Genomic DNA, 113,235 nt, shown 5'->3' with positions numbered 1-113,235 from the left:
GAGGCCGGTGAGGCCAGCAAATTGGCCGGCAGCCATGAGGAGCGTCACTGATGGCCGTGCTCTGTCTGTTTCTGCTGTTGTTCGTGTTCATGTTCCTCGGCGTGCCGATCGCGATTTCCCTGGGCTTGTCCGGTGCGGTGTCGATCCTGATGTTCAGCCAGGACTCGGTGAGTTCCCTGGCGATCAAGCTGTTCGAGACCTCCGACGCGTACACCTTCCTGGCGATCCCGTTCTTCCTGTTGTCCGGGGCGTTCATGACCACCGGCGGGGTGGCGCAGCGGCTGATCGACTTTGCCAACGCCTGTGTCGGGCATATTCGTGGCGGCCTGGCGATTGCGGCGGTGTTGGCGTGCATGCTGTTTGCGGCGCTGTCCGGTTCGTCACCGGCGACGGTGGCGGCGGTGGGGTCGATTGCCGTGGCGGGCATGGTGCGTTCCGGTTACCCGAAGGAGTTCGGTGCGGGGATCATCTGTAACGCCGGCACCCTGGGCATCCTGATCCCGCCGTCGATTGTGATGGTGGTGTATTCGGCGGCGACTGAAACCTCGGTCGGCAAGCTGTTCATGGCAGGGGTAATTCCAGGGTTGCTGCTGGGCCTGATGCTGATGATCGCCATCTACATCGTCGCGCGCATCAAGAAGCTGCCGGCCCAGCCCCGAGCGACGTTCCGCGAATGGCTGACCTGCGCGCGCCGAGCCTTCTGGGGCCTGTTGCTGCTGGTGATCATCCTCGGCGGCATCTACAGCGGCATGTTCACCCCGACCGAAGCGGCCGCGGTGGCGGCGGTGTACTCGGCGTTCGTGGCGTTGTTCGTCTACAAGGACATGAAGCTGCGCGACTGTCCCAAGGTGCTGCTGGAGTCCGGGCGCCTGGCAATCATGCTGATGTTCATCATTGCCAACGCCATGCTGTTTGCCCATGTGCTGACCACCGAACAGATCCCCCAGGAAATCACCGCGTGGGTGATCTCCGAAGGGCTGACGCCGATTGGCTTCCTGATCATGGTCAACGTAGTGCTGCTGGTAGCGGGCAGCTTCATGGAGCCGTCGGCCATTGTGCTGATCCTGGCGCCGATCTTCTTCCCGATTGCCATGAAGCTGGGCATCGACCCGATCCACCTGGGGATCGTGATGGTGGTGAACATGGAGATCGGCCTGGTGCACCCGCCGGTGGGGCTGAACCTGTTCGTGACCTCGGCGGTGACCGGGTTGACCCTGGGGCAGACCATCCGCGCGGCGCTGCCGTGGCTGATGATTCTGCTGGTGTTCCTGATCATGGTTACGTACTTGCCGTTCATTTCGCTGGCGCTGCCGCATTGGCTCGGTATGTAACCCAACGTGCAGGAGCCGGCTTGCCGGTTCCTGCGGGGCGTGTGCATCAGTGGTCCAGCGCACTCAGGATCGCATGGGCCACTTTCACCCGTTCGGCATTCGGGTAGTTCTTGTTGGCCAGAATCACCACCCCCATGTCCTTGCTCGGCACATAGGCCACATAGGCACCGAACCCACGGGTCGAGCCGGTCTTGTTGTACAGCACATTGGCCGGTTGCGCCTGGGCCGGGTTCAGCCATTTAACGTTGTGCGGTTCCATCGCCATCGGTGTGGAGTTGCCCTCCATCAGCGCTTGCAGCGTGATCGGGTAGGGGTAGTACTCCCAGCCCAGTCCCTGGGTCATGCCGTTCACCGTGTAGTAACCGGTGTGGGTGGTGGCGATGGCCTGTTGCAGCGGTTTCTCCAGGGTTTGCGGGTGCATGTTCAGCATCACGTACTGCGCCAGGTCCTGGGTGCTGGTCTTGATGCCATAGGCTTCGCTGTCCAGCGCGCCGGGGCCGACGCGCACGGGTTTCTGGTCCTTGTCGTAGCCTTGGGCGTAGGTAGGGATTTTGTCTGCCGGCACGCTGACATGGGTGTTCGTCAGGCCCAGCTTGGGCAGCAGGGTTTTCTCCATGGCGACGTTGAACGGCTGGCCCAGGCTTTGCGCACTGAGGTAGCCGAACAGGCCAATGCTGGGGTTGGAATACAGACGCTGTGCGCCTGGGGCGTAAGTGGGTTTCCAGTGCTGGAAATAATTGAGCATGGTGCCGGCACTGTCGGCGGCATCTGGAAACTGCAGCGGCAGGCCGCCAGGGGTGTAGGTGGCCAATTGCAGCAGGCTGATGCGGTCGAATGCACTGCCCTTGAGTGCGGCCAGATGCTGGCTGGCCATGTCCGACAGCTTCAGTTTGCCGCTGGCCGCAGCGTAACCGCCGAGGGTGGCGGTGAAGGTCTTGCTCACCGAGCCGATCTCGAACAGCGTGTCTTCGGTCACGGGCTGTTGCTTGTCTTTGTTGGCGACGCCGTAGTTAAAGTATTGCACCTTGCCTTTGTTCACCACCGCCACCGACAGGCCGGCGATGCCTTGTTGCTGCATCAAGGGCTCGACGCTGCTGTTCACGACCTGGCGCAGGTCGGTGGCGGCCATGCAGGTGCCGGAGCTGATAAATAAGGCTGAAATCAGGAAATGTCTTACGTTGGAGTTCATGGTTATTCGCTTCCATGTAAATGATGCACTGACGATCGGGGCCTGCGCAGGCGTGGCAAATCTAGTCAGGTTCGGCCCCTGCGGCAAACGATGATATCTTGCAGCTGCCATTAGAAAATCTAGGGTAGATCATGCTGCGCTCCCATTTGCCCCTCAATGCCCTGCGCGCGTTCGAGGCGTCGGCCCGCCATTTGAGCTTTACTCGGGCGGCCATCGAGTTGTGCGTGACCCAGGCTGCGGTCAGCCATCAGGTGAAAAGCCTGGAGGCGCAACTGAATGTCACCTTGTTCAAACGCTTGCCAAGAGGGCTGATGCTGACGCGCGAAGGTGAAACCCTGCTGCCGGTGTTGCGCGAGTCCTTCGACCGCATCGCGCATACCCTCGGCCAGTTCGAGGGCGGGCACTACCGCGAGGTCCTCACCGTCGGGGCCGTAGGCACCTTCGCGGTCGGCTGGTTGTTGCCACGCCTGGCGGACTTTCAGCAGCGCTACCCGTTTATCGACTTGCGCCTATCGACCCACAATAACCGCGTCGATGTCGCCGCCGAAGGGCTGGATTACGCCATCCGTTTCGGCGCCGGCGCCTGGCACGGCACGGACGCCTGCGAACTGCTGGAAGCTCCGCTCAGCGTGTTGTGTGTGCCGCAACTGGCCGAGCAGTTACACGCACCGGCCGACCTGTTGAAACACACCTTGCTGCGTTCCTACCGCGCCGATGAGTGGAACCTGTGGTTCCAGGCCGCCGGCTTGCCTGCCGACACCCTGCTGCCGCGCAGCATCGTGTTCGATTCATCGCTGGCGATGATGGAGGCGGCATTGCAAGGCCTCGGCGTGGCCTTGGCACCGGCGATGATGTTTGCGCGGCAACTGGAGAGTGATGTGATTCGCCAGCCGTTCGATATCGGCATTACCACTGGCAGTTACTGGTTGACGCGCTTGCAGTCGCGGGCCGAGACGGCGGCGATGCTGGCGTTCAAGGATTGGTTGCGGGACAGGGCGAAGGACGGCTGAATCGCTTTTTTTTGAAACATAATGAAACATTCGTCGAGGGCCAGCGCTCTACCGCAACACCTGCACTGAGTTTTTCCATGAAGATACCGCGCCCCTCCGCCCGCATGCCGCACCTGACCCAACTGCGTAACTTGAAGATGGCCCGCTCTGCCCACGCCTACGTGCGCGGCAGCACCGTACAATTCTACGAATGGCTGCACAGCCAGAGCGGGCGCCGCCTGCCCCATGGCCCGGCTATCTGGATCTGCGGCGACTGCCACGCCGGCAACCTGGGGCCTACCGGCGATATCAAGGGTCGCATCGATATGCATATCCGCGACCTTGACCAGACGGTGATCGGCAACCCGGCCCACGACCTGGTGCGCCTGGCGCTGTCCCTGGCCACCGCCGCGCGCGGCTCGGACCTGCCGGGGGTGACCAGTGCGCGCATGCTCGAAGAAATGATGGTGGGCTACGAACAGGCGTTCAAAGACAAACCCGACGAAGCGCCGCCGCGTCCGTCCCAGGTCAAGGCGGGCATGCGCAGCGCGGTGGCGCGCACCTGGAAGAACCTGGCGCGCGAGCGCATCGAAAACGCTCGCCCGAGCATTCCCTTGGGCAAGCATTTCTGGTCGTTGTCACGGGCCGAAAAAACCGCACTGGAAACGCTCTGCGCCTCGGCCGACATCCATCAATTGGTGACGTCACTCAAAGGTCGCCCCAAGGACGCCAGGGTCGAGTTGCTGGACTCGGCCTATTGGGTCAAGGGCTGCAGCTCCCTGGGCCTGCAGCGCTATGCCGCCTTGCTCGGCGTGGGCGACAAGGATGACCAGGAGTATTGCCTGATCGATATCAAGCAGGCCGTCGGCGCGGCGGCGCCTCGTGCGGTACGGGCGAAGATGCCCAGGGACAATGGCCGTCGGGTGGTGGAGGGCGCCCGCCAGCTCTCGCCCGGTTTGGGTGAACGCATGGTGGCGACGCGCATGCTGGACAATGGTTTTTTCATCCGCGAGCTACTGCCCCAGGACATGAAGCTGGAGCTGGACGAATTGAGCGAGATCGACGCCATGCACGCCGCCGGCTACCTGGCGCGGGTGGTCGGTATCGCCCATGCCCGGCAGATGGATCGCGAGACACGCAAGGACTGGATGGCCGTGCTGCAGGAGAATCGTTCCAAACAGCTGGATGCGCCGTCGTGGCTATGGACCAGCGTGGTGCAACTGGTAGGGAGCCATGAGCAGGGCTACCTCAACCATTGCCGGCGCTATGCACTGGAGCACTGAGGTCGCTCCTACAGGGGGCAGTCAGACCAGGTATTTGCGGAACCAGCCCAGTGTGCGTTCCCACGCCAGGTTCGCCGCTGCTTCGTCATAACGCGGCGTCGAATCATTGTGAAAACCGTGGTTGGCCCCCTTGTAGATGTACGCTTCATAGGTGGTGCCGGCTGCTTTCAGGGCCTTTTCATAAGCCGGCCAGCCTTCATTGATCCGCGTGTCCAGCTCACCGTAATGCAGCATGATCGGCGCCTTGATGCGCGCTACGTCCTTGGCCTCCGGCTGGCGCCCATAGAACGATACGGCCGCCCCCAGTTCCGGGTAGGCTACGGCTGCCGCGTTGGTTACGCCACCGCCATAACAGAAACCGGTGATGCCGACCTTGCCGGTGCTGCTGTCGTGGTGCATCAGCCATTCGATGGCGGCGAAGAAGTCGTTCATCAACTTGGTTGGGTCGACTTGCTGTTGCAGTTCCACGCCTTTTTCGTCGTTGCCGGGGTAGCCGCCCACCGAGGTCAGGCCATCCGGCGCCAGCGCAATAAAACCGGCCTTGGCCAGGCGCCGGGCGACGTCTTCGATGTAGGGGTTGAGGCCGCGGTTTTCGTGGACCACCACCACCGCCGGCAACTTGCCCGTCGCTTTGGCCGGGCGTACCAGGTAGCCGCGCACGCTGCCGTTGCCTTTGGGCGACGGGTAGGTGATGTAGTCGGCGACGATGTCCGGGTCGGTGAATTTCACCTGTTCGGCCAGGGCGTAGTTGGGACTCAAGGCCGCGAGCAGGGCCGAGGCGGTGAGCCCGCCGAAGGTGAACAGGGCGGCGCGGTCGAGAAATTCGCGACGGTTGAGCTTGCCGTGGGCGTAGCCGTCGTAGAGTTCGAGCAGTTCGGGCGCAAAGTCTTTCGCGGTGAGACGAGTCATCGGTGCAGTCCTCGATTAGCGGTGGCCATCAATGTAGACCAGGATCAGCTGTCACGGCCATGGGCGGCGGCGGCCAGTTGGCCGGTGTCGACGCGCACGAAGATCGAGTCGCCCACGGCCGTCAGCACGCCACCGGCGTACACCTCGCAGATCACGCGGGTCTTGCGCCCCACGTCGCCGTCGACACGGGCGCGCAGCGTGAGGGTCACGCCCATGGGGGTCGGCTTGATGAATTTGATGCCCAGGTTGCCGGTCACGCAATCGATGCGCGGCAGGCTGCCGGGTTCGCGGTGTTCGGCGCGGTAGTGGTAGGCCATGGCGGTCCAGTTGGAATGGCAGTCCACCAGCATCGCGATCAGGCCACCGTAGACCAGGTCGGGCCAGCCGGTGTACTTTGCCTCGGGCAGGTGCTCGGCGACCAGGTGGATACCGTCCGCGTCCCAGCGGCTCTTGATATGCAGGCCATGGGGGTTGCTGCCGCCGCAGCCGTAGCAGATGCCTTCCGGCGCGGTGGTGTCCTGGAGCGATGGGGCGTGCATGCAGCGTCCTTATTGTTGTGGGGCGACTACTCTGTTTAGCAGGACAAACGCCCGATGGGAATAAATCCCTGGTATGAGGTGTTAGCTCGATACTGTGTTCTTACCTGTCGCGGAGCGTTGCATGAAACGTCGAATGTCCCCGGTCGCCGTCCTGGCCTTGATCCTTGCCTACGGCGCCAGCGCCCAAGCGGTGGAGTACAAGGATGTCAACCGCACCGCCAGCCAGATCAGCTTCACCTACAAGCAATTGGGGCAGCGGGTGTATGGCACGTTCAGCGACTTCGAGGGCACCTTGACCTTCGATACGCAACAGCCGGAGGCCGGGCATGCGTTGCTCAAGATCCAGCTCGCCAGCATCGACGCCGGCAGCCCGGACGCCAACGACGAGCTGCAACGCGCCTCCTGGTTCGACACCGCGACCTACCCTGTGGGCGTGTATGAATCCACCGGGGTCAAGGCGCTGGGGAATAACCGCTACCAGATCAGCGGCAACCTGACCATCAAGGGCACCACGCGCCCGGTGGACGTCGACGTGGTGCTCAAGGAGCAAAGCGGCATTGGGGTGTTCGACGGTGAGTTCATCCTCAAGCGCGGCGACTTCAAGATCGGCGAGGGCGAATGGGCCGGCAACAGCGTGGTGTCCAATGACATCAACATCAAGTTCAAGATGGTCGCGCCGCAGCGTTAACGGGCGAACTTCTTTGCACCGGCCACGCAGCCGATCACTGCGACGGTGACCAGCACCATGCCCAGGCTGACCTGCTCGTGCAGCAGGCCCGCCGCCAGCGCCAGGCCGAAAAACGGTTGCAGCAACTGCAACTGGCCGACGGCGGCGATACCACCCTGGGCCAACCCGCGATACCAGAACACAAAACCGATCAGCATGCTGAACAATGACACGTAGCCCAGACTGAGCCAGGCGGGCAGGCTGATGCCGCGCAAACTCGCCGGCGCCAGCACCAGGCTCAACGGCACCACCACCGGCATCGACACCACCAACGCCCAGCAGATTACCTGCCAACCGCCGAGGCTGCGCGACAGCTTGGCACCTTCGGCATAGCCCAGGCCGCAGACCAGCACGGCCAACAGCATCAGCAGGTCGCCGGCCGGCGCGGCGCTCAAACCCTGGGCGAAGGCATAACCCATCACCAGCACACTGCCCAGGATCGAAAACAACCAGAACACCGGGCGCGGACGCTCGCCACCGCGCAGCACACCAAACACCGCCGTGGCCAGCGGCAGCAGGCCGATGAACACGATGGAATGGGCCGAGGTCACGTATTGCAGGGCCAGGGCCGTGAGCAGCGGGAAGCCGATCACCACGCCCAGGGCGACGATTGCCAGGGGCGCCCACTGCTGGCGTGCGGGGCGTTTTTCCTTGAACAGCCACAGCAGCAGAACGCCCAACAGGGCGGCGATGGCCGCGCGGATCATGGTGAGGAAGACCGGGTCGAATTCCATCACGGCCAGGCGCGTGGCGGGCAAGGAGCCGCTGAAGATCACCACGCCGATAAAGCCGTTGATCCAGCCTTGTGCGCTGGTATCCAGGGTGTTGAGAGGGGAAGTGCGTTGCATGATGGGGTGTCCGGACAGGGAGGGGTTGCGTTGCGATCATCCTAGGGGTGAGGATTAAGACAATCAAAAAATTGTCATGGATACAGGCCTATGCCCCGCGCCCGCTACAAGTCGTTGGTTGATACCTTCGCCCAAGCCATCCGCAGCGGAACGATGCCGCCCGGTACCCGCTTGCCAACGCACCGGCAACTGGCCGCAGAGCATGGCCTGGCGCTGGTCACCGCCACCCGGGTGTACGCGGAGCTTGAGGGGATGGGGCTGGTCAGCGGTGAAGCCGGGCGTGGCACCTTCGTGCGTGAGATCTCGCTGCCGCCGGGGCAGGGCAGTGGGCAGATGACCGTGGCGCCGGGCATGCTCGACCTGAACTTCAATTACCCTTCGTTGCCGGGCCAGGCGGATAGGTTGCGCACGGCGCTGCGCCAGTTGGCGCTCTGCGGCGATCTCGAAGCCCTGTTGCGTTACCAGCCCCATGCCGGCCGCTTGCATGAGCGCGCGGCGTTTGCGCGGCATTTGCTCAGTCGCGGGCTCAGGGTGGACGCCGAGCAGGTGCTGCTGGTCAGTGGAGCCCAGCACGGCCTGGCGGTGACGATGATGGCCTTGCTCAAGCCCGGCGATGTGATCGCAGTGGATGCCTTGACCTATTCGGGGTTCAAGGTGCTGGCCGAAACCCTGCACCTGGAAATCGTCGCGATCCCGGTCACCCCGATAGGGCCGGACCTGCATGCGCTGCATGACCTGTGTCGCAAGCGCCCGGTGCGCGCGGTGTACAGCATGCCAACCCTGCACAATCCATTGGGCTGGGTGATGGGCATGGCCCAGCGCGAACAGTTGGTGTCGATCGCCCGTCAGCACAACCTGATGATCATCGAAGACGCGGCCTACGCGTTCCTGGCCGAAGACGCGCCGCCGCCGCTGGCGACATTGGCACCGGAGCGCACGGTGTATGTGGGCGGGCTGTCGAAAAGTGTCGCGACCGGGTTGCGTGTCGGGTTCGTCGCAGCGCCGACGGAATGGGTGAAACCACTGGAGCGCACCCTTATGGCCACCACCTGGAACGTGCCGGGTGTGATGAGCGCCATTGCGGTGGCCTGGCTCGAAGATGGCACCGTGGCCAAGTTGGAAGTACAAAAGCGCCAGGATGCCCAGGCGCGGCAGGCCGTGGCGGCGCAAGTGCTGAAGGGGCTGGCGTACGTGAGCCATCCTTCTTCGTATTTCCTGTGGTTGCCCCTGGCGGAAGAGGCGCGGGCCGATCAGGTGGCCATGAGCTTGCAGCGCGAGGGGGTTTCCGTGTCTACCGCCGAGCCGTTTGCCGTGTCGGCCCATGTGCCGCACGCACTGCGCCTGGCCTTGGGCTCGGTGGCGCTGCCGGCGCTGCGCGAGGCGCTGTCGAAGGTGCGCAAGGTGGTGGCGTGGTGAGCCGGGTTCGGCGGCTCACCGCTGGGCATCAGTACTTGTAGGCTTGACGTCCGATCAGCAGCCATTTGCCTTTTTGCTTCTGCCAGACCTGGAAGTTGTCGATGTCGGTGGGCACTTCAACGCCACTGTTCACCGCCAGGGCATGGAAGTGGTTGCGCACCAGTGCGGTGTCGCCTTGCAGAGTGATGGTCTGGTTCTGCATTTCCAGGGTTTTGAACGCGCTGGTGTGGGTTTCCAGGTCGGCGATGAACTGGTCTTTGTTCTGCACCTTGCCGCTGGAGTGACCGTAGGTGAGTTTGTCAGATGTCAGCGCGTGAAGCTGCTTGAGGTCCAGGTGCAGCATGGCTTGGGTCAGTTGGTCGACCGCTTGGGCCACGTCCTTTTCGGCAGGGGCAGGCGCTGCTGCGACATAGCCGCTGAACAGGCACAGAAAACCGATCAGCACTTTGACGTTTTGCATGGGTGTTTCCTTATTGTTGTTGGGGGGGACGACACGTTAAGTCGTCGTACAACCATGCAATATTTCAGATGGGGAAGGAAAGTGAAATTTTGAAATATCCAGAAAAGATTCGGTATTAAGGCCAGCCCTTTCAAGGTCTTCAGGTAGAACAGGCGATAAGTACCCTGTGGCGAGCGGGCGTGTCCCGCGTTGGGTCGCGAAGCGACCCTGGAAGGAGGAATGCGGTGAACCAGGCATTCTTAGGCCGCTGGTGCTGGGGCTGCTTCGCAGCCCAACGCGGGACAAGCCCGCTCGCCACAGTTGCAGTGTTCACCCTTGATGGGAGGGTATCAGCCAGGTATGGCCGTTTTTTCAAAGACCTTGAAAGGGCTGGGCTTTAAGGCAATATAAGCAAGTCTTTATCTTGTACGATGTCCCAACACATCGGTTGAATCACAGCTCACTTCCTGTGCAGGTAGCACATCGCTATGCTAGCGCCGCAACCCCACGGCGCCCGAGACACAACATGGATTTTGACTGGCACAGCGACCCCATCACCCGCGACACCCCCGTTACCCCACACTACAAAAACACTCAGAACGTTCGCCGCTTCATGCTTGAGCACTGCGGCCCGGGGTTCAAGTTCGACCGGCCTTTCATGGCCTGGATTCGCAACGACAGGCCCAAGACCCTGGGCGACGTGGTGGATGAGTGGCAACGTCGCAACGAGGATTCACGCCCATGACCCGCGACGAAAAATACCAGGCCGCCCAACTGCGCATCGGCTATCAGTTGAATGAATTCAAGATCGGCGGCAACTACACGCCGCTGGTCCGCGATGGCAACCACCTGTACATCAGCGGCCAGATCCCGCGTGTCGGCGATGCCATCGTGCTGCCGGGCAAGGTCGGTGACAGCCTGACCCTGGCCCAGGCGCAAGTCGCCGCCGGCATCAGCGCGTTGCGCTGCCTGGGGTTACTCCAGCAGGCCCTGGGTTCGCTGGACCACATCAAGGCCATCCCGCGCATCACCGTGTACGTGCGCAGTGCCGAGGATTTTGATCAGCAGAGTGAAGTGGCCAACGGTGCGTCGGACCTGTTGCACGAGATTCTCGGCAGCGCCGGCGTGCATACGCGGACCTCGATTGGCGTGATGCAGCTGCCGAAGTCGGCGGCGGTGGAGATCGACATGATTGCGCTGGCGCATGGCTGAGCGATCGATGATTACCCAAGGCATGGTGGTATTGATCCACTACAGCATGTACCTGGCGCCGGGCGTGCTGTTGTTTGGCCTGTGGTTCGCACTGACGCCCAAGTCGCTGACGGCGCTGCGCATCCTGATCCTGTTGATGGGGTTCGTGCTGATGCGCGATGTGATGACGCCGTTGGGCTTGTGGTCGCTGGGCAGCGAAGTGCAGCTTGGGTTTACGGCCAATGCGTTTGTGTTGGCGGCGTTGGGCGGCTTGTCGGTGCTGTTGATCGCAGGGCTCATGCGCCTGGCGCCGGACCTGTGGAGGTTGATCGTCTGGTCCAGGGGCGCGCGTGGCGTTGGCCTTGCGATCGGGCTTGCGGTGGGCGGTTTGATCGGTGTGCCGCTGCGGTTTTACCAGGGCATCGACGTGTCCGCGATTCCAGGGTATTGGGTATGGCTGCCGGGCATGGTCGTGTTGGCCTATGGCGCCAATGCGTTGGAGGAGGTGCTGTTTCGCGGTTTTCTACAGGGCTATCTGGAGCAGCATGTAACACCGCTGCGTGCGGCCTTTATTAGCGGCGTAGCCTTTGCGGCCTGCCATACGTTCCTGGCCTTGAGCGTGACTCAACTGGGGTGGCCGGTGTTGTTGTTTACCCTGCTGGAGGGGCTGGCCTGTGCGTTGGTGCGCATGCGCTATGGAGTGCTGGCGGCGACGCTGACTCATGGCACGGCAATCCTGTTGATTGCCGTGCCCCACATCGCCTGATCTGAAACACAGGCGAAAATGTGGGAGCGGGCTTGCTCGCGAAAGCGGTGGATCAGTCAGCCTATTGGTGGCTGAAGGACCGTATTCGCGAGCAAGCCCGCTCCCACATGTTTGACCGCGTTTAGTCAGCTGCCAGCGGAGGGGTGCGCGGTGGAATCAGGCGTTTGCTGCCGGTGGCTTCATAGGCCGACGCAAAGCGCAGCAACGCCGAGTCATCATAGGCGCGCCCGGCAAAGGTGAGCCCCACCGGCATGCCGATATCGGCCATCACGCCCATGGGCACGGTGACGGTCGGCACGCCCAGGTGGCGGATGGCGAGGTTGCCGTTGGCCACCCACACGCCGTTGCTCCAGGCGATGTCGGCGGAGGCTTCGTTCACATCGGCATCCGCCGGGCCTACGTCGGCCACGGTGGGGAACAGCACGGCGTCGAGGCCAAGCTTGTCCATCCAGTCTTCCAGGTCGACCCGGCGGGTCTGTTCCAGGCCGCGCAGTCCATCGGGGACGGTGTTGATCTGGTCCCACGGAGTGATGCCACGCTCGGCCATGCGCACGTATTCGTCCATGCCGGCCGCAAGGTCGTCTTCGCGGTTGGGCAGGGTGCCCGGGTCGTGGGGGAAGATCTTCGGCCCGTCCACATCCGCCAGGCGGTTGAGCGCCGGGTCGTTGTTGGCGCGCAGGAAATCATCAAAGGCCCAGGCCGAGAGTTCCCACAGTTCATCGTGCAGGAATTCCTTGGACACCAGCCCACGGGTAAACACGGTGGGCGCGCCGGGGCGGTCGCCTTCGCAGTTGGACACCAGCGGGAAATCCACGTCGATCACTTCGGCGCCGGCCGCGACCAAGGCTTGGCGGGCGTCGTTCCACAGGTCGATAACGCTGGCGCGGGTGTTGATCCTCTGCCCGGTGGGGCCGCCGATGCCGGGTTTTTCGCTGGTGCCGGCGTCGGGGTCGGCGTTGATGTACATGCGTGGTACGCCAAAGCGTTTACCGGCGAGGGATTCGGCAGTCACGGTCAGGTCAGCGTAAGACACCGGGCGCACCGAGGTGACGCTCGGGATCGGCACCCAGGGTTGCAGGCGCCACAGGTCGCCACGGGTGTCCGGGTCTTCGGCCACCACCACGTCGAGCACTTCCAGCAGGTCGGCCATGGTGCGCGCGTACGGCACCACTACGTCCATGGTTGGCGTGAGCGGCCAGTTGCCGCGCACCGAAATCACCCCACGGGACGGGGTGTAGGCACACAGGCCATTGTTAGAGGCCGGGCCGCGTCCGCTGGACCAGGTTTCTTCGGCCACGCCAAACGCCGCAAAGCTCGCCGCCGTCGCAGTGCCGGCACCGTTGGACGAGCCGGAAGCAAATGGCGCTGTCAGGTAGTCGGCGTTATACGGGCTTTCCGCCCGGCCATACACGCCACGCTGCATGCCGCCATTGGCCATCGGCGGCATATTGGTCTTGCCCAGGCAGATGGCGCCGCCGGCGCGCAGGCGCTCGATGGTGAATGCATCGCGCTGGGCGACCAGGTTGGCAAACGCCGGGCTGCCGGACGCTGCGGTCAGGCCCTTGACCAGGTAGCTGTCCTTGGCGGTGTAGGGAATGCCATCCAAAGGCCCCAGGGTTTCACCTTTGGCCCGGCGTGCATCGGACGCCTCGGCTTCTTCGAGCGCTGCGGGGTTGCGCACCACCACGGCGTTCAAGGCGGTGGCGGTCTGCGGACCGTCATAGGCCTCGATCCGCGCCAGGTAGGCTTTTACCAGTTCAACGGCCGTGGTCTGGCCGGATTCAAGCGCCGCGCGCAATTGGGCAATGGAGACTTCGGTAACTTGCATCACGTTTTTTTCGCCGCCTTCAAGTGGGGGTATGGCGGCAGTCTACGTACAGATATTTCACAAAACCAGCGCGGCATAATCCGCGTACGCCGCACGCATCACCTGCCAGGTGGCGTCGTCGGCGGGAATCAGATGTTCGATGCGCAGGGAGGAGAGGGTGATGTCCTGGGGCATGCCGAAGGTGGTGAAGGTGGACAGAAAACTCAATTCGCCCCGGCTTGAACGGATGCGCGTCAGCACCAGCGGTGGCATGTCGGCGGGCAGCTCGGTGCTGGCCGGTGTCGGCAAGCTTGCCAGCAGTTCTGCCAGTTCAGGATTGCCCAGCGCCTCACGGGTAGCGCGTTGCCAGGCCAGGGTGCGGATCTCGTCGGCGTTGATCAGGTGATCGCCCAGGCCGCCCGACTGCAACAGCGTGGTGAGCAGGTTCAAGCCCTCGGCTGAATCGGGCGGGATGCCCACCAATTGAAACAGCACGCCGGTACTGGCATTCGCCGCCAACACCTGCCACTGGCTGTCCAGCAGGATGGCCGGCGCGGGGTTGTTGGCGTGCAGCACATGGTTGACCGCTTCGCGAATCGCGGCCATCGCCGGTGAGGCCAGTGGCGTGGCGCTGTAGCGCGGGGCATAGCCGGCGGCGAGGAACACGCGGTTGCGCTGGTCCAGGGGTGCTTCGAGTGCCGTCAGCAGGTTGTGCAAGGTGCCGGGGCTTGGCTTGGCGCGGCCGGTTTCCAGGCAACTGAGGTGGCGCTGGGAAACACCGGTGATCAGGGCCAGGTCGAGCTGGCTGAGCTTGGCTTGCCGGCGCAAGTGGCGCAGGTGTTCGCCGGCGGTGGCAGGGGTGTCCATGGCGGGATCATGACCTCCGAGGTCATTGCGAGGGGCCGAACCTTATCACTAACGTGGGCCTTCATCACCCCAAGGAAGAGCCCATGAAAAGATCCCGTGTTGCGCTGGCCGGTTTGCTGCTGTTTTCGTCGTACACCCTGTTCACGCTGCTGACGGCCGAGCAGTCGCTGCTGGCGTTCGGGCGCGAATTGATGTCGCGACCGGACACCGCACAAGTGGTGATCGACCTGTATTTGATGGCGCTGCTGGCGTGTGTGTGGATGTACCGGGATGCGCGGCGGCGCGGGCGGTCGATGGCTTCGCTGGTGCCATACTTTGTGCTGACGGCGGTGTTTGTTTCGGTGGGGCCGTTGCTTTATCTGGTGGTGAATGGGGGCCGGGATGAGTGAGCTATTGCCGGTCTATACGCTGTGCGTGCTGGTGCTGTGTTTGAAGATGTTTGCGATTTCCTGTTATCAGGGTTTTTTTCGCCTGAGGCGTCGGGCCTTTACCAATCCGGAAGACGCCGCGTTCTTCAATCGCGCCGCGAATACAGAAGAACTGCCCCAAGTCATGAGAGCGACCAAGGCCTGGGCCAATGACCTGGAGAACATTCCGCTGTTTTTTGTGTTGGGTGGGCTGTGTGTGGCATTGGAGACTGCCCCGGTTGCCACCACCTGGCTGTTTTGCGGTTTCACCTCGGCGCGGGTGGTGCATACGGTGACGTACTTGATGGGATGGCAACCCTGGCGCACGCTTGCGTATGGGGTGGGTGTGGCCTGCCTGTTCGGCCTGGGCACTGTAGGAGCGAGCTCGCTCGCGAAAAACGTCAACGATAACGCGGGTATTCTAACAGGCCGTTGAAAAATTCAGTCCTATCTCCCCCAACCCGCCAAGCTTGAGATTTTTCAGCCTCTCAAGCCTGGCGTCGACCTTTATCCCGCCTCAATCAGCGGGTGTTTTGCCAATTCCAGCGCAAATATTTGCCTGTGGACGATTTCTGGGCGTACCTCGCCTAAACATGCGACCCACGCCACCAGCCCGACAAGCTCCCCAAACGGATCAAGTTGTACACCGAAAAGCCCAGCAGCAACTGGGCGCTGAGCTTTTCGCGGCCGATCAGCTTGGTCTTGCGCAGACCACCCACGGTCTTTAGCCAGCCAAATCCTTCCTCGATTCTTTTTCGTATTTTCATGCTGATGCCGTAACCCGGATGACGGGTCGTACGGCCATCGATTGCGCTCTTGATGGCCTTCCTCGAGACATGCGGCGTCACCTTCAAATCACGCACCATTTGGACAAAAAATTTCTGGTCGTAGCTTTTGTCCGCGCCCACGGTGCTGCCAGGTTTGGCCGTGCGTTCAAGCATCTTCAAGGCTGCACCCACTTCGGCGTGTCCATTGAACTCGGTGCATTCCACATCCACGATCAACCCGTTACGGTTTTCCATCAGAGTGTGGGCCATATGGGCCAGGCGACTGCCATCGGCCGGACTCTTGCGGGCCAGCCGCGCTTGGGGATCGGTAGTCGATTGGTGAGTCTTGTTGCCGCGTTTCTCACCCTTGAAATCGAGATAGTTGTTGCGAGGGCCGTCCTCTGGAGGCTCATCGCCCGGCTTCTCGCCATCGTCTTTTTTGACGAAGGACTTATGCGAAGCCCAGGCATCGATCAGTGTGCCATCCACACTGAAATGCTCATCGCTGGCGTACTGCGACCATTGGGCCAGCGACTTGATGCGCTGGAAGAACAGGCGCGCAATATCCTGGTTAAACAGGCGGTCACGGTTTTGACTGAAGGTCGAGTGATCCCACACCCGTTCGTCCATCGACAGGCCGACGAACCAGCGAAAAAGCAGATTAAAATCGATCTGCTCGACCAATTGCCGCTCGGAACGCACGGTGTAGATCACCTGCAGCAATGAAGCCCGCAGTAGCCGCTCTGGTGGAATCGAGGCGCGTCCCAGCGAGGAATACAAAACCTCGAAATCAGAGTCCATCGACACCAGGATCGCATCAACCAGCTCGCGCAGCGGGCGTAGCGGGTGATCCTTGGGGATACGCTGCTCCAGCGTCGTGTAGCTGAACAGGTCGTTTTGCTTGAGATCGGGTCCACGCATCGGCTCGGTCTTCCGCTGACATTGAGGGACATGACTGGGAGTTTGCCAGAATCTAATTCAGTCCGGCCTTTTTCAACGGCCTGCTAACTGGGCGCGCTGAGCTTGCATTCTTCGCGAGCAAGCGTGTTCCTACCGGTTGAGAGAGGCCTGATACGACTTCTAGCCGTACCAACTGGCCCCCGTCCGATCCACCAACCGAATACTGTCCCGCCCACCGCGCTTGGTTTCATACAGCGTGGTATCCCCTTGCTCGATCAGCGCCGTCAAACTCGGCGGCGGTTGGTCGAACAGGTTTGCGCCAATGCTCAGCGTCACCGGCGCCGGCGTGGTGAAGCTCTGTGCGGCCAGTTGCTGGAACTGGTCGCGCAGGCTGCTGCCCAGTTCGACGATCTGTTCGGTGGACGCCGGGTTGAGCAGGATCACGAATTCATCCCCGCCCAGGCGTGCGGCCAGCGCGCCTTGGGGCACTACGCTGCGGATCATTTCGCTGAGGGCGATCAGCAGGCGGTCGCCGGCAGTGTGGCCGTGGAGGTCGTTGACCGATTTGAAGTTGTCGATGTCGATCAGCAGCAGGGCGCCCGGTTGTGCGGGCGTTACCTGAGCGAGCAGGCGCGGGGCGCGCAGGTCGAGGGCGCGGCGGTTGTAGAGGGCGGTGAGCGGGTCGCGGGCGGCGAGCCGGGCGATCTGCTGTTCGCGGCGATAGCGTTCCGAGCCGGTCATCGACAGTGCGATGAGCATGATCGCCATAGCGCCTTCCACCAGGGAAATCTGGATGATCTCGCCCTTGAAGGCGGCGAGGTCGATCAAGGTGCCCGGGATCAATACCGACAGCGCCTTGGCCACATAGAACGCGCCATGGATCAGCAGCACATAGCGCAACTGCACCGCGCCGATGCTCAGGGACTTGCCATGGGGCCGCAACAAGAAGCTGGCGCGCAGGGTCGGCAGCGCCACCAACAGGGACTGCACCGCCAGCATGGCTTTGGACCATGATGGATCGGCCGGCAACATCAGCATGCCCAGCCAGACCAGCAGCATCAGCAACCACAACAGCGACAGCCGCGTTTGGGTGAACCGCGCCACGCCGAGCAAAAACAGGAAGTGCGCGGTGACCAGCAAGCCGTTGGCGAACCAGATGCCGATCATCAGCAAGCCATTGAGGCGCAGCAGGGCGAGGGTGGAGCCGACGGTAATGGTGGCGAAACCGGCGCTCCAGCACAGCAGCGAAGGTTCGCGTACGCTGCGCCATTCAACGGCGAGGTACAGGGCGGCAGCGGCTGCCAGGGCTACGGTGAGTGCCAAAATCGTGGGAGGGTCGAGCGTCATGTCTTGCCGGGTCTGCCTGGTGTGCGTTTAGAACCGGGATTGTAAGCGCACACGCAGGTTTTTCAGAGCGTTCTGGGTGATAGCACACGGCCAGGCGATGATCGGCAGGTCAGGCGCCTTTGGTCGAGGGCAGCAAGAGGGTCAGGATGCCCACCAGCGGCAGGAACGAGCACAGTTTGTAGACGTACTCGATGCCGTGGGTGTCCGCCAGCAGGCCGAGCAGCGCCGCGCCAATCCCGCTGAAGCCGAACATCAGGCCGAAGAAGATCCCGGCGATCATGCCCACATTGCCGGGCACCAGTTCCTGGGCATACACCACGATGGCCGAGAAGGCCGACGCAATGATGAACCCGATCACCACGCTGAGTACCGCCGTCCAGAACAGGTCGACGTAGGGCAGGGCCAGGGTGAACGGTGCCGCGCCAAGGATCGAGAACCAGATGACTTTCTTGCGGCCGATCTTGTCGCCGATCGGGCCACCCGCGAAGGTGCCGACCGCCACGGCGCCGAGGAACAGGAACAGATACATCTGCGAGCTTGCGACCGACAGCTGGAACTTCTCGATCAGGTAGAAGGTGAAGTAGCTGGTCAGGCTGGTCATGTACCAGTACTTGGAGAACACCAGTACGGCCAGCACCACCAGGGCAAAGGTCACGCGTCCCTTGGACAAACCGTGGGTGGCTTTACCGCCTTGCTTGAGCTTGAACAGGTTGAGGTGGTGGCGATACCAGCGGCTCAAACCGTACAGCACCAGGATGGCGAACACCGCAAACAGCCCGAACCAGGCGATATGGCCCTGGCCGTAGGGGATGATGATCGCCGCGGCGAGCAACGGGCCCAAGGCGCTGCCGGTGTTGCCGCCGACCTGGAAGGTCGATTGCGCCAGGCCGTAGCGACCGCCGGAGGCCAGACGCGCAACGCGGGAGGTTTCCGGGTGGAAGGTCGACGAACCCACGCCCACCAGGCCGGCCGCCAGCAGGATCGCCGGGAAGCTGCCGACAAACGCCAGCATCAGGATGCCGATCAGGGTGCACACCATGCCCGCCGGCAGCAGCCAGGGCTTGGGGTGGCGGTCGGTGTGATAGCCGATCCACGGTTGCAGCAGGGAGGCGGTCAGTTGGAAGGTCAGGGTAATCAGGCCCACCTGGGTAAATGTCAGGCCGTAGTTGGCCTTGAGCATCGGGTAGATCGACGGCAGCACGGCCTGGATCAGGTCATTGATCAAATGGGCCAGGGCGCAGGCGCCGAGGATGCGCATGACCAAGGGGCTGGCCTGGGGCGTAGTGGTTGCAGCGGCGGGTGACGCGGTAAGGGTCGACATGCAGGCATTCCATACAAGGCAGCTAATCAGAGGCGGCAACTTCTTAAGGTCGCCATCCATTACAAAATGATTCGGCGTTCATGCTAGATTTGTCAGGAATGCCTGTCTCACGCAATTGGGGCGGCAACTATCGCGAAAAGGGCGAAATGATCAAACCACTGGATGAATTTCTTCAGGAAATCAACGAAGGCGCCTGGGCTGTCATCAGTTCCGCCACCGATTACCCGGAAAACTGGGTGATCCCCGACCACAGCCACGAGAAGCACCAACTGCTCTACGCCACCGAAGGCGTGATGGTGGTGTACTCGGCGCTGAACCAGTGGACCGTGCCACCCAACCGTGGCATCTGGATGCCCGCCGGGCAAGTGCATTCCCTGCGTTGCGTAGGCACGCTGAAAATGCGCAGTGTGTTTGTGCGCCCGGATCGCTTCCCGAACATGCCCGGCGAGCCGAAAACTGTGAGTATCTCGCCGTTGCTGAGCGAGCTGATCAAGGCGTCCGTGAGCCTGAAGCCGCCGTACGCCGAAGACTCGCGGGATGCGCGGATCATGCACCTGATCCTCGACGAACTGGCGATCCTGCCGGCGTTGCCGCTGTCCTTGCCGCAGCCCGTTGACCCGCGCCTGCAACGTATCTGCCTGGCGTTGCAGGAAGAGCCGGGCGATGCCTCCACCGTGGCGCACTGGAGCGAGCGCCTGCACCTGGACCAGAAAACCATCCAGCGCCTGTTCCGCAAGGAAACCGGCATGACCTTCGGCCAATGGCGCCAGCAGGCGCGCTTGCTGCTGGCGCTGGAACGCATCGCGGTGGGCGAAAAGGTGATCGATATCGCCCTGGAGCTGGGTTACGACAGCCCGAGCGCGTTTACCAGCATGTTCAGGAAACAGTTTGGCAAGACGCCGAGTCAGTTTTTCCGCTAGTGCCGAGCAACCCATTGAACGTGTCGATATCCAACGGCCGGCTGAGGTAGTAGCCCTGGCCTTCGTCGCAGGACACGGCCCGGAGCATTGCCAGGTGCCCGGCGGTCTCGATGCCCTCGGCGGTCACCGTCAATGCCAGGGCACGCCCCAGGCCGACGATGGCCTGGATGATCGCCTTGTCATCCTCACTGTCTTCGAGGCGGCTGAGAAAGCTGCGGTCGATCTTCAACCCGTCGAAGGGGAAGGCCCGCAGGTAGCTCAACGAGGAATAGCCGGTGCCGAAGTCATCCATGGCAATGCGTATGCCCAGGCTTTTGAGCGTGTGCATCACCGCCAGTGCGCCCGCTGCGTCTTCGAGCATCACGCTTTCGGTGATTTCCAGTTCGACCCGCGCCGGTTCGATCCCCGACGCCGTGAGGGCGTTGCGAATGCGCTCCACCAGGTCGCCACGCTTGAACTCCGTGGACGACAGGTTCACCGACACAAACAGTGCTTCGGGCCACTGGGCGGCGCAGGTGCAGGCGGTTTGCAGTACCCAATCGCTCAGCGCCAGGATCAACCCGGACTCTTCGGCAATCGGTATGAAGGTCTCGGGTGAAATCAGCCCGCGCTGTGGGTGTTGCCAGCGCACCAGGGCTTCGGCACCGACCATCTGTCCATCGGCAATGCGATAGCGCGGCTGGAAGTGCAGGCGCAGTTCATTGTGCTTGATTGCAAAACGCAGGTCGCTTTCCAGGCGGCGACGCTCGATGATCCGTGCATTCATCTCCCCCGAGTAAAACCGCCAGGTGTTGCGGCCGGCCGCCTTGGCTTCGTACAGCGCGATATCGGCATAACGCAGCAGTTCGGCGGCTTCGCTGGCATCGTCGGGGGCCAGCACGATGCCGATGCTCGCGCTGACGAACACTTCCTGCTCGCCGACCCTGACCGCCTGTTCGACGGACTCGATCAAGCGCAGGCACAAGGACTCGACATCGTCCTGGGTACCCGCATTCGTGAGGATCATCACAAACTCATCGCCACCCACCCGGGCCACCAGGTCGCCGTGGCGCACGCAATCGGCCAGGCGGGTCGACACTTCGTTGAGCACGTGGTCGCCTGCCGCGTGCCCGAGCAGGTCGTTGACCGGTTTGAAGCGGTCCAGGTCCAGGCTGAGCATGACCAAAGGCTGCCCCGACGCCGGCAGTGCCTTGAGCTTGTCGTCGAGGAACGCTTGCAGGCGCGTTCGGTTGGCCAGCCCGGTGAGCGCGTCGTGCTGAGACAGGAATTCAATGCGCCGCCGTGCTTCGACTTCCTCGGTCACGTCGGTGGCGGTTCCGCGGAAACCGCCACAGGGCATTTGCCTTGCCGCAAGCCGTGTGGTGCGTTCCTGGTCGTGGGCGTCGACGTAGCGGCATTGCACGCTGAGGTCCGCGGTACGGCTGGGCGTGTTCAGCCATTGCGAAAGCGCGCCGGCTTCCGTGTCCAGGAGCTCGTTGATGGCGGCGCCGATCCAGGTATGACGGGCCAGGCCGGTTACGTTCTCGAAGCGCTCCGACAAGTACGTGAAACGCCAGCCGGCGTCGATTTCCCAGACCCAATCGGAGCTGGCTTCCACCACATCGCGAAAGCGCGCTTCACTGGTAGTCAGGGCATTCTGGCTGTCTAGCAGCGACGCATGGCTGGCATCCAAGGCGAGGGCAGCGGCACTGGCGCGACGCAGGATCACCCAGGTCATCAGGCATACCAGCAATGCGGCCAGGCCCAGCAGCGGCAAGCCAACACCCATCAACCGCACACCTGGGCGCGCCGGCTGCCAATGCAGGCTGCCGGCAGCACCGTTTTCGCCCAGGGGGACCAGCAAGGTATTGCCGACCTCATCGGCGCTGGCGATATGCAGTTGATTCACCCCGAAATCATTGCCGATCAGGGCCAGGTGGGCGCTATCGAGAATGTCGACAAACACCAGTACCGACGCGGGGCGCCCATCCACCTTCACCGTGGGGTCGGTGCCGGGCGTGATGGCCGCTGCGGCCACGAGTGCCGGGCTGCCGCGCACGTTGATGAAGGCGGTGACCGGCGTTTCCTGTTCGGCCCCGGCACGAGCCTGTTCGAGCACCTGCGTGATGGGCTGGGCGAGCCAGTCGCTGAGATCAATGGGTTGCAGCTCGCCTTCGACTACGGCGTACACCGTGCGGTTGGCGTCGTTGACCACAAACAGCCCCTGGAAGCCGAAATCCTGGAACAGTGTGGCGCCGACGTTGCCGCGACCGTAGGCCCAATCGGTGTCCACCTTGAGGTGCAAGTGCTTGTAGGCATCGCTCCAGAAGGCGTAGTCCTTCACGGTCACCCGCAGGGATTTTTCCAGGGACTGCACGGCTTTACGCGTGTAAAACGCGTTTTCCTCTTGCTCTGCGTGGTCCAGGTCATGGGCCAGGTAGATCAGTGAGTAGGCTGCTGCTGCAAATACCAGGACCAACAGGGCCGTGAAATTGAACAGTGAGGTCCGTGTCAGCGACAGGCTGGTGCGGTTGGAGAGCGTTCGGGCGATCGGGACGAGAGTGTTCGGCATTGTTTCCCGCAGGGCAGCGCTGCAAGTCAGGGGTATCCCTGGTTATCGGCGGCGCTGCTGGAAAACTGAACGCTCAGGTATCGCTGGTCGTCAGGTTGGCGAAAAAAATGCAGCCGATCAGCCGAGCAAACAGGCTGAGGGTTTCCGGCAGGTTGGGGTCTTCGAACAGCATTGCCCGCGAATCCAGTGCACACAGCGCACCGAACAGACGGCCGTCGGGCAGGAAGATCGGTGCACCGGCATAGCTCTCGATGGCGTATTGCTTGACCACCGGACGTGCGGCGAAGCGGCCGCTCTGGCTGATCTGCGGGATGAACAGGGTCTGTGGGTTGATACAGAACTCGCTGCACAACGTTGTTTCCAGCTCAAGCACGTCATCGACATGAATGCCCATGTCGACGGTGTCATGCACGGAGCAGACCACCCATTCCAGGTCGGTGAATTTGGCGATGCCGGCGAAGCGCATGCCGGTCAGGCGGGTAACCAGTTGCAGGATGCTGGTGGTGGCTTCTATTTCGGCAATGGCGGCGCGTTCATCTGCGCTGAGCAACGACTGTGGTGCGGTGACGCTTGGAACCATGGTTGAACTCTCCAGAAACATGGCGGCGGGTGGGGCCGCCATGCAGGGTCAGGCTTCAGTTGATACGCGGATGTTGCTGCACCAGGGTTTGGCGCTTGGCTTCCAATTCGGCAATCTGCGCGTCGATATCTTCGATCTTTTGCTCGATGTTGTCGTGATGTTCCTGCAACAACTCCTTGGCTTCTTCCATGTCCGACGCCGCCGGCGCTGCGCCACGCAGCGGCTTGTTGGCGGTTTCCTTCATGGTCAGGCCGGTGACCAGGCCGACCACGGCAAACACCATCAGGTAGTAGGCGGGCATGTACAGGTTGTCGGTGCTTTCCACCAGCCAGGCCACGGCGGTCGGCGTGACGCCTGCGATCAATACCGAGACATTGAACGCACTGGCCAATGCACTGTAGCGCAAGTGAGTGGGGAACATCGCGGGGAGTGTGGAGGCCATTACGCCGATGAAGAAGTTGAGGATCACCGCGAGGATCAGCAGGCCGGCGAAAATCAGGCCGATCTTGCCGCTGGTGATCAGCATAAACGCCGGAATGGACAGGAACAGCAGACCGATACTGCCAGCGATGATGAACGGCTTGCGGCCGATCTTGTCGCTGACAAAACCGATGAACGGCTGCACGAACAGCATGCCGACCATGATCGCGATGATGATCAGCACACCGCTGTTTTCTTTGTAGTGCAGGTTATGGGACAGGTAGCTCGGCATGTAGGTGAGCAGCATGTAGTACGTCACGTTGGTGGCAGCGACGATACCGATGCAGGTCAGCAGGCTGCGCCAGTGCTTGGTCGCGACCTCCTTGAACGAGACTTTGGGGCCGTGGGTCAAGCCTTCGCGGTCGCCCTGTTCCATTTTGTCCATGTGCTGCTGGAACGCCGGGGTTTCCTCCAGGGCGTGACGCAGGTACAGGCCGATGATGCCCAGGGGCAGGGCAAGGAAGAACGGCAGGCGCCAGCCCCACGACTCGAAGTCGGCTTCGCCCAGGATGCTGGAAATCAACACCACCACGCCGGCACCCAACACGAAGCCGGCGATGGAACCGAAGTCCAGCCAGCTGCCGAGGAAGCCGCGCTTGCGGTCCGGCGCATACTCCGCGACGAAGATCGATGCACCGGTGTATTCGCCACCCACCGAGAAACCCTGGGCCATTTTGCACAGCAACAGCAGGATCGGCGCCCAGATGCCAATCGAGGCGTAGGAGGGGATCAGGCCGATGGCGAAGGTGCTCAGGGACATGATCACGATGGTCGCGGCCAGGACCTTTTGCCGCCCGTATTTATCACCCAGTGCACCGAAGAACAGGCCACCCAGGGGACGGATCAGGAACGGCACGGAGAAGGTGCCCAGTGCTGCGATCATTTGTACGCTGGGCGAGGCATCGGGGAAGAACACCTTGCCGAGCACATAGGCGACAAACCCGTAGACGCCAAAGTCGAACCATTCCATGGCGTTACCCAGGGCGGCGGCGGTGATCGCCTTGCGGACCTTGGTGTCGTCGACGATGGTGATGTCTTTCAATCCGATGGGCTTGACGCTTTTCTTACGTAATTTCATGCGGGGCACTCTAAAGCAGAACAGGGGAGGCGCCATCACTGCGATGGCACCGCTCTGTCACTTCAGATACAAGCGGACATGAAATAATTCACCACTCTTTGCGTTTTTTTGCAGATGGATTGAACTTTGTCCCTCCACACAGGAGTTATGCGAATGCCAGCCGCCCATTCCCGCCTAGTCTACCGCCAGCCGCAGCCGGGCGACCTGCAGCGATTGTTCGCGATCTTCGGCGACCCGCATACCAACCTGTTCAACCCATCGGGCCCCATGGCCAGCCTGGAGGCGGCGCAGCGCCTGCTGGATCACTGGCTTGAACAGTGGGCGACCCAAGGGTACGGCTGGTGGGCGATTGCACGGCGCGAGGCGCCGGACTACATCATCGGCTTTGGCGGTATCGCGCCCCTCAACTACCTGACCGAGCGGCGCATCAACCTGGGTTACCGCTTTGCGGTGGAAGCCTGGGGGCAGGGCTATGCCACCGAGTTGGGGCACGACGCGTTGACGCTGGCATTCGATAGCCTGGGGTTGCCCGAGGTGTTCGGGCTGGTGCGACCGGATCATGGGGCCTCTATCCGGGTGCTGGAAAAGATCGGCATGCAGCCCTTTGGCGTGCTCGACGATGTACCGGGCAAGGCGCCCAGCCTGGTCATGCGCATTTGTCATCCTACAACTGTATTTATCTGACCTTTCACAGACCCAAGCAAAACCTCGATAAACGGCAATCTTTCAGATTGACAGCGGGTAGGCGGCCCGATATAAAAGTCGCAGTTGTACGACGACATATGACGTTACATATGTCCTACCTAACAAAAATAAAAAGTGATGCCATGAACTTGAACGAGCCCATCCACGCTCACCGCGTTGGCCAAGCGGTAGGCAACTATCGCTGGACCATCTGCGCGATGCTGTTCTTCGCGACAACCGTCAACTACCTCGACCGCCAGGTGCTCAGCCTGCTGGCACCGCAGCTGTCCACGCAATTTGGCTGGAGCAACACCGACTACGCGAACATCGCGGCGGTGTTCCAGTTTGTCTACGCGATCTCGATGCTGTTCGCCGGGCGCTTTGTCGACAAGATCGGCACCAAGGCGGCCTATGTGGTGGCGATTGGTATCTGGTCCACGGGCGCCATCATGCATGCGTTCTCAGTGCCGATGGGCGAGGGCATCGCCGCCATCAGCGGCGCGATTGGCCTGGCGGTGATCCCGGTGTCGATTGCCGGCTTCATGTTGTCCCGTGCGGTACTGGCAATTGGCGAGGCGGGCAACTTCCCGATTGCGATCAAGGCCACCGCCGAATATTTCCCCAAGAAAGAACGCTCGCTGGCCACCGGTATTTTCAACTCCGGTGCCAACGTGGGCGCGATCCTGGCGCCGATCTGCGTGCCGTTGATTGCCGGTTTGTGGGGCTGGGAAGCGGCGTTTATCGTGATCGGTGGCTTGGGCTTCGTGTGGGTCGCGGTGTGGATCGCGCTCTACCGCAAGCCCGAGGAGCAAAAACGCCTGTCGGCCGCAGAACTGGCCTATATCCGCAGCGACCAGACCGTGCAGCCCTTCACCCCGTCACCGGCCGGCGCCGTGGAGAAAAAAGTCTCGTGGTTCAAGTTGCTCACCTATCGCCAGACCTGGGCCTTTGCCTTCGGCAAGTTCATGACCGATGGCGTGTGGTGGTTCTTCCTGTTCTGGCTGCCCACCTACCTGTCAGCGCAGTACGGCATGAAAGGCGCCGATATCGTCATGCCGCTGGCGGTGCTGTACAGCATGACGATGGTCGGCAGCATCGGTGGCGGCTGGTTCCCCAGCTACTTCATGGCGCGCGGCGATGCGCCGTATGACGGGCGCATGAAAGCCATGCTGGTGATCGCGTTGTTCCCGCTGGTGGTCTTGCTGGCGCAACCGTTGGGCTATATCAGCTTCTGGGTGCCGGTGCTGTTGATCGGCGTGGGCGCCTCGGCGCACCAGGCGTGGTCGTGCAACATCTTCACCACGGTGTCCGACATGTTCCCGCAGAAGACCGTGGCCTCGGTGGTCGGCATCGGCGGCATGGCCGGCGGCCTGGGCGGCGTGGTGATGACCAAGATCGGCGGCTGGGTGTTTGACTACTACAAGTCCATCAACGACATCCACACCGGCTACATGATCATGTTCGCGATCTGTGCGCTGGCCTACCTGGTGGCCTGGAGCGTGATGAAAACGCTGGTGCCGCGCCACAAGGAAATCACTGACCTGTAAGGCTTCACGTCCCGCGCCGCCATGGCGCGGGACCGCTTCACAGCGGGCGAGCCCAGGTCTGGCTGACCAGGGATTTGCCGAAGCTGACCATCGGCTCTTCCTCTATCAACTCGAACCCGGCTTTCTGGTACAGCTTGCGCGCGTCGGTGAGGATGTCCACGGTCCACAGCAGCATGCTTTTGTAGCCCACCTGGCGGGCAAAGCGTACGCATTCATCCACCAGGCGCTGGCCGATACCCATGCCCCGTGCGCTGGCATTCACGTAGAGCATGCGCAGCTTGGCCGTGGTCTGGTCATGGCGGATCACGAACACCGAGCCCACTACCTCACCGTCCTTTTCCGCGATCCAGCAACGCTCGCAGGTCGGATCAAACTCGCGCAAGTACTTGGCGACAATCTCCGCCACCAGCGCTTCGAACTCCCAGTTCCAGCCGTATTCACGGGCATAGATCGCGGTTTGCTGCTGCACGACCACGCCCATGTCGCCGGGTTGCGGGTCGCGTAGCAGATAGCTGGGCGCCGTGCCTTGCAGCAGGGCCTGGATGCGTTTCATGGCTTCAGTGAGCTGCTGCTGTTGTGGCTCGGGCAGGCTGTCGAGCAGGGCGATGACTTCGCGTTGGGTTTGCTGCTCCAGGGGCGCGAGGACGGCGCGGCCATGGTCGGTGAGGTGCAACTGCACTGCGCGCGCATCGGTGGCGGAGCGCACTTTCTGGATCAGGCCTTTCTTTTCAAAACCACTGGTCAGCCGGCTCAGGTAGCCCGCGTCGAGGCCGAGCATCTGGCACAGGTCGGCGCTGGTGAGGTCACCTCGGGAAGACAACTCGTACATCACGCGGATTTCGGTGAGGGAGTAATCGCTTTGCAGCAGGTGTTCCTGCAACACACCGATCTGGTGGGTGTAGAAACGATTGAAGCCGCGCACGATGCCGGCGCGTTCGACAAGCAAAGGGGTGGACATGTTGAAATGCTCGAATGGTTGCCTGAGGCAACAATATTGTTGCTTCAGGCAACCATGTCAAACATTTTGTTTAAAGGTTTCGCGTCACGCGCCAAACGGTATTGGCCAGGTCATCGGCGATGATCAGCGCACCTTTCGGGTCCACCGTCACACCCACCGGGCGCCCACGGGTCTTGCCGTCGTCGCCGCGAAAGCCGGTGGCGAAGTCGATGGGCTCACCGGACGGCTCGCCATTGCTGAACGGCACGAAGATCACCTTGTAGCCCACCGGGTTGTCGCGGTTCCAGCTGCCGTGCTCGCCGACGAATACGCCATCGGCAAACTGCTCGCCCATCTGCGGGATGGAAAAGTCCACGCCGAGGGCGGCCACGTGGGAGCCCAGGCTGTAATCCGGCTTGATCGCGGCGGCCACCTTGGCCGGGTTTTGCGGCTGGGCGCGCGGGTCGACGTTTTGGCCCCAGTAGCTGTAGGGCCAGCCGTAGAACGCGCCTTCACGCACCGAGGTCAGGTAGTCCGGCACCAGGTCCGGACCGAGTTCGTCGCGCTCGTTGACCACCGTCCACAGTTGCCCGGTGTCCGGCTGGATGGTCAGTGCCGTGGGGTTGCGCAGGCCGGTGGCGTAGGGCTTGTGCGCACCGGTGGCGGCGTCGATCTGCCAGACCATCGCGCGGTCGATCTCCACTTCCATGCCGCGTTCGGTGACGTTGCTGTTGGAGCCGATACCCACGTACAGCTGGCTGCCATCGGTGCTTACGGCCAGGGATTTGGTCCAGTGATGGTTGATCTGTGCCGGCAGGGCCGTGACTGTGCTCGGCGGGCCGCTGGCTTTGGTCTGGCCATCGGCGTAGTCGAAGCTCACCAGTGCGTCCTGGTTGGCCACGTAGAGTTTGCCGTTGGCAAACGCCAGGCCGTAGGGCGCGTTGAGGTTGTCGGCGAACTCGGTCTTGAGTTCGTAGGTTCCGTCGCCATCGGCGTCGCGCAGCAGGGTCAGGCGGTTGCCGCTCTTGACCTTGGTGTTGCCCTCGGCCTTGATCAAGCTGGCGATCACATCCTTGGGCTTGAGCTTGGCCGCACTGCCGCCACGGCCTTCGGCAACCAGGATGTCGCCGTTGGGCAGCACCAGGGTCTGGCGCGGGATGGCCAGGTCGGTGGCAATCGCGGTGATGCTGTAGCCGTCCGGCACCTTGGGTTTCTGCTCGCCCCAGGGCGCGGGCTCGGCGATCTTCATGCTCGGCAACAGGCTGCTTTGCTGTTCCGGCAACTTGGGATCGGGGCCACGGGCCTGGGTCTTGTCGCCTTCGCCACCGCAGGCGGTTAGCAGCAGGGCGGCGCTCAACAGCATCAATGTGTTGGACGTTTTCATTTAACACCTCCTGCGCGCAGGCCGGTCCAGGTGGCCACCAACGTCAGCAGCAAGACAATCGCCGACAGGATCAGGCCGCCGGGCATCGAGGCGTAGGCGTCTTTGGCATGCTGGAAGGCATTGACCAGGCCGAGTATCCAGGTGGCCAACAGCAACAGCACATAACGCGTGGGTTGCCCGGCCTTGCGCTCGGCGCGCAGCAGGTTGACCAGCGCGAACAGAAACGCGAAACCGGCGAACACCAACGCACCGGCGATCAGCCAGGAGGCAAAGTTGGCCCACTGAATCTGGTAGGTCTGGGTGTAGGCAATGTCGCTGAGCAAGGCTCCGAGAAACAACGGCACGGTGCCGGCGAGCAAGGTCGCATGCAGCGGTCCGGGGGCGTAGCGGTAGGCGGGGAGGGTAGTCATACGGGGGCGGCTCCTTGTTGTACAACGCCCCTGGACGGGGCAGCGCATAAGAAGTGAACGCAGCGCCGGTGAGAAAGTTCAGCGTGAAACGTTTCGAAATAATGGGAACCGCGCTGGGTAGACCCCGGACTAACCTCGTATCATTTGCTCCTTTTTCCTATGCCAGGCACCTTGATGACTCACCCTCGCATTGGCTTCGCGTGCCAATACAAACATCCCGAACGGCTGTTGTCGGCCAGCGCCCAGAAGCTGATTGAAGGCCCGTTCAACCCGCGCACCACCACGTTGCGCTGGATGGACAGCGTCACCCCGCAGGTGGCCCGGGACAAACTGGTGGAAGTGGTCACGCACAACCTGGCCGCCCAATTGCGCCTGTTGGCGTATGTAGCCGAACTGCCGTCGACCTTGCGCATGCTGCGCTTGAGCAGTGATCTGTTGCCGTTCTACAGCCATCCCAAAGTGGCCGGCGTCTACAAGGACCCGGCTATCGAGCGTCAATTGGTTGAGGGGTTTGCCGCCATCGGCGAGCTGGCCCGCACCTCGGATATCCGCCTGTCATTCCACCCTGGCCAGTACTGTGTACTCGGTTCGGAAAACCCCGGGGTAGTGGAAAACAGCCTGGCCGAGTTCGAGTACCACGCCGACATGATCCGCATGATGGGCTATGGCCGGCGCTTCCAGGACCTCAAGTGCAACGTGCATATCGCCGGCCGCCTCGGTGTGGAAGGCACCCGCGCCGTGTGGTCGCGGCTGTCGGAGGTGGCGCGCAACTGCATCACGTTCGAGAACGACGAAAAGACCTATGGTCTGGACCATTGCCTGCAAGTCGCCGACCTGGCACCGGTGGTCCTGGACATCCACCATTGCTGGATCAACGAGAACGACTACATCGACCCCCACTCCGAGCGGGTCGCCCGAGTGATTGAAAGCTGGCGCGGCGTGCGCCCGACCATGCATTACTCCCAGCCCCAGGAAAGCCTGCAGGAGCTGGGCTTCGACGCCGAACACAAGCTGGAAATGGACGCCCTGTTGCAGGTGGTGTCCAAGCGCGACCTCTATGCCCACAGCGCACAGATGTGGAACCGCTGGACCAACGATTATGCGCTGCAGTTTCTCGACCGCTTCGACATCATGCTCGAAGCCAAGGACAAGAATGTCGCGGCCCTGGCGTTCTACGAGCATTGGAAACGGGGCGTTGTGTGATCAATCCATGGCGGTCATGCTGGCGGGACTGACATAAGGAACCGCCCCATGCCAACCCTGCATTTGCTCTGCGGCAAGATCGCCTCCGGCAAGTCGACCCTTGCCAAGACCCTTGCCGCCGAGCACGCCGCCATCGTGCTCAGTGAAGACCACTGGCTCGCTACGCTTTACCCCGGTGAAATCCACGCCATTGCGGATTACATCAAATGCGCCCAGCGTATTCGCGGCGTACTGGGCCCCTTGGTGATCAATGTGCTGCAGTCGGGCCTCGACGTGGTGCTGGATTTCCCTGCCAATACAGTGGCCAGTCGCGAATGGCTGCTGGGGTTGGCACACGCCGCCAAGGCCCGGCACTGCCTGCACTACCTGGCGCTGGATGACGCCACCTGTCGGGCCAGGCTGCATGCGCGCAACGCCCAGGGTGAGCATGACTTTGCCGCCACTGATGCTGAGTTTGATCTGATTACCCGCCATTTCAGTGTACCGAGCGAGGCTGAAGGCCTGGTGATCGAGAGGCATCACCCATGAGCCCGGCGCAATCCACGGGGGTGGACGCCGAGGGCTTTATCCTTACGGTTCCCCACGTCCCCGTGCAGCGTGAGTTTCAGCCACTGCTCGAGGCTGTCTGCAACGTGCTCTCGCAGCCTGACTTGGGAGTGGACGGCATTTATCTTTATGGCAGCGTCGCGCGTGGCGATGCGCTGCCGGGCGTTTCCGATCTTGATCTGACGGTGGTGCTAGGTGAGCCGCCGACCTCTGCAGTTTTGGAGCGGTTGGAGCGGGTGCGGTGCCACCTGGCCGTGCGGTACCCGCAAGTCACCAAGGTGGATTTCGATATCGGCAGCCGCGCACAGGTACTGGCCATCGAAAACAGCAACAGCTGGGGATTCTGGCTCAAGCACCACTGCCGGTGCGTATGGGGCAACGATCTGTCAGCGCAGTTCGAGCGGTTTCGGCCGTCACAGGAGATCGCCCAGGCCGTGAATGGTGACTTTGAAACGGTGCTCACCGCTTACCTCACCCGCCTCGCAGGTGCCGACAACGAGCAAGAACGACTTCGCCTGCAGCGCGAAGCCTCACGCAAGCTGATCAGATCCACCCAGATTCTGTGTGGGGAACAGGCGTCGTGGCCGCAGACACTTGAGGAGCATGTTGCGCTGTTCGTACAGGGGTATCCGACGAGGGTGACCCAGGTGGCATTCTTTCTGTTTGAAGCCCGAAACCCGAGTGCCGACCGCGAACGGTTCGCGGCTCGGCTTCAAGATTTTCTGGGCTGGATGGTTTCACAGCGCAGTCATACGGCCGTTCCCTTGTAGGCGCTGCTGAGAGTGCGCCAGTCGACACAACCCACACAGTCGCTGCCACGATAGGTATATTGGCCCTGACCCGCCCCTTACATACGCCAAGCCTATGGACCACCCATGATCAACTTCCGCCTAATTCGCCACGTCTGGCTGTTCCTCGCCGTCGCCGAAGAGCAGAACTTCGGCCGCGCCGCCAAGCGCCTGGGCATGTCGCAACCGCCGTTGAGCGAGCAGATCCAGGTGCTGGAGCAAGCGCTCAAGGTCAAGCTGTTCGAGCGTTCGCGGCGCGGTGCCAAGTTGACGCCGGTGGGCGCGGCGATACTGCCGGCGGTGCGCAAATTCGCCGAGCAGCTTGAGCGCCTGGAACTGGCGGTGGAGGAGGCGGTGGCGGGGCAGTCGGGCATGCTGACTATCGGCGCGATTTCCACCGCGATGTTCGATGTGTTGCCGCGCTTGATCGACCAGCTCAAGCAGAACTACCCGCACCTCACTGTGTCAGTGCGTGAGATCGACAGCGTGGAGGCGGTACCGGCGCTGGAAGCCGGGGACATCGACCTGGCCTTTGCGCGGCTGGACGGCGACCTGGGCCCGGCGGTCCAGTCGTTGCCCTTGCGCGAAGACCGCCTGATGGTGGCCTTGCCCAGCGATCATCCGTTGGCGGCGCGCACGCGTATCAGCCTGTCGAGCCTGGCCAGCGAGCCGTTGGTGATGTTTTCGCGCAAGGTCAGCCCGGTGTATTTCGACAACCTGATCGCCACCTGCCGCGCCAGCGGGTTCTCGCCACGCGTGCTGCACGAAGTGCGCTCGGTGGCCTCGCAAATTGCATTTGTCAGTTGCGGCCAGGGTATTGCGCTGGTGCCGGCGTCCTTGAAGAAACTCGCGCCGGACAACGTGGTACTGCGCCCGCTGACCCAGAAACTCCATGTGGTGACCACGGCGGTGGCCTGGAACAGCGAACGGCCTAACCCGCTGGTGACCGAGCTGGTGGCGCAGTTCCAGGCCCATACGATTGGCGTATGAAAACCTTCCGCGATCGGTTATTTACATCACGTGGCTGACGCCTGACAGTGGCACCCTTTGTGGCCCAGGAACCCCAACATGTCGTTCGTTCATTCCCGTATTCCGCTGACGGTGGACGGCACCTCCTTGAACATCGCCGCGATCCATCGCGCCGGCGAGCGTGCGCCCATCGTGTTTTTGCACGGGTTCGGTTCGACCAAGGAAGACTACGCCGATATTGTCCTGCAACCTGCGTTCGACGGGCACGCCGTTGTCGCTTACGACGCTCCCGGTTGCGGTGAAAGTCAGTGCGCCGATCTTGAAAAAATCAATATCCCGTTCCTGCTGGAAAGCGCCTTGCAGGTGCTGGACCACTATGAGATCGACTGTTTTCACTTGGTTGGCCACTCCATGGGCGGCCTTACCGCGTTGCTGCTGGCCCATCGTTTCCCTGGCCGGGTGCTGAGTTTCACCGACATCGAAGGCAACATTGCTCCTGAAGACTGCTTCCTCAGTCGGCAGATCGTCGATTACCCGGCAAACGATCCTGAAGCGTTCTTCAGCGCCTTCATCGAGCGCACCCGCCAGGCCCCCGCATACGCGAGTGCGCTGTACTCGGCAAGCCTGCGCCACAAGGTGCGGGCCGGCGCGGTGCGCGGGATCTTCCAGTCGATGGTCGAGCTTTCCGACAACGCCGACCTGATGGGCAAATTCCTCGGCCTGCCGTGCCCGACAATGTTCATGTACGGCGAGCAGAACGCCTCGCTGTCCTACCTGCCGCACATCCAGGCCAACGGTGTGCGCCTGGCGCCGATTGCCGAGTGCGGGCACTTCCCGATGTATTCCAACCCCGCTGCAATGTGGCGCCAGATCGCCGAGTTCCTCAGGACTTGAAGCGCCCCACCAAGCCATTGAGTTCATCCGAAAGATTCGACAAGCGCCCCGAGTCGTCCTGCGCCGAGTTGGCCAGGCTCTCTACCAGGCGCGCCTCGTCGTAGATCTGCTGGATATGCCGGTTGATCTCTTCGGCCACGCTGTGTTGTTCCTCGGCGGCGGCGGAAATCTGCAGGTTCTGGTCGCGGATCTCGTTCACCGACGTCTGGATACCTTCAAAGCTGTCCCGCGCACTTTCGATGGACGACACGCTGGCCCGCGACAAGTCCAGGCAACTGCCCATCTTCTGGGTGACTTCCTGGGTCTTGTTTTCCAGGGTGCCGAGCAGTTGCTCGATCTCGCCGGTGGAGTCGGATGTGCGCTTGGCCAGGGCACGCACTTCATCGGCCACCACGGCGAAGCCACGGCCCTGGTCGCCGGCACGGGCGGCCTCGATCGCGGCGTTGAGGGCCAGCAGGTTGGTCTGTTCGGCAATCGCACGGATGGTGCCGAGGATCTGGTTGATGCTGCGGCTGCCGGCTTCCAGCTCGACCATGGCCTGGGACGACTCGCTGAGCCGGCGCCCCAGGCGGTTGACGTTGTCGGTGGTGACTTCGATCTGCTGCTTGCCTTCGGCCACACGACGGTGGCCGTTCTCGGCGGACTCCGCGGCGCCGCTGCAGGAACGGGCGACTTCGTTGGCGGTAGCGACCATTTCGTTGAACGCGGTGGACACCAATTCAACCGCCTCACGCTGGCGCCCGGCCGCCTCGTTCATGTTGTGCGCCACCTCGCTGTTGACCTTGGAGGCGTTCTGCAAATTGGCCGAGGCCGCGCCGATGTGCTGGATCAGTTGGCGGATCGCTGCGAGGAACTTGTTGAACCAGCCGGCCAGTTCGGCGGTTTCATCCTTGCCCTGTACCTGCAGTTCGTGGCGCAAGTCGCCTTCGCCCTGGGCGATGGACTGCAACCCGGTGCTCACCTGGCCGATGGGCTTGACGATAACCTTGGAGAACGCCGCCGCGATCAGCCCGAAGATCAGCACCAGCACGCCGACGATGATCACGGTGAGGTAGGTCATGCGCGTGGCTTCAGCCATGACTTCGCGGTGTTCGATCAGGCCGATGTAGCGCCAGCCGAGGCCGGGGGAGGTCCACACGTTGGCCATGTAGCGTACGCCGTCGATCACCACCTCGGTGGAGCCTTGGGGCGTGTCGGCCAATTGCGCATACGGCGCCCCCAGGTCCTTGAGCGGCTTGAAGCTGTGGGCGGCGTCACGCGGGTCCACCAGCACCACGCCGTCTTCGATCAGCATCACGTAGCCGCTTTCGCCCAGCTTGATGCTCTTGACCAGTTCGGTGAGGTTTTTCAGGGATACGCTGACCACGAACACGCCCTTGGCCTTGCCGTTCTCCAGCATCGCCCGGGCGGTGCCCACCAGTGCTACATCGTCCTTGTCATAGTAATAAGCCGGGGTGCGCACGGTCTTGCCGGGGCTGGCCATGGCCGCCTTGTACCAGGGGCGGGTGCGCGGGTCGTACTTGGCCAGTTGCGGGTCATCCGGCCATTTGGCGTAGGTGCCGTCTTCCAGGCCGATGGACAGGATCGCGGCCGCCGGGTGCGTGGCGCCGAAGCGCGCGAAGCGCTCGATCACGGCTTGCGCCTCGGCCGGCAGCGGCTGGCTGGCGGCATCGGCGGCCTGGTAGTTCTTTAGCGTGCTGACAGACGTGTATACAGGATCCGTTGCCATCTGATCGACGTTTTGCAACGTGCCATCGAAGAACTGGCGAATGTTGCCATCGATCTGGCGGATCTCCCGGGTACTGCCATCGATGAACTGATCCACCGCCTGGGTCCGTGTGTTCATGACCGAAATCACGGCCACCAGGCTTACCGGAATAAATGCAACGGAGACAAATGCCAGGACCAGCTTATTTTTTATTTTCATCGAGACGACCATCAGCGTGAAGGGCGGCCAAATCGCTGCGTTCCCTGATCAGGATTCAGGCGATTTGCTATCACTGCTGTTTCGGCCTGTTACCGGCAAACCTTTAGGGTTTTTTGTACACAATACAAAGTGCATATTGTTCTGTATCCAATCAGTACACATCACGCAGATAACGCTTCTGTTCGCTCAACTGCCGCCAGTACTCCACGGCGCCCTCCACGCCAAGCCCGCCGTGGGTTTGCGCGACCTGGCGCAAGGCCTGGTCGACGTCCTTGGCCATGTGGCTGGCATCGCCGCAGATGTACAGCCTGGCGCCGTCCTGTAGCCAGCGCCACAGCTCGGCCCCCTGTTCGCGGAGGCGGTCCTGTACATAGACCTTCTGCGCCTGGTCGCGGGAGAACGCCAGGCTCAGGTGGGTGAGCAGGCCATCGCGCTGCATACCTTGCAACTCGTCCTGGTAATAGAAGTCGCTGGCGGCGTGCTGTTCGCCGAAGAACAGCCAGTTGCGCCCCTGATGACCCAGCGCCCGACGCTCCTGCAAGAACCCACGGAACGGCGCGATGCCAGTGCCTGGGCCGATCATGATCATCGGCACCTCGCCATCGCTGGGCGTGCGGAAGTGTTTCGACGGCTGCACGAACAGCGGCACTTCCCCATCACCGACGCGGTCGGCGAGGAAGGTCGACGACACGCCTTTGCGCTTGCCATAACGCACAGCGGCCACGGTGAGGTGCACCTCTTGCGGGTACGCCTTGGCGCTGGAGGCGATGGAATACAAGCGCGGTTGCAGGCGCTTGAGGGTGCCCAGCAATTCATCCGCCGAGCAGTCGATGGGGAATTCCTGCAGCACGTCCGCCAGCTGCCGGCCCCACAGCCAGTCATTGAGTTCAGCCTTGCGCTCGGGGTTGAGCAAGTGCTTGAGGCCTGGGTTGGCGCTGCGCTCGGCGATGAAGGCCAGGGTGTCGCTGCTGGGCCGGGCGATTTCAAAATGCTGGGTGAGGGCCTGTTGTAATGGCACATCGCCGAAGGTGTCGATGTTCACGCTGGCGTTGGCGCTCAGGCGGGTGAGGTCGAGCAGTTCGCTGACCAGTTCGGGGCAGTTGCGTGGCCGTATGCCCAGCGCATCCCCGGCTTCATAGGTCAGCCCGGAGTCGGCCAGGTCCAGGGCGAACTGGCGGGTTTCCTTGTGCGCGCTGTGCGGGTTGAGGTGGCGGTTGAGCAGCAAACGTGAGCCGTACAGTTTGGTTTTACCGGCGGGGGTGGCCGGTGCCATCGGCTTTGCCGGGTTGAGGGTCTGCTGGAATCGGGTCAGCCAGGCATCGGCGGCGGCTTCGAATTCAGTGTCGCAGTCCACCCGTTCCAGCAGGCGGGTTGCCCCCAGTTCCAGCAGGCGCCGGTCGAGTTGCTTGCCGTGGTTGCAGAACTGGTCGTAGTTGGGGTCGCCTAAAGCCAATACCGCAAAGCGCAACGACTCCAGGCGGGTCTCGGCGGTGCGCAGGCTGTGCCAGAAACCTTCGCCGTTGTCGGGCGGGTCGCCGTCGCCAAAGGTACTGCTGATCAGCGCCAGGGTGTGGGTGCTTGCCAGCTTGCTCGCGGGGAAATCCGCCATCGCGCTCAGTTCTACGGTGAGGCCTGTTTCGCGCAGACGCTTGGCAAAGCGTTCGGCCAGGGCTTCGGCATTGCCGGTCTGCGACGCCCACAGCAGAGTGACGGCCGGGGAGGGCGCAGCGAGGGATTCTGTAGGGTTGAACAAGCCGGCGAGCAAGCCGTTCAGCCAGAGGCGAGCGGCATCCGCCAGCGGTGCAGTTGCCGGCAGGGTCGGTACGCCAAAGCCCTGGCGTGCGGCGCTGGTGTGCAGGCCGCTGAGGAAACCGGCGAGGTAGATGCGTTCGCCGTCGCTCAGGGCCGGTGGCGATAGGTGACGGATGCCGGTGATGTCAGCGAAGGCGTCGAGGCGCGACATGGCGGTGTCCTCTGCTACGGGGGAAGGGCGGTCGAGGAACTGGTGGTCGATCAGCTCGACGCGGGTGAGGGCGACGGCGCAGCACTTGAACTCCGGCTGCAGGGAAATCGGGTCCACCGCATCGTTGGTCACCGCGTTGATCGCCAGGTGTTCGCCGAACACATCGTTCCAGTGGAACGGCGCAAAACAGTTGCCCGGCTGCACGCGGTCGGTGACCACGGCGGGCAGCACGGCGTGGCCGCGTTGGGAGCGTATTTCGACCCGGTCCTTGTCCTTGATGCCCAGGCGGGCGGCGTCTTCGGGGTGCAGTTCGACGAAGGGGCCGGGGTTGAGTTTGTTCAGGGTGGCGACCTTGCCGGTCTTGGTCAGGGTGTGCCACTGGTGCTGCACGCGACCCGTATTGAGCACGAAGGGAAACGCGCCGTCGGGCATCTCGGCGGGCGGCCTATGCGGGCGGGCGAAGAACCGCGCCTTGGCGTTTTCGGTGGCGAAGCTGAGGGTGCTGCCCTGGCGGTAGCGGATCGGGTTGCGGTCTGCGCCGTCAACGGATGCGCAGGGCCATTGCACCGGGTTTTCACGCAGGCGCGGGTAGCTGGCGCCACGGATGTCGTAGCCGGTCTTGGGGTTCCAGGCCTGTTTGATTTCTTCAAAAACCTCCGCGGCGCAGGTATAGGTGAAGGCCTCGGCAAAGCCCATCTCACAGGCGACCCGGGCGATGATCTGCCAGTCGGGCAGGGTCTCGCCGGAGGCGTCCACGGCCTTTTGCATCAGGGTCAGGTTGCGCTCGGAGTTGATCATCACGCCTTCGGCCTCGGCCCATAGTGCGCCGGGCAACAGGATGTCGGCGTAGCGGTTGGTCTCGGTGTCGAGGAAGGCGTCCTGGCTGATCACCAGTTCGGCGGCTTGCAGGCCATTGATCACGGTTTGCCGATTGGGCACGCTGGCCACCGGGTTGGTGCAGATGATCCAGCAGGCCTTGATCTGCCCGGCGGCCATCTGCTCGAACATCGCCACTGTGCCGCTGCCGGCCTGGCGCGGCAGGCTGTCGTGGGGGATTTGCCACAGGTTTTCGATAAAGGCGCGGTCGGCCTCCACCAGCACCGAGCGCTGCCCCGGCAGGCCCGGCCCCATGTAGCCCATTTCGCGCCCGCCCATGGCATTGGGTTGGCCAGTGAGGGAAAACGGCCCGCTGCCCGTGCGGCAAATGGCGCCGGTGGCCAGGTGCAGGTTGCACAGCGCGTTGGTGTTCCAGGTGCCGTGGGTGCTCTGGTTGAGGCCCATGGTCCAGCAGCTCATCCACTCGGCGGCCTGGCCCATCCAGTCGGCAGCTTGGCGGATGTCGGCTTCGGCGAGGCCGGTGATGGTGGCGACGTGCTCGGGGCAATAGTCCTCCAGGAATTGCGGCATCGCCTCCCAGCCTTCGGTGAAGTTCGCGATGAAGGCAGGGTCGGTATGGCCGTTTTTCACCAGCAGGTGCAACAGGCCATTGAGCAGGGCCAGGTCGGTGCCCGGTTTTATGGGTAGGTACAGGTCGGCCTTGTCCGCTGTGGCGCTGCGCCGGGGGTCGACCACGATCAGCTTCGCCCCGGCCTTGACCCGGTCCATCATGCGCAGGAACAGGATGGGGTGACAGTCGGCCATGTTCGCGCCGATCACGAAGAACAGGTCGGCGCGGTCGAAGTCTTCATAGGAGCCGGGCGGGCCGTCGGAACCGAGGGACAGTTTGTAGCCACTGCCGGCGCTGGCCATGCACAGGCGCGAGTTGGACTCGATGTTGGCGGTGCGCACAAAGCCCTTGGCCAATTTGTTGATGAGGTACTGGGACTCCAGCGACATCTGCCCTGATACATAGAAGGCCAGCGCGTCCGGGCCGTGTGTGTCGAGGGTCTGGCGCAGGCGCCGGGCGGTTTCGCTGATGGCCTTGTCCATGCCGAGGCGTACGGGGTCGTGGTCGCGGGCCTGGCGCACATAGGCGTTCTCCATACGGCCCGACTCGGCGATGGCCTGGCCGCTGGTGGTGCCCTTGGTGCACAGGCGTCCGAAGTTGGTGGGGTGAGCCTTGTCGCCGATCACCTTGACCACTTTATTGTGCTCGACCTGCAGGATGATGCCGCAGCCCACGCCACAATAGGGACACACACTGCGTATGTTTTGCTTGGCCATCTGAAACCCGTATAAACAAAAAAGGCGCCTTGTAACCCTCCGTTCAGAACGGGGGTTACACGGCGCCTTTGTCGTGAGAGGGCAGTCTGCGTTGACTGCCTGGTTGGAGTGTTCCTAGCAAGTCACGCGCCAGGTTTTTCCTGATGCAATTTGCTGGGTGAATGGGGTGGTTGTGGTGGCCGGGCTTTTTGTGGTGAGTGAGGCTGTTGTGGTGAGCAGGGCTTGCCGTGGTGGGTGGGGCTTGTTGTGGCGAGCGGGCTTGCCACAACAAGCCCTGCCAATCAAAAAAACTTGCTCATCACAACAAGTCCGCTCACCACAGGAGGAGGGTTTGTGCACTTTTATGACGCGAGGCGCACCAGTTGGAGGCGATTATGCTCGCGTTCATAGCCGTTGTTGAGCGTGTGATGCCATAAGTGCGGGCCGGGTCTTCGCTTGGCACAGACCCTGCAAGCTCCCCTGCAACCCACCTCGGTCAACGACGATCGACAACCAGGGCAATAGCGGTGAATCCGGCGCAGTCGCCTGATCCAAACCCGCACAAGAACAGGCAAAGACGCCTGGAACCGCAAGGTTTCAGGCGTTTTTTTTGCTTTTAAAACCGTGATGAACGTTGTCAGGTGCTTACTATGAACCCTCTCAAAACCTTGATCGTCGTCGGCAATGGCATGGTCGGCCACCACTGTGTGGCGCAACTGATCGAACGCGGTGCGCTGGACCACTACCGTTTGCATGTGTTCAGCGAAGAGCCGATGCGCGCCTATGACCGGGTGCATCTGTCCGAGTATTTCACCGGGCGCGATGCCGAGTCGCTGGCGCTGTCCGACGCTGCGCTGTACCAGACGCCGGGGGTGACCCTGCACCTGGGCGTGCCGGTGCTGGAGATCGACCGCGCCCGCGGTGAGGTGATCACCGCCGATGGCTGTGTCGCCTATGACAAGCTGGTGCTGGCCACCGGTTCCTACCCGTTCGTGCCACCGATCGAAGGCGCCGAGGGCGACTCACGCTTGGTGTATCGCACCCTGGAAGACCTGGATGCGATCCGCAAGGCCGCCGCCAATGCCCGACGCGGCGTGGTGGTGGGCGGTGGCCTGCTGGGCCTGGAAGCCGCCAACGCGCTGAAAAGCCTGGGCCTTGAGGCCCACGTGGTGGAATTCGCGCCGCGCTTGATGCCGGTGCAACTGGATGACTTCGGCGGCCTGGCGCTCAAGGCGCAGATCGAGCGGCTGGGCGTGGGCGTGCATCTGTCCCGTGCGACCCAGTCGATCAGCGCCGGCGAGCAGTACCGCTACCGCATGAACTTTGCCAATGACGAATTCCTCGAAACCGACCTGGTCGTGTTCTCCGCCGGCATCCGCGCCCAGGACGCACTGGCCCGTCAGGCCGGCCTGGACATCGGCCCGCGTGGCGGCGTGGTGATCAACGACGAATGCCTGAGCTGCGACCCGAACATCTACGCGATTGGCGAGTGCGCTTCCTGGAACGGCAGCCTGTTCGGCCTGGTCGCGCCGGGCTACCAGATGGCCCGGGGCGTCGCCGCGCTGCTCTGTGGGCAAACCGCCGAGCCGTTTGTGGGCGCCGACATGTCGACCAAGCTCAAGTTGCTTGGCGTGGACGTAGGTTCCATCGGCGATGCCCATGCCCACACGCCTGGCGCGCGCAGCTATCAATTCATCGACGAGGCCAGCGCGAGCTACCGCCGCCTGGTGGTGGATGCTTCGGGCAAGCAGGTGATCGGTGCGGTGCTGGTGGGCGACAACAGCTACTACGACACCCTGCTGCAATACATGCAAAACGGCATCGCACTGCCGTCCGAACCGGCCAGCCTGATCCTGCCATCCTCCAGCGGCGCACCCACCCTCGGCCCCGGTGCGCTGCCGGAGTCGGCTACTGTGTGCTCTTGCCATAACGTGACTAAAGGCTCGATCTGCTCTGCCATCGACGGCGGTTGCAGCGACCTCGGCCTGCTCAAGTCCCAGACCAAGGCCTGCACCGGTTGCGGTGGCTGCGCCGGGTTGCTCAAGCAGGTGTTCGAACATGAACTGATTGCGCGTGGCGTGAGTGTCGACAAGAGCCTGTGCGAACACTTCGCCTACACCCGGCAGGAGCTGTACGCACTGGTGCGGGTGGAAGGCATCATCACCTTCGACGAACTGCTGGCCAAGCACGGCCGTGGCCATACCGGTTGCGACGTGTGCAAGCCGGCGGTGGGTTCGATCCTGGCGTCGTGCTGGAACCAACCGATCATGGACGCTTCCCTGGTGCCGTTGCAGGACACCAACGATACGTTCATGGCCAACATGCAGAAGAATGGCACCTACTCGGTGGTGCCGCGTATTCCAGGCGGCGAGATCACCGCAGAAAAACTCATCGTGATCGGTGAAGTGGCGAAGAAATACGACCTCTACACCAAGATCACCGGCGGCCAGCGCATTGACCTGTTCGGCGCACAGCTTCACGAACTGCCGGATATCTGGGGCGAGTTGATCGCGGCCGGTTTCGAGACCGGGCATGCGTATGGCAAGTCTACGCGTACGGTGAAGTCCTGCGTGGGCAGCACCTGGTGCCGCTACGGCGTGCAAGACAGCGTGAAAATGGCGCTGCTGATCGAGGATCGCTACAAGGGCCTGCGTTCGCCGCACAAGCTCAAGTTCGCGGTGTCCGGCTGCACCCGCGAATGCGCCGAAGCCCAGAGCAAGGACGTGGGCGTGATCGCCACCGAGAAGGGCTGGAACCTCTACATCGCCGGCAACGGTGGCATGCGTCCGCGCCATGCCGAGCTGTTCGCCACCGACCTGGATGACGCCACGCTGATCCGCTACATCGACCGCTTCCTGATGTTCTACATCCGCACCGCCGACAAGTTGCAGCGCACCTCGGTGTGGCGCGAGAGCCTGGAAGGTGGCCTGGATTTCCTCAAGGACGTGATCCTGCACGACAGCCTGGGCCTGGGCGCCGAACTCGAAGCGCAGATGCAACTGGTGGTCGACCGCTACGAATGCGAGTGGGCCAACGCCCTCAAGGACCCGGAAAAACTCAAGCGCTTCCGCACCTTCGTCAACGACAAACGCCCCGACCCGGACATCCATTTTGTCCAGGAACGCGGCCAGCGCCGGCCGATCATGGCCGCCGAACTCAACCTGATTGCCGTCACCGAGGAGATTGCCTGATGAGCCAAGCCAATACCCAACGCAACCTGGCCACCTGGACGCAGGTGTGCCACGAGCAAGACCTGGTGCGCGACTCCGGCGTGGTGGTGTGGCTGGACGGCGCGCAAGTCGCGCTGTTCTACCTGCCCGGCGCCCAGGCGCAGACGCTGTATGCCATCGACAATCATGACCCGGAGTCGGGGGCGAATGTGATCGGTCGCGGTTTGATCGGCAGCATCAAGGGCGACCTGGTGGTGGCGGCGCCGATCTACAAGCAGCATTACCGCCTGGAAGACGGGCAGTGCCTGGAGACCCCGGAGCAGCGGTTGCGGGTATGGCCGGTGCGGTTGAACGGCGGGGTGGTGGAATTGGCATTGGATTGATGCGGTGTGCGGGTGTTTGTGGTGAACCGACTTCCTGTGGCGAGCGGGCTTGTTGTGGTGAGCGGGCTTGCCCCGCGTTGGGCTGCGCAGCAGCCCCAATCCCAACACCTCGGTCTACCTGAAACAGCGATGTGGCCCTGAGAGGGGGCCGCTTCGCGCCCCAACGCGGGGCAAGCCCGCTCGCCACAACAAGCCGGTTCGCTAACGTTGGGCTATGTGCGTGGGTTGATTCCAGGGCTTGAGGTCGCGTTAAGATGCTGCCTGGACCTCATCTCGACCAAGGATTTTGCATGGCGCTTATCACCGAACGCGTGACACAGGCCCGCAACGGCACCAACGACAAGGTCATCTGCCGCATGGCTTCGGGCTGGGCGGTGATGGGGGATGTGCAGTTTCTGCCCGGCTATTGTCTGTTGCTGCCTGATCCCGTGGTTGCCAGCCTCAACGACTTGGATACCGAGGCCCGTACCACCTACCTGCTCGACATGGCGCGCCTGGGCGACGCGGTGTTGCAGGCCACCGGTGCACTGCGCATGAACTACGAGATCCTGGGCAATTCGGAGCCGGAACTGCACTGCCATCTGTTCCCGCGCTACGTCTCGGAGCCGGATGATAAACGCCGGATGCCAGCGTGGTTTTATGATTGGAAAAATGCGTTGCCCTATGTGGAAAGCGCGCATGGAGAACTGCGAAAGGCAATTGCACGATTGCTGGACGATCCCTCACGTTGATGGGGTTTTTGCTTTGTCCGGTGCTTGAACGAATCGACTGGGGCGGCAGGGTTCAAGCGCATCGATGAGGGTGTTGTCGATGATTTCTTCACTGGCCAACCGGCCCACTACGGGTGCCAGTACCACGCCTGGGTGCATGGCGCACACGTAGACGCCACCGACGGTTGGCAGGTAGCCGATGATGGGGATGCCATCCGCTGGAATCGGGCGAAGCCCTACGTGGGTGATTGGCGGCCCGAGTGGGCCGATGCCGCGCAGTTGTTCTTCGATGGCCTTGGCTGTTTGCAGAACGATCAATGAGGGGTGATCGTGCGGCGCGTCGCTGCGGAAGTCTTCCGCCACCAGCAGGGTGCCATCGGCCTTTTGTCGCACCTCCATGTCGGCGTTGGAGATCAGGGTGCGGACAACACCGGGTTGTGCCGCGTAACGGATAAAGATCGACGGTGAGGCTTCTATTGGAAGGGGAGCGTCCAGCATCGCGGTCAGTGCCTTGGTGGCGGTCCCGGCGGCGATGACCACGGTGTCGGCGTCCAGGGTGCCCACGGTGGTTTCAACGCCGGTCAGCTGGCCGCTGAGGGTCGTGAAACCAAGCACCCGAGTCTGGGTCAGGACCTTTGCACCCCGGGCCTTGGCACCGGCGATCAGCACATGGGTCGTTTGCACCGCATCCAACGCGCCTTCCTCGGCCTTGAACAGCGCCTGCTCAGGAGCGTCATTCAAGTTTGGCTCCAGTTCGAGGATGCGCGAGCGTGTCACCTGGGTTGCCAGGCTCCGGTGACTTGAGGCAGGCAGGGCCTCATCCGTTCCAGCGCCGTAACACAGGGCCCCGGTCCACTGTATCTTCAGGTCGGGCAGTTCCTTTTCGAGACGGTGGTAATCGCCGATGGCTGCACCGCGCAAGCGCGCGATCGGGTCAGGTGCGTCGCGTGAGGTGTTGAGCCAGGCGAACGAAGTGGCCGTCACGCCGGATGCAATCTCCTGGGCCTCGACGAGGGTAACATGTGCGCCTTTACCGGCTAAATGATAGGCCAGCGACGCGCCGACGATACCCGCACCAATCACCACGATTCGCTTGCCGGTCTCATGCGTGATGCTCACAACCCCCCCAGTATTTCAGTGGTCTCCAAAACCTTGGCATAGTCCATCGCCAGATTGCTCAGCGACAGCGCGTGCACATCCTCGGCCGGCCACAGGCGCCCGGACAAATCGGTCTGGTCAAAGGTGTAGCAGGCGTCGGCAACCACCGTTACCTCAAAACCGAGGTTGCCGCCCGAACGTGCCGTGGACTCGACCGAGTTGTTGGTGATCACGCCGACGATCACCAGTTGGCGGATCCCACGCACATGCAGCCAACGCTCCAGACCCGTGGCCGCGAAGGCATCCGGGACGTTCTTTTCCACCACGTGCTCGTGCGCCAGCGGTTGCAGCGCCGGCTGGAACTCGCAACCCGGTTGGCCGGGCCAGAACACCGAGTCGGGCGAGCGGGACATGTGGCGGATGTGCACCACCGGGCGGTTGGACTGCCGCCACGCCTGCAGCAGGCGCTGTATCTGCGCTTCGGCGCCGGGGTTGTTGCGTCGCCCAAGCTTCGGCTGGTTCATGCCTTGCTGCATGTCGATGATCAGCAGTGCGGCGTTGCTGGTTAACGGTGGCATAGCGCTTCCCTTTGCTCGTGAGGCTCGCAACATATCAGCCAACCTGGGCGCCCAGACAGCGATTTGTTCGAAGCCAGATAGCCCCGTCGCCACCCGACGAATATAAACGGTCATGAGGCGTGGGTTTACTGGAGGGCCATTGCTCGAAAAAGGAATACCGGCATGATCCGCAAGGCGTTACCCAATGACGCAAGGGCCATTGCCCAGGTGCATATCAGCAGTTGGCAGGACGCCTACTGTGACCTGATGCCTGCCGAGTATTTGAGCGGGTTGCAAGCGACCCTGGCGCAGCGTGAATCCTTCTGGATGCGCTCGATTGAGTCGGACGAGCCCAAGGTGTGGGTCGCGGAGGTGGGCGGGCAGGTGGTCGGTTGGATATCGGTCGGTGCCAGCCGTGACCAGGAGGCTGCGGGTGCCAACACCGGTGAGGTCATGGCCATCTATGTGTTGGCCGGGTACTGGCAAACAGGCGTGGGGCTGGCGTTGTGGAAGGCCGGCGTCGAGTATCTGGGCGAGCAGGGCTATCAGGGTCTGACGCTTTGGGTGTTGAGCCGTAATGAGAGAGCTATACGGTTTTATCGCAGGGCAGGTTGTGTCGCGGAGCCAGGCACTGAACGCAACCTCGTGAGGGGCGGTGCAACACTGGAAGAAGTCAGGTATCGGTTGGTTTTTGCTGCATCATACGGAGTACACCCTGAGGTCAATCATTGAGTAGTCAAGAAGTGAAATACCCTTCGTTCGAAAACAGATCAAGAAAGATCGCGATCACGTTGGTCGCGTTTGCGCTGCTTGGGGGGTGGATCGTTTATATGCTCTGGGCGTCGCGTATCGGCCTGCGGACCGTTTTGATGCCGTCGATCCCTGAGTGGACGACCTATATCGCTATCGGTTGTGTCGTTGGACTGATTTTCGCGTGCAGGGGCGTCTTGCGTGGCGGGGGCGGGAGAACACTGAAACGCGCCATGGACGCTTTTTTTGGCTGGTTTTGCGTCGGTTTTGCTTGCTCCATACAAGGGTATGATGTCGCTGCTTATTTATTGCCGGGGGATACCGTTCACTATGAATCAGCCTATGAAATCTCTTTCCCTGGGCCAGCGTTGGGAAAGCTGAGCCGTTGTGAGGCTGGCGTGTGGATCAAGGATGTGACTACCGAGCGCTGGATTCAACTGTGCACGAATAAAGCGGATTTGAATGATCAGATACAGCCGGGCATGACGGCGGTGCGGGTAACGGCCCACGCTAACAAGGTCGGTTCTTACATCGTTGGGTATCAATTTATTTATCAATAAAGCCATGCTCTGAAGGGGGGGATCTTCTGGACGTGTAGTGAGTGTATGGCTCGCTACACGCAAGGCTGGCCTTCGTTGCACAGACAGGCGCCCGGCTGTTATCGGGCGCCGTCTGGTGCCGAGGAGCCGACGACCTTGCTGGCGATCACTTCGCACCAGGTACCTGCATCAGTTGGCGGCATCCTCCGCCCTTACAACGGGTTTGACGGCAGCACCGACCACCGACTCACGCAGCGACCAGCGCCCGTTGAGTACGGCGTACGCCCCCAGGCCAATCAACAGCCCCCAGAACGCCCCACCGATGCCAAACACCGTGATGTTGGCGGCGCAGGCCAGGAAGGTGATCAGGGACGCTTCGCGGGATTGACTGTCAGCCATGGCGCTGGCGATGCTGGCGCCGATCGTGCCCAGCAAGGCCAGGCCGGCCAGGGTCGTGATGAACGTTGCCGGGAGCACCATGAACACCGCTGCAAGGGTGACCCCGAAAATCCCGATCACGATATAGCACACACCCGCTGCAATCCCGGCTATCCAGCGCTTGGACGGATCTTGCGCAGCTTCCTTGCCGGTGCAAATGGCGGCCGTAATCGCCGCGAGGTTAAACGCGTGAGAGCCGAAGGGCGCCATGAGCAATGAGCCCAGCCCGGTGACGGTCAGCACAGGATTCGCGCTGGTGCTGAAGCCATCGTTGCGAAGCACCAGCATGCCTGGCATGTACTGGCCGGTCAGGGTGATCAGGAACAACGGCAACGCGACACTGAGCAGCGCATTCAACGAGAACTCAGGCCGGGTAAAGACCGGGACCGCGAACTGCAGCGCCAGCCCCGAAAAATCCACCCGTCCCTGAGTCAGCAAAAACCCCATCCCCAGCACCAGAATGCCCACCACCGCGTAGCGTGAGGTAAAGCGCTTGAGTACCACGTAAACGGTAATCAGCAGCCCGACCAATACCGGGTCGACGCTCATGCCGCCGAACGCGCCGATACCGAATTTCAGCAGGATGCCGGCCAACAACCCTGCGGCCACGCCAGGGGGAATCAGGCGGATGACTTTTTCGAACTGCCCTGACAAACCCAGCAGCACGAAGGCGGCCGCGGAAATGATGTACGCACCAATCGCTTCGGCATAGGGCGTGGTGCCGAGTGCGACCACCAGAAACGCCGCCGCAGGCGTCGACCAGGCGGTGATGATCGGTTCACGGGTCAGCCCACTGAGAATGAGCCCGGTGATGCCCACGCCGATGGACACCGACCACACCCACGAAGCCGTCAGCTCAGGGCTCAGCCCGGCGACCTTGGCGGCCTGGAAAATCAGAATGAACGTGCCGCCATAGTTGACGATGACCGAAATCAGCCCCGCCACAATCGGGTGGATAAGGTCGCGCAGTCGAATGGGCGAGTGCGAGGTGGAAGAGGCCATGTTGCTTTGCTCCTTGCAAAGTCAGGTGCTGGGGGAGGCGCCATTTATAGGCCCTAAATGGTATGTTTCGCCCCTACACTTTTATGGAATCGACCAGACCACATGGCGAAAACCTTCGAGTTGGACACGCTGAAAATGCGACTCGACGATGCCGAGCTCAAGTTGTTGGATCTGCACCAGCGGATTCAGCGCGCACTGCGGGCGTTGATTCTTGATGGCGCCCTTGATCCAGGTCTGAAGTTACCTTCCACCCGGACCCTGGCGAAGTCGCTCGGCGTTGCGCGTGACACGGTGGAGAACGCCTATGTGCAATTGCATCGCGATGGCTTCATCGTGCGGCGTGAGGGGGCGGGCAGCTATGTGTGCGAAGCGCTTGGCACCCAACTGCATGGCGCAGCACGCAGGCGTAGCAAAACCCAAGACATCAACCACCGGGAGGAGGTGCCAAGGGCCGGATTGAGCCTGCGCGGGCGGATGATTTTCAACAGTGGTGGCGTCAGCGACCAGCAGGTGGTCACTGCGTTTGCCACCGGCCTGCCGGAAACCCGCACCTTCCCCATCGACGTGTGGGAGCGCCTGCAACGCCAGGTCATGAAGGACCATCGCGCCAACGTGCTACTGCATGGCGACCCCCAGGGCGCCGCACCGCTGCGCAAGGCCATCGCCACCTACTTGAACCTCGAGCGCGGGGCCCAATGCTCCCCGGACCAGATCCTGGTGTTGAGCAGTACGCGCCAGGCGCTGTTCCTGTGTGCGCTGCTACTGGTGGACGCCGGTCAACCGATCCTGCTGGAAAATCCGGGCTATTTCGGTGCCAGGAAAGCCTTTGAAGCGGCGCAAACCCAGGTCGTGGGCATTGACGTCGATGAACAGGGCCTCCGCACGCAATTGCTGCGGGCAGACCGCAGCGGCGCCAACTGCGTGTATGTCACACCGTCTCATCAATACCCCACGGGCGCGACGTTGCCGCTGGAGCGCCGGCTTGAGCTGATCAACTGGGCGGCGGAGCAGGGCAGGTGGATCATCGAAGACGACTACGACAGCGAGTTTCACTACGACGGACGCCCGACCGCCTGCGTGCAGGGCCTGGACAAACACCGGCGCACGATCTACCTGGGCACCTTCAGCAAAACGCTCTACCCGGGGCTGCGAATGGGCTACATGATACTGCCCCATGAGTTGGTCAAGACCTTTACTTACGCGCGCAGCATCATGGACGGCCACACGCCGCAAGTGTTGCAACTGACCCTGGCGCGCTTTATGGAGGATGGTCATTACAACGCCCATGTCCGCGCCATGCGCAAACTCTATGCCGCACGCCGTACCGCCACACTCGATGCGATTGGCAAGCACCTGGACGGGATAGTCACCGCACTACGCCCCCAAGGTGGGCTGCAGATCCCTTGCCTGCTTGCCGAGGGTTGGTCGGAAGAAAAAACCATTCGCCAGGCGGCCAGCGCAAACGTGCAGCTTTCGGGGTTGAGCCGGTTGTACGCTGGCGATAAGAAGACACAGGGATGGCTGTTGGGGTATGCGTCCTTGACTGCTCATGAGATCGAAATGGCGATGGTGCGGCTGGCGAATGCGTTAAGAACACAATAGAAAAGAGGCATTTCGCCTGTCCCAGCTAGCAAGCTGGGCCAACCGCCAGAACGCTCTGACGAACATAATAATTGTCGAATTCACTGCTTTCGACGAATTGGAAGCCATGGCGGATATAAAAGCGATTCGAAGCGCTGTCTTTGAGAGCTCCAACTCTAATAGGGAGCGCAGCCGCATCCGCTACTTTAAAAATCTGAGTGAGAACAACAGAGCCTATCCCTGATCCTTGCGCGCTCGGTCTCACATACAAGTGGTCGAGCAAGAGTTCATTGTGGTGATGCTTGACCACTACAAAACCAACCCTCTCTCCAAGTACCTCGATGTAGTGTGTGTTGCGAGCTTGAAAACCGCTAAGAAACCGCTCGCGCGCGCGAACCGGATCAAATCGCCCGACACGCTCCAGACTTTCACGCATAGCCTCAATTCGAATGGCTACGAGATTGTCCAGGTCGTCTTGTTGAGCCGGGACCAGAATGACTGGGGAATTTAGATCGGGTGTGACGGGCATATTTTGCGCTCTATTTACCACCATGGAAGGCCAGTATGGAGAGCCTGATGTGTGGTTCCCAAGTTAGCCTCACTGAATTGCCCCTGATTTCCCGGCGGCATCCGACAGGCTCCGTGTGGCCGTTTTATGCCTGTCGCGAGAGGCAGCTATTTCCGCCACCCATGAAAACACCTAAACCAAACTTTCCCGACCAACACAACTCACATGCCCAACCCCCGCCGCCTGCAACCGTGCCACCAGATCCTCCCGCGCCGCGCGCCCACCTTCGCGCACATATTCAAGCTCCGCCGCCGTGATCAACACCACCGGTACCAATTGCACCGGTGAGAGCGGCATGTCGTCGAGGCGGGTAGGGAAGTCCGGGGCGGGGCCGCCCAGCAGGACGCCGGTGGCGTCGTCTGCGGTGACGAACAGGTTGGGCAGTTGATCGCTCATCAGGTGCGACTGGCTGAAGCCGGGCAGTTCCAGGGAGAGGACGCCATGGCTTTCCAATTGATGGGTGATGCCGCCGGCGTTGGCGACGGTTTTGGCGACGTGTTCGAGCAGTTCGAATGCCCAGCTACGGCGTAGCGGGTCGACGTCGCCGAATGTGCCTCGGGCGTTTTCGGGGATGTCGGGGGTTTCCAGGAACAGTTCCATTTCGAAGCCATTGCCGAGGCCTTCGGCGTCGTCGAACGGGTCGGATAACCCTTCGGTCGCCAGCACGATGCTGTTGGCGCGGCGTACCACGCGGTAGGCCTGGCGCGTGGACGGCCAGTAGGGGCCGCCGGTGAAGCTTGGGCTGATCAGGTAGGCGAGGACGTCTTGTTCGACGGTGCCCACAGACTGCCAGTGGCGGTCCAGGCATTCGGCGCTGGCCAGGCGTGCGGCCAGGTTGGCGCTGTCGGGGTCGGTGGAATCCACTTCAACCACTGGGGTATCGATTGTCTTTGACGAGCCGAACAGTTTCTTGAAGAAGTTCATGTGCAGTCCTTTGCTGGAGGGAGAGCGCTTCAGGGATGGTTAAGCGCATTCACATAGGCGTGAAACATATCAGCCATCCCCTCCGCATACACAGCGATTTCTTGCGCCGTGCGTGGGCTGCAAGAGAAATCCTTGCCCACCGAACTGAGCGTTGTGCGAATCAAGTCGCAGGCCAGCGCGCGCGTCTGCTCGGAGACCTGAGGCAGTAACTCCAGCATGAATGCGTCGAAAGTCTCCCGGCTCGCCGCCCGGACTTCCAGCGCTTCCGGTGCATCGCGATAGAGCGGCGCCGCATCGTTCAATGCCCCGCGCATCTGCGCTTCTTCGCATTCCGACTGGATAAAGGCATGCACCAATTTGCGCAGGCGATCCAGCGGTGCGACGTCGTGTTCTTCCAGGATGTTGCGCAGCATCCGGGTGGTCTGCTGCCACTCATCACTCTGCAAACGGAACAGAATTGCCGCCTTGTTGGGGAAGTACTGGTACACCGACCCTACGCTCACGCCGGCCTTTTCCGCGACCCGTGCGGTGGTGAAACGGGTGGCGCCTTCCTTGGCCAAAACCTGAACAGCCGCTTCGAGAATCGCCGCTACCAGTTCGGTGGAGCGTGCCTGCTGTGGCTGTTTGCGCGTGGAAATACGCGGGGTCTGGCGGCTGGTCATACAGGGCTCCGGAAGCAGGGCGAATGCGAATAGCGAAGGATGGGAATCACTCGCATACTTTTAATGCGACGAATTAGTCGCATCTTAATCCCAACGCTACGGAAATCAATTATGTCGAGCCTGACCACTGCGCCTTTGGCGCCCCTGATCGAACGTCTGTATACCCAAGCCAGCGCCGCTACCAGCCCCTTGGTGAACTCGGTATCCAAGGAGGAACGCGATCGACTGATGCACAGCAAGACCGAATACGTGGCGCTGTATTCGCTGCTCAAGGACCTGTGGCTGCCGGTCTCGCGGGACACCGGCAAGCTGCTCTACCTGTTGGCGCGCAGCAGCAAGGCGCGGGCGATTGTGGAGTTTGGCACGTCGTTCGGCCTGTCCACCTTGCACCTGGCCGCTGCGCTGCGTGACAACGGCGGCGGTGTGCTGATCGGCAGCGAATTCGAAGCCTCGAAGATTGCCCTGGCGCGTGAGCACTTCATCGAAGGTGGGGTGAGTGACTTGATCAATATCCGCGAAGGCGACGCACTGGTCACCCTGGCCAGCGACCTGCCGGACAGTGTGGACTTGCTGCTGCTGGACGGCGCCAAGACGCTGTATGGCGACGTGCTGGGCCTGGTGGAAAAGCACCTGCGCCCCGGCGCGCTGGTCGTGGCGGACAACACCGATTACTGCCCTGAATACCTGGCCCACGTACGCGCACCGGAGAACGGCTACGTGTCTGTACCGTTTGCCGATGACATCGAACTGTCCATACGGCTCAGCGCCTGCTGAATGCCAACCGCGCTGCAAACACTATGAAGATCATTCCAGTGGTGCGGTCCATCCGCTGGATGACCTTTTCCCGGCGCAGGAAACCGGACAGCGGCTGCGTGGCACCCATCAACACCAGTGACCACACCAGGCCGAGCAGCACATGGATGCCCACCAGGCCGAACGTCCACAGGATCAACGGCTGGCCCTGGGGGATGAACTGCGGCAGGAACGACACATAGAAAACCCCCACCTTGGGGTTGAGCACATTGCCCAGCATGCCCTTGATAAACCAGTTGCCGGCCGGCTTGCCCTGCACCTCGGCGCTGGCCAGTGAGCGGCGCGGACGCAACAGCATGTTCAAGCCCAGCCAGGCCAGGTACGCGGCACCGCAGTACTTGAGCAGGTTGAAGGCGACTTCCGACACAGCGATCAGTGCGCCCAGACCGAAGGCAACCGCTGCGCCCCACAGCAGGCAGCCGGCGTTGATGCCCAGCGTAGCTTGCAGCGCCTGGCGCTTGCCTTCCACCGTGGCGGTCCTGAGAACCAGTGCCGTGTCGAGGCCGGGTGTGAGGGTCAGCAGGGTGGCGGCGAAGGTGAAGGCGAGGAGGTTATCCGTGATGGACATGGGTGGGCTTCGTGAATGGGGGGAGGTGAGCCTCAGCATACTATGTTGTGGTGAAGGAGATTGTTGTGGCGAGCGGGCTTGTTGTGGTGAGGAGGCTTGTTGTGGCGAGCGGGCTTGCCCCGCGTTGGGCTGCGCAGCAACCCCATCAATGAGCGGCGCGGTGTGCCAGGTACTCCTCAGTGTCTGGTTTTGGGGCTGCTGCGCAGCCCAACGCGGGGCAAGCCCGCTCGCCACAGGTCACCGGATAGCTACAGGACACCGGCTAGCCACAGGACACCGGTCAGCCACAGGATACCGGCCAGCGATAACAAACCCGCTAGCCAGGCATTGAGCAGCCGCTCAGCGATTGAACCGCTCAACCAACGCATATTGGGTGAACGCAGTGTTCGTCAGTTCCTTGCTCAGGTCCGTGGATTGATGGGCCTGGATCGACGTCTGGTCGGCCAGTTCGGCGATGGTGGTGATGTTGCGGCTGATCTCTTCGGCCACCGCGCTCTGTTCCTCGGTGGCGGCGGCGATCTGGGTGGTCATGTCGGTGATGTGGGACACGGCCTCGCTGATGCCCACCAGGGCCTGGTCGGCTTCGAGTACCCACGCCACGCCTTCCTGGGCCTGGCGCTGGCCGTTTTCCATGCTTTGCACGGCGTTGTTGGACGAGGCCTGCAACTGGGTAATCAACCCGTGGATCTGGGTGGTGGACTGCGATGTGCGCTGTGCCAGTTGGCGCACTTCGTCGGCGACCACGGCAAAGCCGCGCCCCTGCTCACCAGCACGCGCGGCCTCGATGGCAGCATTGAGCGCCAGCAGGTTGGTCTGGTCTGCAATCGCCTTGATCACGTCCACTACGCTGCCGATTTCGTCGCTGTCCCGCGCCAGTTGCGCCACGGTCGCGCCGGTTTCGCTGACCACGCTGGACAAACGCTCGATGGCCTCACGGGTGTCCCGCGCCACTTCACGGCCGCGCCCGGTCAGCACATTGGCTTGCTGGGTGGCATCCGCCGTGCGCTGGACGTGGCTGGCGACTTCCTGGGTGGTGGCGGCCATCTGGTTGACGGCGGCCGAGACCTGTTCGGTTTCGACGCGCTGGCGGTCCAGGCCCTTGGAGCTGGCGGTGGCCAACTGATCGGATTGCCCGGCCAGGGCGCTCAATTGTTCGGCGCTGTCCTGCAGACGGGTGAGGCAGGTTTTCAGGCGCGCTGCCTGGCTTTGGAACGCGGTCTCCAAACGTGCCTGCGGGCCGCTGGCGTCGCTGTACATCTGCGCGATCAAGGCGTCCGACGTCGAGGGCTCAACGCCCTGCAACAGGCGCAAGGTGCTGCCTTGGCGCCAGCGTGAGCAGAGCACGCCCACTGGCACCGCGACGGCGACGGCCACGGCAATTGCCAGCGGCGCGTCGAGGAACAGACCGGCGAGGCTGCCGGCCACTGCGGTGGCCACGTAGGGCACGCAACTGATCGCGGCCGGCAGCCAGGCGTCCTGGCGCGGCACGCCCGGCTTACCTTGGCTGATACGTTGATAGAGGGCCTGGGCCCGGCGGATTTCATCAGCCGTGGGCTTGACCCGCACCGACTCGAAACCGACCACCTGGCTGCCATCGAAGATCGGTGTGACGTAGGCGTTGACCCAATAGTGGTCGCCGTTTTTCGAGCGGTTCTTGACGATGCCCATCCACGGTAGGCCCTGCTTGAGCGCACTCCACATGTGCGCAAACACGGCGGGCGGCACATCCGGGTGGCGCACGATGTTCTGCGGCGCGCCGATCAGGTCGGCGCGTTCAAAGCCGCTGATCTCGACAAACGCGTCGTTGCAGTAAGTGATGACACCTTGGACGTCCGTGGCAGAAATGAGTTTTTGCGAAGGCGCGAGGGAAATCTCACGCTGTGTTACGGGCTGGTTATTGCGCATTCCGACTACTCCCTGGTTGCCCTCAGTCCATCGGCGCCAACTGCAAAAAGGTTAATCCACATTGGTCAATTCGCCAGCCACTGGTCAAAAGCCTGAAACTTCCCGATGAAACCCCTCATAATGGCGGCCATTTTTGTTTAGCCGTTATTCTGGTGTGCCCCCATGGAAATCAAGGTCAACTTTCTCGACAACCTCCGGCTTGAAGCCAAGTTCGACGACTTCACGGTGATTGCCGACCAGCCCATCCGCTACAAAGGCGATGGCTCGGCACCGGGGCCATTCGATTATTTCCTGGCGTCGTCGGCGTTGTGCGCGGCGTACTTCGTGAAGTTGTATTGCCAGACGCGCAATATCCCCACCGACAATATTCGCCTGTCGCAGAACAACATCGTCGACCCGGAAAACCGCTATAACCAGATCTTCAAGATCCAGGTCGAGTTGCCGGCGGATATCTCCGAGAAGGACCGCCAGGGCATTTTGCGTTCCATCGAGCGTTGCACCGTAAAAAAAGTGGTGCAGGCCGGGCCTGAATTCGTCATCGAAGAAGTCGAGAACCTCGACGCCGATGCCCAGGCCCTGCTGATGCCGAACTCGACGTCCGAGGGCGGCACCTACATCGCCGGCAAGGACCTGCCGCTGGAACAGACCATCGCCAACATGTCCGGCATCCTCGCAGGCCTTGGCATGAAGATCGAGATCGCGTCGTGGCGCAATATCGTGCCCAACGTCTGGTCGCTGCATATCCGCGATGCGCATTCGCCGATGTGCTTCACCAACGGCAAGGGCGCGACCAAAGAGGGCGCCCTGGCGTCGGCACTGGGCGAGTTCATCGAGCGCCTCAACTGCAACTTCTTCTACAACGATCAGTTCTGGGGCGAGGAACTGGCCAGTGCGCCGTTCGTGCATTACCCGGATGAGCGCTGGTTCCAGCCGGGCCCTGATGACGAACTGCCGAGCGAGATCCTCGACGCCTACTGCCTCAAGGTCTACAACCGCGACGGCGAGTTGCGCGGCTCGCACCTGTTCGACACCAACTCCGGCAATGAACAGCGCGGCATTGTTTCGCTGCCATTCGTGCGCCAGTCGGACGGCGAAGTGGTGTATTTCCCGTCCAACCTGATCGAAAACCTTTACCTCAGCAATGGCATGAGCGCCGGCAACACCCTGGCCGAAGCCCAGGTGCAGTGCCTGTCAGAGATCTTCGAGCGCGCCGTGAAGCGTGAAATCATCGAAGGCGAATTCGCCTTGCCGGACGTTCCGGCCGAGGTACTGGCCAAGTACCCCGGCATCCTCGCCGGCATCCAGGGCCTCGAAGCTCAGGGCTTCCCGGTGTTGGTCAAAGACGCCTCCCTGGGCGGCGAATTCCCGGTGATGTGCGTGACCCTGATGAACCCGCGCACCGGCGGCGTGTTTGCGTCCTTCGGCGCGCACCCAAGCCTGGAAGTGGCACTGGAGCGCAGCCTCACCGAACTGCTGCAAGGCCGCAGCTTTGAAGGCCTGAACGATCTGCCGCAGCCGACCTTCGAAGGCCAGGCGGTGACCGAGCCGAACAACTTCGTGGAGCACTTCATCGACTCCAGTGGCGTGGTGTCATGGCGCTTCTTCAGTGCCCAGTCGGATTACGAATTCGTCGAGTGGGACTTCACCGGCGAAGGTGCAGACTCGAATGCCCAGGAAGCCGCGACCCTGTTCGGCATTCTCGAAGGCATGGGCAAAGAGTCGTACATGGCTGTGTACGAACACCTCGGCGCCACTGCCTGCCGCATCCTCGTGCCGGACTACTCGGAAATCTACCCGGTGGATGACCTGATCTGGGACAACACCAACAAGGCGCTGTTTTTCCGCGAGGACATCCTCAACCTGCATCGCCTCAACGAGGAAGAATTGCAAGCGTTGGTCGAGCGCCTGATCGAAAGCGAACTGGACGACTACACCGATATCACCACCCTGATCGGCATCGAGTTCGACGACAACACCGCCTGGGGCCAATTGACCATCCTGGAACTGAAACTGCTGATCTTCCTGGCCTTGCAGCAATATGAAGAGGCCAAGGAGTGCGTGGAGATGTTCCTGCAATACAACGACAACACTGCCGAGCGGGGCCTGTTCTACCAGGCGATGAATGCGGTGCTGGAGATGGAGCTGGACGACGACCTGGAACTGGCCGACTACGAAGCCAACTTCCGCCGCATGTTTGGCGATGAGCGGATGGATGCGGTGATTGGCTCGGTGAAGGGCGATGTGCGCTTCTATGGCCTGACGCCGACCAGCATGAAGCTGGAAGGGCTGGACCGGCATCTGCGTTTGATCGACAGCTACAAGAAGCTGCATGCGGCGCGGGCCAAGGTCACCTCGGCTTGACACCTATCCCTTTGGTAGCTGGCTTGTTGTTGTGAGCAGGCCTTTGTGGTGAGCGGGCTTGTTGTGGTGAGCGGGCTTGCCCCGCGTTGGGTGGCGAAGCCGCCCCAATAAAAACGCCGCATTCTTTCAGGCAGAATGCGGCGTCTGGTTTTAGGGCTGCTTCGCAGCCCAACGCGGGGCAAGCCCGCTCGCCACAACAAGCCCGCTCGCCACAACGAGCCCACTCGCCGCAACTAGCCCGCCCATCACATAGACCGAGCCAACCTATTCAGATATGTGCCAGGGCTTGAGCCAAATCGGCACGCAGATCCTCCACGTCCTCAACCCCCACCGACAACCGCACCAACCCATTGCCGATCCCCAGCTGCGCCCGCGTCGCCGCCGGAATGCTGGCGTGGGTCATGATCGCCGGGTGTTCGATCAGGCTTTCCACGCCGCCGAGGCTTTCGGCCAGGGCGAAGATCCTGACGCTTTCCAGGAAGCGCCTGGCGCCGGCCAGGTCGCTGTTGAGGTCAATCGAGATCATCCCGCCAAACCCACGCATCTGTTTGCGCGCCAGTTCATGCTGCGGGTGGGACGCGAGGCCTGGGTAATAAACCCGCGCCACTTGCGGCTGTTGTTCCAGCCAGGTGGCCAGGTCGAGGGCGTTGCTGCAATGGCGCTCCATGCGCAGGGCCAGGGTTTTCACGCCGCGCAGGGTGAGGAAGGCGTCGAAAGGCCCGGCGATGGCGCCGACCGAGTTCTGCAAAAAGCCCAGGCGCTCCGCCAGTTCGGGGTTGTCGCCGACGATGGCAATGCCGCCGATCACATCGGAGTGGCCGTTGAGGTATTTGGTGGTGGAGTGCACCACCACATCAAAGCCCAGCTCCAGCGGACGCTGGATCCACGGGCTGGCGAAGGTGTTGTCGGCCACGCAGATGATCCCGCGAGCGCGGCAGATGCGTGCGATGGCGCTGAGGTCGGTGAGGCTCAGCAGCGGGTTGCTTGGGGTTTCGACCCAGACCATGCGCGTGTCGTCCTGCAAGCTCGCTTCAAACGCCGACAGGTCACTCAGCTCGACAAAGCTGAAGCGGTGCCCGGCGCTGCGTTGGCGCACCTTGTCGAACAGGCGGAAGGTGCCGCCGTACAGGTCATTGCCGGAGACGATATGGGCGCCGGCGTCCAACAGCTCCAACACCGTCGAAATCGCCGCCAGCCCGGAGGCAAAGGCAAACGCCTGGCTGCCGCCTTCGAGGTCGGCCACGCAACGCTCCAGGGCAAACCGCGTGGGGTTGTGGGAACGGCCATAGTCGAAGCCTTTGTGCACGCCGGGGCTGTCTTGCAGGTAGGTGGAGTTGGCGTAGATCGGCGGCATCAGCGCGCCAGTGGTCGGGTCGGGAGATTGCCCGGCATGGATCACACGGGTGGCAAACGCAGTTTTATCGGACTGACTCATGCAAGGGATCTCCGTAGGTGGTTGAGCAGGTCGACGCGGGTGATCAGGCCGTGGAAGCCCGATGCGTCGGCGATGATGGCGACCAGGCCACGATCCAGCTCCGCTTGCAATTGCGCAAGGCTGGCGCTGGGGGCCAGGGTTTGCAGGGTGGTGGTCATGGCGCTGGCGACGTTCAGGGTGAAGTGGCTGGCGTTCTGGTGCAGGCCGAGCAGGATGTCGGATTCATCGATTACACCCACCAGTTGCTGGCCGTCCACCAGCACCGGCAACTGTGAGACGTCGGCCAGGCGCATGCGCTGGAACGCGGTGAGCAGGGTGTCGTCGGGGCTCACGCTGATCACGCGGCCGTCTTCGAAGCGCCGCGCAATCAAGTCGCGCAGGTCGCCGTAGTGTTTGTAGTGCAACAGGCCGGCGTCGTTCATCCATTGGTCGTTGTAGACCTTCGACAGGTAACGCGTGCCGGTGTCGCAGACAAAGGTGACCACGCGCTTGGGCGTGGTCTGTTCGCGGCAGTAACGCAGGGCGGCGGCGAGCAGGGTGCCGGTGGACGAGCCGCCGAGAATGCCCTCAGCCTTGAGCAGCTGTCGGGCGTGATCGAAGCTTTCTTCATCGCTGATGGAATAGGCGTGGCGCACGCTGGACAGGTCGGCAATCGACGGGATGAAGTCTTCACCGATGCCTTCTACCGCCCATGAGCCTGGCGTTTCCAGCTGGCCGCTGCGGCTGTACTCGGCCATCACCGAACCCACCGGGTCGGCGAGCACCATTTGCAGTGCCGGTTGCACGCGCTTGAAGAAGCGCGTCAGGCCGGTGAGGGTGCCGGCCGAGCCGACGCCCACCACGATCGCATCCACGTCATGTTGGGTTTGTGCCCAGATCTCCGGCGCGGTGCTGGTTTCGTGGGCCAGGGGGTTGGCCGGGTTGTTGAACTGGTCGGCGAAGAACGAGTCCGGAATGTCCTTGGCCAGGCGTGCGGCCACGTCCTGGTAATACTCGGGGTGGCCTTTGCCCACATCGGAACGGGTGATATGCACCTCGGCGCCCATGGCCTTGAGGTGCAGTACTTTTTCCGTGGACATCTTGTCGGGCACCACCAACACCACCCGGTAGCCCTTGGCCCGGCCGACCAGCGCCAGGCCCAGGCCGGTGTTGCCGGCGGTGGCTTCGATGATGGTGCCACCGGGGCGCAGGCGGCCATCGCGTTCGGCGGCGTCGATCATGGCCAGGCCGATGCGGTCCTTGATCGAGCCACCGGGGTTCTGGGATTCGAGTTTGAGAAACAGCGTGCAAAGGCCGGTATCGAACCGGCTGACCCGAACCAGCGGCGTGTTGCCGATCAGTTCGAGCACGGCGGGGCGGGGCAGCGTGGGCATGTCGTCACCTGAATACGGATGGGTTGGACAGCAAATGGCAAAGCGTGGGTTCGACGATAGGCCGGGATCGGTCCGGTCGCAACCGGACGGTCCGCTGCCTGTCCGTTTTTTGCGCACTAGCCGGGCAGGTTCTGCACCTGCTTCAAGCGCGCGACAACCGCCGCGCTGGCTGCCTGCATCGGTGCGCGCAACTCGCTGCCGATCAGGCCTTGCAGGGCCAGGGCGGCTTTCACCGGTGCCGGGTTAGGCTCCATAAACAGCGTGTTGATCAGCGGCACCAACTGCATGAAGGTCGCCCGCGCTTCGGTCAATTGGTTGTCGCGTATCTGCTGGCACAGTGTCACGAACTGTTCCGTATGGACATGCGCCGAGGCCGCAATCGCGCCGGTCGCGCCCAGGCACAGTGCGTTGAAGAGCTGCAGGTCCTCGCCACACAGCACATCCACTTCACCGCTGGCCAGCAGCGCGAGGGTATTGCCCAGGTTGCCGCCACAGTCCTTGATCGCCACGATGCGTTCGTGGGCGACGATGTTGAGCAAGGTGGCCTGCTCGAACGTAGCGCCGGTGCGGTAGGGAATGTCGTACAGAATGATCGGCACGCTGGAGGCATCGGCCACGGTGCGGAAGAACGCTTCCAGGCCGGCCTGGGACGGGCGGATGTAACTCGGCGCGGGCACCAGCAGACCGGCCACCGGGCGTTGCAGGATGTCACGCTGGAAGCTCAGCAGTTCTATCTGGTTGTTGCCCGCCAGGCCCATCACCACGCGGTGCGCTGGCACCAGCTGCAACACCGCATCCAGCACCGCCAGTTGTTCGGCGCGGCTCAGCGATGCCGCCTCGCCGGTGGTGGTGCACACCATGATCCCGGCCACGTGCTTTTCCAGCAGGTGGCTGACCAGCCGGCGCAGGCCGATAAAGTCGATGGCGCCGTCATGGAACGGCGTGACCACGGGAACCCAGATACCTTGAAACGATGACATGCACTTTCTCCTGATGATTGACCGCTTGAGTCACCGTCAGAAGGGCAGGGGCAATGGTGCAAGGGAGAGTAGACCGTCGCGCTCAATGTCCTGTCAGCTCATCTGACGGGACAGCGCGCCCCGGTCACATGAGCGACTGTTTCTTCGATTTGAGGGCGTGCGCAACGCAACCTTGCGCCTTGGCAATCAAGCCAATGACGGAACGGTTAACGGAAGGCATTGCGGACATAAGCTGACACACCCTGAACAAGGCCTCCATCTTCATGGAATATTGCAGAGTGTGTCAACGGGGCTTATTCGAATTTATCGATACGCGAGTCGGAGTAGAAAAACTCGTTCTTGTCGGTGCTCGATTCAAAGAAGTAGGCGTAGTCGGTCAGGAAGTACAGGTGGTTGACGCGCTTGTACTTGTCGTCGTCAGTGCGGCAGGACAATGCCTTGGCGCTGCCCGTCAGTTTCGCGTTGAGTTCGCTGGCCGGCAGTTCACGCTCGACTTGGCAACGGTTGGTCTGCGTGTTGGTGCTGCTACCGATCAGGCTGTTGAGGCTGGAGCGTGCGGTGGTGTAGGTGACGGTCTCGCCCACCGGCAGGGCCTTCCAGTTACCGGTGAAGCTCAGTTGAGTCAGGGTCGAGCTTTCCGCCATGCCCGAACCGCCGTAGGTGGCTTTCGACACCAGGTGGAACAGGTTGCGCCAGCTCACGGCCTGGCTTTCATAACCGTCGCCACGGGTGGCCAGGGCCAGTTGCCCGCTGGGCGCGTCCTGGCTGATGAACTGCGTGCTTTGGTTATCGCTGGTCTTGCCACGGTAGTTGCTGGTGCCCACGAACTGTACGTACTTGAACGAGCGGGTGGGCTTGTCCAGGTTCAACTGGGCGATGGCCGCCAGCACCGCCGGCTGCACCGAGGTCAGGGCAATGGTGGCCGGCGCTTTCATGCGCGGTTTGAACGCGGGCAGTGCAGCGATCTTTTCCGGGCTGACGCAGACTTTGTTGAACAGCAATTCGTAGTCGGCATTGCTGCCAGCGATGTTCTGCGGCGTGGGGAAGCTGTCGACCCGGCCGTCGCTGACGCGGTTGTTGGCGTCCATGTCGTAACCGGCCAACTGCTTGTAGGTGCCACCTGTGCACGACACCGCAAAGTACTCGCGTTTTTGCGCATATGGGGCGTTGTAGGGCAGGTCGTTGAGTACCGTCGGGTTGTCGAAGGCGGCCCAGAAGCGCGTTTCGCCGTTGACGGTCTTGATACTGTTGGCGTCGATCAGCACCTGGTTGTCGCGCTCGTTGGTCTGTACCAGGCGCCAGTCCGGCTTGGGTGTTTCGGCACAGGCGCGGACGAAGGTCTGGTTGGCGGCCAGGGTGGCACGCAACTGCGGCGACAAGCTGCGGGGCGAACTGTAGCGGCCGGCACTGGCGGGGTAGACCCGTTGCGAACCGTCCAGGTACAGCAAGTGCAGTTGCGGCGAAGAACAGGCGGCCTCGACTTGCAACGTGCGGCGCAGAGCGCCCGGATCGCCGGGCATCAACAGCTCGAAGCTGAGCACGTCGCCTTCGCGCACGATGCTGTTTTCCACCAGGGGCTGGGCGAGGGCTCCGGCGAGCATGGTTTCGACCTGGGTTTTCTGGGTGGCGCAACCAGACAGGGTGGCGATGCCACCGATCAGCAAAAGGGGAGTGATAAAACGCACGAGAGCCTCGTTGAGTCCATTCGGGGATGTCAGGGTGACGGCGGGTGACGCTGGAACTTTAACTGGATGTTGCAGGTGCCAAGCCTAACCAGCAGGATGGCCGCTGTACAGCCGCCGCTGGATATGTACGGGTCGCAATGGTTCCAGCATGGCTCCCGCCAACCGGTAGTCTGTGCAGACATTCCGGGAGAAACGCAATGATCCGACGTGCGTGTTTGGCCGCTCTGCTGAGCCTGTCCGCCTCGACCGCCTTTGGCGCCTCGACCTACGATCACCTGTATGCCTTCGGTGACAGCTATTCCGACAACGGCGCGGGCGAAGCGCTCACCACACAGCTCGCCGCACAGAACATAAAGGACGCCCAGGCGTTGCCTGGGCCGCTGTACTGGAAGGGGCGCTGGAGCAACGGCCCGACCGCCGTCGAGGGCCTGGCCCAGGCTCTGCACACACCGCTGACCGACTACGCGGTGGGCGGCGCCAAAAGTGGCCACGGCAATTACTACGCCTGGATGATGCCTTCCCAGGACACCGGCGTCCTGGGGCAGGTCGCCGAGCACTTGCAGGGTGCCAAGTCCCACAACGCCGACCCTAAGGCGCTGTACTTCATCTTCATCTCGGCCAATGACTTTTTCGAGTGGGCCGACTTCTCCCACACGGAAACCGTTGAGGCACTGAGCGAATCGAGCCTGGCGAATATTCGCAAAGCCACTGAGCAACTGGTGGCCGCAGGTGCCCGGCATGTGATGGTGGTGGGTACCACAGACCTCAGCCATGTGCCTGCGGTGGTGCAGGGCAACCAAGTCGACAATGCGAAGAAATACCAGCAGTTGCTCGCGCAGAAACTCCCGGCCTTGCTGGCGCAGATTGGCTCGGCGAAGGTCAGCTACTTCGACCACCTGGCTTTCAGCGACACACTGCGCGCCAACCCGACAGCCCATGGTTTCACCGACCTCGATACGCCGTGCCAGGCCACGTATCCGGAGGCTGAACCGGTGTGCGCCAACCCCGACGCACATTATTACTGGGACGAATGGCACCCCACCCGCAAGGTCCATGCCCTGGCGGCCAACGCCATGCTGGATGCCCTGCCTTAGCCCGCCGCTATCGCCGCCTCAATCGCGGCAATGTCGATCTTTCTCATGGTCATCATCGCGTCAAAGGCGCGCTTGGCCGTCGCCGGGTCGGGGTGGGTCACTGCATCGGTCAGCACACGTGGGGTGATCTGCCACGACAGCCCCCACTTGTCCTTGCACCAGCCGCAGGCGCTTTCCTGGCCGCCGTTGCCGACGATGGCGTTCCAGTAACGGTCGGTTTCGGCCTGGTCATCGGTGGCCACCTGGAACGAAAACGCCTCGGTATGGGGAAAGATCGGCCCGCCGTTGAGGCCGATGCAGCGGATGCCCAGCACGGTGAAATCCACGGTCAACACGTCGCCCTGTTTGCCCGACGGATAATCGCCGGGCGCCAGGTGCACGGCATTCACCCGGCTGTCCGGAAAGGTCATGGCATAAAAGGTCGCGGCCTCCAGGGCGGTGCCGTTGTACCAGAGGCACAGCGTGTTTTTGTGGTTCATGATCGGTCTCCACGTGAGAATGGGTCTGTGGAGTCTAGCCGCCCAGTTGTTGCGCGATGGCCGCTTTGTCGATCACCGACCAGACGTGGGCGAATGTGCCGTCGACCAGCTCATAGAACACATTTTCGTCGAACCTCACCTGGCGTCCATTGATCGGCAACCCGAAGAACTCGCCCCTGGGCGTGACCTTGAAGTTCAGGCGACTGGCTACGGTCGGCGGGTCGGCCACCAGCAGATGGATGCGGAACGCCAGGTCCGGTATCTCGCGAAAATCCCGCTCCAGCATGGCGCGGTAGCCGGCGAGGCCGACGACTTCGCCGTTGTAGGTCACGTCCGGATGCACGAAGTCACCCAAGTGCTCCCAATCCTGACGGTTCAGGCAGTCGATATAGCCTTGGTAAAAGGCAGCGAGTTCGTCGCGGGTCATCGTTCAGGCCCTGCGCGCCATCAACAACACCGTCGCCGCCGCCGACAACAACCCGGCGCAGCAGCGGTTGAAGATCCGCTTGCCTCGTGGTTCGGCAAACCAGCGGCGCATATGCAGGCCCATATAGGCGTAGGCGCTGATGGCAATCCACTCCAACACCAGGAACATCGCGCCGAGCAGGGTAAACTGTGGGGTGATCGGTTCACCGGGCACTACGAACTGCGGGAGGAAGGCGGTGAAGATCAAGATTGCCTTCGGATTACCCGCTGCCACCAAAAACTCCTGCCGCGCCAACGCCCACAATCCCACCTTGGCCGTCGCGGACTCAGCCTCCGCTTCCGGATTGGCCCGCCACAACTGAAACGCCAGATAAAACAGATACGCCGCCCCCAGAATCTTGATCCCATAGAACAACAGCTCCGACGTTTGCAGCACCACTGCCAAACCCGCAGAGGCGAGGGCGATCATGCCGGCGAAGGCCAGCAAGCGGCCAATGCCCGCCAGGCACGAAATGCGGTAGCCGTAGCGGGTGGAGTTGCTCACGGACAGCAGGTTGTTCGGGCCTGGCGCCATGTTCAGGGCGAAGCAGGCGGGGAGGAAAAGGGCGAGGGTGGCGAGGTCCATGGCGGCTCCGGGTTTGCGGCGGACGGGGTGGTGTGAGGATAAGGGGAGTGGAAGTCGTTGGACAGCCTCAGCCGTTCATGTTTTGAGCTATCGCGGCGTTTGCGACTTCAGCGGCCATCTGTTCAGCACCTCGCATCCCATCAATACGTAAAACCGGTACCGTCTGCTGTGACAGCCATGATTCGTGCCACGCCCGGTTGCGCCCTGAGAAATTCGGGTCGTCGTAGTGCGAAGCCCATTCCCGGAAGGCCACGTGTATCGCGTGCATATCACCACCGGGTGCAATCCGATCGCCAAAGCGGGCCTTTTCGCGGGCCACCAGCCGCTCGAGGCGAACGGGCGTGGGTGTGACCACAAACACAATCAAGTCAGCATCGGCGATCAACGCATCGCCCCAGATCATGCACGAACCACTCAGCAGCCAGTCGTCGTCACCGAGTGCTTGTTGCATCAGGCAAACGCGGTCGCCGGGAGGTCGCTTGGTTGTAAAAGGAGGGTTTGTGGGCATCCAGTAAAAGTCATCGACGTCGACGTGGCGTATACCGAGCCGTGTGGCGAGGTTGCGACCCAGCGTGGTGACGCCCGCGCACGATGCACCTGTGATGTAGAGCCGCATTTTTCCTCCATGAACACAAGCCGGGTCCCAGGTCAGGGATATTTCCGATAAGCAGGACGACTCTGTCGTCCTGCCCAGGCATTTCAGGGCAAAGGTTTCGGGGTGACGGTGTACCAACCCGACGGGGTTTTGGCACACACCTGCGGCCTGAGCGGTGTTTCAACGGTGTTGTTGCCCTGAACAGAGAGTTGGCGAACGGCAATCACGCAACCGGCCTTGAACGTGCTGATTTTGACCATCTGAAATTCCATTTCATAGTCTTTGCCGGGTTCGGGAATGAGTGTGACAGGCGCGGGAAAGCAGGACATTTGCGAACCGCCCATGGCGAACCCTGCAATAAAGGGTTTACCCGCTGGAATGACATACTCGTCAAACACTTTGGGCGATTGGTTGATGGCTTTGCTCGCCTTGCTGGCAGGCATACCAATCACGCTGTTCTGGCTGTCGGTGGCCCTGAACGGGTAGAGCCCCGCCGAGTCGATATGGGCTTTTTGCCACCCGGCTTCTTCGGGTGTTTGGGTCAGCAGGGATTTGTTGTAAAACATCTCGCACGTCTGGCCGCTGAGGAAACCCGCGTTGGTGGTGTCACCCGTAATAAAGCGGATTCGGGCCGAGCTGGCCGGGTCGTATTGGCTGATTTGGGCTTCGTTGCGAACGTCGGTTTTAGTGGTGGCGCAGCCGATAAGCGTCAAGCTGAACGCCAGGGGAAAGAGAAAACGCATGGGTAACCTTCATATCCTGTGAGGGTAGGGCTTGAGGGAGAGCGATTGATGCCTTCGCCTGAGCGTCGGGTCGAGGCCTATTGATCGGCGTTCCAAACCGCCAGTTCATAGCCATCCGGATCGGTGAAGTGGAACCTGCGTCCACCAGGGAACGAAAATGTCTCGCGGGTGATGACAGCCCCCAGGGCTTTAAGCCGCTGCTGCGTGGCATCGAGGTCATTGGCATACAAAATGACCAGAGGCCCACCCGGCCGAACCGGCTCCCCCGTGGTGAACCCGCCTGTCAGGCGCCCATCGCTGAACTCCGTGTAGGTGGGGCCGTAATCGACAAACGTCCAGCCGAACGCGCCGCCGTAGAAGGCTTTGCTGCGGGCAATATCGCTGACGTTGAATTCGATGTTGTCGATTTGCCGGTCTTTACCTTGAGTGCTCATGCTTGCCTTCCTGGCTGATCTTTTCGAGCAGCGAGTGTAGCGTGAACGTCCGCCTGCATGAAGACGGGAATCATGCCTATGATGCACCCGACTACAGAACTGACCGGAGTGGACAGCGTGCTGAAGATTGGAATCCTGGGCGTCGGTGAGCTGACGGAAAAGGTGGTGATCGGCCTGCGGCGCAGCGGGTTTGGCGGGCGGGTGCTGCTGTCTCCGCGTAACCACCAACGTGCGCAGCAACTCGCTGAACAGTGGGACTGTGAGGTGATGGCTGACAATCAACAGGTGGTCGATGGGGCGGACTTGTTGGTCCTGGGCGTGCGCCCGGAGGTGGTCGATCAGCTTTCGAATGAAGTGCAGCTCAGACCTGAGCAATCGCTGGTGTCGTTGGTGGCAGGATTGAAGCTGGCCGAGTTGCAGCGCTGCTTCCCGCAAGCGCGTGTGGTGCGCGCCATGCTGTCCTATGCCGCGCAGATCAACCAGACGACCGTGGTGGTCACGCCCGGTGGCGAAACCCATGCAACGCTGTTGGGCGCGCTTGGTTCATTGGTTGTATTGGACGAGGAAGAGGCGTTCGAACTGGCCACTGTCGCGGCCTGTATGAACGGCTGGTTCTATTTCTTCCTGAGTGATCTTCAGCAGTGGTTTACCGACAAAGGCCTGTCCAATGACCAGGCCGCCCAACTGGTGATGGGCAACCTGCAAGACTGTCTGGCCAGCGCCCGCCACCAGCCATCCGCGAGTCTGGAAGCCTTGGGTAGCGCGATTGCGACACCGGGCACCTTTACGGCGGCTGGGTTGGCAGTGTTGAGAAACAAAGACGCGACGCAGGCATGGCGCGAGGCGGCTGACGAGGTGCTTGAGCGGCTGCACAAGCCTGCGCGTTTATAGCCGGTGATGCTCCAGCAAAAAGTCCACAAACACGCGGATCCTCGCCGGCATGCTCGCGCCGCCGACAAACACCACGTGGATCGGCTCCCGGTCGCCGGGGTTCCAGGATTCCAGCAGGCGCACCAGATCACCGCGTTGCAGGTCTTGTGCAACCGTGAACTCGCCGATACGTGCAATACCGGCGCCTAATCGCGCCAGTTGAGCGAGGGCTTCGCCACTGCTGCATTCGATATTGCCGTTTATCTTCAACGAAAACTCCCTACCGTCACGGGCGAAAGGCCAGTCGGATTGGGCGCGGCGGAAGTTGAAGCGCAGGCAGTTGTGGCGCAGCAAGTCGTTGGGTTCCAGAGGCGTACCGTGTTGCGCAAGGTACTCCGGCGATGCCACCAGGACCTGGCCAGTGTCGCCGATGCGCCGGGCGGTCAGCGGGCTGTCTGGCAGGTCGCCAAAGCGGATCGCCACGTCAGCCTGGCCGCCGAGGATGTCGGCCACTTCGTCGCCCAAGGTCAGGTCCACCACAATGTTTGGGTAGCGGGCGCTGAACGCCGCCACCAACGGCACGATGGCCATGCGGCCGTGGCCCAGGGCCGCACTGACCCGCAGTCGGCCTTTGGGCGCGCCCTGGTCGGCGATGGCTTCTTCGACTTCCGCCATGTCGGCCAGGATGCGCCGGGCGCCGCGCAGGTACGCCTCGCCTTCGGCTGTGAAGGCGAGGGCGCGGGTCGTGCGAATCAACAGGCGGGTGCCCAGGCGTTGTTCGGTGCGTGCGATGACGCGGCTGACGGCCGAGGGCGTCAAGCGTAATGCCCGCGCTGCTGCCGACAGGCTGCCTTCCTGCGCCACCATCGCGAATACCGCCATTTCACCCGACCTGCCGTTGAAATCCATTTGTGCCTCGCGCGCAAAAGTGATTGCCAATTAAACGGTCTAGTGCCGTTAAAGCGTTGATCGTAGCATTTGCGGCATAAATGAGGAGTCTTCCATGCGTATCAATCCACCCCTTGTAGCCCTGGCTGTCGGTGCCTTTGGCATTGGCGTCACTGAGTTCGCGCCCATGGGCATGTTGCCCACCATCGCCAATGACCTTGGCGTTTCGATTCCCACTGCGGGGCTGTTGGTCAGCGCCTACGCCCTGGGGGTATTGCTCGGTGCGCCACTGATGATCCTGACCACTGGCAAGATTCCCCGTCGTCACTTGCTGGTCGGGCTTATGGCCATTTTCACCCTGGGTAACGTGATGTCGGCGCTTGCAACCGGCTATTACGACCTGTTGATTGCCCGCGTCATCACTTCGCTCAACCACGGCGCGTTTTTTGGTGTCGGTTCCATCGTCGCGGCCAGTGTGGTCGCGCCGGACAAGCGCGCCGGAGCGGTCGCCGCGATGTTTATGGGCCTGACCCTGGCGACCATTGGTGGCGTACCACTGGCGACCTGGTTGGGTGAACTGCTTGGCTGGCGTACGGCGTTCTGGGGCATTGGCGGACTGGGCCTGGTGACCATGGTCGCGCTGTGGTTCGCGCTGCCTGACCTGCCGCTGCCGAAAAGCGACGGCGTGCTGGCCGAAATCAAGGTGCTGGGACGCGGTTCGGTATTGGCGGCACTGGCCCTGACCGTGGTGGGTTCCGGTGCCATGTTCACCGTGTTTACCTACATCGCGCCGATCCTGAGCAACCAGACCCATGCGTCTACCCCCTTTATCACGGCCATGCTGGTGCTGTTCGGCGTCGGGTTGACCCTGGGCAATATATGGGGTGGCAAGGCGGCGGATCGCTCGATCGACCGGACCCTGATCGTCTCGCTGAGCGCACTGATTCTGGTCCTGCTGGCCTTTGCATTCCTGATGCGTTGGCCGATACCGGCGGCGGTGAGCATCCTCATCTGGGGGATCGCCAGCTTCGCCGTCGTGCCGCCGTTGCAGATGCGTGTGATGGAAGCGGCCAAAGATGCGCCGAACCTGGCCTCGGCCGTGAACATCGGCGCCTTCAACTTCGGCAACGCGATTGGCGCAGCAGTGGGGGGCGCAGTGATCAACGCAGGGCTGGGCTACCCGGCGATTTCCCTGGCCGGCGCGGCGATGGCGGGCTTGGGGTTGCTGATGGTCGTGACGTTTGCCTGGGGTTCTAGAGCGCGCATGGCTGCGGCGGTTTAGCCGATGCGCACCACAGGGTTCGCTGGGCGCCTGCAGAAAACGCGGTTCATGGTCTGGATGCGGCAGCAGGCAGGTGTCGAACTGATCCTGCCTGCGTCCAGCGGCGTTCACCCTCCTGCCGTTTACCGTGAAAGCAAAGGTGCGGTGCTTGTTTCCTCACCACCCACGTCATGCAAGGAAATCCGCGACGTCTCCGGCAGCGCCAACCCGCCCGCCAGTGCCAGCAACGCCACGGCAATCAGGTAAAACGCCGGTGACAGATTGCTGCCCGTGGTGCTGATCAACCAGGTCGCCACCAGCGGCGCGGTGCCGCCGAAGATCGTGTACGCCATGTTGTAGGTGATCGCCGAGGCGGTGTAGCGCGTGCGCGTGGGAAAGGTCTCCGACAGCAAGGCCGCCGTGACCACGCCGCACAACACCGCCCCAACCGCCAACAACATCACGCCGACAATCGACGCCGCAAACGAACCGGAGCTGGCCATCAGGAACGACGGATACACCACCACGATCAACAACACACAGGCGGTCATCACCGTGACGCGCCGCCCGACCCGATCCGAATACAGGCCCGCCAGCGGGCAGATCGCCGCCGCGAAAATCAACGCAATCAGCGACACCAGCAACGCCATCGCCCGATTCAGCCCGCCCGCCACTTGCAGGTATGTCGCGAAGTAGGTGGTGAACATATAAAACGACAACGCCGTCAGTGACACAAAAGCGCCCAGGCAGCAGATCGCCGCACCATGGTTGCGCAGGGTTTCCTTGAGCGGGGAGTGGGCGACGGCATGCTCTTGCTTCACAGCCTGGAAGGCAGGCGTCTCGTCCAGCTTCCAGCGCAGGTAAAGCCCCACCAGGCCCAGCGGCGCGGCGATCAGGAACGGCAGGCGCCAGCCCCAACTGCCCATGGCTTCGGCGGACAACGATGCTTCAAGGGCATACGCCACTACCGCAGCGGCGGCGAAAGCGGAAAACGTCGACACCGGCACGAAACTGCCATACCAGGCGCGTTTGTCACTCGGCGCGTGCTCCATCAGATAAGCACAGGCACCGGCGTATTCACCGCCGGCGGAGAAGCCCTGGGCGCAACGTATCAGCGACAACAGAATCGGCGCTGTGACGCCGATGGCGGCGTAGGTGGGCAGCAGGCCGATCAACGTGGTGGCAGCGGCCATCAACAGGATGGTCATGGCCAGGGTGCGCTTGCGGCCGATGCGGTCGCCGAGCATGCCGAAGAAAATACCGCCCAGGGGCCGAAAGGCGAAGGCCACGGCAAACACGGCGAAGGTTTTGAGCAACGCCGCGCTGGCGTCGCCGCTGGGGAAAAATTGCTGGGCGATGGTGGTGGCGAGGAAGCCATAGACGGCGAAGTCAAACCACTCGACGAAATTACCGATGCCGGCGGCGATGATGACCTTGCGCAGGGTTTGCGGACTGACCTGTTCGGTGGAGGGGCTCGTCATGGGGGAAGGCCTCGGGATAGCTGGGGGGATGACCGATTATCGGCGCAGGCGCTTGGGCGGCGGGGCTCAAAAGAGTCGTCCGCGTAGTCAGTAGCGACTTGGTGGGATGGGCAGACGCAGGAATCAGGCCAAGTGCGTCGCGCTCATCAGGCGCCGGGCCACCCTCAACAATGCCTAGGGATGAAACCTGCGCCCCAACGCCTCCAGGCGCACCGCGATCGGCGGCAAACGCTCGCTGCTGCGTGCCAGGGTTTCCACGTTGTCGGCGGTGCTTTGCGCAATGCTCTGCACCGACTGCAGGCGCCCGACAATCTCCAGGTTGGCCGAGGTCTGCTCGCGGGTGGTGGTCACGATCCGGCCATTGAGGTCGTCGATGTGGGCGATGTCGTTGCCCACTGCGCGCAGCATGTCGACGGCCACCTGGCTGTCTTCCACGCAGCGGTCGACGCCTTGGCGGCTGTCGTGCATGGCTTGCACGGCCTGGCGGCTGCCGTGTTGCAGGCCTTCGATGATGGTTTTGATTTCCTGGGTGGACACTGCCGTGCGTTGCGCCAGGTTGCGCACTTCGTCGGCGACCACGGCAAAGCCACGGCCTTGCTCGCCGGCGCGGGCGGCTTCGATGGCGGCGTTGAGGGCCAGCAGGTTGGTCTGGTTGGCGATGCTGCTGATCACGTCGAGCACGGTGCCGATCTGTTCGGTTTGCACGGCCAGGCCCTGTACCGTCTCGTGGGTGCCGTTGAGGCGTGAGGCCAGTTGGGTGATTTCCTGCTGGGCGCGGCCGACCCTTTCCTGGCCGCGCAGGATCTGTTGGCTGGCCTTGCCGGCGTGATCCACCGCTTGCTCGACGTGCACGGCAATGTGGCCCATGGCGTCTTCCATGCGTTGCATCGAGCCAGTCATCTGGGTGATTTCCGTCAGTTGGTGGCGCGCGCCTTTTTCCAGGGTGCCGCTGGCGCTGGCCAGTTCCTGGCCCAATTGACCGAGGCCATGGGAGTCACGGGCGACGCCGTCGATCAGGTGGGTGAGCTGCTGCAGGAAGTGGTCGAAACGCTTGGCCAGGGAGACATGCACCTTGCCTTCGCCCTGGGCGGTTTGCGCCGTGAACTGTGAGGTGACGGCGAGCATCTTCTCGAGCATTTCCTGGCTCTCCACCGCTTCGGCCTGGCTGTGCACGGCCAGGTAGAGCAGGGCAACGGTCTCCATCACCACGTAGAAGGCATGCACGAACACCATGGTCCAGCCGCCGTGGTGCGCCATCACAAACACTGGAAAGCCCTGATGTTGAAGGGCATGGAACACCACGTGATGCACGGCAATGGTGGCGGCGGCGACCAGGATCGGCAGCCAGTCACGATAAAACGTCAGCACCGCCAGCAGCGCGAAGATCCCGAAGTGCGCTTCGATAACGCCCTGGGCCTGGTTGATATGCAGCGCCGCCATGACCATCAAACCCGCGCCGAGGGCGCAACGCATGGCACGGGTGCCAGCGATGGCGCGGTAAAGCGCGGTCAACACCACGCTGGTGCCACCGCCGACCAACACGGCCTGGACCAGGGTGTCGTGCCAGAACGCCAGGCCCAGGGAAAACAGGAACATCAGCCAGACCAGCGCCAGCATGATGCGGTCGGCTTTGCGGTAGTGCTCGAAAAAACGCGTGCGGGTGGGCATTCACACTTACTCCATGTGGTCTGGCCGAGACATAGCGAGGGGCAGGGTGGAGCGAATCAGGGGTTTTTTGGTTTTTATTGGATTCAGTGATGCCAAACGTGTATCGGCATCGGGAGGCGGGACTTGAGCAACGGCTACCCGGGCGGGCAGCCGTTTATCGGAAGGGGATCAGAAGGCGTATTTGGCCGTCAGCATCATATTGCGCGGGCTGCCGTAGGAATCACCACCATAGTCCACGGAATTGGAGATGGACTGGTAGTAACGGCGGTCGAAGATGTTGTTGGCGTTGAGCTGCAGGTCCAGGTGCTGGTTGACCTGGTAGCCGGCCATCAGGTCGGTGACGGCATAGGCGCCTTGCTGCAGGCGGTAGGTGCTGTCATCCGCGACTTTGAAGTCGTTGTACATGCGGCTCTGCCAGGAAATATTGCCGCCCACGCGGAGTTTTTCCAGCGAACCCTGGAAGTGGTAGTTGGTGGTCAGCTTGAACAGGTGCTCCGGGGTGTCGGTGTCGAACTGTTTGTTGACGTTCTGCGGGTTGGCTGCGTCCTTGATGGTGTGCGTGCGTGCATAGGTGTAGCCACCGCCGACCTGCCAGTTCTCGGTCAAGGCGCCTTGCAGTTCGAAGTCGATACCCTGGCTGCGAATCTCGCCGGAGGCCACTGAGCAGGAGGCCTGCGGGCAGTTTGCGACTGTCACGCCGACGGCACGGTTTTCCTGGTCGACGCGAAACAGCGCCACGCTCGCGTTCAGCGCGCCACCCAGGTATTCACCCTTGATACCCACCTCGTAGTTCTTGCCGACGATAGGCTTGAGCGGGGTGCCCGAGGTGTCCTTTTCGCTCTGGGGCGTGAAGATGTCGCTGTAGCTGACGTAGACCGAGTGATGCTCGTCCAGGTCGTAAATCAGGCCGGCGTAGCGGGTGAGGTTGCGGGTGACCTTGTAGTCGCCGGTGTTGCTTCCGTGGGCATCGTAGTCATACCAGTCCAGGCGCCCGCCGAGGATCAGCTTCAACGGGTCAGCCAGGTTCAGGCGCGTGGTGACGTACACCCCGTCCTGGGTGGTCACGTCGCGGTTATTGGTGGTGTGGACGAAGTTAGGTTTGCCCGCCGTGAGCGGCCAGTTCAGGTTGTAGGGGCTGTAGTTGTGGGTGGTCATGTCGTAGATGCGCCGGCTGGCGCCTACCACCAGCTCGTGGGTACGCCCGAACGCCTGGAAGGGGCCGCTGGCAAACGCGTCGACACCCGCCTGGTTTTCATCGTAGGCCGCTTGATAGACGGTGCGCGCCAGTGTGTTGGCGACCCAGCGCGACTGGTAGGAGCCGGAGAACAGCGCGTTCTGTTCGGCATAGTTGGCGTTGACTTGCAGTTTCCAGTCGTTGGCCAGTTGCTGACGCAGCTCGGCGAATACCGTGTTGATCTCCTGATCCTTGTTTTCCCAGTCGGTACCAGGGTTGTAGGAGCGCGGCAGGTTCAGGTGATGGCCATCCTGGCCGACCATCGACGAGCCCCAGAAGTAATTGGTCTTGTCCTTTTGGTTGGAGAAGCCGAGGGTCAGGGTGGTGTCTTCGCTCAGGTCGGCTTCGGTGACGGCATAGAACAGGCCGTGATACTCCTCGGCGTTGTCGATGAAGCTGTTGGCATCGCGGTACGAGGTGACCACGCGACCACGCCAGGTGCCACTGTCGTTGAGCGGGCTGGAGGCGTCGAGTTCGCCCCGGTAGTCGTCCCAGCTGCCGGCGGCGCCGGTCAGAGTGACTTTCTGCTCGTCCAGTGGCCGCTTGCGGACCAAGTTGATGGCGGCGGAAGGGTTGCCGGCGCCGGTGACCAGGCCGGTGGCGCCGCGCACGATTTCAACGCGGTCGAACATCGCCAGGTTCGGCTGTGCACCCACCGACACCCCGTTGTAGCCACTGGGGATGCCGTCATACATCAGGTTGTCGATGTCGAAGCCGCGCGACGTATAGGACTGCCGGCCTGGGCCGCTGGAGAAGTTCAGGAACAACCCCGGCGTGGCCTTGACCACGTCGTTGATGCTGGTCATCGCCTGGTCATCCATGCGCTGACGCGTAATCACGGTGACGGCCTGCGGGGTTTCGCGCATGGTCAACGGCAGCTTGGTCGCGGTTTTCATCGCGCCGGTGGTGTAGGACTGGGTGCCTTCAGTGGTTTCGCCCAGTTGCTCTTCGCCAGAGATTTGCGTGGCGCCCAGTTCAAGCGTGGTGGCCGGTGCCTGGGTGTCGGCGGCAAAGGCCGCGGATGAACTGGCCAGACAGACTGCCAACGCCATCAAACTGGGTGAAAAACCTTTACTGCCGTGTTGTTGCACAGACATGGAACTGACTCTCCCCGAATGCCGTCCCTGGCGAACAATAAATCTGTTGATAATTATTCGCATTAGTCTGGCAGATTGTTCTTGTAGGAAAAAGCCTTGAGGGAGAATTAGTTAACGAATTTTTCACATCGCATTAGCGGCGATTTGCCACATCGCGCCCCTGACAAGCGACGGTTATTCGCGCTGTGGAATCGCCACCCGACTCGTCGCCTTGACCTCCCTCAGCGCCAGGCTCGACTGAATCGACGCAATCCCCAACTGGCGCCGCAACACGCTCTCGACAAACTCGCTGTAGCTGTCGAGGTCTTCGGCCAGTACCTGCAACAGATAATCGGCATCCCCGGTGATCTTGTGGCACGACAACACCTGTGGCAGTTCTTTCACCACGGCCTCGAAAGCATCCGGCGCATGGTCGGTGTGGATCGCAAAACGCACATGCACGAACGCCAGGATGTCCAGCCCGAGCATCTTGCGGTCGAGGTTGGCCTGGTAGTCCTTGATCACGCCTTCTTCCTCCAGGCGTTTGCGTCGGCGCCAGCAGGGCGTGAGGCTCAGGGACAGGCGCTCACTCAACTGAGCGTTGGAAATACTGGCGTCCTGCTGCAGCAGGGCGAGGATGGCGAGATCGGTGTCGTCAAGAACGACCTGTTTGGTTTTATTTTTCATAATCGTGCGCCAATGAGGTAAATGTTTCCGATAAACCTAACAGTGCCGTAAGTAAAAGCAAAGAAAGCCCACTGCTGCCAGAACAAAATAGAGCCTGTCTTTTACTGGCGGATGCCCTCACATGTTGACTGTTTTCAGCGAAGCCCACCGTTTGCACCATGGCACCGAACTCAAGGACGGCGTGCTCAAACCCTCGTTCGAACAACCCAGCCGCGCCGACACCGTGCGTGACCGCGTGCGGCAGGTCGGCCTGGGCGACATCATCACCCCGCGTCGCTTCGACCGCGCCTGTTACGTCGCCGCCCACAGCGAGCGCTACGTAGCGTTCCTGGAAACCGCCTGGGCCGAATGGACCGCCATCGGCCGCAGTCATGACGCCTTGCCCCTGGTGTGGCCGGTGCGCGACCTGGCCAACCAGCAGGTGCCGGCGTTCATCGACGGCAAGCTCGGTTTTTACGCGATGGACGCCGGTTCGCCGATTACCCGCACCACCTGGGAGGCGGTGAAGACCAGTGCCGACATCGCACTGACCGGCCTGGCGTTGCTCGACGAAGGCCATCACAGCGCCTTTGCCCTATGCCGCCCACCGGGCCATCACGCGGCCCGTGAATACATGGGCGGTTACTGCTACCTCAACAACGCCGCAATTGCCGCACAGCACGCCATCACCCGGGGTGCCAAGCGCGTGGCGGTGCTGGATGTGGATTTTCACCATGGCAACGGCACCCAGAATATTTTCTACGACCGCCCGGACGTGATGTTTATTTCCCTGCATGGTGACCCGGCAGTGTCCTACCCGTATTTTTCCGGTGCCGGCAGTGAACGCGGCGTCGGCGCGGGGGAGGGCTTCAACCTGAACTACCCGTTGCCGAAAAACACCAGCTGGGCCAATTACCGCACCGCCTTGATCGACGCCTGCCAGCAACTGCGCCGCTTTGCGCCTGAAGTGTTGGTGATCTCCCTGGGCGTCGACACCTTCAAGGACGACCCTATCAGCCACTTCCTCCTCGACAGCGAAGACTTCCTCGGCATGGGCGAGATCATCGCCAGCGTCGGCGTGCCCACGCTGTTCGTGATGGAAGGCGGCTACATGGTCGATGAGATCGGCATCAATGCGGTCAACGTGCTGCACGGTTTCGAACGCCACAGCCAATAACAACGACCCCTCGACTTTTCTTCTGCCAAAACTCAAAAACATAACAAGAGGTTTTGTGATGAAAACAACCACGCCCGGGCTGTGTGAACAGCCTGCCTTGCAACGCACCCTGAGCAACCGCCATATCCAGCTGATGGCCATGGGCGGCGCGATCGGCACCGGCCTGTTCATGGGCTCCGGCAAGATCATCGCGCTGTCTGGCACCTCGATCATCCTGATCTACATGATCATCGGGCTGTTCGTGTACTTCGTGATGCGCGCCATGGGCGAGCTGCTGCTGTCCAACCTCAACTTCAAGAGCTTCGCCGACTTTGCCGGTGCTTACCTGGGGCCGCGTGCGGCGTTCTTTCTCGGCTGGTCGTACTGGTTGAGCTGGAGCGTAGCGGTGGTGGGCGACGCCGTTGTGGTCGGCGGTTTCTTCCAGTACTGGTTCCCCGATGTACCGGCCTGGATGCCGGCGGTGGCGATGTTGCTGACCCTGTTCGCGCTGAATGTGCTGACGGTCAGGCTGTTCGGCGAAGTGGAGTTCTGGTTCGCGATCATCAAGATCATCGCCGTGGTGACGTTGATCGGGGTGAGTGGGGTGCTGATCGCCAGTTCGTACGTCTCGCCCACCGGGGTCACCGCTTCGTTGAGCCACCTGCTGGATAAACAAGCGGCATTTCCCAACGGCCTGTTCGGCTTTTTTGCCGGCTTCCAGATGGCGATCTTTTCCTTCGCCGGCACCGAGCTGATCGGCACCGCCGCCGCCGAAACCCGTGCGCCGGAAAAGACTTTGCCCAAGGCGATCAACTCGATCCCGCTGCGCATCATCCTGTTCTACGTGCTGGCCCTTGCGTGCATCATCGCGGTGACCTCCTGGCAGCAGGTGTCGCCGAGCAAGAGCCCGTTTGTCGAGTTGTTCCTGGTCGCCGGATTCCCCGCCGCAGCGGGCATCGTGAATTTCGTGGTGCTGACCTCGGCGGCGTCGTCTGCCAACAGCGGGGTGTTTTCCGCCAGCCGCATGTTGTTCGGCCTGGCCGACCTGGGTGATGCGCCAGGGATCTTCCGGCGCTTGTCGAACAGCAGCGTGCCGTTTATCAGCCTGGCGTTTACCAGCTTGCTGATGTTGCTGGGGCTGGTGTTGCTCTTTGTGGTGCCGGAGGTGATGACCGCCTTCACCATCGTGTCGACGGTGTCGGCGATCCTGGTGATCTTTACCTGGTCGACCATCCTGGCGTCCTACATCGCCTACCGCAAAAAACGCCCGGACCTGCACGCCCAATCCACCTACAAGATGCCTGGTGGTGTGCCAATGGCCTGGTTTGCCCTGGCGTTTCTCGCCTTTGTGCTGGGCCTGCTGGCGTTGCGGCCGGACACACGCCTGGCGCTGTGCGTGATGCCGGCCTGGTTTATCTGGTTGGGAATCGCCTATCAGTTTTCGCGCTTTCAGGGTCTGCCCGTTCAAGGTCGTTGAAAAACCGGCCATGTCTGGCTGATACCACGCCATTAAGGGCGAACCCTGCAACTGTGGTGAGCGGGCTTGCCCCGCGTTGGGTTGCGAAGCGACCCTGAAAGGAGGCATGCGGTGAATCAGGCACTCTTCGGCTGCTGGTGTTGGGGCCGCTTCGCAGCCCAACGCGGGGCAAGCCCGCTCGCCACAACAAGCCCGCTCGCCACAGGGTATTTGTCGCCAGTTCTGACTAGAGACCTTGAAAGGGCTGGCTTTCAGGGTGCCAGCCTGGTGAAGACATAATCGCGGTCTTTCACCAACGCCTGGTGGCAGGCAAAACACGTCTGGTGCTGCGCTTCATCGGCGGGTTTGCCATTGATGAAGCGTCCAAACCCCCAGCCACCGGTGGACGCGTATTTTTTCGAGTCCTTGACCATGAACTGCACCGTGGTCGCCGCGCCAGGGATGGACGCGGTCTTGAAGTCCGGTGACGGCTCGTGTTTCCACGCCAACTTGGCCAGAACGGTGCCATCCGGGAACGGCAACTTGCCCTCCCGGTAAGCCTTGAGCGCAGCGCTGTTGCCCAGCACCACGCGCAGCTCGTTCAACGGGTCGGCTTCCTGGGCCGGCGCCACCAGTTCCCATTGGCGGTAGCCGTCGGGGATAGTCACGCCGTAGATCGGCGAGGGGGCGCTGTCGGCGAAGGCGCCAGCCGAACTCGCGAGGGCCAATGCGGCCATGCACAGGCGCTTCATTACAGGTGATCCGCATCGATGACCGCCTTGGCAAATGCCTCGGGCGCTTCCTGCGGCAGGTTGTGGCCAATGCCACCCTTGATCAGGCGGAACTCGTACTTGCCGGTAAAGCGCTTGGCGTAGTCCTCGGGCTGCGGGTGCGGGGCGCCGTTGGCGTCGCCTTCGAGGGTGATGGTCGGCACGCCAATGGACGGCGCCTGGGCGAGTTTCTGCTCCAGCGGGTCGTATTTCGTTTCACCCTGCACCAGGCCCAACCGCCAGCGGTAGTTGAACACAGTGATCGCCACGTGATCCGGGTTCTCCAGGCCTTTGGCGCTGCGGTCGAACGTGGCGTCATCGAACTTCCACCGCGGCGAGGCCAATTGCCAGATCAGCTTGGCGAAGTCGTGGGTGTTTTTCTGGTAGCCGGCGGCGCCGCGCTCGGTGGCGAAGTAGAACTGGTACCACCATTGCAGCTCGGCCTTGGGCGGCAGTGGGCTCTTGCCGGCCGCCTGGTTGCCGATCAGGTAACCGCTGACCGACACCAGCGCCTTGACCCGCTCCGGCCACAATGCCGAGACGATGTCCGCCGAGCGTGCGCCCCAGTCGTAGCCACCGAGCACCGCTTGCTGGATCTTCAGCGCGTCCATGAAGTCGATCACATCACTGGCCAGCGCCGCCGGTTGGCCGTTGCGCGGGGTGTTATCCGAGAGGAAACGCGTGTCGCCATAACCCCGTGCGTAAGGGGTCAACACGCGATAGCCCTTGGCTGCCAGCAGTGGCGCGACCTCGGCATAGCTGTCGATGTCGTACGGCCAGCCATGCAGCAGGATCACCACGCGGCCGGTGGCGGGGCCGACTTCGGCGTAGGCCACATCCAGCAGCCCGGCCTTGACGTGCTTGAGGGCACCGAAGGCGCTTTGGGTACTGGCGACAACCCTGGTCGCAGCCTCGGGCATTTCGGCGTGGGCCATGCCCAGGATGCCGAATTGCGCCAGGGCAAAGGCCAGGAAAAGCGGTGTGGAGCGGCGGTTCAACTGAGTCTGCATGGCGAGCCTCCTGCGGCTGGATGTGTGCCTGTGCTCAGTTGAACGCCGGGCTGTATCTGGCCTGTTTCAGGAAACCCGCGCAGTTAAAGACTGTGTATCGCAGTGAGCTGTATACACACTGCGATACAAACCTCGACGCTAGAACGCCATCCTCAGCCCGAGCGTGCCTCGAGTGCCACTGAGTTCGAGGCTGTCGAGGTTTTGGCTATGGCTCACTTCGCCGTACAGAACAATGTCTGGCGCCAATGCAGCCCCGGCTCCAAGGCTCAGGTCCAGGGTTGTGGACTTCTGTTCGGTGTCGAAATCCACGTCATTGAAGGTCACCGTGCTTTTGCCTTGCGGGGTATGCCAGACGTTGGCCCGAACATAGGGGGTGACGGGCAGGTTGCGGACCACGTAGTGACCGCTGGCCCTTACGCCCACACGCAGCGTGAGTTGATCGTCGGAGTCGTAGGACACACTGGAGAAGGGGTCCTTCTGGCTGTCGAACCGGGTCCGGTTCCAGATCATTTGCACCTGGGGTTCAATGTTCCAAGCAGGCGTCAGTTCAAACGGTGTACCGACTTCCACCGACAGCGCGAGATCGTGGCCCTTGGTCTTCATCTTTATCCCGCGGTCCGACTCATTGTGACCACTGAGGCGGGTGTGCATCACGACGACGTCCGTATACGCGCCGTTCTTCCAGATATGTGTGCCTGTCAGCCCCAGGCTGGCGCCGCGCAGCGTGGTGTCTCCGGCCTTGCGGTCGGGCAAGCCGTTGATGAGGCCTTTGACATCCCCCCTGAGCCGGTTCTGCCCTGCAAAGAGCCCCAGGTTCTGGGTGTCACCCGCGCCTGTAGTCCTGGAAAAAACCGTTGTGCCAACCTGATAGCCGCTGATCGAGCTGTCCAGTGTGTTGCTGAGACCACCGGCATAGCGCTGGCGGCTGCCGCCGCCATACACCCGCGTCCACCCCGACGAAAAAGCCCCGGGTTCCCGCTGCCTGTCTTGTTCACCCACGCGCTCGTGAAAGGTGCCCATTGCCTGGCGCACCACTTGCTGGGCCGCGGGGTAGAGTGTCGCCGCGAGTGACACTTCCGGACGAATGAAGAGGACGGGGCGTATCGTCGGTTTGGGCAGTTCGGGACCTCCCGGTACAGGCTCCGGCAGTGGGGTGACCGGGCCTTCCGGTTCGGGCGGGTTGATCACGGGAGCTTGAGAACGCAGGAACCAGCTGTCTTGTGTGCCTGCGCTGACGCCGCCACGGTACAGGAAATAACTGTACGGGCCGGCGGCCACCGCGTTGCCCAGGGAAAACGCACCGCTGGCACTGGTCGCTCCATTTTGCGCATCGACCACCCGGATGCCATCTACGGCGGTTGCCGCACCGCTGCCGCCCAGATTGGTGATCTGGAGGGTGGTGGTCCCGCCGATCGTGCCTCGGCTGACGATCAGTTTGTCGGTCTGAGAGTTGTCATCGCCCAATACGGTCTGCAGTGCGAGTACGCCGGCGTTGCCGTTGTAGTTGCCATTCACCGTCAGGGTGTCGGTGGCGATGGAACTGCCGGTGGTCATGTCGATCAGCCCGCGGTTGTTCAACGTTGCCGATTGTGCGGGGTCGAAGGCGCTGATGATCCCGGTGCCGACCAGCAAGGTGCTGGTTCCGTTGTTGTTCAGGGTGCCGGTGCCTGTATCCGAGCCACCCAGGGTGAATGTTCCTCCTAGGGTCATTTGGGAGTTGTTGTCCAGGTTCACGGTTTCCCAGTTTGAATAACGTGCGGGCGTGCTGACCCTGGTGTTATCGAACGTGAGGGTGTCGACTCCGTCGCCGCCGTCCAGGACCGGTGTAGGGGCAACATTCGCTTCGGTCAGGTTCTGCAGGAGAGCGGTGTCGTTATTCGCGCCCATCAGGATGAATGAATTGACCTGGCCACCGCCGCTCCACGTCAGCGTGTCATTCCCGGCACTGGCAAGGATTTGTCCGTTCACCGTGCCGCCGGTGAGGGTGATGCTGTCCGTACCGCCGCTGACACTGATATTGCCGCCGATGAAGCTGGTGCCAGACACCAGGATAGTATCGTTACCAAAACCCGTGACCAGGTTGCCAACGATGGTGCCACCCCGCATATCGAACGTATTGTCGTCGAGTTTCATGTCGACCCGCCCGATCCTGCCTCCGGTCATCAGGGCGAGGTCGCCGTCTTCGAAGTAATCGGTAATGGTGCCACTGCTCATGACGAATTGGTCGATACCGGTTCCTTGAGCCAACGATCTGATGGTGCCGCCACTTATCTGGAAACTGTCCTTGCCGGCGCTCTGGTTGATGGAGATGGCTTGCCCGCCGCTGATCTGGACGATGTCGTCACCTGCGCCCTGCAGGATCGCGGCCTGGACCTGCCCCTGGAACAGGCGGAAGATGTTCGCGCCATCGCCCATGCTGACCCCCCCGGCGCCAATGACCGCTGCCGGGGTGTTCATTTCGATCAGGTCGTTGCCGGCGCCATACGACACGCCGACCACGCTGCCGTTGCCGGAAGAGAAAATCAGGCTGTTGTTGCCTTGGGTATCAACCAGGTTACCGGCAGCGCCGCTGTTGCAGTTGATCACATCATCCCCGGCGGTGACTGTCAGCGGGCAGGCTATCGCGCTGTCCGCCCACCAGGAGGCAGCCACCAGCATGGCCATCAGGTGCAACCAGGGGGCACGTTGTCTGCTCATGATCCGTCCTCATTGAACGTAACCTATCGTTCACGGCAGCCGAGCGTCGGCTGCGATTCAGACCATGGCAACGAAGAACGCGATACGGATCAGGGACAGCGGGTTACCCGATTCAGAAAACACCGGCCAATGCAAAGGGTTGGCATGGCTTTCTCGACTGCACCTGAAGCGGTGCAGCGCTTTTTCCACCCTAGCTACACATTTGCCGGGCCGCTACTGTCAGAGTTGACAGGTATGGACGAGTCGGGTGTCAGGACAGCACGATCTCATACGGTTCGCGCATTCTCTCCAGCAGCACCTGGGCCAGTATCGGCGGCAGGCCGATCTGCGGGTCCCCGGCCAACTGGCTGGCATAGGCATGGGCGGCGTGGAGTTTGCGCGCCACGGTCCAGGTGTCCAGGCGCACCTTGCGCGCGCGTTGCCAGGGGATGATCGCGCCTTCGCGGGCAGGCCAGTGCCAGGCCCAGATCGGCAGTTCATGCAGGTGCGCGCCCACCAGGCTGCACGCCTTGGCACTGGCACGGCCCACCGCGTCATGGTCGTCATTGCCATCGTTGCGCCAGGTGCTGAACACCACATCGCCGGGCTGCAGGTAACGCGCTATGAATTGGCTCAGTTGCGGCTCGCGGGCGGCGAGGGCGTTGTCGCAGAAACCGCCGCGAATCCACTTCAGGCTGTGCAGCGGCATGCCCAGGCGGCGCAGGGCTTCGGCGCTTTCCTGGGGGCGGACCACGCTCAAGCGGCTCGCCGGCCAGACGTTGGAGCCCGGGTGGCTGGCGCTGCCGTCGGTGATGGAGATCAGCTGCAGCGGGTGTTCCAGCGTGCTGAGCAATTGCAGCAAGCCGCCGCAGGCCAGCACCTCATCGCCTGGATGAGGAGCGATGATCACCACGCGTGCGCCGGGCGGCACTAATGAGGAGGGCGTAATGGGGGGGATTTGCGCCAGTTGCGGGGCGCTGTTCCAGACTTGCGCGGGGCCGCGGCGGCCGTCGCTTAAGGAAGCAAGCTTCATGGGGTGTCACATCCTTGTCGGTTGATGCGGGGTCGTGCCCCGTTGACGGGACGACTCTCTTGTTTCCACTACAGGCTCCGCCGTAGTGGCTGCATGGCACCCCAACCCTGGAATGCCAGCAAGGCGTTCTCAGCATAGACAAGGATTGCGCGGTTTCACATTCTGTAACGGCGTTTTTTCAGGTGGCGTGCATCAGGCTCTTCAAGTAATCGCCGAATCCCCCTTGTGCACGGGCGTCCAGGCGCGCACTGGTAATCACCTGCGGGCCGTGGCTCCAGGCGATGGAGGCGCCGCACCGCTCCAGGTTGCGCACCAATTGCACATCCTCATGGCACGCCAGCGGCTCGAAACCTCCGGCGCGCACGTACGCACCAGCACTCACCCCCAAGTTGGCCCCGTGGATATGCCGATGACCGTCGCGGGCCTCGTAGCCCTGGTTGTAGCGAATCTGCGCGGCGGGGTCGAAACCCTCGCTCCACGCATCCACCGTGACGGTGCCGCACACGGCGTCCACGCCCAACGCCAATTGGGCCACCAACCAGTCGGGGGCCACCCGGCTGTCAGCATCGGTGCAGGAGATCCAGCGTGCGCCCTGATTGAGCAAATGCCGCGCACCCACGCCACGCACGTGCCCCACGTTGCGTACCTGGGCTTCCAGGCACTGCACCGGGTAGGCCTGGGCGATGGCGGCGCTGGCATCGCTGCAGCTGTCGAGCACCACCAGAACAGTCACAGTTTCGCCGAGCAGCCCAGGATGGCTGGCAGCGATCAACGCGGCTTTCAGGCAGTCGCCGAGCAATGCCTCTTCGTTATGTACCGGGATCAGAATGCCGATCATCGCAGGCCCTCAAGGGTGGCGACCGAGGTGCCGTCGCGGCTCCACAGGTCGAGCAGGAAATCAGGTTCGTAATGGCTGGCGATGCGGGGCATGTCCAGGCGCTGCTGGAGCAGGGCGTGCACTTGCTCAGCCGTTTGCGGGCAACCGTCGATAGGCGGGCGCCAGTGGCAGGCGAGCAGTTGGCCGTCGGCAGTCAGTGCGGTGCGGGCGTGATCGATCAATTGGCCCAGGTCATCGGCGTCGAGGTAGTAGCACCACTCGCTCAATACGATCAGCTCGAACCGGCCCGCAGGCCACTGTTCGGGCAAGCGGCACTGCTGCACCTGGGCCTGGGGGAACCCCAGCAAGCGAGTGCGCGCCAGGTCCACGGCGGCCGCAGCGGTGTCGCAGCACAGCAGGCGATCACAGCGCGGTGCCAGTTCGAAACTCAGCTCGCCATTGGCGCAACCGGGTTCGAACACCGAGGCGTAGCGTGGCCGCGTGAGGAGCGCCAGGGTCAGCGCACGCTTGCGCCGCTCATACCAGCGTTGGCGAAAGGCCCAGGGATCATCGTTATTGGCGAACAGCTGGTCGAAGTAAGGCGTGGCCACACTCATACGAATACCACTTCAAAGGGTTGCAACAGACGTTCCACCACGTAGGGCGCCAGCACCGGCGCGAGGCCGATCTGCGGGTCGCCTTCCAGTTGGCTGGCGAAGGCGTGGATGGCATGCCGTTTGCGAGCGACGGCCTCACAGGTCAGCGGGATCTTGCGTGCACGGTGCCAGGGCACCACGCTGTCTTCGGGTGTTGCCCAATGCCAGGTCCACACCGGCAGCTCATACAGGGTGGCGCCGACCGCCGCGCAGGCCTGGGCGCTGGCACGCCCCACGGCCTCATGGTCGCAATGGCCGTCTTCGCGCCAGGTGGTGAACACCACGTCGGTAGGCTTGAGGTAGCGTTGGATAAACGCCACGAGTTCCTGTTCCCGCGCCGCCACCTGGCTGTCGGTAAAACCGGCGCGCAGCCATTTCAAACTGTGCAGCGGCAACCCCAGGCGGTGCAGGGCCTGGGCCGATTCCTGCGGGCGCACCACGCTCAAACGCTCCACTGGCCAACGCTGCGAGCCGGGGTGGCTGGCGCTGCCGTCGGTCACCGAAATCAATTGGATCGGCCGACCCAGCGCCGCCAGGCCCTGCATCAGGCCGCCGCAGCCGAGGATCTCATCATCCGGATGCGGTGCGATGATCACCGCACGGTGGCCGCTGGGCACCAACTGCTCGACGCTGATCGACGGCAAGTCGGCCATTTTCGGCGAGGCCTGCCAATGATGCAGCGGCGTGCCCTGGCCAACGATCGGATTGGGTCTCATAACTGCCACCTCCCTGTGGGTTCACCGGCCACCAGCTCTCCGAGCCCGGCCAGGTCGCGTTCGGCATGACTCTGGCGTACATACACCGGCAGGTCTGCCATCAACTGGGCAAAGTGCGGGTCCTTGCAGTAGGGACCCGCACCGACAGCGCGCCCGACATGGCGTATGACCTGCTCAACCGTGTCTTCGATACAGGCCCGCGTCTGCTGGGCCAAGTGCCGGGCGTCAGCCTTGGGCTGAAGGTCGATCTGTTCCGCGCTGGCACGCAGCACACAGGCGGCGCTGTTCAGTGCGCTGTCGACGGCGCCTAGATGAGCCAGGGCGTGAGGTTCCGGGCGTTTACTGCACTGCGCGCGCAAGACTTCCGCCAGGCGTTGCGCCGCGCCGTACCAGCAGGCGGCGATACCGATACCGCCTTGCCAGAACCCTGGGCGGGCGAGGTAATCTCCCGGTCCGCCCACCGCCAGGCCCCAGGCCCCATCAAATACGATCTCCACACTGCCGGTGGCCGCCATACCCACCGCGTTCCACCCCTCATCCGTGACCACAATGCCGGGTTGATCCATGTGCACGGCCACCAACTGCTGGCGATCGTCTTCGTCCCAGGCGGTCAACAACCCATGGCTCACCACCGCCGCGCCGGAGCACCAAGCCTTGCGGCCTTGCACCCGCAGGCGATGGCCCTCCTGGTGCACGCGCACCTTGGCCGTTGGCGGCTCGGCGGCCCACATGCCCCACGTGCTGCCCAAGGGCGGCAGTGGGGAGTTGAGCTCGGCGATGATTGCCAGGGCATCGGTGTGGCCTTCGAACAGCTTGCACAGGCGCAGGTCATGACCCGCCACCTGCGCCAGGCGACTGAACCGCGCCAGGGTCTGACCGCCGCCGGGCAGCGGCAGTTGGTCCAGGCCTTCTTCCTGAAGCGCCTTCAGGGCGTCGCCCAGGGCTTGCGTGTCCGCATAGTCCTGGAATCCTTGAAGGAATCCATGCAGGGCCATCTCACACCTCGTCTTCGCGCTGCAGTTCGAACAACAACAGCGAGCGCCCGGTCACGGCGTACTCGTGGTCGAAATCAAAGCGTTCCTGGCCGCGCACGGCGGGCTCGTTGGTATCGAGCATGCAGGTCCAGAACTCACCTTCGGGCACCGACGGCAAACGGAAATTGACCATGTCGTGATGGGCGTTGACCACCAGCAGCAAGGTAGCGTCGGCGCCGGGACGGCGAATCCCGGTTTCCTGGGCGCGACCATCCATCAACATGCCCAGGCAGCGACCGTGGCTGTCCTGCCACTGTTCGGTGGTCATCTCGTTGCCATCCGGCGCCAGCCAGGTGACGTCCTTCACGCCGATGTCTTCGTTGTAGTCGCCCACCAGGAAGCGCCCACGGCGCAGGATCGGGTAAGCCAGGCGCAGCTTGATCAAACGCTTCACAAATTTGAGCAGGGCCTTGCCGTCTTCGTCCAGGTCCCAGTTGATCCAGCCGATCTCACTGTCCTGGCAGTAGGCGTTGTTGTTGCCGTGCTGGGTGCGCGCAAACTCATCGCCGGCTACCAGCATCGGTGTGCCTTGGGACAGGAGCAATGTGGCGAAGAAGTTGCGCATCTGGCGCAGGCGCAGGGCGTTGATTTGCGGGTCGTCGGTCGGGCCTTCGACGCCGTGGTTCCAGGACAGGTTGTTGTTGCTGCCGTCCTGGTTGTTTTCGTCGTTGGCTTCGTTGTGCTTGTCGTTGTACGACACCAGGTCGTGCAGCGTGAAACCATCATGCGCGGTGATGAAGTTCACCGAGCTGTAGGGACGGCGCCCACGATGGTTGAACATTTCGCCGGAGGCGGTCATGCGTGCAGCGAAGTCAGCCAATTGGCCGTCATCGCCTTTCCAGAAGGCACGCACGGTGTCGCGGAAGCGGTCATTCCATTCCACCCAGCCCGGCGGGAAGTTGCCCACCTGATAGCCACCGGGGCCGCAGTCCCAGGGCTCGGCGATCATTTTCAACTGGCGCAGCACCGGGTCCTGGCGGCAGGCGACGAGGAAACTGTGGCGTTCGTCGAAACCCTCGCGGTAGCGGCCTAGGATCGTTGCCAAATCGAAGCGGAAGCCGTCGACGTGCATCTCGGTCGCCCAGTAGCGCAGCGAGTCGGTGACCATCTGCAATACGCAGGGGTGGCTCAGGTCCAGGGTGTTACCGGTGCCGGAGTCATTGATGTAGAAACGCTTGTCGTCCGGCATCAGGCGGTAGTAAGAGGCGTTGTCGATGCCGCGCATCGACAGGGTCGGGCCGCGCTCGTTGCCTTCGGCGGTGTGGTTGTAGACCACGTCGAGGATCACTTCGAGCTTCTGCTCATGCAGGTGCGCGACCATTTCCTTGAACTCGGCGATCTTGCCACTGGCCAGGTAGCGTGGGTCGGGGGCAAAAAACGCGATGCTGTTGTAGCCCCAATAGTTGGTCATGCCTTTTTGCAGCAGGTGCTGGTCGTTGACGAAGGCATGTACGGGCAGCAGCTCCACCGACGACACGCCCAACTGACGGATGTGCTTGAGCACATCGTCTTCCATCAGCCCGGCGCAGGTGCCGCGCACGGCTTCGGCCACGGACGGGTGGCGCATGCTGATGCCGCGCAGGTGGGTTTCGTAGATGATTGTACGGTCCCACGGCACGCGTACCGGTTGGTCGTTGCCCCAGGTGTGCGCCGGGTCGATCACCTTGCACTTGGGTACGAAGGGCGCGCTGTCGCGCTCGTCGAAGCTGAGGTCGTCATCCGGGTGACCAATGGTATAGCCGAACAGCGCCTCCGACCATTTGAGTTCGCCCACCAGCTGCTTGGCATAGGGGTCGATCAGCAATTTGTTGTGGTTGAAGCGGTGGCCGTTGGCCGGGTCGTACGCACCGTACACGCGGTAGCCGTAGATCAGCCCGGGATGGGCGTCGGGCAGGTAGCCGTGGAAGGTCTCGTCGGTGTATTCGGGGAGTTCGATACGTTCCAGCTCGACCTCGCCGGTGTCGTCGAACAGGCACAGCTCGACCTTGGTCGCGTTGGCCGAGAACAGGGCGAAGTTGACGCCCAGGCCATCCCAGGTGGCGCCGAGCGGGAAGGGCAAACCTTCACGGATTCGCGACGGTTCGTTGCCCGGCGTCGATGGGGTTTTATCGGGTTTGCTCATTGAGTTGCTCCTGCAAGGGTCTTTCTTCAGGCCGAACGCGGCCGTGCCGACGAAATTTCAGCTGAGAGTCTGGTAGGTGGAATCACCTCTTGCCGACAGCGCCGACAAGAGGCGGGGAATCAAGGCTTGGGTTTCTTCGCGGCGGGTGGTTTTTTAGCGGCCGGTGGCGCCGGCTTGCTGGCCGCCGGCTTGGCTTTGACCGGTGGCTTGGGCTTGGCGGCGGCCTTGGGTTTGCTCGGCGTCAGCGCTTCGGCTTCTGCCAGTTTGCGCGCCATCTCCCAGTGCCGCGCGTCTTGCCCATGGGGCTTGCCTTCGGACTCCCAGATCTGATGCGCCAACTCTTTTATGCGTTTTTCGTCAGTACTCATCGCAATGCTCCTCACAGAGAATTTTCAGCTTTCTTGATCATCAGGATTGATAAAGACATTGACCGGGAAATCCCCCAGGGCAGTGCTGATCAACAGCTCCTTGTCTGGTGTGACTGCGCCTGTATGAAAAAGTCCCTTCCAGTTTTTGGTTGACGCGGCGAACGGTAATTTCACCCGTGTATCGCCCCAAACCTGCGCATTGATTTGCGGGCGCACACCGTTTTCAAGCAGTTGATGCGTCCACCTCGGCACCACCACGAGCAGTTGTTTGCCCCGGTGTTCACGCGCGAACGCGACCACCCGTTCGGCATGTTTGCCGAGCACTTGCAGCGGTGTGTAGGTTCCCTTGCGAAACAGCTCGGGCCAGGCCTTGCGCAAGCCCAGCACCTGCGCGATCAACGCCTGTTTGATACGCCCGTCGCGCCAGTTGAACAACAGTTCGCCGATGTCCGGTGGGGTATCCAGCGCCTGTTGCCGGGCGTTGAAATCCACTGGCCTGCGGTTGTCCGGGTCGACCAGGCTGAAGTCCCAGAACTCATCGCCCTGGTACAGGTCCGGTACACCCGGCACCGTCATGCGAAGCAAGGATTGCGCCAGGCCATTGAGTGCACCGGCCGGTGCGATGGCCTGGGCAGCGGCACCAATGGCAGTGCGTAACGTGTGGCCTTCATCGCTGAGCAGCAGCCGTGAGAGGAAGGCTTCGACGCCTTGTTCATAGGCTTCGTTGGGCGCGCTCCAGCTGCTTTGCAATTTGGCTTCGCGCAGGGCTTTTTGTTGCCATTGCCACAGGCGCTGCCGGTAGCCCTCGAAGTCGTCGGTCTGGTCCAGGGGCCAACTGCCCAGCAGCACCTGGTAGAGGATCAATTCGTCGCCCGCCGACGGCGTGCTTGCGTCCGCCTTCAGCGGTGCGGCGAGGGCGCGCCATTGCTCGACTTGCTCGGCGTACCAGGGCGCACATTCACTCAATACCGCCAGGCGCGCGCGGGTATCTTCGCCGCGCTTGTGGTCATGGGTGGCGGTGGCCAGCAGGTTGTCGGGGAAGCTCTGCAGGCGTTGCTGGTTGACCCCATGGAAGTCGGCCAAAGGCGCGCTGAACTGCTCGGTGCCGAAGCCCACGTCGTTGCGCGACAGCAACACCGCCGAGCGATAGAACGCGGTGTCTTCCACGGCCTTGGCCGCGGAGGGTGAAGTGAGTTGCTGGAAGCGCACGCAGGCGTGCTTGAGAATTTTGCGTTCACGGCCCACCGGGCGATTACGCCACGGCTGGCCGCCCAGCCAGTTGGCCAGGTGGTCGAGCACCGGCCAGTCGCCTTCGCCCAGGGTCGTGCGGGCACCGTCCATGGCCTGCTGGAACAGCCTGTCGTCGGCGGCACTGCGGCCTCGGGCACTGATATAGGTGCGGTACACCGGGAAGTGCACGATCAGTTCCTGCAAGGCCCGGCGGATGGCGCCGAGGGTCAGGTCGCGGGTCATCACATCGTCGCGGGCTACTTGCAGCAGGGCCTGGGCCACGCTTTCGAAGTCGCCGCCAAGGGAGCCGTTGAGGATCTGCTGGCGGGCCAATTGCGCTTCTTCGATAAACGCTGCAGGCCGTTCGCTGTGACGGGTCCACAACGCGGCGAGTGGCGCAAAGCCGTCCGGGTGATGTTGCAGCAGTGAAAGCTGGTTCATGAACTCGTAGCCGGTGGTGCCGTCCACCTGCCAGTCTTCACGCAGGGTTTCGCCTTCGCCGAGGATTTTCTCGACGAAGATCGGCAAATGCCGCTCAGGCGACAGCGAGTCCACGCGGCGCCGCAGTTTGCGGCAGTAACCGCGTGGGTCGGCCAGGCCGTCGATGTGGTCGATGCGCAAGCCATCCACCAGGCCTTCGCTGATCAGATCGAAGATCTTGCCGTGGGTGGCTTCGAACACTGCGCTGCGCTCGACGCGCAGGCCACCGAGTTCATTCACATCGAAGAAGCGCCGCCAATTGATGTCATCCGCCGCCGTGCGCCAGCTGGCCAGGCGGTAGGCCTGTTGTTCGAGCAACTGATGCAGGCGCTTGAAGCCCTCGGGCTGACGCGCGTCGAAGGCCGTCAAACGTTGTTCGATTGCCGGTAGCACCTCGGTGGCGCGCTCGGCCAGCGCTTGCTTGAGCCACGCGGCCTCGTGGTAGGCGTCGTCCTGGTAGGCGAGGGCGCTGAAGCGCTCGGCCAGAGGCTGGAGCGGTTCATCGGTGCCCAGGATCGCCGCGTAATCCTTGGGGCAGATGGGAAAGCGGTGTTCGTAGTGCTCGACGTAAAATGTGCCGTGCTCGGCATCGAAGTGCAGGGTCAGGGTGCCGGTTTGCAGGGCTTCGCCGTAGTCGCTGCCGAGGAACGGCATCAGCAATTGGCCTTTGAGCAAGGGGTCCGGCGAGTGCCACTGAATGTCGAAGAATTCGCTGTAGGGGCTCAGGCGGCCCCACTCCAACAGGTCTAGCCACCAGGGGTTATCGGCACCGCCGACGGCCATGTGGTTGGAGACGATATCGAGGATCAGCCCCATGTCGTGTTCACGCAACGCAGCGACCAGGCGACGCAGCGCCGGCTCGCCACCGAGTTCCGGGTTGACCGTGGTGGGGTCGACCACATCATAGCCGTGCATGGAACCGGCGCGGGCGCTGAGCAGCGGCGAGGCATACAGGTGGCTGATGCCCAGCCGGGCGAAATACGGCACCAGCGGCACCGCGTCATTGAGGGTAAAACCTTTATGGAATTGCAGGCGCTGGGTGGCGCGCAGGGGCAGGGCTTTCATCGGTCACGCTCATAGGCTTGGTTGCGCGCGACGGCCAACAGTTCGAGGCGGCGGGCGGCACCGGCATTGTCGAGCAGGCTGGACGCCTCACCCGGCAGGCGACGGCGCCAGTTAGGGTGGGTGTCCGTGGTGCCGGGCAGATTGGCTTGTTCGTCCACACCGAGGGCGTCCTCCAGCGGCAGCAGCACCAGCGGTGCGCGGGTGTGGCCGAGGTAGCGCACGCTGGCGTCGATCATGTGGTCGGTTTCATTGCGGATCTCTTCGACGAAGTTCTGCGGGTCCTGGCTCAAGGCCTGGCGCAGCGCCTGGCGTTCGCGCAGGCGATGTTCGCTCCATTGCTCCACGGTGGGCGCATCGATCAGGCCGAGCTGGATGTTCCACTCGATATCGCGGCTGTGCCACCAACCGTTGAGGGTCGGTAAGTCGTGGGTGCTGGTGGTGGCCAGGGCGTTGTCCGGCCAGTCGAGGATCGGTTTGAACTGACCTTCGTGGTTCTGCTCGAACAGCAACACGCGCATGCCCAGAATCGAACGGGCGATAAGTTTTTCGCGCAGACCGTCCGGCACGGTGCCCAGGTCTTCACCGAGCACGATGGCCTGGTGGCGGTGGGATTCCAGCGCCAACAGGCGCAGCAGGTCGTCCACCGGGTAATACAGGTAGGCGCCGTCACGCGGCGAGGCGTCCATGGGGATCACCCACAGGCGTTGCAGGCCCATCACATGGTCGATGCGCAAGCCGCCGGCGTGGGCGAAGTTGGCCCGCAGCATTTCGATGAAGGCGCGAAAACCGTGGCGCTTGAGGCCTTCGGGGGAGAACGCGGAAATGCCCCAGCCCTGGCCGGCGCGGTTGAGGATATCGGGTGGCGCGCCCACGGTCAGGTCGGCGAGCAATTCATCCTGGCGGCTCCAGGCCTGGCTGCCGCCGCCGTCGGCGCCCACCGCCAGGTCGGCAATCAGGCCGACGCCCATGCCGCTGCCGCGTGCGGCGTGCTGTGCGCGCTCCAGGCACCGGGCGATCAGCCATTGGCAGAAGGCGAAGTAGCCGATCTCGTCACGGTGGTCTTCGGCGAACCGCGCCAATGCCGGGCTCTGTGGGGTGCGCCAGTCTTCTGGCCAGTGGCGCCAGTCGAGGTCTTCACCGGCAGCGGCGCGGGCGGTTTGCACGGCTTCGAAGCGGCAGTGGTTTTCCAGCGCCTCACCGCCGGCCTGGCGGAAACTCTGGAAGTCGGCGTGTTGCGGGTGGTGGCCGTGGCGGAAGTCTTCGTACAGCGTACGCAGCAGGCGCTGTTTGGCCCTGGCGGCAGTGGGCCAGTCGATCAGGCTGTGTTGCTCCAGGTCGTGCAGTTCATCCGCCAGGCCGCTGGCCTCGATGGCGTTGCGCACTTCGCGCTCGCCCAGGATGCAACCCGGCGAGGCATACAGGCTGTTGAGGAACAAGCGGCTGGAGGGCGAGTACGGGCTGTAGCGCGCGGTGTCGGCGCTGAACATCGCGTGCATCGGGCTGATCGCCAGCGCATCGGCGCCGCGCTCGGCCGCCGAGCGGGCCAGGTGCTCCAGGGCCAGGGTGTCGCCGAAGCCGCCATCGCCCAGGCGGCGCAAGCTGTACAGTTGCGCGCTGAGGCCCCAGGCGCGGGCAGGGCGGCTGTCGACCGCTTCGGCCACGCTGTAGCAATGGGTGGGCGCGACGGCCAGGGTGAAGGTCTGGTCGGCAATATGCACCTGGTGGTAGCCGAGGGCGATCACGCCGGGTAGGACGGCGTCGCCATCAAGGCGCAGCTCCAGGGTTTCACCGTCTTCAAGGCTGACCCGGCACAGCGTGTCCGGTTCGAAGTAGCGCGCCAGGTCCAGGCCTGCGCCGCTGTCGATGGTCAGCAGAGGCGGCAGGTGTTTGTTCTGTTGCACCTGTTCCAGGGCCAGCAGGCTGGCGTTGACTTCGGCATCGGTGTCGGCGGGGTGGCCGAGGCCTTTGAGGACGGCGCGCAGGGCGTCGGCCTTGACATGTTGCGGGCGGCCGTTTGCGTCGATCCAATCGACGGCCAGGCCCGCTCGGCTGGCGAGGATTTCCAGGTTCGCTTCGCTCAAGGGTGCTCTCCAACAGGGGATAGGGTGACGCGTGCGCTGTACGGCGGCAGGTGTGCGCCGGTACAGGCAGGCGTTTCAAACAGGACTGGCGCCGTGGCCGGGTGATCCAGTGGCGTGGCGCCCAGGTTGAGGTCGATCTGCAACAGGCTGCCATCGCCCAGGCGCCAACGGGCGCTCACGGCGCCTTCGGCCAAGACCTCGGCACCCAGGGCCATGCTGCCGGGTAAGTGCGGCACGATATGACGGTGGCGCAGGCTGAGTAACTGGCGATAGAGCTGGGCGTGGTCGTTATCGTTGAAGCTCGGCGTGGTCTGCAAAAAGGTCGACAGGGCATTCGGATCGGGGATGCGCTCGCGCCGCTCCGGGTCCTGGAACGCGGCGAAATCCTTGAACTCATTGCGGCGGCCTTCGCGCACCGCTTCTGCCAGTTCGCCATGGTGATCGGTGAAAAACAGGAACGGCTCGCGGGCATTCGACTCATCACCCATGAACATCAGCGGGATCATCGGCGAGAGCAACAGCAGGGCGGTTGCCGCCTTCAGCGCCTGCGGCGAGCACAGTTGATGCAGGCGCTCGCCCAGGGCGCGGTTGCCGATCTGATCATGGTTCTGCAGGAAGGCCACAAACGCGCTCGGCGGCAGATGCCCACTGGGTTCGCCACGCTCATGGCCATGCCGGGTGGTATGCCCCTGGTAGATAAACCCTTCGCCCAGGCAGCGCGCCAGCTTGGCTGTGGGCTCCTTGGCGAAGTCGCTGTAATAGGCGTCGGTTTCGCCGGTCAGCAGCACATGCAGGACGTTATGGAAGTCATCGTTCCATTGCGCGTCGAAGTCCTGTTGCAGGAGGCTGGCCTGGTTGAGTTCGTTTTCCAGCATCAGCCAGACGTGCCGGCCGGTGTCCACTTGCTCGCGCACGCGGTGCGCCAGTTCCTTGAGAAAGTCCGGGTTGTCGATGGCGTGGACGGCGTCCAGGCGCAGGCCGTCGAAGCGGTACTCGAGCAACCACATCAAGGCGTTGTCGAGGAAAAAGTCGCGTACCTCGCGTCGGTTGAAATCGATACCGGCACCCCAGGGCGTGTGCACGTCTTCCTGGAAGAAGCCCTTGGCGTACTGGCCCAGGTAGTTGCCGTCCGGGCCGAAGTGGTTGTAGACCACGTCGAGGATCACCGCCAGGCCGTGCTCATGGGCGCAGTCGATCAGGTGCTTGAGCTGTTCGGGCGTGCCGTAGGAGGCTTGGGGCGCGTAGGGCAGGACCCCGTCGTAGCCCCAGTTGCGATCGCCGGGAAATTGCGCCAGCGGCATCAATTCAATCGCGGTAACGCCCAGCTCGGCCAGGCGTGGCAGGTGTGTTTCGATGGCGGCATAACCACCCATGGCGCCGACATGCAGTTCATAGATGACAGCCTCGTGCCAGGGGCGGCCTTGCCAAGTGCTGTGGCGCCATTGATAAGCGAGGGAGTCGACCACCACGCTCCAGCCGTGCACATCGCCGGCCTGGGCGCGGGAGGCCGGGTCGGGCACATCCATTTCCCCATCGATATTGAAGCGGTAGCGCGTGCCCGCCGGGCACGCTATTTCGGTTTCGAACCAGCCCTCTGCCTGAGGCAGCATGGCAATGGACTTGCCGTGTTCCAATTCAACGCTGACATAAAACGCGTCTGGCGCCCACAAGGCGAAACGCGTGTGTTGCGCGTCCAGCATGATTGCGCCGTGGGGCCAGGTTTCCAGAGTCCGTAACGGCATCTATAGAGACCTCCCGTTGATTATTTAGCGGATTTCCCCAGTGCTTTAGCCACCAGCTGCTCGTACAGTTCGGCGTAGGGTTCGACCGCCTGGCTCCAGTTGAACGGTTGAGTCATCGCTCGGCTGCGCATGGCATTAAGCAGGCCAGGGAAGGCGAACACCTTGAACGCACGGTTCAAGGCTTCTTTGTAGCTGTCGACCGTGGATTCATTGAACAGAAAGCCGGTTACACCGTTTTCGATGGTGTCGGCCAGGCCGCCGGTGTTGCGGGCGACGGGCAGCGAACCAAAGCGCTGGGCGTACATCTGGCTCAGGCCGCAGGGCTCGTAGCGCGACGGCATCAGCAGGAAATCGCTGCCGGCGAACATGCGGCGGGCATCGGTCTCGTTGAAGCCGATGCGCACACCGATCTGGCCGGGAAAGCGCAGCGCCAGTTCACGCATGGCGTTTTCTTCTTCCGGCTCGCCGCGACCGATAATGGCGATCTGCCCACCTTGCTCGACGATAAAACTGGCCACCGCTTCGGTGAGGTCCAGGCCTTTCTGGAACACCAGGCGTGACACCACCGCAAACAGCGGGCCGTTCGAGTCATGCAGGCCGAACAGGTTGCGCACCTGTGCGGCGTTGACCGCCTTGCCGTCCCAGTCGCCAATGTTGAAATTGTGCGTCAGGTGCGGGTCGGTGGAGGTTTCCCAACTGTCTTCGATGCCGTTGGGAATACCGCTGAGCAAACCTTGCTGGGTCTTGCTGGCCAGGAAACCATCGAGCCCGCAGCCGAACTCGGGTGTGGTGATTTCACGGGCGTAGGTGGCGCTCACCGTGGTGATGTGGCTGGAATACGCCATGCCGGCCTTGAGGAACGACATCTTGCCGTAGAACTCCATGCCTTCCTGTTGCAGGGCGTGGGGCGGAATGCCTAGCTCTGGTGTCGACGCCAGGCTGATCACGCCCTGGTACGCCAGGTTATGAATGGTGAACAGCGTCGGTGTGCGTGACCCACGCCAGTGCATGTACGCAGGCGCCAGGCCGGCGGGCCAGTCGTGGGCGTGCACCAGGTCCGGGCACCAGTGGATCTGTGCCAGGTTGGCGGCCATGTCGGCGGCGGCCAGGCCCAGGCGGGCGAAACGAATATGGTTGTCCGGCCAGTCGCGGCCGTTGTTGGCGCCGTAAGGCGTGCCTTCGCGCTCGTAGAGCTCGGGGCAGATCAGTACATAGATGACCAGGCCATCCTTGAGGTCCATGCGCCCGATCTTGCACGGCGGCAGCGCCGCGTGGCCGCCCAGCTCACCGATGATATGAATCGGGTTGTCGCTTTCCATCACCTGCGGATAACCGGGGATCAGCACCCGCACATCGTGCAGGTGGGCCATGGCGCGGGGCAGGGCGGCGGAGACGTCGCCCAGGCCACCGGTCTTTACCAGGTCGGCGAATTCGGAGGTCACGAACAGGACTTTCTTGCGGTTGGGGTTGTAGGTGGGAACCGGCCGCACCGTGGTGAGGTCAGCCAACGCGGTTGCCCCGCCAACGGTCTGACTAACACGCTCTCCCTGAATACTTGCAGCGGCACTGATCATAGTTCTCTCCACGTGTTGGTCGGCTAATGGCCGGTTGCCATTAACTCCTTCGACCGCATCCTGCGGCCACGCGCACAAGCGCTGTACAGATCTGGCAAGGCTTATGCCAGTTGCACGGTTGGCAGATATAGATTGGATGGACGGGCATCGGGCTGGAACCGTGTGCGCTCGTCGTACCTTAAAACTTGACCAATGGCCGAGTTGAAAAGTTTAGATTTTCTGCGGGGTTTTTGTTTTGGAACGGACCCATCGGTCATGAGTCTAGGACAGATCCCAGAGCCTGTAGGGTTTCTAGGAAGATTTTGTAGGACAAAAAAATTGTAACCATATGCCAGGGTGGAGCGGACCCTGTGGTGAGCAGGCTTGCCCTGCGCTGGAGTGCGAAGCGCTCCCAACCGGGACTTTCGAAGATTGAACCGATATTCAGGGCCGCTGCGCGCCCCAGCGCAGGGCAAGCCTGCTCACTACAAGGTCGGGTGGGCGCCGCGCTTGTGCGGAGCGCCCTGGGATGGTGCATCAGCCCAGCACGCGAATGGGCGCTCCTTTGGCCCAGGCTTGAATGTCTTCGATCATCTGTGAATAGAACTGCCGGTAATTCTGCTCGCTCACGTAGCCAACGTGCGGGGTGGCCAGCACATTCGGTAACCTGCGGAACGGGTGATCCGCCGGCAACGGCTCCTCGGCATACACATCCAGCGCCGCCCCGGCCAGGCGGCCGCTTTCCAGGGCCTGCACCAGTGCCTGCTCATCCACAATCGGCCCGCGTGCGGTGTTGACCAGGCGCGCGCCGGGTTTCATCCAGCCTAGCGCCTGGGCATCCACCAGCCCACGGCTGCGGTCGCTGAGTACCAGGTGCACGGTAAGGATGTCCGCCTGTTCAAACAGCGCCTGCTTGCTGACCCAGGTCACGCCGGACTCGGCGGCACGTTCCGGCGTGAGGTTTTCACTCCAGGCAATCACGCGCATGCCGAACACCTGGGCAAACTGCGCGACCTTCTGGCCAATGCTGCCGAGGCCGAGAATCCCCAGGGTCTTGCCGTGCAGGTCGCCGCCGAGGCCGACTTGCCAGTGGCCGGCACGCAATGAATTGGCTTCGGCTACCAGATTGCGGGTGGAGGCCATGATCAGCGCCCAGGTCAGCTCGGGGGCTGCGTGTTTGTAACTGTCGGTGCCGCAGACCTGAATGCCCAGGGCTTTGGCGGCGGGAATGTCGATGGCGGCGTTGCGCATGCCGCCGGTCACCAGCAATTTGAGCTTGGGCAGACGTTGCAGCAGAGCCTTGTCGAAGCTGGAGCGCTCGCGCATCACGCAAATCACCTCGAACTCCCGCAAACGCTCGATCATCGTGGCGGTATCCGCCGTGTAATCGTGCAGGAAGTGCACCTGGCCCACCGCCTCAAGGACTGACCAATCCACCACGCCACTGGCCACATTCTGCCAATCATCAATGACTGCAATCTGTACCGACATTCACGAGCGCCTCGAAAAAGTTTGGATTAAAGGGCGTTCAGCCCCTGCAACAGCGTTTTGTGGAACTGGGCCGGTTCTTCCATTTGTGGCGCATGCCCCAGGCCCGGGAATTCCACCAGGGTGGCGTGGGGGATCAGCTTGGCCACTTGCTTGCCCAACACGGCATAGTTGCCGAGCTTGGCTTTGACGGCTGGTGGCGCGACGTCCTTGCCGATGGCGGTGTTGTCCGATGTGCCGATCAGCAGCAGCGTCGGCATCTTCAGGTCCTTGAACTCGTAGTACACCGGCTGGGTGAAGATCATGTCGTAAATCAGCGCCGAGTTCCATGCGACCCGCGTATGCCCGGGGCCGTTGCTGAGGCCGGCGTACATGTCTACCCAGCGCTCGTACTCCGGCTTCCAGCGCCCGACGTAGTAGGTGTTGAGCTGGTACTTGCGAATGCCCTCGGCGCTGACGTTCAGCTCACGGGCATACCATTGGTCGACGCTCAGCGAGGGCACGCCCAACGCTTTCCAGTCTTCCAGGCCGATCGGATTGACCAGCGCCAACTGTTCGGTTTGCGCGGGGTACATCAGGGCGTAACGCGTGGCAAGCATACCGCCGGTGGAATGGCCGATAAGAGTGGCCTTCTGAACACCGAGCGTTTCCAGCAGTTGGTGGGTATTGAGCGCCAGTTGCTGGAAGCTGTACTGGTAATGATCGGGCTTGCTGGAACTGCAGAAGCCGATCTGGTCCGGCGCGATCACGCGGTAGCCGGCGTCGCTCAGGGCCTTGATCGAGCCTTCCCAAGTGGCGCCGCAGAAGTTCTTGCCGTGCATCAGCACCACGCTGCGACCGTTGGGCTTGCCCTTGGCCGGCACGTCCATGTAGCCCATTTGCAGGGACTCGCCTTGGGATTGAAACTCGAAATGCTTGAGCGGATAGGGGTATTCAAAGCCTTGCAGTTCGGGACCGTAGGTGGCGGCAAATACCGGGGCAGCGGTGGCCGTGAGCAGGCCGGCGATGCAAGAAGCGCGGAACAGAGGCATGGGCAGGGCTCCGAGAAAGGTGGTTCGGATGCTGTTGCCCAAGGATTAACTAGCGATTAAGCGGGAATTAACACCCATTGCAAGGTCACGGCGGCCAGCACGCCATAACGCAGGCCTTTGGCCAGGGTCACCAGCAACAGGAATCGCCACAACGGCTCGCGCATCACCCCGGCCACCAACGTCAGCGGGTCGCCAATGACCGGCAGCCAACTGAGCAACAGTGTCCAATGGCCCCAGCGCTGGTAATGCTTGCGGGCTTTGTCCAGTTGCTGGTCGCTGACCGGAAACCAGCGCCGCGCCTTGAAGTGCTCCACCCAGCGCCCCAGCCACCAATTCACCACCGAACCGAGCACATTGCCCAGGGTGGCGATACCCAGCAACAGCCACAGGCTGTAATGCCCGCTGAGCAGCAGGCCGACCAGTACGGCTTCCGATTGCAGGGGCAGCAAGGTCGCGGCGCCGAACGCCGCGAAGAAAAGCCCGAGGTAACCCGCGATCATTGCGCCGGGTATTCAGCCACCACCACGTCTTTACCCTCACGGGTCAGGCCGATGACCTGATAGGCCTCGCTGCGGCCTTCCACTTCCATGCCCGGCGAGCCCATGGGCATGCCCGGCGCGGCGACGCCCAGCAGGTCGTCGCGCTTGCGCAGGGCCAGCACCTGTTCGGCAGGCACGTGGCCTTCGACAAACTTGCCGTCGATCACGGCGGTGTGGCACGAGCCCAGGCGCGCCGCTACGCCCAGGCGTTGCTTGACGGCGCTCATGTCGGCTTCGACATGGTCATTGACCTTGAAGCCGTTGCTTTCCAGGTGGCTGATCCATTTTTTGCAGCAACCGCAGTTGGCGTCGCGGTGCACGTCGATGGGGATCAGGTCGGCGGCCTGGGCCAGGGTGGCGGTGAACAGGGTCGACAGTAGGGCCAGGCGCAATGGGGTTTTCATAGGATCTCGCGTGCAGGAGGTGACTATTGGGATGGCGGCGATCATGACGACGTCATCGCGGGCAAGCCAGCGCCTGCAGGGCGAGAATGTTTCAAGATTATACGAGCGGTGGGTTTTCCAGCCGGTGCTTGAGCTGGTCCAGGGCAATCGCCGACAACTCGATCATGCGTTCATGCAGGGTGGCGAGTTGCAGTTCGGTTTCATAGGTCAGCACCCGCTTGAACAGCGTGCCGCCCTGGTGGGGCATGAGGAAGTAATGAATCGAACCATCCACGGCCAGGGACGTAAACACGGTCTTGAACTCGCCAGGGCGCCGGGCGATTTGCACGCGGTAGCTCATGGGTACGCGTACCCCCAGCAGGTCGATCATTTCGGTGAAGCGGGCGCCGGCGGGGAGTGAGCCGGTGGTGCCGGTGTCGGCACCGAGGGACGTGGGATGCCATTCGTGCCAGCGATCCGGCTGGGTCACATAGTCATAAACGGCGTCGATGGGAGCGTGGATAAAACGTTCCTGACTGATCCGCTCCAAGCGGACCGACTGCTCGGCTGCGCGCATGGCACACCTCCTGTGCGTCTTCGAACTGTCAGAATAGTCCCACTCCCGCACATTGCACGGGAGTGTCTCAGCCGTTTATCAGCGCACCTTGAATCGACCCATCAAGGTAATCACCCGACCATTCGCCTCCAGCAGGCTCTGGGTATTGTTTTCGGTGGCGTGGCCGCTCTGCACCAGCTCTTCGACCATTTGTCGGATCTGCACCATGCTGCGGTTGATCTCCTCGGTCACCGCGCTTTGCTGCTCGGCGGCCGTGGCGATCTGGGTGCTGAGGTTGTTGATATGGCTGACGGAGCCGGCCATTTCATCCAGCCCGGTGTTCACCCGCGCCGTGGCGTCCGCCGCCGACTGGCAACTGGCCTGGGTGTTTTCCATGGCCGCCACCGAGGAACTCACGCCTGCCGTCAAGCGCGTGAGCATGTCGTTGATCTGCGAGGTGCTGGCCTGGGTGCGTGCGGCGAGCGCACGCACTTCATCGGCCACCACCGCGAAACCACGGCCTTGCTCGCCGGCCCTTGCCGCTTCGATGGCGGCATTGAGGGCCAGCAGGTTGGTCTGCCCGGCAATTGCGCCGATCACGCCGAGGGTTTCGGTGATGCGCGCGGCGTCCTGGCGCATGTTTTCCACGCTGTGGGTGGCGCTGGAGACTTCGCCAATCAACGCGCTGACGCTGTTGGACGCCTCACCGACGACCACGCGGGAACGGTCGGCATGCTCGTTGGCACGCTGGGTGAATGCGGCGGTTTCGGCGGCGTTTTGCGCCACGGTGTCGGCGGTGGAGCTCATTTCGGTGATGGCGGTCACCGTCTGGTCAGTCTCCGAGGCATGCCGCACCAGGATCTGGTTGGTATGCGCCGAGGTCTGTTGCAACTGCGCCAGGCTCGACGACATGGCGCCGGTGGCCTGGGTCACTTCGCCGATCATGTTTTGCAGGTAGACGATAAAGCGGTTCACCGAATGGCCGATGGCGCCCAGTTCGTCTTCGGCGCGGATGGTGATGCGTCGCGTGAGGTCGGCGTCGCCGGCGGAAAGCGCGTCGATATTGGCCTTCAGCGTCTTCATGCGCTGCACCAGTTGGCGGATCGCATACGCCGCGAGCAGTACCAGCAGCACCACCATCGGGATCTGCAACAGCGCCAGGGTGCCGAGCACGTCATTGCGCTGGGCGGTGATCAGTGACGTGGGCAGGGCGGTGGCGAGGAACCACGGCGTGCCTTCGATGGGGCGCATGTAGAAGGTGCTGGCCACGCCCTGGTTGTCGAATTCACTGCGTTGCAGCGCCTGGTCGCGGTGGGCCAGGGCTTTGCTGACCTGGGCGGCAAACGCCGAGGTGCCGGTGAGTTCGCTGATGTTTTTCAACACCACCGGGCCACTGATGCGCGAGCTGTTGCTGATGATCTTGCCGTCGCCTTCGACGATCAGCATTTGCCCGCCGATGTCTTTCTCTTTACTGGCGACCAAGTCATTGAAGAAGCCCAGGGTCACGTCGATGGTGGCGACGCCATAAGGCACGCCGTCGCGCTGGATGGCCATGGCGCAGTTGGTGCGCGGTTCCTGGCTGGCGTCGTCCTTGTAGGCGGCGGCCCAGGCGCATTGACCGCGAGGCGAGGCGAGGCCGCCCTTGTACCAGCTCTGGTCGTAATAGTTGGGCGCCGGGTCGCTGTTCCAGAAGGTGTTCACGGCCAGCTTGCCTGACGCATCGCGGTGCCAGAACGTACTGTGCTTGTTGCGCCCCGGAGTGCGCTGGTTGGGCAGGGGCCAGATACCGCCGCCGAAGACTTTCAGCTCGCCATACTGGTCGACCAGGCCCGGCAGGACCTTGTCGATGGCATCGCTGTCGAGCAATGGAATGGTCTGGGTGATGCTGCGTTGCTGGGACTGGACCTTGTTGAGTTCGCCCTGGATCTGCTCGGCGACCTCAGCGACACGGTTGAGCACCACCTGTTCTTCGGTGTGCTGCAGCTTGGGCGCGACCAACTGGCCGATACCCACTACGGTCAACACCAATAACACCAGGACGAACAGCACCAGGAACAGGGTATAGCGGGCTTGGATGGAGCGCAGTGGGGGCATGGGGTCGTCCTTACGAAGCGTTTATTATCGACGCGGCTTTGTTAGAGCTTCGTAGGGCTATCGGCCTGGCAGGGTGGAGCTTTAGGTACCATCGTGCAAGAAAAAAACCGCGCCGATGAGCGGCGCGGTGTTTATTCAGATATCCAGCATGGCCATGACGGCCTCGGGGTAGCGCAAGCCAGCGGGCGCTTCGGCGGGGAAGATGGCTTCCAAGGCCGCCAGTTCGCTCGGGCTGAGGCTGACCGACAGCGCGGCGGCATTCTCTTCCAGGTATTTGCGCTGCTTGGTGCCGGGAATCGGAATGATGAAGTCACCCTGCGCCAGCACCCAGGCCAAGGCCAGTTGCCCGGCGCTGATGCCTTTGTCGGCGGCCAGCGCCTGCACCTGTTTGACCAGTTCGAGGTTCTTGGCGAAGTTCTCGCCCTGGAAGCGTGGGCTGAAGCGGCGGTAGTCATCGGCGCCGAAGTCATCCGGGCTTTGCAGGGCACCCGTGAGAAAGCCACGGCCCAGCGGGCTGTAGGGCACAAAGGCGATGCCCAGGCGCTGGCAGGTGGCGAGGCAGCCGTTATGTTCCTGGTCGCGGCTCCACAGCGAGTATTCGCTTTGCAGGGCGCTGATCGGGTGCACCTTGTGGGCACGTTCCAGAGTGGCGGCGGAGGCTTCGCTCAGGCCCAGGTAACGCACCTTGCCCTGGTGCACCAGCTCGGCCATGGCGCCGACGGTTTCTTCGATGGCGACGTCCGGGTCGATGCGGTGCTGGTAGTACAGGTCGAGGGTCTCCACACCGAGCCGTCGCAGGGTGCCGTCGATGGCGTTGCGGATGTATTCAGGGCGGCCGTTCACACCCCGCAGGGAGGGGTTGGCCGGGTCGCGCACGATGCCGAACTTGCTGGCCAGGAACGCCTGGTCGCGCTTGCCGACGATGGCCTTGCCGATCAGTGCTTCGTTGGTGTGCGGGCCATAGATATCGGCGGTGTCGAGTAAATTGATGCCCAGTTCCAACGCGCGGTGCAAGGTGGCGATGGCTTCGCGGGTGTCGCTGCCGGGGGTGTAGAAATCGCTCATACCCATGCAGCCGAGGCCGATGGCTGAGACGAGTGGACCGTGTGTACCGAGTTGGCGGGTATGCATGGGTGTTGCTCCTTGGGTGGGAAGGCCTGCATTGTCACGCTCGACAAAACCTGGATAAACCGGCTAAAAGCACTAACACTATTCGTAATATCCAAATAATCAGCGCGAGGAACCGCCCCTTGGACCGTTTCAACGCGATGCGCGTGTTCACCCGGATCGTCGAGCTGCGCGGCTTTGCCAAGGCCGCCGACAGCCTGCAACTGCCCCGCGCCTCGGTGACGGTGTTGATCAAGCAGTTGGAGGCGCACCTGGGCGTGCAACTGTTGCAACGCACCACGCGGCAAGTCAGCCCGACGCTGGATGGCGCGGCGTACTACCAGCGCTGTGTGCAGTTGCTGTCGGACCTTGAGGAAACCGAGGCGGTGTTTTCAACGAGCCGCCAGAACCCGCGCGGCACTTTGTGCGTGGACATGCCGTCGGGCATCGGGCGCTTGATCGTGATCCCGGCATTGCCGACATTCACGGCCCGCTACCCCCAGATCGAACTGGAGATCAGTCTGAACGACCGCCCGGTGGACTTGATCCGTGAAGGTGTGGATTGCGTGCTGCGCGGTGGTTTGGCCCTGGATGAATCGCTGGTGGCACGGCCTCTGGCGATGATGGATCAACTGACGTTGGCGAGCCCGGTATATCTGGCGCGCCGGGGCGTTCCGGCATCGTTGGAGGACCTGGCCAACCATCAGATGGTCGAGTACGTCTCCAGCGTCACGGGCAAACGGTTTGGCCTGGAGTTTGAAATCGACGGCCAATTGCGCACGGTCAACCTGTCAAAAAGCTTGGCGGTGAACAGTTCCGATGGCTACTTCGCGGCCTGTGAAGCCGGGTTCGGCTTGATCCAGGCGCCGGCTTACCACGCGATGCGCCAATTGGCCGAGGGCACCCTGGTGCAGGTATTGCCCAGCCTGGCGGTGCCGACAATGGCCCTGTCGGCGCTGTATCCGCCGCACCGCCAACTGTCCCAGCGCGTACGCGTATTTGTCGACTGGCTGGTCGAACTCTGCGCCCGGCCCGACACCGGTCTGCAGCGCTAGGCCTGAGCCTTGCGATACGCCCCAGGCTGTTGCCCGGTAACCTTGTGAAACGCCCGGGTAAACGCCGCCACCGACTGATACCCCACGGCCAGCGACACATCCGCCACCGTCTGGTCCTGCTTGAACAGCTGGCAGGCATGGCGCATGCGCATCATCAGCAACACTTGGCCCGGCGACTGCCCGCACAGTTCATTGAAGCGTTTGAAAAACGCCGAGCGCGACAGCCCGGTACAGGCGGCCATGCTCTCCAGGGTCCAGGCGTCGGCGGGACGGGCGATCAACTGCTCCAGCAGATTGGCGAACGCCGGTTGCCGGGCCAGCGCCGCCAGGCCGCCGAGTTCACGGTTGTCCAGCACCTGTTGGCGCAGGACATACAGGAACAGCAGGTGGCACAGCCGTTCAAGCAGTGCCGAAGAGGGCGCCGGCACGCGCTCGCACTCGTGCAGGATCAGCTCGAACAGGTTGCGCGCAGCGGTCAGCGAAGGGTCGCCTGCGCGCAGGATGATCCAGGCGGGCAGGCTGTCGACGATCATCGCCGACAGGCCGGACTGAAAGTGGAAGAAGCCGCAGACCAGGCCGACGCCGTCGTGGGCGGCGCTGTTCAGGGGCACCATCGGTACACGGGGGCATTCCTGGGCGCTGGCGGCGGTGGGCTCACCGGACAGGCGATATTCCAGGTCGCGCAACAGGAACACCGCGTCGCCGTTATCCAGCCGATGCGGCGTGGCGTCGCCGTCGATATGCAGCCAGCACTGGCCCTGCACAATCAGGTGGAAACTGGCGCTCGCCAGGCCGTGGGTGCTGGCATGCCAGTCCCCGCAGTAGCGGCCGACATGAAACAGGCTGGTTTCGAGTTCGAGGCTGTCTAATAACCAATCGACAAGTGCACTGGACGAATTCATCTAATGGAAAGACTCAAGAGCAAGTAATCGCTACTTTAGACTATTGAGACGATTTTTTATAACCAACAGACTGGATACACGAACCCATCAGGAGACTCCTCCATGTCCCGTGTACCCTTGCTCACCCCTGAAACCGCGCCGGAAGCGGCCAAGCCCTTCCTGGAAAACGCGCTGAAAGGCTCGGGTTTCATCCCCAACCTGCTGGCGGTACTGGCCAACGCCCCGGCGGCGCTGGAGACCTACATCACCGTGTCCGGGCTGAATGCCAAGGCCGAACTCAGCCTGGCCGATCGCGAAGTGGTGCAACTGATCGCCGCCACCACCCACGGCTGCGATTTCTGTGTGGCCGGCCATACTGCCGTGGCACGCAACAAGGTCAAATTGCCGGAAGAAGTCATCGACGCCCTGCGCCAACGCGGCGAACTGCCGAATGCCCGCTATGAAACACTGGCTGCGTTTACCCGTGAAGTGATCGCCACCCGTGGCGATGTCAGCGATGCCGGTTTTGAGGCGTTCCTGGCCGCCGGTTATACCCAGGGCCAGGCGCTGGAAGTTATTTTGGGCGTGAGCCTGGCAACCCTGTGCAACTTCGCTAACGTGTTTGCGCGCACCCCGTTGAACCCGGAGCTGGCGCAATACCGCTGGGAAAAACCCGCAAGCTGAAGATGGCCCACCCGCTGTGAAAAGGAGAAACATGAATGCTTGACCCAATCTTGAGCCGTTGGCTCGATGTTCAAGCGCAGGCCCTGGACGTGGGCAGTTGCGATCCACAGGAAGTGCTGCCACGGCTGGCAGAGGCCAATGTATTGCGTATCGGCGTGCCGGCTCAACTCGGTGGCCTGGGTGGGGATGTGGCGGGTGCGGTGGAGGCCATCGCCAATGTTGCCAGCCACTCCCTGGCGGCGGCGTTTGTGTGCTGGGGCCAGCGTTCGTTTATCGAATATTTGCTGCAAAGCCCGAATGCACAGCTGCGTGAGCGACTGTTGCCGGACCTGCTCAGCGGCAAGTTGGCGGGGGCCACGGGGCTGTCCAACGCGATGAAGTTCTTGTCCGGTATCGAGGCCTTGCAGATTAGCGCCGAGCCCACCGACAACGGCTGGACCCTCAACGGTCGGCTGCATTGGGTGACCAACCTGCGCAAAAGCGGTTTTGTCGCTGCGGCTGCCATCGAGCACGCCGGGGGTGGTGCGCCGTTTATCCTGGCGATTCCGGATTCGGTGGCTGGCCTGCAGCGCTCCCGCGACCTGGAACTGTTGGGGTTGCAGTCCAGCAATACCGCGGCCCTGGGGCTGGAAGGCGTGGAGTTGAGTCCCGATTGGTTGCTGCATGAGGATGCACGCAAGTTCTTGCCGGCGGTGCGCCCGGCGTTCCTGGGCTTGCAGTGCGGCATGTCCATCGGGTTGGCCCGGCGTTCCCTGGCGGAAGTGGCCAACCATTTGGGCGCGACCCGTACGGTGTTGCGCGAAGAACTGGAGACGCTGCGCGGGACCTTGGACCACCTGCTCACTGACCTGAAGAACGGCCTGTTGGCCGGGCGTTTTGCGGCCGAGCCGGCAGCGTTGTTCAAGCTGCGCATCGCCCTGGCCGAAACGGCTGCCAGCGCCGTGCAACTGGAGTTGCAGGCCAGTGGCGGCAAGGCCTACCTCACCGCCCACGGCAGTGGGTTTGCGCGACGCTGGCGTGAGTCGGCGTTTGTGCCGATCGTGACCCCGAGCCTGGTGCAGTTGCGTACCGAGTTGCAGCGCCAGGCCAACCTATGACGAACACCGTATTGGACGCCCGGGGGATTTGCCTGGGGTATGCCGGCGGGCCGGTGTTGCAGGGCTTTGACCTGCAACTGCAGCCCGGTGAAGTGGTGTCGATCCTCGGCCCCAGCGGGGTGGGCAAGTCCAGCCTGCTGCGGGTACTCGCCGGTTTGCAGGCGCCCCAGGGCGGCAGTGTGCGGGTGCTCGGCGAGCCCGTGGACGGGCCTCATCCGCGTGTGGCGGTCGCCTTCCAGGACCCCAGCCTGCTGCCCTGGCTGAGCCTGGAAAAGAACGTCGCCTTCGGCCTGGATTTCGCCCGTCAACCCCACTTGAGCGTTGAGCAACGCCGCCAGCGTGTCGACCACGCCATCGCCGCCGTCGGCCTGGAGCATGCGCGCCAGCACTTCCCGGCGCAGCTTTCCGGCGGCATGGCCCAGCGTACGGCACTGGCCCGTTGCCTGGCGCGCCAGCCCCAAGTGCTGTTGCTGGATGAGCCCTTCGGTGCCCTCGACGAGGTGACCCGCGCCGACATGCAACACCTGCTGCTCAAGGTCAACCGCGAGCAAGGTTCGGCGGCCGTGCTGATCACCCATGACATCGACGAAGCGCTATTGCTGTCGGACCGCATTCTGCTACTGGGCAACCGCCCGGCGCGGACCCTGGGCGAGTGGCTGATCGACCTGCCGCAACCACGCGAAGAACAGGTGGAAGCCATCGGCGCGCTGCGCATCGACATCCTTAAAACCCTACGGCAGGCGAGCCGCCCCCAACCCAACCCCCTTGACCTGCTGGAGCCTGCCCATGTGCCTGGATGACCTGACCCACTCACGTCGCGACTTTCTCAAACTCTCCGCCGTACTCAGTGCCGCCGGTGCCTTGCCGCTGCTGAGCAGTCTGCAGGCGCGCGCCGCCAGCGAGCCGGACGCCCCCGTACGCATCGGTTACCTGCCGATCACCGACGCCACGCCGTTGCTGGTGGCGCATAACAATGGCCTGTTCGAAGCCGAAGGCATCAAGGCCGAGCGCCCGGCGCTGCTGCGCAGTTGGGCACAGGTGATCGAGGCGTTCATCTCGGGCCAGGTCAACGTGATTCACTTGCTGTCGCCAATGACCGTATGGGCACGCTATGGCAGCAAGGTGCCGGCCAAAGTGGTGGCGTGGAACCATGTGGGCGGCTCGGGCTTGACCGTGGCGCCGGGCATCACTGACGTGAAGCAACTGGGCGGCAAGTCAGTGGCGATTCCGTTCTGGTATTCGATCCATAACGTGGTGGTGCAGCAGCTGTTCCGTGACAACGGCCTCACGCCGGTGGCGCGTGCGGCGGGCAGTGCAATCGCGGCCAATGAGGTCAACCTGATCGTATTGCCACCGTCGGACATGCCACCGGCCCTGGCCAGCCAGCGCATCGAGGGCTACATCGTCGCCGAGCCGTTCAACGCCCTGGCGGAAAACCTCAAGGTCGGTCGCGTGCAGCGCTTCACCGGCGACGTGTGGCGCAACCATGCATGTTGCGTGGTGTTCATGCACGAGCACGACCTGACCAACCGCCCGGAGTGGTCGCAAAAGGTGGTGAATGCCATCGTCAAGGCTCAGGTCTGGACTCGCGACAACCGCGAAGAAGCCGTAAAACTGCTGTCCAAGGACGGTCCGAACCGCTACACCCCACACGCCGAGCCGGTGTTGAGCAAGGTGCTGGCCCCGGCCGCCGCCGACCGTGCGGCCTACCTGGCGGACGGCGCGATCCAGCACGCCAAGTGGGATGAACACCGCATCGACTTCCAACCCTACCCATTCCCCAGCTACACCGAGGAACTGGTGCGCCGGCTGAAGGACACGTTGATTGAGGGCGACAAGAAATTCCTCGCCGACCTGGCCCCGGCGTTTGTCGCCAAGGACCTGGTGGACGACCGCTTCGTGCGCAACGCCATCGAGTCCGTGGGCGGCATGAAGACCTTTGGTTTGCCTGATGGCTTTGAGCGGCATGAGGAGATTGGCGTTTGAACAAACGTGAAATCCCGGGCTGGTTGCTCGGGTTGAATGGCTTGGCGGGCTTGCTGTTGCTCTGGTGGCTGGGGGTGAAAGTGTTTGGCGCGGCGGACGGCTTGTCGGCACGCTTTTCCCTGGCCGCCACGGCCGCCAGCCTGTGGGAGTTGCTCGGGCGCGGGGAGTTGTATCTGCATATCGCCGTGAGCCTCAAGCGTATCTTCGTCGGGTTGTTCCTGGCCTTGCTGGTGGGCGTGCCGTTGGGGCTGCTGGTGGGCAGTTCGCGCAACCTGGAGGCGGCGACCACGCCGGCGTTCCAGTTCCTGCGCATGATCTCGCCGCTGTCGTGGATGCCCATCGTGGTGATGCTGATGGGGGTAGGCGACCAGCCGATCTATTTCCTGCTGGCCTTTGCCGCCGTGTGGCCGATCATGCTGAATACCGCCGCCGGGGTGCGTCAGCTCGACCCGCGCTGGTTGCAGTTGAGCGCCAGTTTGAGCGCGACCCGCTGGGAAACCTTGCGCCGGGTGATCATTCCCGGCGTGGTCGGGCATGTGCTGACGGGTGTGCGACTGGCCATCGGCATTTTGTGGATCGTGCTGGTTCCCTGCGAGATGCTGGGGGTCAGTGCGGGGCTTGGGTATTACATCCTCGATACCCGTGATCGGCTGGCTTATTCGGAGCTGATGGCGATGGTGGTGTTGATCGGCTTGCTGGGCTTTGCGCTGGATGCATTGGCGCGCTGGCTGCATCAGCGCTGGGTGCATGCAGGCTGACAGGGCAAACAACGGCCCGGATACATCCTCGGGCCGTTGATTGTGAGAGGGCAGCGAATAAGATCAGGGCTCTACATAAATCTGCAGATCACCCGGAACGCCTCCGGAGCCTACCGGTTTTGCAGGGTCTTGAGGCCGGCCGATTACGCGGGTGCCGATCTGCCCTTTGGCGCCTTTTTTGTTAAACACACCGATGCCCATGCTGCCTGTCAACTCAGCCAGGCCTGGTACGTTTTCGGAGGTGTTCATATGGGAACTCCCCACCAGTGCGACCCACTTGTCAGTTCCTGAATTCGCCTGGATGGTTTCCGAGGCGTAGTAGTTGAACTCTCTGAGGCGACGTTGCGAACGTTCTCCCGTTGTCGTGGGCCCATCTGCACCGCGAAGGTCTTTGTGGCGCGTGAGGTAGTAGTGATCAATGGGCATGACTTCTATGCCATTGGCCTCAAGCTTTTCGCGTAGTTCCTTGAACGTCGGATCAGTTCGAAGCGTTCTGCCGTCCCCCAGGTAACCTACACCGTCA

At 62.5% G+C, this 113,235-nt stretch carries 102 protein-coding genes and 2 pseudogenes (2 of these 104 only partly in view); 38 read left to right on the top strand and 66 right to left on the bottom strand.

Annotation, left to right across the window (positions count from 1 at the left end; all coding sequences use genetic code 11):
- Positions 1-51, top strand: the final stretch of a protein-coding gene (locus ACZ445_RS16155; RefSeq protein WP_058424080.1) for a TRAP transporter small permease. 582 nt of this gene lie to the left of the window's left edge; only the last 51 of its 633 coding nucleotides appear in the window; its start codon lies beyond the left edge, outside the window; it ends in the stop codon at positions 49-51.
- Positions 51-1,331 (top strand): C4-dicarboxylate TRAP transporter large permease protein DctM, encoded by a 1,281-nt coding sequence (gene dctM / locus ACZ445_RS16150; protein WP_058424079.1) that lies wholly within the window; start codon positions 51-53, stop codon positions 1,329-1,331. The genes ACZ445_RS16155 and dctM overlap by 1 nt, the downstream gene beginning before the upstream one ends.
- 46 nt (positions 1,332-1,377) lie before the next feature.
- On the opposite strand, the gene ampC is transcribed toward dctM, so the two are convergent.
- Positions 1,378-2,520, bottom strand: coding sequence for a class C beta-lactamase (gene ampC, locus ACZ445_RS16145; RefSeq protein ID WP_464707268.1), 1,143 nt, complete (start codon positions 2,518-2,520; stop codon positions 1,378-1,380).
- Positions 2,521-2,651: 131 nt separating this feature from the next.
- Between ampC and ACZ445_RS16140 the strand changes: the two genes are divergently transcribed.
- Together ACZ445_RS16140 and ACZ445_RS16135 are read left to right on the top strand one after the other, a co-directional pair.
- Entirely contained in the window at positions 2,652-3,530 is an 879-nt protein-coding gene (locus ACZ445_RS16140; protein ID WP_058424077.1) for a LysR family transcriptional regulator, read from the top strand.
- Positions 3,531-3,607: 77 nt separating this feature from the next.
- On the top strand, positions 3,608-4,792 hold the full coding sequence (locus ACZ445_RS16135; protein WP_058424076.1) for a DUF2252 domain-containing protein: 1,185 nt from the start codon (positions 3,608-3,610) through the stop codon (positions 4,790-4,792).
- 21 nt (positions 4,793-4,813) lie between these two features.
- On the opposite strand, the gene yghX is transcribed toward ACZ445_RS16135, so the two are convergent.
- Together yghX and ACZ445_RS16125 are read right to left on the bottom strand one after the other, a co-directional pair.
- Positions 4,814-5,701, bottom strand: a complete 888-nt coding sequence (gene yghX, locus ACZ445_RS16130; RefSeq protein ID WP_464707267.1) for a YghX family hydrolase — start codon at positions 5,699-5,701, stop codon at positions 4,814-4,816.
- A gap of 44 nt (positions 5,702-5,745) precedes the next feature.
- Positions 5,746-6,240 carry a PaaI family thioesterase gene (locus tag ACZ445_RS16125; protein WP_058424074.1) on the bottom strand — a complete coding sequence of 165 codons (495 nt, stop codon included), beginning with the start codon at positions 6,238-6,240 and terminating at the stop codon, positions 5,746-5,748.
- A gap of 121 nt (positions 6,241-6,361) precedes the next feature.
- On the opposite strand from ACZ445_RS16125, the gene ACZ445_RS16120 reads away from it, so the two are divergent.
- Entirely contained in the window at positions 6,362-6,928 is a 567-nt protein-coding gene (locus ACZ445_RS16120) for a YceI family protein (protein WP_235594942.1), read from the top strand.
- Here ACZ445_RS16120 and ACZ445_RS16115 read toward each other — a convergent pair.
- A complete protein-coding gene (locus tag ACZ445_RS16115) occupies positions 6,925-7,815 on the bottom strand; it encodes a DMT family transporter (protein ID WP_058424072.1) in 891 nt (296 codons plus the stop codon). The two genes, ACZ445_RS16120 and ACZ445_RS16115, sit on opposite strands and share 4 nt — an antisense overlap.
- A 90-nt stretch (positions 7,816-7,905) precedes the next feature.
- On the opposite strand from ACZ445_RS16115, the gene ACZ445_RS16110 reads away from it, so the two are divergent.
- Positions 7,906-9,231 (top strand): aminotransferase-like domain-containing protein, encoded by a 1,326-nt coding sequence (locus ACZ445_RS16110; RefSeq protein WP_058424071.1) that lies wholly within the window; start codon positions 7,906-7,908, stop codon positions 9,229-9,231.
- A gap of 28 nt (positions 9,232-9,259) precedes the next feature.
- On the opposite strand, the gene ACZ445_RS16105 is transcribed toward ACZ445_RS16110, so the two are convergent.
- On the bottom strand, positions 9,260-9,691 hold the full coding sequence (locus ACZ445_RS16105) for a nuclear transport factor 2 family protein (protein ID WP_058424070.1): 432 nt from the start codon (positions 9,689-9,691) through the stop codon (positions 9,260-9,262).
- Positions 9,692-10,196: 505 nt separating this feature from the next.
- On the opposite strand from ACZ445_RS16105, the gene ACZ445_RS16100 reads away from it, so the two are divergent.
- Genes ACZ445_RS16100 through ACZ445_RS16090 form a run of 3 tightly spaced genes read left to right on the top strand, consistent with a single transcriptional unit; the run spans position 10,197 to position 11,627 of the window.
- Positions 10,197-10,415, top strand: a complete 219-nt coding sequence (locus ACZ445_RS16100) for a DUF6434 domain-containing protein (RefSeq protein WP_058424069.1) — start codon at positions 10,197-10,199, stop codon at positions 10,413-10,415.
- Positions 10,412-10,882 carry a RidA family protein gene (locus ACZ445_RS16095; protein WP_058424068.1) on the top strand — a complete coding sequence of 157 codons (471 nt, stop codon included), beginning with the start codon at positions 10,412-10,414 and terminating at the stop codon, positions 10,880-10,882. Before ACZ445_RS16100 ends, ACZ445_RS16095 begins: the two co-directional genes overlap by 4 nt.
- 7 nt (positions 10,883-10,889) lie before the next feature.
- Positions 10,890-11,627, top strand: a complete 738-nt coding sequence (locus ACZ445_RS16090) for a CPBP family intramembrane glutamic endopeptidase (RefSeq protein WP_464708623.1) — start codon at positions 10,890-10,892, stop codon at positions 11,625-11,627.
- Between the two features lie 121 nt (positions 11,628-11,748).
- Here ACZ445_RS16090 and ACZ445_RS16085 read toward each other — a convergent pair whose 3' ends face one another.
- Positions 11,749-13,458, bottom strand: a complete 1,710-nt coding sequence (locus ACZ445_RS16085) for an amidase (protein WP_179028252.1) — start codon at positions 13,456-13,458, stop codon at positions 11,749-11,751.
- Positions 13,459-13,512: 54 nt separating this feature from the next.
- Positions 13,513-14,301 (bottom strand): helix-turn-helix domain-containing protein, encoded by a 789-nt coding sequence (locus tag ACZ445_RS16080; RefSeq protein WP_464707266.1) that lies wholly within the window; start codon positions 14,299-14,301, stop codon positions 13,513-13,515.
- Between the two features lie 83 nt (positions 14,302-14,384).
- Here ACZ445_RS16080 and ACZ445_RS16075 point away from each other — a divergent pair, with 83 nt between their 5' ends.
- Positions 14,385-14,690: a DUF2834 domain-containing protein gene (locus tag ACZ445_RS16075; protein WP_464707265.1), complete on the top strand. Its 306-nt coding sequence runs from the start codon at positions 14,385-14,387 to the stop codon at positions 14,688-14,690.
- Positions 14,683-15,144 carry an MAPEG family protein gene (locus ACZ445_RS16070; RefSeq protein WP_464707264.1) on the top strand — a complete coding sequence of 154 codons (462 nt, stop codon included), beginning with the start codon at positions 14,683-14,685 and terminating at the stop codon, positions 15,142-15,144. Before ACZ445_RS16075 ends, ACZ445_RS16070 begins: the two co-directional genes overlap by 8 nt.
- 151 nt (positions 15,145-15,295) lie before the next feature.
- On the opposite strand, the gene ACZ445_RS16065 is transcribed toward ACZ445_RS16070, so the two are convergent.
- The 3 genes from ACZ445_RS16065 to ACZ445_RS16055 form a co-directional block, all read right to left on the bottom strand.
- Positions 15,296-16,396, bottom strand: a complete 1,101-nt coding sequence (locus ACZ445_RS16065; RefSeq protein WP_464707263.1) for an IS5 family transposase — start codon at positions 16,394-16,396, stop codon at positions 15,296-15,298.
- Between the two features lie 159 nt (positions 16,397-16,555).
- The gene (locus tag ACZ445_RS16060; protein ID WP_464703711.1) at positions 16,556-17,722 is read right to left on the bottom strand and encodes a GGDEF domain-containing protein; all 1,167 of its coding nucleotides are present in this window, start codon (positions 17,720-17,722) and stop codon (positions 16,556-16,558) included.
- A 109-nt stretch (positions 17,723-17,831) separates the two neighbouring features.
- Complete coding sequence (locus ACZ445_RS16055; RefSeq protein WP_058424057.1) at positions 17,832-19,043, bottom strand: MFS transporter; 1,212 nt, start codon at positions 19,041-19,043, stop codon at positions 17,832-17,834.
- A gap of 98 nt (positions 19,044-19,141) precedes the next feature.
- On the opposite strand from ACZ445_RS16055, the gene ACZ445_RS16050 reads away from it, so the two are divergent.
- The gene (locus ACZ445_RS16050) at positions 19,142-19,963 is read left to right on the top strand and encodes an AraC family transcriptional regulator (protein WP_058424056.1); all 822 of its coding nucleotides are present in this window, start codon (positions 19,142-19,144) and stop codon (positions 19,961-19,963) included.
- Here the strand turns inward: ACZ445_RS16050 and ACZ445_RS16045 are convergent.
- The 3 genes from ACZ445_RS16045 to proP form a co-directional block, all read right to left on the bottom strand.
- Positions 19,920-22,514: a bifunctional diguanylate cyclase/phosphodiesterase gene (locus ACZ445_RS16045; RefSeq protein WP_058424055.1), complete on the bottom strand. Its 2,595-nt coding sequence runs from the start codon at positions 22,512-22,514 to the stop codon at positions 19,920-19,922. The genes ACZ445_RS16050 and ACZ445_RS16045 overlap by 44 nt on opposite strands.
- A 73-nt stretch (positions 22,515-22,587) precedes the next feature.
- On the bottom strand, positions 22,588-23,094 hold the full coding sequence (locus ACZ445_RS16040; RefSeq protein ID WP_058424054.1) for a GAF domain-containing protein: 507 nt from the start codon (positions 23,092-23,094) through the stop codon (positions 22,588-22,590).
- A 55-nt stretch (positions 23,095-23,149) separates the two neighbouring features.
- Entirely contained in the window at positions 23,150-24,652 is a 1,503-nt protein-coding gene (gene proP, locus ACZ445_RS16035; protein ID WP_058424053.1) for a glycine betaine/L-proline transporter ProP, read from the bottom strand.
- A 153-nt stretch (positions 24,653-24,805) separates the two neighbouring features.
- On the opposite strand from proP, the gene ACZ445_RS16030 reads away from it, so the two are divergent.
- Positions 24,806-25,336: a GNAT family N-acetyltransferase gene (locus ACZ445_RS16030; RefSeq protein ID WP_464707262.1), complete on the top strand. Its 531-nt coding sequence runs from the start codon at positions 24,806-24,808 to the stop codon at positions 25,334-25,336.
- 143 nt (positions 25,337-25,479) lie between these two features.
- On the top strand, positions 25,480-26,883 hold the full coding sequence (locus ACZ445_RS16025) for an MFS transporter (protein ID WP_179028253.1): 1,404 nt from the start codon (positions 25,480-25,482) through the stop codon (positions 26,881-26,883).
- A gap of 37 nt (positions 26,884-26,920) precedes the next feature.
- Here ACZ445_RS16025 and ACZ445_RS16020 read toward each other — a convergent pair whose 3' ends face one another.
- The 3 genes from ACZ445_RS16020 to ACZ445_RS16010 form a co-directional block, all read right to left on the bottom strand.
- On the bottom strand, positions 26,921-27,841 hold the full coding sequence (locus ACZ445_RS16020; RefSeq protein ID WP_464707261.1) for a bifunctional helix-turn-helix transcriptional regulator/GNAT family N-acetyltransferase: 921 nt from the start codon (positions 27,839-27,841) through the stop codon (positions 26,921-26,923).
- Between the two features lie 70 nt (positions 27,842-27,911).
- A complete protein-coding gene (locus ACZ445_RS16015; protein WP_464707260.1) occupies positions 27,912-29,204 on the bottom strand; it encodes a PQQ-dependent sugar dehydrogenase in 1,293 nt (430 codons plus the stop codon).
- Positions 29,201-29,614, bottom strand: a complete 414-nt coding sequence (locus tag ACZ445_RS16010) for a DUF2231 domain-containing protein (protein WP_058424048.1) — start codon at positions 29,612-29,614, stop codon at positions 29,201-29,203. The genes ACZ445_RS16015 and ACZ445_RS16010 overlap by 4 nt, the downstream gene beginning before the upstream one ends.
- 174 nt (positions 29,615-29,788) lie before the next feature.
- On the opposite strand from ACZ445_RS16010, the gene ACZ445_RS16005 reads away from it, so the two are divergent.
- From ACZ445_RS16005 to ACZ445_RS15985, 5 genes are all read left to right on the top strand, one after another.
- Positions 29,789-30,817 (top strand): UV damage endonuclease UvsE, encoded by a 1,029-nt coding sequence (locus ACZ445_RS16005; RefSeq protein WP_464707259.1) that lies wholly within the window; start codon positions 29,789-29,791, stop codon positions 30,815-30,817.
- A 48-nt stretch (positions 30,818-30,865) separates the two neighbouring features.
- Positions 30,866-31,345 (top strand): P-loop nucleotide/nucleoside kinase family protein, encoded by a 480-nt coding sequence (locus ACZ445_RS16000; protein WP_058424046.1) that lies wholly within the window; start codon positions 30,866-30,868, stop codon positions 31,343-31,345.
- Positions 31,342-32,133 carry a nucleotidyltransferase domain-containing protein gene (locus ACZ445_RS15995; RefSeq protein WP_464703708.1) on the top strand — a complete coding sequence of 264 codons (792 nt, stop codon included), beginning with the start codon at positions 31,342-31,344 and terminating at the stop codon, positions 32,131-32,133. Before ACZ445_RS16000 ends, ACZ445_RS15995 begins: the two co-directional genes overlap by 4 nt.
- A gap of 105 nt (positions 32,134-32,238) precedes the next feature.
- Positions 32,239-33,141, top strand: coding sequence for a LysR family transcriptional regulator (locus ACZ445_RS15990; RefSeq protein ID WP_464707258.1), 903 nt, complete (start codon positions 32,239-32,241; stop codon positions 33,139-33,141).
- A 78-nt stretch (positions 33,142-33,219) separates the two neighbouring features.
- Positions 33,220-34,014: an alpha/beta fold hydrolase gene (locus tag ACZ445_RS15985; RefSeq protein ID WP_464707257.1), complete on the top strand. Its 795-nt coding sequence runs from the start codon at positions 33,220-33,222 to the stop codon at positions 34,012-34,014.
- Here the strand turns inward: ACZ445_RS15985 and ACZ445_RS15980 are convergent.
- The 3 genes and pseudogenes from ACZ445_RS15980 to ACZ445_RS15970 form a co-directional block, all read right to left on the bottom strand.
- A complete protein-coding gene (locus ACZ445_RS15980) occupies positions 34,004-34,708 on the bottom strand; it encodes a methyl-accepting chemotaxis protein (RefSeq protein ID WP_464708621.1) in 705 nt (234 codons plus the stop codon). The genes ACZ445_RS15985 and ACZ445_RS15980 overlap by 11 nt on opposite strands.
- Positions 34,709-34,906: 198 nt before the next feature.
- Positions 34,907-35,860: pseudogene (locus tag ACZ445_RS15975) on the bottom strand (cache domain-containing protein); the annotation flags it as partial.
- Between the two features lie 232 nt (positions 35,861-36,092).
- A complete protein-coding gene (locus ACZ445_RS15970) occupies positions 36,093-40,067 on the bottom strand; it encodes a molybdopterin-dependent oxidoreductase (RefSeq protein WP_464707256.1) in 3,975 nt (1,324 codons plus the stop codon).
- Positions 40,068-40,696: 629 nt separating this feature from the next.
- On the opposite strand from ACZ445_RS15970, the gene nirB reads away from it, so the two are divergent.
- The 3 genes from nirB (at position 40,697) to ACZ445_RS15955 (ending at position 44,330) form a co-directional block, all read left to right on the top strand.
- Entirely contained in the window at positions 40,697-43,237 is a 2,541-nt protein-coding gene (gene nirB / locus ACZ445_RS15965; protein ID WP_464707255.1) for a nitrite reductase large subunit NirB, read from the top strand.
- Positions 43,237-43,599, top strand: a complete 363-nt coding sequence (gene nirD, locus ACZ445_RS15960) for a nitrite reductase small subunit NirD (protein ID WP_058424040.1) — start codon at positions 43,237-43,239, stop codon at positions 43,597-43,599. Before nirB ends, nirD begins: the two co-directional genes overlap by 1 nt.
- A 290-nt stretch (positions 43,600-43,889) precedes the next feature.
- A complete protein-coding gene (locus tag ACZ445_RS15955; protein ID WP_058427556.1) occupies positions 43,890-44,330 on the top strand; it encodes an HIT family protein in 441 nt (146 codons plus the stop codon).
- On the opposite strand, the gene ACZ445_RS15950 is transcribed toward ACZ445_RS15955, so the two are convergent.
- The gene (locus tag ACZ445_RS15950; RefSeq protein WP_464708620.1) at positions 44,322-45,422 is read right to left on the bottom strand and encodes an NAD(P)/FAD-dependent oxidoreductase; all 1,101 of its coding nucleotides are present in this window, start codon (positions 45,420-45,422) and stop codon (positions 44,322-44,324) included. The two genes, ACZ445_RS15955 and ACZ445_RS15950, sit on opposite strands and share 9 nt — an antisense overlap.
- A gap of 2 nt (positions 45,423-45,424) precedes the next feature.
- On the bottom strand, positions 45,425-45,985 hold the full coding sequence (locus ACZ445_RS15945) for a cysteine hydrolase family protein (protein ID WP_179030442.1): 561 nt from the start codon (positions 45,983-45,985) through the stop codon (positions 45,425-45,427).
- Between the two features lie 162 nt (positions 45,986-46,147).
- On the opposite strand from ACZ445_RS15945, the gene ACZ445_RS15940 reads away from it, so the two are divergent.
- Positions 46,148-46,696, top strand: coding sequence for a GNAT family N-acetyltransferase (locus tag ACZ445_RS15940; protein WP_058427554.1), 549 nt, complete (start codon positions 46,148-46,150; stop codon positions 46,694-46,696).
- Positions 46,693-47,274, top strand: a complete 582-nt coding sequence (locus ACZ445_RS15935; protein WP_464707254.1) for a hypothetical protein — start codon at positions 46,693-46,695, stop codon at positions 47,272-47,274. Before ACZ445_RS15940 ends, ACZ445_RS15935 begins: the two co-directional genes overlap by 4 nt.
- Before the next feature lie 168 nt (positions 47,275-47,442).
- Here the strand turns inward: ACZ445_RS15935 and ACZ445_RS15930 are convergent, their stop codons facing one another.
- Entirely contained in the window at positions 47,443-48,693 is a 1,251-nt protein-coding gene (locus ACZ445_RS15930) for a benzoate/H(+) symporter BenE family transporter (RefSeq protein ID WP_464693716.1), read from the bottom strand.
- Between the two features lie 102 nt (positions 48,694-48,795).
- Between ACZ445_RS15930 and pdxR the strand changes: the two genes are divergently transcribed.
- A complete protein-coding gene (pdxR, locus tag ACZ445_RS15925; RefSeq protein ID WP_058427551.1) occupies positions 48,796-50,295 on the top strand; it encodes a MocR-like pyridoxine biosynthesis transcription factor PdxR in 1,500 nt (499 codons plus the stop codon).
- A gap of 25 nt (positions 50,296-50,320) precedes the next feature.
- On the opposite strand, the gene ACZ445_RS15920 is transcribed toward pdxR, so the two are convergent.
- From ACZ445_RS15920 to ACZ445_RS15910, 3 genes are all read right to left on the bottom strand, one after another.
- Positions 50,321-50,803 (bottom strand): GNAT family N-acetyltransferase, encoded by a 483-nt coding sequence (locus ACZ445_RS15920; RefSeq protein WP_310862988.1) that lies wholly within the window; start codon positions 50,801-50,803, stop codon positions 50,321-50,323.
- 171 nt (positions 50,804-50,974) lie between these two features.
- Positions 50,975-51,766, bottom strand: a complete 792-nt coding sequence (locus ACZ445_RS15915) for a suppressor of fused domain protein (protein WP_179029214.1) — start codon at positions 51,764-51,766, stop codon at positions 50,975-50,977.
- A gap of 29 nt (positions 51,767-51,795) precedes the next feature.
- Positions 51,796-52,428, bottom strand: coding sequence for a TetR/AcrR family transcriptional regulator (locus tag ACZ445_RS15910; RefSeq protein ID WP_310862989.1), 633 nt, complete (start codon positions 52,426-52,428; stop codon positions 51,796-51,798).
- A gap of 111 nt (positions 52,429-52,539) precedes the next feature.
- On the opposite strand from ACZ445_RS15910, the gene ACZ445_RS15905 reads away from it, so the two are divergent.
- Positions 52,540-53,202, top strand: a complete 663-nt coding sequence (locus ACZ445_RS15905) for an O-methyltransferase (RefSeq protein ID WP_464703701.1) — start codon at positions 52,540-52,542, stop codon at positions 53,200-53,202.
- Here ACZ445_RS15905 and ACZ445_RS15900 read toward each other — a convergent pair.
- From ACZ445_RS15900 to ACZ445_RS15890, 3 genes and pseudogenes are all read right to left on the bottom strand, one after another.
- On the bottom strand, positions 53,189-53,809 hold the full coding sequence (locus ACZ445_RS15900) for a LysE family translocator (RefSeq protein ID WP_464703700.1): 621 nt from the start codon (positions 53,807-53,809) through the stop codon (positions 53,189-53,191). The genes ACZ445_RS15905 and ACZ445_RS15900 overlap by 14 nt on opposite strands.
- A gap of 339 nt (positions 53,810-54,148) precedes the next feature.
- Positions 54,149-55,183, bottom strand: a complete 1,035-nt coding sequence (locus tag ACZ445_RS15895) for a methyl-accepting chemotaxis protein (RefSeq protein WP_464708619.1) — start codon at positions 55,181-55,183, stop codon at positions 54,149-54,151.
- Positions 55,184-55,441: 258 nt separating this feature from the next.
- Positions 55,442-55,714, bottom strand: a pseudogene (locus ACZ445_RS15890) (PAS domain-containing protein); the annotation flags it as partial.
- Positions 55,715-55,876: 162 nt separating this feature from the next.
- Between ACZ445_RS15890 and ACZ445_RS15885 the strand changes: the two are divergent.
- A complete protein-coding gene (locus ACZ445_RS15885) occupies positions 55,877-58,075 on the top strand; it encodes an OsmC domain/YcaO domain-containing protein (protein WP_058427544.1) in 2,199 nt (732 codons plus the stop codon).
- 268 nt (positions 58,076-58,343) lie between these two features.
- Here ACZ445_RS15885 and ACZ445_RS15880 read toward each other — a convergent pair whose 3' ends face one another.
- The 4 genes from ACZ445_RS15880 to ACZ445_RS15865 form a co-directional block, all read right to left on the bottom strand.
- Complete coding sequence (locus tag ACZ445_RS15880; RefSeq protein ID WP_464707253.1) at positions 58,344-59,510, bottom strand: cystathionine gamma-synthase; 1,167 nt, start codon at positions 59,508-59,510, stop codon at positions 58,344-58,346.
- Positions 59,507-60,883: a pyridoxal-phosphate dependent enzyme gene (locus ACZ445_RS15875; RefSeq protein WP_464707252.1), complete on the bottom strand. Its 1,377-nt coding sequence runs from the start codon at positions 60,881-60,883 to the stop codon at positions 59,507-59,509. Before ACZ445_RS15875 ends, ACZ445_RS15880 begins: the two co-directional genes overlap by 4 nt.
- Before the next feature lie 116 nt (positions 60,884-60,999).
- Positions 61,000-61,863: a 4-hydroxy-tetrahydrodipicolinate synthase gene (gene dapA / locus ACZ445_RS15870; RefSeq protein WP_464707251.1), complete on the bottom strand. Its 864-nt coding sequence runs from the start codon at positions 61,861-61,863 to the stop codon at positions 61,000-61,002.
- Positions 61,864-62,156: 293 nt separating this feature from the next.
- Entirely contained in the window at positions 62,157-63,548 is a 1,392-nt protein-coding gene (locus tag ACZ445_RS15865) for a hypothetical protein (protein WP_464707250.1), read from the bottom strand.
- Positions 63,549-63,745: 197 nt separating this feature from the next.
- On the opposite strand from ACZ445_RS15865, the gene ACZ445_RS15860 reads away from it, so the two are divergent.
- Positions 63,746-64,642 (top strand): SGNH/GDSL hydrolase family protein, encoded by an 897-nt coding sequence (locus tag ACZ445_RS15860; protein WP_464707249.1) that lies wholly within the window; start codon positions 63,746-63,748, stop codon positions 64,640-64,642.
- On the opposite strand, the gene ACZ445_RS15855 is transcribed toward ACZ445_RS15860, so the two are convergent.
- From ACZ445_RS15855 to ACZ445_RS15830, 6 genes are all read right to left on the bottom strand, one after another.
- The gene (locus ACZ445_RS15855; RefSeq protein WP_179029505.1) at positions 64,639-65,121 is read right to left on the bottom strand and encodes a VOC family protein; all 483 of its coding nucleotides are present in this window, start codon (positions 65,119-65,121) and stop codon (positions 64,639-64,641) included. The genes ACZ445_RS15860 and ACZ445_RS15855 overlap by 4 nt on opposite strands.
- A 34-nt stretch (positions 65,122-65,155) precedes the next feature.
- The gene (locus tag ACZ445_RS15850; RefSeq protein WP_179029506.1) at positions 65,156-65,548 is read right to left on the bottom strand and encodes an ester cyclase; all 393 of its coding nucleotides are present in this window, start codon (positions 65,546-65,548) and stop codon (positions 65,156-65,158) included.
- Positions 65,549-65,551: 3 nt separating this feature from the next.
- Positions 65,552-66,172 carry a LysE family translocator gene (locus ACZ445_RS15845; RefSeq protein ID WP_464707248.1) on the bottom strand — a complete coding sequence of 207 codons (621 nt, stop codon included), beginning with the start codon at positions 66,170-66,172 and terminating at the stop codon, positions 65,552-65,554.
- A gap of 67 nt (positions 66,173-66,239) precedes the next feature.
- Positions 66,240-66,788: a P-loop NTPase family protein gene (locus tag ACZ445_RS15840; RefSeq protein WP_464707247.1), complete on the bottom strand. Its 549-nt coding sequence runs from the start codon at positions 66,786-66,788 to the stop codon at positions 66,240-66,242.
- Positions 66,789-66,871: 83 nt separating this feature from the next.
- Positions 66,872-67,510 (bottom strand): hypothetical protein, encoded by a 639-nt coding sequence (locus ACZ445_RS15835; protein WP_310862996.1) that lies wholly within the window; start codon positions 67,508-67,510, stop codon positions 66,872-66,874.
- 77 nt (positions 67,511-67,587) lie between these two features.
- A complete protein-coding gene (locus tag ACZ445_RS15830) occupies positions 67,588-67,944 on the bottom strand; it encodes a VOC family protein (protein ID WP_058426193.1) in 357 nt (118 codons plus the stop codon).
- A 78-nt stretch (positions 67,945-68,022) separates the two neighbouring features.
- Here ACZ445_RS15830 and ACZ445_RS15825 point away from each other — a divergent pair, with 78 nt between their 5' ends.
- Positions 68,023-68,835: an NAD(P)-binding domain-containing protein gene (locus ACZ445_RS15825; protein ID WP_464708618.1), complete on the top strand. Its 813-nt coding sequence runs from the start codon at positions 68,023-68,025 to the stop codon at positions 68,833-68,835.
- Here ACZ445_RS15825 and ACZ445_RS15820 read toward each other — a convergent pair.
- Entirely contained in the window at positions 68,830-69,723 is an 894-nt protein-coding gene (locus tag ACZ445_RS15820; RefSeq protein ID WP_464707246.1) for a LysR family transcriptional regulator, read from the bottom strand. The genes ACZ445_RS15825 and ACZ445_RS15820 overlap by 6 nt on opposite strands.
- Positions 69,724-69,817: 94 nt before the next feature.
- Here ACZ445_RS15820 and ACZ445_RS15815 point away from each other — a divergent pair, with 94 nt between their 5' ends.
- Positions 69,818-70,984: an MFS transporter gene (locus ACZ445_RS15815; RefSeq protein ID WP_058426191.1), complete on the top strand. Its 1,167-nt coding sequence runs from the start codon at positions 69,818-69,820 to the stop codon at positions 70,982-70,984.
- 122 nt (positions 70,985-71,106) lie between these two features.
- Here the strand turns inward: ACZ445_RS15815 and ACZ445_RS15810 are convergent, their stop codons facing one another.
- From ACZ445_RS15810 to ACZ445_RS15795, 4 genes are all read right to left on the bottom strand, one after another.
- Positions 71,107-72,444: an MFS transporter gene (locus tag ACZ445_RS15810; protein ID WP_058426190.1), complete on the bottom strand. Its 1,338-nt coding sequence runs from the start codon at positions 72,442-72,444 to the stop codon at positions 71,107-71,109.
- A gap of 174 nt (positions 72,445-72,618) precedes the next feature.
- Entirely contained in the window at positions 72,619-74,112 is a 1,494-nt protein-coding gene (locus ACZ445_RS15805; RefSeq protein ID WP_464707245.1) for a methyl-accepting chemotaxis protein, read from the bottom strand.
- A gap of 168 nt (positions 74,113-74,280) precedes the next feature.
- A complete protein-coding gene (locus ACZ445_RS15800) occupies positions 74,281-76,443 on the bottom strand; it encodes a TonB-dependent siderophore receptor (protein ID WP_464707244.1) in 2,163 nt (720 codons plus the stop codon).
- Between the two features lie 174 nt (positions 76,444-76,617).
- Positions 76,618-77,109, bottom strand: coding sequence for an Lrp/AsnC family transcriptional regulator (locus tag ACZ445_RS15795; RefSeq protein WP_058426187.1), 492 nt, complete (start codon positions 77,107-77,109; stop codon positions 76,618-76,620).
- 121 nt (positions 77,110-77,230) lie between these two features.
- On the opposite strand from ACZ445_RS15795, the gene ACZ445_RS15790 reads away from it, so the two are divergent.
- Entirely contained in the window at positions 77,231-78,265 is a 1,035-nt protein-coding gene (locus tag ACZ445_RS15790; RefSeq protein WP_464707243.1) for a histone deacetylase family protein, read from the top strand.
- A 58-nt stretch (positions 78,266-78,323) separates the two neighbouring features.
- Complete coding sequence (locus ACZ445_RS15785; RefSeq protein ID WP_464707242.1) at positions 78,324-79,721, top strand: amino acid permease; 1,398 nt, start codon at positions 78,324-78,326, stop codon at positions 79,719-79,721.
- Between the two features lie 251 nt (positions 79,722-79,972).
- Here ACZ445_RS15785 and ACZ445_RS15780 read toward each other — a convergent pair whose 3' ends face one another.
- The 21 genes from ACZ445_RS15780 to ACZ445_RS15680 all read right to left on the bottom strand — a co-directional run bounded on the left by ACZ445_RS15780 (position 79,973) and on the right by ACZ445_RS15680 (position 106,275).
- A complete protein-coding gene (locus tag ACZ445_RS15780) occupies positions 79,973-80,452 on the bottom strand; it encodes a cytochrome P460 family protein (protein ID WP_464707241.1) in 480 nt (159 codons plus the stop codon).
- Entirely contained in the window at positions 80,452-81,480 is a 1,029-nt protein-coding gene (locus ACZ445_RS15775) for an alpha/beta fold hydrolase (protein WP_464707240.1), read from the bottom strand. Before ACZ445_RS15775 ends, ACZ445_RS15780 begins: the two co-directional genes overlap by 1 nt.
- A gap of 138 nt (positions 81,481-81,618) precedes the next feature.
- Entirely contained in the window at positions 81,619-84,177 is a 2,559-nt protein-coding gene (locus ACZ445_RS15770; protein WP_464693710.1) for an autotransporter family protein, read from the bottom strand.
- Between the two features lie 250 nt (positions 84,178-84,427).
- Positions 84,428-85,189, bottom strand: a complete 762-nt coding sequence (locus ACZ445_RS15765; RefSeq protein ID WP_464707239.1) for a PIG-L deacetylase family protein — start codon at positions 85,187-85,189, stop codon at positions 84,428-84,430.
- Positions 85,190-85,367: 178 nt separating this feature from the next.
- A complete protein-coding gene (locus tag ACZ445_RS15760; RefSeq protein WP_179030177.1) occupies positions 85,368-86,027 on the bottom strand; it encodes a glycosyltransferase family 2 protein in 660 nt (219 codons plus the stop codon).
- Complete coding sequence (locus tag ACZ445_RS15755) at positions 86,024-86,623, bottom strand: SAM-dependent methyltransferase (RefSeq protein WP_310863006.1); 600 nt, start codon at positions 86,621-86,623, stop codon at positions 86,024-86,026. The genes ACZ445_RS15760 and ACZ445_RS15755 overlap by 4 nt, the downstream gene beginning before the upstream one ends.
- Positions 86,620-87,378 (bottom strand): PIG-L deacetylase family protein, encoded by a 759-nt coding sequence (locus tag ACZ445_RS15750; protein ID WP_464707238.1) that lies wholly within the window; start codon positions 87,376-87,378, stop codon positions 86,620-86,622. The genes ACZ445_RS15755 and ACZ445_RS15750 overlap by 4 nt, the downstream gene beginning before the upstream one ends.
- Positions 87,375-88,373, bottom strand: coding sequence for an acyl-CoA dehydrogenase family protein (locus tag ACZ445_RS15745; protein WP_058426177.1), 999 nt, complete (start codon positions 88,371-88,373; stop codon positions 87,375-87,377). The genes ACZ445_RS15750 and ACZ445_RS15745 overlap by 4 nt, the downstream gene beginning before the upstream one ends.
- Before the next feature lies 1 nt (position 88,374).
- Positions 88,375-90,534: a glycogen debranching protein GlgX gene (gene glgX / locus ACZ445_RS15740; protein ID WP_179030179.1), complete on the bottom strand. Its 2,160-nt coding sequence runs from the start codon at positions 90,532-90,534 to the stop codon at positions 88,375-88,377.
- Between the two features lie 119 nt (positions 90,535-90,653).
- Positions 90,654-90,902 (bottom strand): DUF2934 domain-containing protein, encoded by a 249-nt coding sequence (locus tag ACZ445_RS15735; RefSeq protein ID WP_179030180.1) that lies wholly within the window; start codon positions 90,900-90,902, stop codon positions 90,654-90,656.
- A 24-nt stretch (positions 90,903-90,926) separates the two neighbouring features.
- The gene (locus tag ACZ445_RS15730; RefSeq protein WP_464703674.1) at positions 90,927-93,677 is read right to left on the bottom strand and encodes a malto-oligosyltrehalose synthase; all 2,751 of its coding nucleotides are present in this window, start codon (positions 93,675-93,677) and stop codon (positions 90,927-90,929) included.
- Positions 93,674-95,758 (bottom strand): 4-alpha-glucanotransferase, encoded by a 2,085-nt coding sequence (gene malQ, locus ACZ445_RS15725; RefSeq protein ID WP_464707237.1) that lies wholly within the window; start codon positions 95,756-95,758, stop codon positions 93,674-93,676. Before malQ ends, ACZ445_RS15730 begins: the two co-directional genes overlap by 4 nt.
- Positions 95,755-97,500: a malto-oligosyltrehalose trehalohydrolase gene (gene treZ, locus ACZ445_RS15720; RefSeq protein ID WP_310863011.1), complete on the bottom strand. Its 1,746-nt coding sequence runs from the start codon at positions 97,498-97,500 to the stop codon at positions 95,755-95,757. Before treZ ends, malQ begins: the two co-directional genes overlap by 4 nt.
- 20 nt (positions 97,501-97,520) lie before the next feature.
- Positions 97,521-99,074: a glycogen synthase GlgA gene (gene glgA, locus ACZ445_RS15715; RefSeq protein WP_058426171.1), complete on the bottom strand. Its 1,554-nt coding sequence runs from the start codon at positions 99,072-99,074 to the stop codon at positions 97,521-97,523.
- Between the two features lie 516 nt (positions 99,075-99,590).
- Positions 99,591-100,544, bottom strand: coding sequence for a D-2-hydroxyacid dehydrogenase family protein (locus tag ACZ445_RS15710; protein WP_464707236.1), 954 nt, complete (start codon positions 100,542-100,544; stop codon positions 99,591-99,593).
- A gap of 26 nt (positions 100,545-100,570) precedes the next feature.
- Positions 100,571-101,572 (bottom strand): alpha/beta fold hydrolase, encoded by a 1,002-nt coding sequence (locus tag ACZ445_RS15705; RefSeq protein WP_464693704.1) that lies wholly within the window; start codon positions 101,570-101,572, stop codon positions 100,571-100,573.
- 56 nt (positions 101,573-101,628) lie between these two features.
- A complete protein-coding gene (locus tag ACZ445_RS15700; RefSeq protein ID WP_464703670.1) occupies positions 101,629-102,072 on the bottom strand; it encodes a YqaA family protein in 444 nt (147 codons plus the stop codon).
- Positions 102,069-102,515 carry a DUF411 domain-containing protein gene (locus ACZ445_RS15695; RefSeq protein WP_464703669.1) on the bottom strand — a complete coding sequence of 149 codons (447 nt, stop codon included), beginning with the start codon at positions 102,513-102,515 and terminating at the stop codon, positions 102,069-102,071. The genes ACZ445_RS15700 and ACZ445_RS15695 overlap by 4 nt, the downstream gene beginning before the upstream one ends.
- Positions 102,516-102,612: 97 nt before the next feature.
- Positions 102,613-103,071, bottom strand: coding sequence for an SRPBCC family protein (locus tag ACZ445_RS15690; RefSeq protein WP_058426720.1), 459 nt, complete (start codon positions 103,069-103,071; stop codon positions 102,613-102,615).
- A gap of 78 nt (positions 103,072-103,149) precedes the next feature.
- Positions 103,150-105,144: a methyl-accepting chemotaxis protein gene (locus tag ACZ445_RS15685; RefSeq protein ID WP_310863014.1), complete on the bottom strand. Its 1,995-nt coding sequence runs from the start codon at positions 105,142-105,144 to the stop codon at positions 103,150-103,152.
- Positions 105,145-105,279: 135 nt separating this feature from the next.
- Positions 105,280-106,275 (bottom strand): aldo/keto reductase, encoded by a 996-nt coding sequence (locus tag ACZ445_RS15680; protein ID WP_058426719.1) that lies wholly within the window; start codon positions 106,273-106,275, stop codon positions 105,280-105,282.
- A 119-nt stretch (positions 106,276-106,394) separates the two neighbouring features.
- On the opposite strand from ACZ445_RS15680, the gene ACZ445_RS15675 reads away from it, so the two are divergent.
- A complete protein-coding gene (locus ACZ445_RS15675; RefSeq protein WP_058426718.1) occupies positions 106,395-107,306 on the top strand; it encodes a LysR family transcriptional regulator in 912 nt (303 codons plus the stop codon).
- Here ACZ445_RS15675 and ACZ445_RS15670 read toward each other — a convergent pair.
- Positions 107,303-108,208: an AraC family transcriptional regulator gene (locus tag ACZ445_RS15670; protein WP_464707235.1), complete on the bottom strand. Its 906-nt coding sequence runs from the start codon at positions 108,206-108,208 to the stop codon at positions 107,303-107,305. The genes ACZ445_RS15675 and ACZ445_RS15670 overlap by 4 nt on opposite strands.
- Positions 108,209-108,310: 102 nt before the next feature.
- Here ACZ445_RS15670 and ACZ445_RS15665 point away from each other — a divergent pair, with 102 nt between their 5' ends.
- The 5 genes from ACZ445_RS15665 to ACZ445_RS15645 are packed head-to-tail and all read left to right on the top strand — an operon-like array spanning position 108,311 to position 112,712.
- The gene (locus ACZ445_RS15665; protein WP_464707234.1) at positions 108,311-108,871 is read left to right on the top strand and encodes a carboxymuconolactone decarboxylase family protein; all 561 of its coding nucleotides are present in this window, start codon (positions 108,311-108,313) and stop codon (positions 108,869-108,871) included.
- 35 nt (positions 108,872-108,906) lie between these two features.
- Entirely contained in the window at positions 108,907-109,968 is a 1,062-nt protein-coding gene (locus ACZ445_RS15660) for an acyl-CoA dehydrogenase family protein (protein ID WP_464707233.1), read from the top strand.
- Positions 109,965-110,768: an ABC transporter ATP-binding protein gene (locus ACZ445_RS15655; protein ID WP_058426714.1), complete on the top strand. Its 804-nt coding sequence runs from the start codon at positions 109,965-109,967 to the stop codon at positions 110,766-110,768. Before ACZ445_RS15660 ends, ACZ445_RS15655 begins: the two co-directional genes overlap by 4 nt.
- Positions 110,755-111,954 (top strand): ABC transporter substrate-binding protein, encoded by a 1,200-nt coding sequence (locus ACZ445_RS15650; protein WP_464707232.1) that lies wholly within the window; start codon positions 110,755-110,757, stop codon positions 111,952-111,954. Before ACZ445_RS15655 ends, ACZ445_RS15650 begins: the two co-directional genes overlap by 14 nt.
- Before the next feature lie 11 nt (positions 111,955-111,965).
- Positions 111,966-112,712, top strand: a complete 747-nt coding sequence (locus ACZ445_RS15645) for an ABC transporter permease subunit (protein ID WP_179028793.1) — start codon at positions 111,966-111,968, stop codon at positions 112,710-112,712.
- 63 nt (positions 112,713-112,775) lie between these two features.
- Here the strand turns inward: ACZ445_RS15645 and ACZ445_RS15640 are convergent, their stop codons facing one another.
- On the bottom strand, positions 112,776-113,235 hold the end of the coding sequence (locus ACZ445_RS15640; RefSeq protein WP_058426711.1) for a membrane-targeted effector domain-containing toxin. It continues 3,059 nt past the right edge of the window; 460 of the gene's 3,519 nt are visible here — the last part of the coding sequence; its start codon lies beyond the right edge, outside the window; the stop codon is at positions 112,776-112,778.

The sequence above is a fragment of the Pseudomonas allii genome (genome assembly GCF_055380095.1).
Note: the sequence above shows the minus strand (reverse complement) of the source record. Positions and strands in the feature narration are given on the sequence as shown.

What these genes read in the sequence shown, in the direction of transcription:
- dctM (WP_058424079.1), top strand. Translation starts at nt 51, where the DNA reads ATGGCCGTGCTCTGTCTGTTTCTGCTGTTGTTCGTGTTCATGTTCCTC.
- ampC (WP_464707268.1), bottom strand. Translation starts at nt 2,520, where the DNA reads ATGAACTCCAACGTAAGACATTTCCTGATTTCAGCCTTATTTATCAGC.
- ACZ445_RS16140 (WP_058424077.1), top strand. Translation starts at nt 2,652, where the DNA reads ATGCTGCGCTCCCATTTGCCCCTCAATGCCCTGCGCGCGTTCGAGGCG.
- ACZ445_RS16135 (WP_058424076.1), top strand. Translation starts at nt 3,608, where the DNA reads ATGAAGATACCGCGCCCCTCCGCCCGCATGCCGCACCTGACCCAACTG.
- yghX (WP_464707267.1), bottom strand. Translation starts at nt 5,701, where the DNA reads ATGACTCGTCTCACCGCGAAAGACTTTGCGCCCGAACTGCTCGAACTC.
- ACZ445_RS16125 (WP_058424074.1), bottom strand. Translation starts at nt 6,240, where the DNA reads ATGCACGCCCCATCGCTCCAGGACACCACCGCGCCGGAAGGCATCTGC.
- ACZ445_RS16120 (WP_235594942.1), top strand. Translation starts at nt 6,362, where the DNA reads ATGAAACGTCGAATGTCCCCGGTCGCCGTCCTGGCCTTGATCCTTGCC.
- ACZ445_RS16115 (WP_058424072.1), bottom strand. Translation starts at nt 7,815, where the DNA reads ATGCAACGCACTTCCCCTCTCAACACCCTGGATACCAGCGCACAAGGC.
- ACZ445_RS16110 (WP_058424071.1), top strand. Translation starts at nt 7,906, where the DNA reads ATGCCCCGCGCCCGCTACAAGTCGTTGGTTGATACCTTCGCCCAAGCC.
- ACZ445_RS16105 (WP_058424070.1), bottom strand. Translation starts at nt 9,691, where the DNA reads ATGCAAAACGTCAAAGTGCTGATCGGTTTTCTGTGCCTGTTCAGCGGC.
- ACZ445_RS16100 (WP_058424069.1), top strand. Translation starts at nt 10,197, where the DNA reads ATGGATTTTGACTGGCACAGCGACCCCATCACCCGCGACACCCCCGTT.
- ACZ445_RS16095 (WP_058424068.1), top strand. Translation starts at nt 10,412, where the DNA reads ATGACCCGCGACGAAAAATACCAGGCCGCCCAACTGCGCATCGGCTAT.
- ACZ445_RS16090 (WP_464708623.1), top strand. Translation starts at nt 10,890, where the DNA reads ATGATTACCCAAGGCATGGTGGTATTGATCCACTACAGCATGTACCTG.
- ACZ445_RS16080 (WP_464707266.1), bottom strand. Translation starts at nt 14,301, where the DNA reads ATGGACACCCCTGCCACCGCCGGCGAACACCTGCGCCACTTGCGCCGG.
- ACZ445_RS16075 (WP_464707265.1), top strand. Translation starts at nt 14,385, where the DNA reads ATGAAAAGATCCCGTGTTGCGCTGGCCGGTTTGCTGCTGTTTTCGTCG.
- ACZ445_RS16070 (WP_464707264.1), top strand. Translation starts at nt 14,683, where the DNA reads ATGAGTGAGCTATTGCCGGTCTATACGCTGTGCGTGCTGGTGCTGTGT.
- ACZ445_RS16065 (WP_464707263.1), bottom strand. Translation starts at nt 16,396, where the DNA reads ATGCGTGGACCCGATCTCAAGCAAAACGACCTGTTCAGCTACACGACG.
- ACZ445_RS16060 (WP_464703711.1), bottom strand. Translation starts at nt 17,722, where the DNA reads ATGACGCTCGACCCTCCCACGATTTTGGCACTCACCGTAGCCCTGGCA.
- ACZ445_RS16055 (WP_058424057.1), bottom strand. Translation starts at nt 19,043, where the DNA reads ATGTCGACCCTTACCGCGTCACCCGCCGCTGCAACCACTACGCCCCAG.
- ACZ445_RS16050 (WP_058424056.1), top strand. Translation starts at nt 19,142, where the DNA reads ATGCCTGTCTCACGCAATTGGGGCGGCAACTATCGCGAAAAGGGCGAA.
- ACZ445_RS16045 (WP_058424055.1), bottom strand. Translation starts at nt 22,514, where the DNA reads ATGCCGAACACTCTCGTCCCGATCGCCCGAACGCTCTCCAACCGCACC.
- ACZ445_RS16040 (WP_058424054.1), bottom strand. Translation starts at nt 23,094, where the DNA reads ATGGTTCCAAGCGTCACCGCACCACAGTCGTTGCTCAGCGCAGATGAA.
- proP (WP_058424053.1), bottom strand. Translation starts at nt 24,652, where the DNA reads ATGAAATTACGTAAGAAAAGCGTCAAGCCCATCGGATTGAAAGACATC.
- ACZ445_RS16030 (WP_464707262.1), top strand. Translation starts at nt 24,806, where the DNA reads ATGCCAGCCGCCCATTCCCGCCTAGTCTACCGCCAGCCGCAGCCGGGC.
- ACZ445_RS16025 (WP_179028253.1), top strand. Translation starts at nt 25,480, where the DNA reads ATGAACTTGAACGAGCCCATCCACGCTCACCGCGTTGGCCAAGCGGTA.
- ACZ445_RS16020 (WP_464707261.1), bottom strand. Translation starts at nt 27,841, where the DNA reads ATGTCCACCCCTTTGCTTGTCGAACGCGCCGGCATCGTGCGCGGCTTC.
- ACZ445_RS16015 (WP_464707260.1), bottom strand. Translation starts at nt 29,204, where the DNA reads ATGAAAACGTCCAACACATTGATGCTGTTGAGCGCCGCCCTGCTGCTA.
- ACZ445_RS16010 (WP_058424048.1), bottom strand. Translation starts at nt 29,614, where the DNA reads ATGACTACCCTCCCCGCCTACCGCTACGCCCCCGGACCGCTGCATGCG.
- ACZ445_RS16005 (WP_464707259.1), top strand. Translation starts at nt 29,789, where the DNA reads ATGACTCACCCTCGCATTGGCTTCGCGTGCCAATACAAACATCCCGAA.
- ACZ445_RS16000 (WP_058424046.1), top strand. Translation starts at nt 30,866, where the DNA reads ATGCCAACCCTGCATTTGCTCTGCGGCAAGATCGCCTCCGGCAAGTCG.
- ACZ445_RS15995 (WP_464703708.1), top strand. Translation starts at nt 31,342, where the DNA reads ATGAGCCCGGCGCAATCCACGGGGGTGGACGCCGAGGGCTTTATCCTT.
- ACZ445_RS15990 (WP_464707258.1), top strand. Translation starts at nt 32,239, where the DNA reads ATGATCAACTTCCGCCTAATTCGCCACGTCTGGCTGTTCCTCGCCGTC.
- ACZ445_RS15985 (WP_464707257.1), top strand. Translation starts at nt 33,220, where the DNA reads ATGTCGTTCGTTCATTCCCGTATTCCGCTGACGGTGGACGGCACCTCC.
- ACZ445_RS15980 (WP_464708621.1), bottom strand. Translation starts at nt 34,708, where the DNA reads ATGGTCGCTACCGCCAACGAAGTCGCCCGTTCCTGCAGCGGCGCCGCG.
- ACZ445_RS15970 (WP_464707256.1), bottom strand. Translation starts at nt 40,067, where the DNA reads ATGGCCAAGCAAAACATACGCAGTGTGTGTCCCTATTGTGGCGTGGGC.
- nirB (WP_464707255.1), top strand. Translation starts at nt 40,697, where the DNA reads ATGAACCCTCTCAAAACCTTGATCGTCGTCGGCAATGGCATGGTCGGC.
- nirD (WP_058424040.1), top strand. Translation starts at nt 43,237, where the DNA reads ATGAGCCAAGCCAATACCCAACGCAACCTGGCCACCTGGACGCAGGTG.
- ACZ445_RS15955 (WP_058427556.1), top strand. Translation starts at nt 43,890, where the DNA reads ATGGCGCTTATCACCGAACGCGTGACACAGGCCCGCAACGGCACCAAC.
- ACZ445_RS15945 (WP_179030442.1), bottom strand. Translation starts at nt 45,985, where the DNA reads ATGCCACCGTTAACCAGCAACGCCGCACTGCTGATCATCGACATGCAG.
- ACZ445_RS15940 (WP_058427554.1), top strand. Translation starts at nt 46,148, where the DNA reads ATGATCCGCAAGGCGTTACCCAATGACGCAAGGGCCATTGCCCAGGTG.
- ACZ445_RS15930 (WP_464693716.1), bottom strand. Translation starts at nt 48,693, where the DNA reads ATGGCCTCTTCCACCTCGCACTCGCCCATTCGACTGCGCGACCTTATC.
- pdxR (WP_058427551.1), top strand. Translation starts at nt 48,796, where the DNA reads ATGGCGAAAACCTTCGAGTTGGACACGCTGAAAATGCGACTCGACGAT.
- ACZ445_RS15920 (WP_310862988.1), bottom strand. Translation starts at nt 50,803, where the DNA reads ATGCCCGTCACACCCGATCTAAATTCCCCAGTCATTCTGGTCCCGGCT.
- ACZ445_RS15915 (WP_179029214.1), bottom strand. Translation starts at nt 51,766, where the DNA reads ATGAACTTCTTCAAGAAACTGTTCGGCTCGTCAAAGACAATCGATACC.
- ACZ445_RS15910 (WP_310862989.1), bottom strand. Translation starts at nt 52,428, where the DNA reads ATGACCAGCCGCCAGACCCCGCGTATTTCCACGCGCAAACAGCCACAG.
- ACZ445_RS15905 (WP_464703701.1), top strand. Translation starts at nt 52,540, where the DNA reads ATGTCGAGCCTGACCACTGCGCCTTTGGCGCCCCTGATCGAACGTCTG.
- ACZ445_RS15900 (WP_464703700.1), bottom strand. Translation starts at nt 53,809, where the DNA reads ATGTCCATCACGGATAACCTCCTCGCCTTCACCTTCGCCGCCACCCTG.
- ACZ445_RS15885 (WP_058427544.1), top strand. Translation starts at nt 55,877, where the DNA reads ATGGAAATCAAGGTCAACTTTCTCGACAACCTCCGGCTTGAAGCCAAG.
- ACZ445_RS15880 (WP_464707253.1), bottom strand. Translation starts at nt 59,510, where the DNA reads ATGAGTCAGTCCGATAAAACTGCGTTTGCCACCCGTGTGATCCATGCC.
- ACZ445_RS15875 (WP_464707252.1), bottom strand. Translation starts at nt 60,883, where the DNA reads ATGCCCACGCTGCCCCGCCCCGCCGTGCTCGAACTGATCGGCAACACG.
- dapA (WP_464707251.1), bottom strand. Translation starts at nt 61,863, where the DNA reads ATGTCATCGTTTCAAGGTATCTGGGTTCCCGTGGTCACGCCGTTCCAT.
- ACZ445_RS15860 (WP_464707249.1), top strand. Translation starts at nt 63,746, where the DNA reads ATGATCCGACGTGCGTGTTTGGCCGCTCTGCTGAGCCTGTCCGCCTCG.
- ACZ445_RS15855 (WP_179029505.1), bottom strand. Translation starts at nt 65,121, where the DNA reads ATGAACCACAAAAACACGCTGTGCCTCTGGTACAACGGCACCGCCCTG.
- ACZ445_RS15850 (WP_179029506.1), bottom strand. Translation starts at nt 65,548, where the DNA reads ATGACCCGCGACGAACTCGCTGCCTTTTACCAAGGCTATATCGACTGC.
- ACZ445_RS15845 (WP_464707248.1), bottom strand. Translation starts at nt 66,172, where the DNA reads ATGGACCTCGCCACCCTCGCCCTTTTCCTCCCCGCCTGCTTCGCCCTG.
- ACZ445_RS15840 (WP_464707247.1), bottom strand. Translation starts at nt 66,788, where the DNA reads ATGCGGCTCTACATCACAGGTGCATCGTGCGCGGGCGTCACCACGCTG.
- ACZ445_RS15835 (WP_310862996.1), bottom strand. Translation starts at nt 67,510, where the DNA reads ATGCGTTTTCTCTTTCCCCTGGCGTTCAGCTTGACGCTTATCGGCTGC.
- ACZ445_RS15830 (WP_058426193.1), bottom strand. Translation starts at nt 67,944, where the DNA reads ATGAGCACTCAAGGTAAAGACCGGCAAATCGACAACATCGAATTCAAC.
- ACZ445_RS15825 (WP_464708618.1), top strand. Translation starts at nt 68,023, where the DNA reads ATGATGCACCCGACTACAGAACTGACCGGAGTGGACAGCGTGCTGAAG.
- ACZ445_RS15820 (WP_464707246.1), bottom strand. Translation starts at nt 69,723, where the DNA reads ATGGATTTCAACGGCAGGTCGGGTGAAATGGCGGTATTCGCGATGGTG.
- ACZ445_RS15815 (WP_058426191.1), top strand. Translation starts at nt 69,818, where the DNA reads ATGCGTATCAATCCACCCCTTGTAGCCCTGGCTGTCGGTGCCTTTGGC.
- ACZ445_RS15810 (WP_058426190.1), bottom strand. Translation starts at nt 72,444, where the DNA reads ATGACGAGCCCCTCCACCGAACAGGTCAGTCCGCAAACCCTGCGCAAG.
- ACZ445_RS15805 (WP_464707245.1), bottom strand. Translation starts at nt 74,112, where the DNA reads ATGCCCACCCGCACGCGTTTTTTCGAGCACTACCGCAAAGCCGACCGC.
- ACZ445_RS15800 (WP_464707244.1), bottom strand. Translation starts at nt 76,443, where the DNA reads ATGTCTGTGCAACAACACGGCAGTAAAGGTTTTTCACCCAGTTTGATG.
- ACZ445_RS15795 (WP_058426187.1), bottom strand. Translation starts at nt 77,109, where the DNA reads ATGAAAAATAAAACCAAACAGGTCGTTCTTGACGACACCGATCTCGCC.
- ACZ445_RS15790 (WP_464707243.1), top strand. Translation starts at nt 77,231, where the DNA reads ATGTTGACTGTTTTCAGCGAAGCCCACCGTTTGCACCATGGCACCGAA.
- ACZ445_RS15785 (WP_464707242.1), top strand. Translation starts at nt 78,324, where the DNA reads ATGAAAACAACCACGCCCGGGCTGTGTGAACAGCCTGCCTTGCAACGC.
- ACZ445_RS15780 (WP_464707241.1), bottom strand. Translation starts at nt 80,452, where the DNA reads ATGAAGCGCCTGTGCATGGCCGCATTGGCCCTCGCGAGTTCGGCTGGC.
- ACZ445_RS15775 (WP_464707240.1), bottom strand. Translation starts at nt 81,480, where the DNA reads ATGCAGACTCAGTTGAACCGCCGCTCCACACCGCTTTTCCTGGCCTTT.
- ACZ445_RS15770 (WP_464693710.1), bottom strand. Translation starts at nt 84,177, where the DNA reads ATGAGCAGACAACGTGCCCCCTGGTTGCACCTGATGGCCATGCTGGTG.
- ACZ445_RS15765 (WP_464707239.1), bottom strand. Translation starts at nt 85,189, where the DNA reads ATGAAGCTTGCTTCCTTAAGCGACGGCCGCCGCGGCCCCGCGCAAGTC.
- ACZ445_RS15760 (WP_179030177.1), bottom strand. Translation starts at nt 86,027, where the DNA reads ATGATCGGCATTCTGATCCCGGTACATAACGAAGAGGCATTGCTCGGC.
- ACZ445_RS15755 (WP_310863006.1), bottom strand. Translation starts at nt 86,623, where the DNA reads ATGAGTGTGGCCACGCCTTACTTCGACCAGCTGTTCGCCAATAACGAT.
- ACZ445_RS15750 (WP_464707238.1), bottom strand. Translation starts at nt 87,378, where the DNA reads ATGAGACCCAATCCGATCGTTGGCCAGGGCACGCCGCTGCATCATTGG.
- ACZ445_RS15745 (WP_058426177.1), bottom strand. Translation starts at nt 88,373, where the DNA reads ATGGCCCTGCATGGATTCCTTCAAGGATTCCAGGACTATGCGGACACG.
- glgX (WP_179030179.1), bottom strand. Translation starts at nt 90,534, where the DNA reads ATGAGCAAACCCGATAAAACCCCATCGACGCCGGGCAACGAACCGTCG.
- ACZ445_RS15735 (WP_179030180.1), bottom strand. Translation starts at nt 90,902, where the DNA reads ATGAGTACTGACGAAAAACGCATAAAAGAGTTGGCGCATCAGATCTGG.
- ACZ445_RS15730 (WP_464703674.1), bottom strand. Translation starts at nt 93,677, where the DNA reads ATGAAAGCCCTGCCCCTGCGCGCCACCCAGCGCCTGCAATTCCATAAA.
- treZ (WP_310863011.1), bottom strand. Translation starts at nt 97,500, where the DNA reads ATGCCGTTACGGACTCTGGAAACCTGGCCCCACGGCGCAATCATGCTG.
- glgA (WP_058426171.1), bottom strand. Translation starts at nt 99,074, where the DNA reads ATGATCAGTGCCGCTGCAAGTATTCAGGGAGAGCGTGTTAGTCAGACC.
- ACZ445_RS15710 (WP_464707236.1), bottom strand. Translation starts at nt 100,544, where the DNA reads ATGTCGGTACAGATTGCAGTCATTGATGATTGGCAGAATGTGGCCAGT.
- ACZ445_RS15705 (WP_464693704.1), bottom strand. Translation starts at nt 101,572, where the DNA reads ATGCCTCTGTTCCGCGCTTCTTGCATCGCCGGCCTGCTCACGGCCACC.
- ACZ445_RS15700 (WP_464703670.1), bottom strand. Translation starts at nt 102,072, where the DNA reads ATGATCGCGGGTTACCTCGGGCTTTTCTTCGCGGCGTTCGGCGCCGCG.
- ACZ445_RS15695 (WP_464703669.1), bottom strand. Translation starts at nt 102,515, where the DNA reads ATGAAAACCCCATTGCGCCTGGCCCTACTGTCGACCCTGTTCACCGCC.
- ACZ445_RS15690 (WP_058426720.1), bottom strand. Translation starts at nt 103,071, where the DNA reads ATGCGCGCAGCCGAGCAGTCGGTCCGCTTGGAGCGGATCAGTCAGGAA.
- ACZ445_RS15685 (WP_310863014.1), bottom strand. Translation starts at nt 105,144, where the DNA reads ATGCCCCCACTGCGCTCCATCCAAGCCCGCTATACCCTGTTCCTGGTG.
- ACZ445_RS15680 (WP_058426719.1), bottom strand. Translation starts at nt 106,275, where the DNA reads ATGCATACCCGCCAACTCGGTACACACGGTCCACTCGTCTCAGCCATC.
- ACZ445_RS15670 (WP_464707235.1), bottom strand. Translation starts at nt 108,208, where the DNA reads ATGAATTCGTCCAGTGCACTTGTCGATTGGTTATTAGACAGCCTCGAA.
- ACZ445_RS15665 (WP_464707234.1), top strand. Translation starts at nt 108,311, where the DNA reads ATGTCCCGTGTACCCTTGCTCACCCCTGAAACCGCGCCGGAAGCGGCC.
- ACZ445_RS15660 (WP_464707233.1), top strand. Translation starts at nt 108,907, where the DNA reads ATGCTTGACCCAATCTTGAGCCGTTGGCTCGATGTTCAAGCGCAGGCC.
- ACZ445_RS15655 (WP_058426714.1), top strand. Translation starts at nt 109,965, where the DNA reads ATGACGAACACCGTATTGGACGCCCGGGGGATTTGCCTGGGGTATGCC.
- ACZ445_RS15650 (WP_464707232.1), top strand. Translation starts at nt 110,755, where the DNA reads ATGTGCCTGGATGACCTGACCCACTCACGTCGCGACTTTCTCAAACTC.